Source organism: Streptomyces sp. NPDC046557, from assembly GCF_040645975.1.
In the GTDB taxonomy this organism is placed as follows: Bacteria; Actinomycetota; Actinomycetes; order Streptomycetales; family Streptomycetaceae; genus Streptomyces.
In genome coordinates this window covers 226,510-340,860 of record NZ_JBEYZH010000003.1, presented here as the reverse complement: position 1 = coordinate 340,860, position 114,351 = coordinate 226,510, and the positions used below count along the sequence as shown (strand labels likewise).

At 70.8% G+C, this 114,351-nt stretch carries 107 protein-coding genes, 4 tRNA genes and 2 pseudogenes; 91 read left to right on the top strand and 22 right to left on the bottom strand.

Annotated elements, in window-relative coordinates; all coding sequences use genetic code 11:
- Nucleotides 1-45: 45 nt before the first annotated feature.
- Both ABZ934_RS10405 and ABZ934_RS10400 read right to left on the bottom strand, forming a co-directional pair.
- Nucleotides 46-702, bottom strand: coding sequence for a superoxide dismutase (locus ABZ934_RS10405; RefSeq protein ID WP_361311048.1), 657 nt, complete (start codon nt 700-702; stop codon nt 46-48).
- Nucleotides 703-903: 201 nt separating this feature from the next.
- Entirely contained in the window at nt 904-2,304 is a 1,401-nt protein-coding gene (locus ABZ934_RS10400) for an amino acid permease (protein WP_361311046.1), read from the bottom strand.
- Nucleotides 2,305-2,591: 287 nt separating this feature from the next.
- On the opposite strand from ABZ934_RS10400, the gene ABZ934_RS10395 reads away from it, so the two are divergent.
- Nucleotides 2,592-3,173, top strand: a complete 582-nt coding sequence (locus ABZ934_RS10395) for a biotin transporter BioY (RefSeq protein ID WP_361311044.1) — start codon at nt 2,592-2,594, stop codon at nt 3,171-3,173.
- A 101-nt stretch (nt 3,174-3,274) separates the two neighbouring features.
- Here ABZ934_RS10395 and ABZ934_RS10390 read toward each other — a convergent pair whose 3' ends face one another.
- The gene (locus tag ABZ934_RS10390) at nt 3,275-4,708 is read right to left on the bottom strand and encodes an amino acid permease (RefSeq protein ID WP_361311042.1); all 1,434 of its coding nucleotides are present in this window, start codon (nt 4,706-4,708) and stop codon (nt 3,275-3,277) included.
- 230 nt (nt 4,709-4,938) lie between these two features.
- Here ABZ934_RS10390 and ABZ934_RS10385 point away from each other — a divergent pair, with 230 nt between their 5' ends.
- Both ABZ934_RS10385 and ABZ934_RS10380 read left to right on the top strand, forming a co-directional pair.
- Nucleotides 4,939-5,424, top strand: coding sequence for a ribose-5-phosphate isomerase (locus tag ABZ934_RS10385; RefSeq protein WP_361311040.1), 486 nt, complete (start codon nt 4,939-4,941; stop codon nt 5,422-5,424).
- Between the two features lie 175 nt (nt 5,425-5,599).
- The gene (locus ABZ934_RS10380) at nt 5,600-6,406 is read left to right on the top strand and encodes a DNA-formamidopyrimidine glycosylase family protein (protein WP_361311038.1); all 807 of its coding nucleotides are present in this window, start codon (nt 5,600-5,602) and stop codon (nt 6,404-6,406) included.
- A 31-nt stretch (nt 6,407-6,437) separates the two neighbouring features.
- On the opposite strand, the gene ABZ934_RS10375 is transcribed toward ABZ934_RS10380, so the two are convergent.
- Nucleotides 6,438-7,673: a GNAT family N-acetyltransferase gene (locus tag ABZ934_RS10375; protein ID WP_361311036.1), complete on the bottom strand. Its 1,236-nt coding sequence runs from the start codon at nt 7,671-7,673 to the stop codon at nt 6,438-6,440.
- Nucleotides 7,674-7,789: 116 nt separating this feature from the next.
- Between ABZ934_RS10375 and ABZ934_RS10370 the strand changes: the two genes are divergently transcribed.
- The 5 genes from ABZ934_RS10370 (at nt 7,790) to ABZ934_RS10350 (ending at nt 11,800) form a co-directional block, all read left to right on the top strand.
- Nucleotides 7,790-8,932, top strand: coding sequence for a PP2C family protein-serine/threonine phosphatase (locus ABZ934_RS10370; protein WP_361311033.1), 1,143 nt, complete (start codon nt 7,790-7,792; stop codon nt 8,930-8,932).
- 335 nt (nt 8,933-9,267) lie between these two features.
- On the top strand, nt 9,268-10,653 hold the full coding sequence (locus ABZ934_RS10365; protein ID WP_361311030.1) for a pyridoxal-dependent decarboxylase: 1,386 nt from the start codon (nt 9,268-9,270) through the stop codon (nt 10,651-10,653).
- On the top strand, nt 10,650-11,105 hold the full coding sequence (locus tag ABZ934_RS10360; RefSeq protein WP_361311028.1) for an HD domain-containing protein: 456 nt from the start codon (nt 10,650-10,652) through the stop codon (nt 11,103-11,105). Before ABZ934_RS10365 ends, ABZ934_RS10360 begins: the two co-directional genes overlap by 4 nt.
- 136 nt (nt 11,106-11,241) lie before the next feature.
- Entirely contained in the window at nt 11,242-11,436 is a 195-nt protein-coding gene (locus tag ABZ934_RS10355) for a hypothetical protein (protein ID WP_136216973.1), read from the top strand.
- A gap of 43 nt (nt 11,437-11,479) precedes the next feature.
- Entirely contained in the window at nt 11,480-11,800 is a 321-nt protein-coding gene (locus ABZ934_RS10350) for a hypothetical protein (RefSeq protein ID WP_361311025.1), read from the top strand.
- A 265-nt stretch (nt 11,801-12,065) separates the two neighbouring features.
- Here ABZ934_RS10350 and ABZ934_RS10345 read toward each other — a convergent pair whose 3' ends face one another.
- On the bottom strand, nt 12,066-12,788 hold the full coding sequence (locus ABZ934_RS10345) for a hypothetical protein (RefSeq protein WP_361311023.1): 723 nt from the start codon (nt 12,786-12,788) through the stop codon (nt 12,066-12,068).
- A 72-nt stretch (nt 12,789-12,860) separates the two neighbouring features.
- Complete coding sequence (locus ABZ934_RS10340; RefSeq protein ID WP_361311020.1) at nt 12,861-13,616, bottom strand: GntR family transcriptional regulator; 756 nt, start codon at nt 13,614-13,616, stop codon at nt 12,861-12,863.
- Between the two features lie 78 nt (nt 13,617-13,694).
- Here ABZ934_RS10340 and ABZ934_RS10335 point away from each other — a divergent pair, with 78 nt between their 5' ends.
- From ABZ934_RS10335 to ABZ934_RS10305, 7 genes are all read left to right on the top strand, one after another.
- Nucleotides 13,695-13,973 (top strand): hypothetical protein, encoded by a 279-nt coding sequence (locus ABZ934_RS10335; protein WP_361311017.1) that lies wholly within the window; start codon nt 13,695-13,697, stop codon nt 13,971-13,973.
- Between the two features lie 401 nt (nt 13,974-14,374).
- Complete coding sequence (locus ABZ934_RS10330; protein WP_361311015.1) at nt 14,375-14,599, top strand: hypothetical protein; 225 nt, start codon at nt 14,375-14,377, stop codon at nt 14,597-14,599.
- An 8-nt stretch (nt 14,600-14,607) separates the two neighbouring features.
- Nucleotides 14,608-15,339, top strand: a complete 732-nt coding sequence (locus tag ABZ934_RS10325; protein ID WP_361311385.1) for a GntR family transcriptional regulator — start codon at nt 14,608-14,610, stop codon at nt 15,337-15,339.
- The gene (locus tag ABZ934_RS10320) at nt 15,336-15,683 is read left to right on the top strand and encodes a hypothetical protein (protein ID WP_361311013.1); all 348 of its coding nucleotides are present in this window, start codon (nt 15,336-15,338) and stop codon (nt 15,681-15,683) included. Before ABZ934_RS10325 ends, ABZ934_RS10320 begins: the two co-directional genes overlap by 4 nt.
- Nucleotides 15,684-16,622: 939 nt before the next feature.
- Nucleotides 16,623-17,696 (top strand): DUF262 domain-containing protein, encoded by a 1,074-nt coding sequence (locus tag ABZ934_RS10315; RefSeq protein ID WP_361311010.1) that lies wholly within the window; start codon nt 16,623-16,625, stop codon nt 17,694-17,696.
- On the top strand, nt 17,693-18,445 hold the full coding sequence (locus tag ABZ934_RS10310; RefSeq protein ID WP_361311008.1) for an MAE_28990/MAE_18760 family HEPN-like nuclease: 753 nt from the start codon (nt 17,693-17,695) through the stop codon (nt 18,443-18,445). The genes ABZ934_RS10315 and ABZ934_RS10310 overlap by 4 nt, the downstream gene beginning before the upstream one ends.
- Nucleotides 18,442-19,542, top strand: coding sequence for a DNA cytosine methyltransferase (locus ABZ934_RS10305; RefSeq protein ID WP_361311005.1), 1,101 nt, complete (start codon nt 18,442-18,444; stop codon nt 19,540-19,542). The genes ABZ934_RS10310 and ABZ934_RS10305 overlap by 4 nt, the downstream gene beginning before the upstream one ends.
- Nucleotides 19,543-20,169: 627 nt before the next feature.
- Here ABZ934_RS10305 and ABZ934_RS10300 read toward each other — a convergent pair.
- The gene (locus tag ABZ934_RS10300; protein ID WP_361311002.1) at nt 20,170-20,340 is read right to left on the bottom strand and encodes an e9imm peptide; all 171 of its coding nucleotides are present in this window, start codon (nt 20,338-20,340) and stop codon (nt 20,170-20,172) included.
- Between the two features lie 35 nt (nt 20,341-20,375).
- Complete coding sequence (locus tag ABZ934_RS10295) at nt 20,376-20,840, bottom strand: NUDIX domain-containing protein (RefSeq protein WP_361310999.1); 465 nt, start codon at nt 20,838-20,840, stop codon at nt 20,376-20,378.
- Nucleotides 20,841-20,858: 18 nt separating this feature from the next.
- On the opposite strand from ABZ934_RS10295, the gene ABZ934_RS10290 reads away from it, so the two are divergent.
- The 12 genes from ABZ934_RS10290 (at nt 20,859) to ABZ934_RS10235 (ending at nt 28,234) form a co-directional block, all read left to right on the top strand.
- The gene (locus tag ABZ934_RS10290) at nt 20,859-21,638 is read left to right on the top strand and encodes a GntR family transcriptional regulator (protein WP_361310996.1); all 780 of its coding nucleotides are present in this window, start codon (nt 20,859-20,861) and stop codon (nt 21,636-21,638) included.
- Nucleotides 21,639-21,776: 138 nt separating this feature from the next.
- Nucleotides 21,777-22,115 (top strand): hypothetical protein, encoded by a 339-nt coding sequence (locus ABZ934_RS10285; protein WP_361310993.1) that lies wholly within the window; start codon nt 21,777-21,779, stop codon nt 22,113-22,115.
- A 2-nt stretch (nt 22,116-22,117) separates the two neighbouring features.
- Nucleotides 22,118-23,476, top strand: coding sequence for an FtsK/SpoIIIE domain-containing protein (locus tag ABZ934_RS10280; RefSeq protein ID WP_361310990.1), 1,359 nt, complete (start codon nt 22,118-22,120; stop codon nt 23,474-23,476).
- A gap of 80 nt (nt 23,477-23,556) precedes the next feature.
- Nucleotides 23,557-24,198 (top strand): DUF2637 domain-containing protein, encoded by a 642-nt coding sequence (locus ABZ934_RS10275; RefSeq protein ID WP_361311382.1) that lies wholly within the window; start codon nt 23,557-23,559, stop codon nt 24,196-24,198.
- Nucleotides 24,199-24,209: 11 nt separating this feature from the next.
- Nucleotides 24,210-24,401 carry a mobile element transfer protein gene (locus ABZ934_RS10270; protein WP_361310987.1) on the top strand — a complete coding sequence of 64 codons (192 nt, stop codon included), beginning with the start codon at nt 24,210-24,212 and terminating at the stop codon, nt 24,399-24,401.
- 18 nt (nt 24,402-24,419) lie between these two features.
- Nucleotides 24,420-24,578, top strand: a complete 159-nt coding sequence (locus ABZ934_RS10265) for a hypothetical protein (protein WP_136216955.1) — start codon at nt 24,420-24,422, stop codon at nt 24,576-24,578.
- Between the two features lie 23 nt (nt 24,579-24,601).
- Nucleotides 24,602-24,916, top strand: a complete 315-nt coding sequence (locus tag ABZ934_RS10260; RefSeq protein ID WP_361310984.1) for a hypothetical protein — start codon at nt 24,602-24,604, stop codon at nt 24,914-24,916.
- A gap of 89 nt (nt 24,917-25,005) precedes the next feature.
- A complete protein-coding gene (locus ABZ934_RS10255) occupies nt 25,006-25,194 on the top strand; it encodes a hypothetical protein (protein WP_361310981.1) in 189 nt (62 codons plus the stop codon).
- A gap of 5 nt (nt 25,195-25,199) precedes the next feature.
- A complete protein-coding gene (locus ABZ934_RS10250) occupies nt 25,200-25,523 on the top strand; it encodes a hypothetical protein (protein WP_361310978.1) in 324 nt (107 codons plus the stop codon).
- Nucleotides 25,520-26,896 (top strand): replication initiator protein RepSA, encoded by a 1,377-nt coding sequence (repSA, locus tag ABZ934_RS10245; protein WP_361310975.1) that lies wholly within the window; start codon nt 25,520-25,522, stop codon nt 26,894-26,896. Before ABZ934_RS10250 ends, repSA begins: the two co-directional genes overlap by 4 nt.
- Nucleotides 26,889-27,092, top strand: a complete 204-nt coding sequence (locus ABZ934_RS10240) for an excisionase family DNA-binding protein (protein WP_361310973.1) — start codon at nt 26,889-26,891, stop codon at nt 27,090-27,092. The genes repSA and ABZ934_RS10240 overlap by 8 nt, the downstream gene beginning before the upstream one ends.
- Nucleotides 27,092-28,234 carry a tyrosine-type recombinase/integrase gene (locus ABZ934_RS10235; RefSeq protein ID WP_361310970.1) on the top strand — a complete coding sequence of 381 codons (1,143 nt, stop codon included), beginning with the start codon at nt 27,092-27,094 and terminating at the stop codon, nt 28,232-28,234. The genes ABZ934_RS10240 and ABZ934_RS10235 overlap by 1 nt, the downstream gene beginning before the upstream one ends.
- 70 nt (nt 28,235-28,304) lie before the next feature.
- On the opposite strand, the gene ABZ934_RS10230 is transcribed toward ABZ934_RS10235, so the two are convergent.
- A tRNA-Gly gene (locus ABZ934_RS10230) sits at nt 28,305-28,375 on the bottom strand.
- Nucleotides 28,376-28,554: 179 nt separating this feature from the next.
- On the opposite strand from ABZ934_RS10230, the gene ABZ934_RS10225 reads away from it, so the two are divergent.
- The 5 genes from ABZ934_RS10225 (at nt 28,555) to clpX (ending at nt 33,315) form a co-directional block, all read left to right on the top strand.
- Nucleotides 28,555-28,631: transfer RNA gene (locus ABZ934_RS10225), tRNA-Pro, on the top strand.
- Between the two features lie 221 nt (nt 28,632-28,852).
- On the top strand, nt 28,853-30,247 hold the full coding sequence (gene tig, locus ABZ934_RS10220) for a trigger factor (RefSeq protein ID WP_361310967.1): 1,395 nt from the start codon (nt 28,853-28,855) through the stop codon (nt 30,245-30,247).
- 286 nt (nt 30,248-30,533) lie between these two features.
- Nucleotides 30,534-31,151 (top strand): ATP-dependent Clp protease proteolytic subunit, encoded by a 618-nt coding sequence (locus ABZ934_RS10215; RefSeq protein ID WP_361310965.1) that lies wholly within the window; start codon nt 30,534-30,536, stop codon nt 31,149-31,151.
- A gap of 48 nt (nt 31,152-31,199) precedes the next feature.
- A complete protein-coding gene (locus tag ABZ934_RS10210) occupies nt 31,200-31,874 on the top strand; it encodes an ATP-dependent Clp protease proteolytic subunit (protein ID WP_361310962.1) in 675 nt (224 codons plus the stop codon).
- A 154-nt stretch (nt 31,875-32,028) separates the two neighbouring features.
- The gene (gene clpX / locus ABZ934_RS10205) at nt 32,029-33,315 is read left to right on the top strand and encodes an ATP-dependent Clp protease ATP-binding subunit ClpX (RefSeq protein WP_361310959.1); all 1,287 of its coding nucleotides are present in this window, start codon (nt 32,029-32,031) and stop codon (nt 33,313-33,315) included.
- Between the two features lie 61 nt (nt 33,316-33,376).
- On the opposite strand, the gene ABZ934_RS10200 is transcribed toward clpX, so the two are convergent.
- Together ABZ934_RS10200 and ABZ934_RS10195 are read right to left on the bottom strand one after the other, a co-directional pair.
- Nucleotides 33,377-34,327, bottom strand: a complete 951-nt coding sequence (locus ABZ934_RS10200) for a hypothetical protein (RefSeq protein ID WP_361310957.1) — start codon at nt 34,325-34,327, stop codon at nt 33,377-33,379.
- 93 nt (nt 34,328-34,420) lie between these two features.
- Nucleotides 34,421-35,062, bottom strand: a complete 642-nt coding sequence (locus ABZ934_RS10195) for a hypothetical protein (protein ID WP_361310955.1) — start codon at nt 35,060-35,062, stop codon at nt 34,421-34,423.
- A gap of 97 nt (nt 35,063-35,159) precedes the next feature.
- On the opposite strand from ABZ934_RS10195, the gene ABZ934_RS10190 reads away from it, so the two are divergent.
- Nucleotides 35,160-37,781 (top strand): valine--tRNA ligase, encoded by a 2,622-nt coding sequence (locus ABZ934_RS10190; protein WP_361310952.1) that lies wholly within the window; start codon nt 35,160-35,162, stop codon nt 37,779-37,781.
- Nucleotides 37,782-38,152: 371 nt separating this feature from the next.
- Here ABZ934_RS10190 and ABZ934_RS10185 read toward each other — a convergent pair.
- Nucleotides 38,153-38,378 (bottom strand): annotated as a pseudogene (locus ABZ934_RS10185) (rod shape-determining protein); the annotation flags it as partial.
- Nucleotides 38,379-38,554: 176 nt separating this feature from the next.
- Here ABZ934_RS10185 and ABZ934_RS10180 point away from each other — a divergent pair.
- The 20 genes from ABZ934_RS10180 to galE all read left to right on the top strand — a co-directional run bounded on the left by ABZ934_RS10180 (nt 38,555) and on the right by galE (nt 63,012).
- Nucleotides 38,555-40,033, top strand: coding sequence for a folylpolyglutamate synthase/dihydrofolate synthase family protein (locus ABZ934_RS10180; protein ID WP_361311379.1), 1,479 nt, complete (start codon nt 38,555-38,557; stop codon nt 40,031-40,033).
- A 3-nt stretch (nt 40,034-40,036) separates the two neighbouring features.
- Complete coding sequence (locus tag ABZ934_RS10175; RefSeq protein WP_361310950.1) at nt 40,037-40,387, top strand: DUF4233 domain-containing protein; 351 nt, start codon at nt 40,037-40,039, stop codon at nt 40,385-40,387.
- A gap of 62 nt (nt 40,388-40,449) precedes the next feature.
- Entirely contained in the window at nt 40,450-40,860 is a 411-nt protein-coding gene (gene ndk, locus ABZ934_RS10170) for a nucleoside-diphosphate kinase (protein WP_136216939.1), read from the top strand.
- A gap of 329 nt (nt 40,861-41,189) precedes the next feature.
- Nucleotides 41,190-42,209 carry a rod shape-determining protein gene (locus ABZ934_RS10165; RefSeq protein ID WP_069923827.1) on the top strand — a complete coding sequence of 340 codons (1,020 nt, stop codon included), beginning with the start codon at nt 41,190-41,192 and terminating at the stop codon, nt 42,207-42,209.
- 167 nt (nt 42,210-42,376) lie between these two features.
- A complete protein-coding gene (gene mreC, locus ABZ934_RS10160) occupies nt 42,377-43,321 on the top strand; it encodes a rod shape-determining protein MreC (protein ID WP_361310947.1) in 945 nt (314 codons plus the stop codon).
- Between the two features lie 13 nt (nt 43,322-43,334).
- On the top strand, nt 43,335-44,039 hold the full coding sequence (mreD, locus tag ABZ934_RS10155) for a rod shape-determining protein MreD (protein WP_361310944.1): 705 nt from the start codon (nt 43,335-43,337) through the stop codon (nt 44,037-44,039).
- A 13-nt stretch (nt 44,040-44,052) separates the two neighbouring features.
- Entirely contained in the window at nt 44,053-46,227 is a 2,175-nt protein-coding gene (gene mrdA / locus ABZ934_RS10150; protein ID WP_361310941.1) for a penicillin-binding protein 2, read from the top strand.
- 7 nt (nt 46,228-46,234) lie between these two features.
- Nucleotides 46,235-47,437, top strand: coding sequence for a rod shape-determining protein RodA (rodA, locus tag ABZ934_RS10145; protein WP_361310938.1), 1,203 nt, complete (start codon nt 46,235-46,237; stop codon nt 47,435-47,437).
- Between the two features lie 71 nt (nt 47,438-47,508).
- Entirely contained in the window at nt 47,509-49,077 is a 1,569-nt protein-coding gene (locus ABZ934_RS10140; RefSeq protein ID WP_361310936.1) for a CYTH and CHAD domain-containing protein, read from the top strand.
- 73 nt (nt 49,078-49,150) lie between these two features.
- Nucleotides 49,151-51,076, top strand: a complete 1,926-nt coding sequence (locus tag ABZ934_RS10135; RefSeq protein WP_361310933.1) for a TIGR03960 family B12-binding radical SAM protein — start codon at nt 49,151-49,153, stop codon at nt 51,074-51,076.
- Between the two features lie 153 nt (nt 51,077-51,229).
- Nucleotides 51,230-51,448, top strand: a complete 219-nt coding sequence (locus tag ABZ934_RS10130) for a type II toxin-antitoxin system VapB family antitoxin (RefSeq protein ID WP_361310930.1) — start codon at nt 51,230-51,232, stop codon at nt 51,446-51,448.
- Complete coding sequence (locus tag ABZ934_RS10125) at nt 51,448-51,879, top strand: PIN domain nuclease (protein WP_361310928.1); 432 nt, start codon at nt 51,448-51,450, stop codon at nt 51,877-51,879. Before ABZ934_RS10130 ends, ABZ934_RS10125 begins: the two co-directional genes overlap by 1 nt.
- Before the next feature lie 99 nt (nt 51,880-51,978).
- Entirely contained in the window at nt 51,979-52,680 is a 702-nt protein-coding gene (locus ABZ934_RS10120) for a hypothetical protein (RefSeq protein WP_361310925.1), read from the top strand.
- A gap of 130 nt (nt 52,681-52,810) precedes the next feature.
- The gene (locus ABZ934_RS10115) at nt 52,811-53,590 is read left to right on the top strand and encodes a TIGR03936 family radical SAM-associated protein (protein WP_361311376.1); all 780 of its coding nucleotides are present in this window, start codon (nt 52,811-52,813) and stop codon (nt 53,588-53,590) included.
- A gap of 233 nt (nt 53,591-53,823) precedes the next feature.
- On the top strand, nt 53,824-57,759 hold the full coding sequence (locus ABZ934_RS10110; RefSeq protein WP_361310922.1) for an Rne/Rng family ribonuclease: 3,936 nt from the start codon (nt 53,824-53,826) through the stop codon (nt 57,757-57,759).
- A 276-nt stretch (nt 57,760-58,035) separates the two neighbouring features.
- Nucleotides 58,036-58,356, top strand: a complete 321-nt coding sequence (gene rplU / locus ABZ934_RS10105; RefSeq protein ID WP_030159347.1) for a 50S ribosomal protein L21 — start codon at nt 58,036-58,038, stop codon at nt 58,354-58,356.
- A gap of 13 nt (nt 58,357-58,369) precedes the next feature.
- Nucleotides 58,370-58,624, top strand: coding sequence for a 50S ribosomal protein L27 (rpmA, locus tag ABZ934_RS10100; RefSeq protein WP_361310920.1), 255 nt, complete (start codon nt 58,370-58,372; stop codon nt 58,622-58,624).
- Between the two features lie 179 nt (nt 58,625-58,803).
- Complete coding sequence (obgE, locus tag ABZ934_RS10095) at nt 58,804-60,249, top strand: GTPase ObgE (protein ID WP_361310918.1); 1,446 nt, start codon at nt 58,804-58,806, stop codon at nt 60,247-60,249.
- A 66-nt stretch (nt 60,250-60,315) separates the two neighbouring features.
- Complete coding sequence (locus ABZ934_RS10090) at nt 60,316-61,941, top strand: glycosyltransferase family 2 protein (RefSeq protein ID WP_361310915.1); 1,626 nt, start codon at nt 60,316-60,318, stop codon at nt 61,939-61,941.
- 69 nt (nt 61,942-62,010) lie between these two features.
- A complete protein-coding gene (galE, locus tag ABZ934_RS10085) occupies nt 62,011-63,012 on the top strand; it encodes a UDP-glucose 4-epimerase GalE (RefSeq protein WP_361310913.1) in 1,002 nt (333 codons plus the stop codon).
- 83 nt (nt 63,013-63,095) lie between these two features.
- Here galE and ABZ934_RS10080 read toward each other — a convergent pair whose 3' ends face one another.
- Both ABZ934_RS10080 and ABZ934_RS10075 read right to left on the bottom strand, forming a co-directional pair.
- Entirely contained in the window at nt 63,096-64,289 is a 1,194-nt protein-coding gene (locus ABZ934_RS10080) for a glycosyltransferase (protein ID WP_361310911.1), read from the bottom strand.
- Nucleotides 64,286-67,156 (bottom strand): CDP-glycerol glycerophosphotransferase family protein, encoded by a 2,871-nt coding sequence (locus tag ABZ934_RS10075; protein ID WP_361310909.1) that lies wholly within the window; start codon nt 67,154-67,156, stop codon nt 64,286-64,288. The genes ABZ934_RS10080 and ABZ934_RS10075 overlap by 4 nt, the downstream gene beginning before the upstream one ends.
- 183 nt (nt 67,157-67,339) lie before the next feature.
- Here ABZ934_RS10075 and ABZ934_RS10070 point away from each other — a divergent pair, with 183 nt between their 5' ends.
- The 7 genes from ABZ934_RS10070 (at nt 67,340) to ABZ934_RS10040 (ending at nt 74,368) form a co-directional block, all read left to right on the top strand.
- Nucleotides 67,340-68,380 (top strand): glycosyltransferase family 2 protein, encoded by a 1,041-nt coding sequence (locus ABZ934_RS10070; protein WP_361310906.1) that lies wholly within the window; start codon nt 67,340-67,342, stop codon nt 68,378-68,380.
- Complete coding sequence (locus ABZ934_RS10065; RefSeq protein WP_361310904.1) at nt 68,377-68,892, top strand: GtrA family protein; 516 nt, start codon at nt 68,377-68,379, stop codon at nt 68,890-68,892. Before ABZ934_RS10070 ends, ABZ934_RS10065 begins: the two co-directional genes overlap by 4 nt.
- A gap of 78 nt (nt 68,893-68,970) precedes the next feature.
- Nucleotides 68,971-70,098 (top strand): glutamate 5-kinase, encoded by a 1,128-nt coding sequence (gene proB / locus ABZ934_RS10060; protein ID WP_361310901.1) that lies wholly within the window; start codon nt 68,971-68,973, stop codon nt 70,096-70,098.
- A gap of 108 nt (nt 70,099-70,206) precedes the next feature.
- Nucleotides 70,207-70,605 (top strand): hypothetical protein, encoded by a 399-nt coding sequence (locus ABZ934_RS10055; protein WP_361311374.1) that lies wholly within the window; start codon nt 70,207-70,209, stop codon nt 70,603-70,605.
- A 599-nt stretch (nt 70,606-71,204) separates the two neighbouring features.
- Complete coding sequence (locus ABZ934_RS10050) at nt 71,205-72,488, top strand: glutamate-5-semialdehyde dehydrogenase (protein ID WP_361311372.1); 1,284 nt, start codon at nt 71,205-71,207, stop codon at nt 72,486-72,488.
- 77 nt (nt 72,489-72,565) lie between these two features.
- On the top strand, nt 72,566-73,123 hold the full coding sequence (locus ABZ934_RS10045) for a hypothetical protein (protein ID WP_361310899.1): 558 nt from the start codon (nt 72,566-72,568) through the stop codon (nt 73,121-73,123).
- Between the two features lie 81 nt (nt 73,124-73,204).
- Nucleotides 73,205-74,368 carry a hypothetical protein gene (locus ABZ934_RS10040; protein ID WP_361310896.1) on the top strand — a complete coding sequence of 388 codons (1,164 nt, stop codon included), beginning with the start codon at nt 73,205-73,207 and terminating at the stop codon, nt 74,366-74,368.
- On the opposite strand, the gene ABZ934_RS10035 is transcribed toward ABZ934_RS10040, so the two are convergent.
- Nucleotides 74,355-75,449 carry a M48 family metallopeptidase gene (locus ABZ934_RS10035; protein WP_361310893.1) on the bottom strand — a complete coding sequence of 365 codons (1,095 nt, stop codon included), beginning with the start codon at nt 75,447-75,449 and terminating at the stop codon, nt 74,355-74,357. The two genes, ABZ934_RS10040 and ABZ934_RS10035, sit on opposite strands and share 14 nt — an antisense overlap.
- Nucleotides 75,450-75,599: 150 nt before the next feature.
- On the opposite strand from ABZ934_RS10035, the gene ABZ934_RS10030 reads away from it, so the two are divergent.
- The 14 genes and pseudogenes from ABZ934_RS10030 (at nt 75,600) to ABZ934_RS09965 (ending at nt 90,004) form a co-directional block, all read left to right on the top strand.
- On the top strand, nt 75,600-75,767 hold the full coding sequence (locus ABZ934_RS10030) for a hypothetical protein (protein WP_361310891.1): 168 nt from the start codon (nt 75,600-75,602) through the stop codon (nt 75,765-75,767).
- A 109-nt stretch (nt 75,768-75,876) separates the two neighbouring features.
- Complete coding sequence (gene nadD / locus ABZ934_RS10025) at nt 75,877-76,494, top strand: nicotinate-nucleotide adenylyltransferase (protein WP_361310888.1); 618 nt, start codon at nt 75,877-75,879, stop codon at nt 76,492-76,494.
- 30 nt (nt 76,495-76,524) lie between these two features.
- Nucleotides 76,525-78,222, top strand: a complete 1,698-nt coding sequence (locus ABZ934_RS10020) for an LCP family protein (RefSeq protein WP_361310886.1) — start codon at nt 76,525-76,527, stop codon at nt 78,220-78,222.
- Nucleotides 78,223-78,339: 117 nt separating this feature from the next.
- Complete coding sequence (gene rsfS / locus ABZ934_RS10015) at nt 78,340-78,786, top strand: ribosome silencing factor (RefSeq protein ID WP_136215683.1); 447 nt, start codon at nt 78,340-78,342, stop codon at nt 78,784-78,786.
- Between the two features lie 86 nt (nt 78,787-78,872).
- Nucleotides 78,873-79,493 (top strand): histidine phosphatase family protein, encoded by a 621-nt coding sequence (locus ABZ934_RS10010; protein WP_361311370.1) that lies wholly within the window; start codon nt 78,873-78,875, stop codon nt 79,491-79,493.
- Nucleotides 79,494-79,617: 124 nt separating this feature from the next.
- Nucleotides 79,618-79,690, top strand: a tRNA-Ala gene (locus ABZ934_RS10005).
- A 143-nt stretch (nt 79,691-79,833) separates the two neighbouring features.
- Nucleotides 79,834-80,067, top strand: coding sequence for a hypothetical protein (locus ABZ934_RS10000; protein ID WP_136215681.1), 234 nt, complete (start codon nt 79,834-79,836; stop codon nt 80,065-80,067).
- Nucleotides 80,068-80,215: 148 nt separating this feature from the next.
- Nucleotides 80,216-80,288: transfer RNA gene (locus tag ABZ934_RS09995), tRNA-Ala, on the top strand.
- A 251-nt stretch (nt 80,289-80,539) separates the two neighbouring features.
- Nucleotides 80,540-83,410 (top strand): leucine--tRNA ligase, encoded by a 2,871-nt coding sequence (gene leuS, locus ABZ934_RS09990; RefSeq protein ID WP_361310883.1) that lies wholly within the window; start codon nt 80,540-80,542, stop codon nt 83,408-83,410.
- 173 nt (nt 83,411-83,583) lie between these two features.
- Nucleotides 83,584-84,297 (top strand): hypothetical protein, encoded by a 714-nt coding sequence (locus ABZ934_RS09985; protein WP_361310881.1) that lies wholly within the window; start codon nt 83,584-83,586, stop codon nt 84,295-84,297.
- 225 nt (nt 84,298-84,522) lie between these two features.
- On the top strand, nt 84,523-85,368 hold the full coding sequence (locus ABZ934_RS09980) for a DegV family protein (RefSeq protein ID WP_361310878.1): 846 nt from the start codon (nt 84,523-84,525) through the stop codon (nt 85,366-85,368).
- A gap of 319 nt (nt 85,369-85,687) precedes the next feature.
- Nucleotides 85,688-86,617, top strand: a complete 930-nt coding sequence (locus ABZ934_RS09975; protein WP_361310876.1) for a helix-hairpin-helix domain-containing protein — start codon at nt 85,688-85,690, stop codon at nt 86,615-86,617.
- A gap of 23 nt (nt 86,618-86,640) precedes the next feature.
- Nucleotides 86,641-88,983, top strand: a pseudogene (locus tag ABZ934_RS09970) (ComEC/Rec2 family competence protein); the annotation flags it as partial.
- 160 nt (nt 88,984-89,143) lie between these two features.
- Complete coding sequence (locus tag ABZ934_RS09965) at nt 89,144-90,004, top strand: YceI family protein (protein ID WP_361311367.1); 861 nt, start codon at nt 89,144-89,146, stop codon at nt 90,002-90,004.
- Between the two features lie 35 nt (nt 90,005-90,039).
- On the opposite strand, the gene ABZ934_RS09960 is transcribed toward ABZ934_RS09965, so the two are convergent.
- Nucleotides 90,040-90,282: a hypothetical protein gene (locus tag ABZ934_RS09960; protein ID WP_361310873.1), complete on the bottom strand. Its 243-nt coding sequence runs from the start codon at nt 90,280-90,282 to the stop codon at nt 90,040-90,042.
- A 79-nt stretch (nt 90,283-90,361) separates the two neighbouring features.
- On the opposite strand from ABZ934_RS09960, the gene holA reads away from it, so the two are divergent.
- Nucleotides 90,362-91,354, top strand: coding sequence for a DNA polymerase III subunit delta (gene holA / locus ABZ934_RS09955; protein ID WP_361310870.1), 993 nt, complete (start codon nt 90,362-90,364; stop codon nt 91,352-91,354).
- Nucleotides 91,355-92,394: 1,040 nt separating this feature from the next.
- On the opposite strand, the gene rpsT is transcribed toward holA, so the two are convergent.
- Nucleotides 92,395-92,661, bottom strand: coding sequence for a 30S ribosomal protein S20 (rpsT, locus tag ABZ934_RS09950; protein WP_030159297.1), 267 nt, complete (start codon nt 92,659-92,661; stop codon nt 92,395-92,397).
- A 198-nt stretch (nt 92,662-92,859) separates the two neighbouring features.
- Between rpsT and lepA the strand changes: the two genes are divergently transcribed.
- The 3 genes from lepA to hemW all read left to right on the top strand — a co-directional run bounded on the left by lepA (nt 92,860) and on the right by hemW (nt 98,116).
- Complete coding sequence (gene lepA / locus ABZ934_RS09945; RefSeq protein ID WP_361310867.1) at nt 92,860-94,725, top strand: translation elongation factor 4; 1,866 nt, start codon at nt 92,860-92,862, stop codon at nt 94,723-94,725.
- A 239-nt stretch (nt 94,726-94,964) separates the two neighbouring features.
- Complete coding sequence (locus ABZ934_RS09940; protein ID WP_361310864.1) at nt 94,965-96,851, top strand: AMP-dependent synthetase/ligase; 1,887 nt, start codon at nt 94,965-94,967, stop codon at nt 96,849-96,851.
- A gap of 32 nt (nt 96,852-96,883) precedes the next feature.
- On the top strand, nt 96,884-98,116 hold the full coding sequence (gene hemW / locus ABZ934_RS09935) for a radical SAM family heme chaperone HemW (RefSeq protein ID WP_361310862.1): 1,233 nt from the start codon (nt 96,884-96,886) through the stop codon (nt 98,114-98,116).
- Between the two features lie 114 nt (nt 98,117-98,230).
- Here the strand turns inward: hemW and ABZ934_RS09930 are convergent, their stop codons facing one another.
- Nucleotides 98,231-99,037, bottom strand: a complete 807-nt coding sequence (locus ABZ934_RS09930; protein ID WP_361310860.1) for a DUF3097 domain-containing protein — start codon at nt 99,035-99,037, stop codon at nt 98,231-98,233.
- A 28-nt stretch (nt 99,038-99,065) separates the two neighbouring features.
- Nucleotides 99,066-99,791 carry an MBL fold metallo-hydrolase gene (locus ABZ934_RS09925; protein ID WP_361310857.1) on the bottom strand — a complete coding sequence of 242 codons (726 nt, stop codon included), beginning with the start codon at nt 99,789-99,791 and terminating at the stop codon, nt 99,066-99,068.
- 166 nt (nt 99,792-99,957) lie between these two features.
- Between ABZ934_RS09925 and hrcA the strand changes: the two genes are divergently transcribed.
- The 12 genes from hrcA (at nt 99,958) to ABZ934_RS09865 (ending at nt 110,626) form a co-directional block, all read left to right on the top strand.
- A complete protein-coding gene (gene hrcA / locus ABZ934_RS09920; protein ID WP_361310855.1) occupies nt 99,958-100,974 on the top strand; it encodes a heat-inducible transcriptional repressor HrcA in 1,017 nt (338 codons plus the stop codon).
- On the top strand, nt 100,975-102,114 hold the full coding sequence (gene dnaJ / locus ABZ934_RS09915) for a molecular chaperone DnaJ (protein WP_361310852.1): 1,140 nt from the start codon (nt 100,975-100,977) through the stop codon (nt 102,112-102,114).
- A gap of 190 nt (nt 102,115-102,304) precedes the next feature.
- Nucleotides 102,305-103,396 (top strand): nitronate monooxygenase, encoded by a 1,092-nt coding sequence (locus tag ABZ934_RS09910; protein WP_361310849.1) that lies wholly within the window; start codon nt 102,305-102,307, stop codon nt 103,394-103,396.
- The gene (locus ABZ934_RS09905) at nt 103,393-104,136 is read left to right on the top strand and encodes a 16S rRNA (uracil(1498)-N(3))-methyltransferase (protein WP_361310846.1); all 744 of its coding nucleotides are present in this window, start codon (nt 103,393-103,395) and stop codon (nt 104,134-104,136) included. The genes ABZ934_RS09910 and ABZ934_RS09905 overlap by 4 nt, the downstream gene beginning before the upstream one ends.
- A 137-nt stretch (nt 104,137-104,273) precedes the next feature.
- Nucleotides 104,274-104,633, top strand: a complete 360-nt coding sequence (locus ABZ934_RS09900) for a histidine triad nucleotide-binding protein (RefSeq protein WP_361310843.1) — start codon at nt 104,274-104,276, stop codon at nt 104,631-104,633.
- A 3-nt stretch (nt 104,634-104,636) separates the two neighbouring features.
- The gene (locus ABZ934_RS09895) at nt 104,637-105,542 is read left to right on the top strand and encodes a ribonuclease Z (protein ID WP_361310841.1); all 906 of its coding nucleotides are present in this window, start codon (nt 104,637-104,639) and stop codon (nt 105,540-105,542) included.
- A 184-nt stretch (nt 105,543-105,726) separates the two neighbouring features.
- Entirely contained in the window at nt 105,727-106,824 is a 1,098-nt protein-coding gene (locus ABZ934_RS09890) for a PfkB family carbohydrate kinase (RefSeq protein WP_361310839.1), read from the top strand.
- Between the two features lie 152 nt (nt 106,825-106,976).
- Nucleotides 106,977-108,035 (top strand): PhoH family protein, encoded by a 1,059-nt coding sequence (locus tag ABZ934_RS09885; RefSeq protein WP_361310837.1) that lies wholly within the window; start codon nt 106,977-106,979, stop codon nt 108,033-108,035.
- Between the two features lie 13 nt (nt 108,036-108,048).
- On the top strand, nt 108,049-108,546 hold the full coding sequence (ybeY, locus tag ABZ934_RS09880; protein WP_361310834.1) for an rRNA maturation RNase YbeY: 498 nt from the start codon (nt 108,049-108,051) through the stop codon (nt 108,544-108,546).
- Nucleotides 108,543-109,853: a hemolysin family protein gene (locus tag ABZ934_RS09875; protein WP_361310831.1), complete on the top strand. Its 1,311-nt coding sequence runs from the start codon at nt 108,543-108,545 to the stop codon at nt 109,851-109,853. The genes ybeY and ABZ934_RS09875 overlap by 4 nt, the downstream gene beginning before the upstream one ends.
- Nucleotides 109,850-110,203 carry an MmcQ/YjbR family DNA-binding protein gene (locus ABZ934_RS09870; RefSeq protein WP_361310828.1) on the top strand — a complete coding sequence of 118 codons (354 nt, stop codon included), beginning with the start codon at nt 109,850-109,852 and terminating at the stop codon, nt 110,201-110,203. Before ABZ934_RS09875 ends, ABZ934_RS09870 begins: the two co-directional genes overlap by 4 nt.
- 69 nt (nt 110,204-110,272) lie before the next feature.
- The gene (locus ABZ934_RS09865) at nt 110,273-110,626 is read left to right on the top strand and encodes a cytidine deaminase (RefSeq protein ID WP_361310825.1); all 354 of its coding nucleotides are present in this window, start codon (nt 110,273-110,275) and stop codon (nt 110,624-110,626) included.
- 6 nt (nt 110,627-110,632) lie between these two features.
- Here the strand turns inward: ABZ934_RS09865 and ABZ934_RS09860 are convergent, their stop codons facing one another.
- Both ABZ934_RS09860 and ABZ934_RS09855 read right to left on the bottom strand, forming a co-directional pair.
- Nucleotides 110,633-111,286 (bottom strand): class I SAM-dependent methyltransferase, encoded by a 654-nt coding sequence (locus tag ABZ934_RS09860; RefSeq protein WP_361310822.1) that lies wholly within the window; start codon nt 111,284-111,286, stop codon nt 110,633-110,635.
- A complete protein-coding gene (locus tag ABZ934_RS09855) occupies nt 111,283-112,545 on the bottom strand; it encodes an MFS transporter (protein ID WP_361311365.1) in 1,263 nt (420 codons plus the stop codon). Before ABZ934_RS09855 ends, ABZ934_RS09860 begins: the two co-directional genes overlap by 4 nt.
- A 125-nt stretch (nt 112,546-112,670) precedes the next feature.
- Between ABZ934_RS09855 and ABZ934_RS09850 the strand changes: the two genes are divergently transcribed.
- Entirely contained in the window at nt 112,671-113,720 is a 1,050-nt protein-coding gene (locus ABZ934_RS09850; protein ID WP_361310819.1) for a helix-turn-helix domain-containing protein, read from the top strand.
- 187 nt (nt 113,721-113,907) lie between these two features.
- Here the strand turns inward: ABZ934_RS09850 and ABZ934_RS09845 are convergent, their stop codons facing one another.
- A complete protein-coding gene (locus tag ABZ934_RS09845) occupies nt 113,908-114,165 on the bottom strand; it encodes a hypothetical protein (protein ID WP_361310816.1) in 258 nt (85 codons plus the stop codon).
- Between the last annotated feature and the right edge of the window lie 186 nt (nt 114,166-114,351).

Sequence of the window (114,351 nt, the reverse complement as noted above, 5' to 3'; positions counted from 1 at the left end):
AAGGTTGAGAAGACGATCACGAGGCGGACGGGTCGGTGGCGCCGATCAGCCCTTGGCGGGGATCAGCAGCGGGGTGTTGGCCTTGGCGTCGGCGTAGCGCTTGGCCACGTCCTGCCAGTTGACGACCTTCCACATCGCCTCGATGAAGTCGACCTTCTGGTTCTTGTACTGGAGGTAGAACGCGTGCTCCCAGGCGTCGAAGACGAGGACCGGCACCGAAGCCTGGCCGACGTTGCCCTGGTGGTCGTAGACCTGCTCGACGATCAGCCGACCGCTGATCGGCTCGTACGCGAGCACGCCCCAGCCGGATCCCTGGGTGGCGGACGCCGCGAAGGTCAGCTGCTTCTTGAACGCGCCGAAGGAGCCGAAGGATTCGGTGATCGCGTCGGCCAGGTCGCCCAGGCCGTCGGCGGCAGTGGGCTCGCCGCCGCCCTCGCCGGTCTTGGGGCTGGCCATGTTGTGCCAGTAGATGCTGTGCAGGATGTGGCCGGAAAGGTGGAACGCGAGGTTCTTCTCCAGGCCGTTGAGCGCGCCCCAGTTCTCCTTGTCGCGCGCCTCCGCCAGCTGCTCCAGCGTGGTGTTGGCGCCGGCGACGTAGGCCGCGTGGTGCTTGTCGTGGTGCAGCTCGATGATCTGCGGGTTGATCACCGGCTCAAGTGCCGCGTAGTCGTACGGAAGCTCAGGAAGCGTGTAGATGGCCATGCGTGTATCCGGTCCCCTCAGCGTGCCAACTGCTTATTGCAATCCATGCGCAACTGCACGGTAACAGTATCTATTCCCGAGCACACGTAAGGGTGGCCCGCCTGCCTTGCCCGTCCGCCTTGCCCGCCCGCCTTCCCCCGGGCACGCGAAAGGCGCGCCCCGTGCTGTCGCACGGGACGCGCCCGGGAACCGGGGGACGGCTCAGGCCCGGCGGGCCCGCAGTTCCCGTACGCCCGCGATGACCAGCACCACCGCCGCCGCGCCGGAGGACCACAGCAACTGCGGCCGCGCCGAGTCGTCGAACAGCATCAGCACCAGCACGGCCGCCATGCCGAGCAGCGCCGCCCAGGTGAGGTACGGGAAACACCACATCGGCAGCGTCAGCCGCTCCGGCATCTCCCGCTCGATCCGCCGGCGCAACCGCAACTGCGAGACCGCGATCAGCGCCCACACGAACAGCAGCACCGCGCCCACCGCGTTGAGCATGTAGAGGAACACCGTGTCCGGCCACAGCAGGTTCAGCACCACCGACGCGAACCCGAACGCCACCGAGGCGAACACCGCGCGGCGCGGCACCCCGCCCCCGGACACCTTGAGCAGCCCCTTCGGCGCGTCACCCCGCTCGGCCAGCGAGAAGACCATGCGGGAGGATCCGTAGAGATTGGCGTTCAGCGCGGACAGCAGCGCCACGAACACCACGATCTGCATGATCTGACCGGCCGACGGGATGCCGATGGAGTCGAGGACGGCCACGTACGGGCTCTGCCCCGGCTCCAGCGAGTCCCAGGGCAGCAGGGTGACGATCACCAGCATCGAGCCGACGTAGAAGAAGAGGATGCGCCACACCGCGCTGCGCACCGCGCGCGCGACGGAGCGCGCCGGGTCGTCGGACTCGGCGGCCGCGATGGTGACGACCTCCAGGCCGCCGAAGGCGAAGACGACCGCGAGCATGCCGGCGACCACACCGTCGAACCCCTTGGGGAAGAACCCGCCGTGGCCCCTCAGGTTCTGCACGCCGACGGGGTCGGTGTCGGGCAGCAGGCCGAAGATCGCCAGCGTGGCGAGGATCAGGAACAGCACGATGGCGCCGACCTTCAGGGCCGCGAACCAGAACTCGAACTCGCCGAAGTTCTTCACCGCGGTCAGGTTGGTGACGGTGAACACCACCATGAAGACCAGCACCCAGACCCACTGGTCGACCGAGGGCACCCAGCCGTTCGCGATCTTCGCGGCACCGGTCGCCTCCACGGCGAGCACCACGACGAGCAGGAACCAGTACAGCCACCCCGCCGAGAAACCGGCCCAGCGCCCCAGCGCCTTCTCCGCGTAGACGGAGAACGAGCCGGACGCGGGCATCGCGGCCGACATCTCGCCGAGCATCCGCATGACCAGCATCGCGAGGACACCGGCGAGCAGGTACGAGCAGATGATCGCCGGTCCGGCGATGGAGACGCCGGCGCCGGAGCCGACGAACAGCCCGGCGCCGATCACTCCGCCGAGGCCCAGCATGGTCAGGTGGCGCTGCTTGAGGCTGTGGCTCAGGGGTTCGGGGGGAAGCCCGTCCGTTTCGGGGGCGGGCTTGTCGGTCAGGCGGTCGCGCATGAGGGTGGGCTCGTACTCTCGTTCGGCCTGGTGGCGATGGGGATTCGCGCAGATTGGAGGGACCCTACAGTCTCGCCGGAGGGCGTCCGTCTGCGCAAAACGGACGTGAAGTCTCTAGTGTGTGGTGATGGGGATCACTGCAACTCTGGTGTGATGGAGGGACTTTGTCTACTCTCCACCAAACCGGGCAGTACGACTTGTCCCTGGCGGCGGTGGGGCGGCGACCGGCCCGGGACTAACGTCGATGATCGTCCCGTCATCCGTTCACCCCTCTGCGGAGTCCCCTGATGAGCACTGCTTCCGTCTCCTCCCGGCCCGGCGCCGTCCTCGCCGACCTGCTGCCCGCGAGCCGCGTCCGCGACGTCGCGCTCGTCGTCGGCGGAGCCGCGCTCATGGGCATCGCCGCCCAGATCGCGGTCAAGGTGCCGGGCCTGATCGTGCCGATCACCGGCCAGACCTTCGCCGCGCTGCTGATCGGCGCCGCGCTCGGGCCGGCCCGCTCCTTCCTCTCCATGACGCTCTACACGCTCGTCGGCATGGCCGGCGTGCCGTGGTTCGCGCACGGTTCCTCGGGCGCGGGCGGCGCCACCTTCGGCTACGTGCTCGGCATGCTGCTCGCCTCCACCGTCGTCGGCGCCCTCGCCCGGCGCGGCGCCGACCGCTCCGTCCCGCGCACGGCGGCCACGATGGTGCTCGGCTCGGCCCTCGTCTACGCGGTGGGCGTCCCGTACCTGGCCGTCGCCACCGGGATGTCCTTCGGCGCGGCGGTCGCGGGCGGCATGACCCCGTTCCTGATCGGCGACGCCGTGAAGGCGGCCCTGGCGATGGGCCTGCTGCCCACCACCTGGAAGCTCCTCGACCGCGGCTGACCAGCCCCGCGCCCGACCGGCCCCGCGCCCGGACGCGCGTACGAAACAGCCCCGGACCACGAGCGGTGGTCCGGGGCTGTTTCACGGGAAGCGTCCCAGGACTACGCGGTGGCGGCCGCCTTGCGGCGCCAGTCGCGGACCGCGCCGATCACCAGGACGACCGCCGCGACCAGCAGCGACAGCGTCACGGTCTCGCGGTTGTCCTTGTCGTAGACCATGTAGGCCAGCACGAAGGTGATCATCCCGGCGGTGATCCAGGTCAGACCCGGGAACAGCCACATCTTGACGGTCAGCTTCTCCGGCGACTCGCGCTCCAGGATCCGGCGCATCCGCAGCTGGGTCAGGCAGATGACCAGCCACACGAAGAGCGCGATCGCACCCGAGGAGTTCAGCAGGAAGTCGAAGACCGTGTCCGGGAAGGCGTAGTTGAAGTACACGGCGAGGAAGCCGAAGACCACGGAGCCCAGGATCGCGGCGGTCGGCACGCCGTTCTTGCTCACCTTGGCGAACGCCTTCGGGGCGTCACCGCGCTCACCGAGCGAGAACGCCATGCGCGAAGCGGTGTAGAGGCCCGAGTTCAGGCAGGACAGCACGGCCGTCAGGACGATCACGTTCATGATCTGACCGGCGTGCGCGATGCCGATCGAGTCGAGGGCGGCGACGTACGAGCCCTTCTCGACGATCGACTTGTCGTTCCACGGCAGCAGGGTCAGCACGATGAAGATCGAGCCCAGGTAGAAGACGCCGATGCGCCAGATCACCGAGTTGGTGGCCTTGGTGACCGCGCGGCGCGGGTCCTCGGACTCGCCGGCGGCCAGCGTGACGATCTCACTGCCCATGAACGAGAAGACGACCATCAGCACACCGGTGAGGATCGAGCCCCAGCCGTTGGGCATGAACCCGCCGGCGTCCGTGAGGTGCGCGAAGCCCGCGCCCGGGTTGTCCGAGCCCGGCAGTACGCCGAAGACGGCGAGCATGCCGACGATCACGAAGGCGCCGATGGCGACGACCTTGATGCCCGCGAACCAGAACTCGAACTCGCCGTAGGAGGCGACCGAGCCGAGGTTGGTGACGGTCAGGACCGCCATCACTATCAGGGCCCAGCCCCACTGCGGGACGGCCGGGATCCAGCCTTCGAGGATCTTCGCGCCGGCGGTGGCCTCCACGGCCAGGACGACGACCCAGAAGAACCAGTACAGCCAGCCGATCGAGAAACCGGCCCAGCGACCGAGCGCGCGGTCGGCATACGCGGAGAAGGAGCCCGAGTTCGGGCTCGCGGCGGCCATCTCGCCGAGCATGCGCATCACGAAGACGACCATCGCGCCGACGAGTGCGTACGACACGAGGATGGCGGGACCGGTCTTGGCGATGCCGCCGCCGGAGCCGACGAAGAGTCCTGCGCCGATGACACCGCCGATGGCGATCATGGACAGGTGGCGGTTCTTGAGACCGGCCTTCAGACCATCGGAGGGCTTGGCGTCGCCGGGGGTGCCGGAGGGGTCGCCTGCCTTCTGAAGGGTCGTCGTGGAGCTCATGGACGATTCCTTAGGTTCTCGGGTTGCGAGTCCCGGCATTGAAACCTGAGATGAACGCCAGACGGAAGACCTCGTTCCGGAAGGTTGCCCGGGGCTAAAGTCCGGGATCTTCGTCCCGCCCCGTCCCGTCTGGGTTGTTGGGGATAATTTGAGCTTGCCGAGTGACCCATGCCACACTCCGCCCGGCACCCTCCATCGGGACTCGGGCCCGGCCGTGCCACACTCGACCCATGCGCGTGTACCTCGGATCTGACCATGCCGGCTTTGAGCTGAAGAACCACCTCGTGGACTGGCTCAAGAACAACGGCCACGAGCCCGTCGACTGCGGGCCCCACATCTACGACGCCGTCGACGACTACCCGCCGTTCTGCCTGCGCGCCGCGGAGAAGACCGCCGCCGACGCCGACGGCCTCGGCATCGTCATCGGAGGTTCCGGCAACGGCGAGCAGATCGCCGCGAACAAGGTCAAGGGCGTCCGCGCCATCCTGGCCTGGAGCGTAGAGACCGCGAAGCTCGGCCGTGAGCACAACAACGCCAACGTGATCTCCGTCGGCGGGCGCATGCACACCCAGGACGAGGCCGTCAGCTTCATCGAGGCGTTCCTGGCGACCCCGTACTCCGGCGAGGAGCGCCACACCCGCCGCATCGACATGCTCACCGCATACGAGACCACCGGCGAGCTGCCGCCGATCCCGGCCCACCACCCCCAGGGCTGATCCGCCCCGTCCCACCCGGGCCGTGCCGCCGGACCACCACCGGCGGCACGGCTTCGCCGTGCACCGTCCGCGCCACACGGCCCGCGCCTCACCGGCCGCGCCTTTTCGCCCGCGTCCTTTCGCTCGCGCCAGTTCGCTCGTCGTCCCACCGCTCGTCGCCGTCAGGAGCCTCGCCGTGCCCGAGGGGCATACGATCCACCGCCTCGCCCAGGACCACACCGCGCGCTTCGCCGGCCGCCCGGTACGGGTGAGCAGCCCCCAGGGCCGGTTCGCCGAGAGCGCCGCCCTGCTCGACGGACGCACCCTGGAGAGCGCCGAGGCCCACGGCAAGCACCTCTTCCTGGAGCTCGGCGACGCCTGGCTCCACATCCACCTCGGCCTCTTCGGCAAGCTCGGCTTCGGCCCCGCCCCGGCCCCGCCCGCCACCGACACCGTCCGGGTGCGCCTGGTCAACGAGGACCACTGGGCCGACCTGCGCGGGCCCACCGCCTGCGCGCTGCTCGGCGAGGGCGAGAAGAAGGCGATACACGAACGGCTCGGCCCCGACCCGCTGCGCCCGGCCGACGACCCCGACCGTGCGTGGAAGCGGATCTCCCGCTCCCGTACGACCGTCGCCGCGCTGCTCATGGACCAGAAGGTGGTCGCGGGCGTCGGCAACGTCTACCGGGCCGAGGTGCTCTTCCGGCACGGCATCGACCCCTACCGGCCCGGCAAGGACCTGACGCGGGCCGAGTGGGACGCCATCTGGGCCGACCTGGTGGTGCTCATGCGCGAGGGCGTACGGAACAACCGGATCGACACCGTCCGCGACGAGCACCTCCCCGAGGCCATGGGGCGCCCGCCGAGGGTCGACGACCACGGCGGCGAGGTGTACGTCTACCGGAGGGCGAACATGCCCTGTCACATCTGCGGGGGCGAGATCCGCACCGCCGGTCTCGCCGCCCGCAACCTCTTCTGGTGCCCCGGCTGTCAGGCCCGCTAGCGGACCGGCCGGGGGACCGGCCGGGGGCGGCCTAGAACCCGTGGGGGAGCCAGGGAGCCACGTCGCCGGCGAACGCGCGCGAGGCCCGGGTCAGCGCGCCGGGGCGCACTTCGCGCACCCGCCCGGCGCCGGCCAGCGAGGTGAGCGTGATCCCGCCCAGGTACGCCGAGCCCAACTCCCGTACCGACAGCTCCAGGTCCACCGGATCCGCGCTGCGCACGCAGGACGCCGCGCCCTCCGGCCCGACGCGCAGCCGCCACCGGCCCTCGTTCCACGGGCAGAACGCGTCCTCGACCTCCAGGACCACGTCCAGCTGCGTCGCGTACCGCCGGGCCTCCAGGGCCGCCCCCAGGTCCACCAGCCGCAGGTACAGCGCGTCGCGCGGGTTCGGCCGGCACCGCCGTACGTCGTTCACCAGGTGCAGCACCGGATCGTCCGCCGGGCGCCGGCCGGCCCGCACGGTCCAGGTCAGGTCGATCTCACAGACGTAGCGCCACAGCGCCGCGTACGCCGCCGGGTCGGACGCGTCGAGGTCGGCGACCTCCACCGTGCTGGCCGCGCCGGTGAGCTGCCAGTCCGCCTTCACCCGGTATCGGGCGTACCCGACGACCTGGCCGTCCGGCGCCTCGGCGACCACGCACGTGAGCGGCGAGGCGCCCGCGCGTCCGGACTCCGGGTCCAGCAGCGCCTGCCGCTCCCACCCCGGCTGCCGGGCGGGCGCCCCCGGCCGCCGGGCCACCAGCTCGGCGTAGACCCGCTCACAGTCGGCCAGGGCCTTGTCCGGGTCCACGAGGCGCAGCCGGATGCCGTCCGTCCCCGGCGGCACGGAGAGCCGTACCCGAGTGGTGTCGATCTCCAGGGCCAACGCGTAGGCGGCGGTGCCGTAACCGAACCGCCCGTAGATCTCCGGCTCGGAGGCCGTCAGCACGGCGAGCGGTTCACCACCCGCCCGGATGTCGTCCAATTGGCGGCGCATGAGCGACGTCAGCACTCCGCGCCGGCGGTGGGTCGGCGCGACGCCCACCATGGTGACCCCCGCGGCGGGCACGATGGGGCCGCCCGGCACGGACAGTCGGAAGCTGAACGCGCCCGCCGAACCCACGCAGTCCTCGCCGTCCCACACGCCGAGCGAACGCTCCAACTCGGTGAGGGACTTGTAGAGTTCGCGTTCCTCGGGGGACTCGGTCAGACCACCGAACGCCAGTTCAAGGTGGTCGTACCAGACATCCCACTCATCAGCCTGCAATACCCGCGTCTCAAGAGCCATATGGGCATCCTTACCAGGGCATTCCCGTCCAGTCGAGGCGATTTCGCCGCTCGGCGGGCCTCAGGTCCGGGGTACCCCTGCGCACGCGCGGCCAGGATGGATAGGGTCCCGAAGCAATGGCCGGAGCACGTGTCGAGACGCTCATGGCCCGGACGCGCATGCTGTCGCACCGGGCCCGCACCGGCGTGCGCAAATCCGCCGTCGACTACTTCCGCGGTGACGCCTCCGACTGGCTCGCCTTCGCGGGCCTGCTCCTCACCGTGCCCACGATCGCCTTCGGCACACTGATGATGCCCGTCTGGTTCTCGCCGTCGGCGCTCGTCCTGCCGATCGTGGCGGGCGGTCTGCTGCTGCGGCCGGCCAGCCTGCTCGCCCTGTACGCCGCCTCCGCCGTCGCCCTGATCGTGGAGGCCCTGGTTCTCGGCCCCTACACGGAGGGACCCGCCCGGGTCACGCCCGGCACTGTGCTGGTGGTCGCGGCGTGCGGGTTCTTCGGGCTGGTCATCGCCCAGTTCCGCAGCCGGGTCGGCGTGCCGTGGCGACGCGGCGGCACCATGCTGTTCGACCTGCGCGAACGCATCCGGGTACAGAGCAAGCTGCCGCCCCTGCCGAGCGGCTGGCACCGCGAGATGGCCCTGCGGCCGGCCGGCGGGCAGTCCTTCTCGGGGGACTTCGTCGTCGCCGCGCGCACCAACGGCGGGCGCACCCTGGAGATCGTCCTGACCGACGTCTCCGGCAAGGGCATGGAGGCGGGCTCGCGCGCCCTGCTGCTCTCCGGGGCCTTCGGCGGCCTGCTGGGCGCGCTGCCGCCGCACGGCTTCCTGCCGGCCGCCAACGGCTACCTGCTCCGCCAGGACTGGGAGGAGGGCTTCGCCACCTCCATCCACCTCGTCCTGGACCTGGAGACCGGTGACTACGAACTCCTCTCCGCGGGCCACCTCCCCGCCCTGCAACTCTCCGCGGGCACCGGCCGCTGGCGGGAGGTCTCCGGCGAGGGCCCGTTGCTCGGCGTCTACGACGGCGCCGAATTCACCCCGGCCCGCGGGAACCTGCGGCGCGGGGACGTCCTGATGCTCTTCACGGACGGCCTGGTCGAAACCGCGGACCGCGACATCAGCGAGGGCATCGACCGCCTGACGGGCGAAGCCGACCGCTACGTCGCCGCCGGCTGGGACGGGGCGGCCTGGCACCTCATCGAAAAGGTCGCCAAGGACGTCAACGACGACCGCGCTCTCCTCCTCATCCGCCGCTCCCCGTGACCCGGACCTGACCCGGGCCACATCCAGCCCCGCCGGCGCTTGAGGCGCTGGCGAATCCAGCCTCGCCGGCCTTTGCGGGGCCGGCCGATCCGGCCTCATGGGGGCACCAGCCGGCGGTAGCCGGGGGAGTGTGAGGCGCGGCCAAATCAGCCTCGCCGGCGTTTGAGGCGCGGGGTCTGGGGCGGAGCCCCAGGAGGGCCGGGCGCCGCCCGGGTTCGCTCGCGCGGCGGCGCCGCACCCGCCCGCGGCCCGGCCCCGGCGGAGCCACCCGGCCACCGGCCACTCGCCCCGGATTGGCCCGCCCCACCACCGCGGCGGCCGCCTACCGTGCCCCCATGCACCCCACCCTCGCCGCCGACCTCGCCCGCCTCCCCGCCCTCCTCGACGCCGCCCGCCACGCCGCCACCGAGGCCCTCACCGCCCTCGACACCCGCCCCGTGATCCCGACGACGACCCCCCTCACCCCCGAACCCCTCCCCGACCACGGCTCCGGCGCCGAAGCCACCCTCGCCGCCTTCCGACACCGCTGGGCGCCCCGCCTCTCCGCCTCCGCCGGCCCCCGCTACCTCGGCTTCGTCACCGGCGGCGCCACTCCCGCCGCTCTCGTCGGCGACTGGCTGACCGCCGCCCACGACCAGAACAGCAACTCCGCCCTCGACGGCGCCGGCCAAGACCTCGAACGCGAAACCGTCACGTGGCTCCGCGACCTCTTCGGCCTCACCCCCGCCCACACCGGGACCTTCGTCAGCGGCGCCACCATGTCCAACACCGCCGGCCTCGCCATCGCCCGTGAGTGGCTCGGGGAAAAGGCCGGCGTCTCGCCCTCGGACGACGGGGCGGCGGCGCTCGGCCCCGTCCGCGTGCTCTCCGGTGCCCCGCACTCCTCCATCGCCAAGGCCCTCTCCCTCCTCGGCCTCGGCCGCAACGCCCTGGTCACCGTCCCCACCCTGCCCGGCCGGGAAGCCGTCGACCCCGCCGCCCTCGACCGCGCCCTGGCCGACACCCCCGGCCCGGCCGTCGTCGTCGCCAACGCCGGCACCGTCAACACCGTCGACTTCGACGACCTCCGCGCCGTCGCCGCGCTCAAGACGAGGCACGACTTCTGGCTCCACACCGACGCCGCCTTCGGCGCCTTCGCCGCACTCTCCCCGGACCACGCCCACCTCACCGCCGGACTCGACGCCTCCGACTCCGTCTGCGTCGACCTGCACAAGTGGCTCAACGTCCCCTACGACAGCGCCGTCCAGTTCACCCGCCGCAGCGACCTCCAGGCCCGCGTCTTCCAGAACGCCGCCGCCTACCTCGGGCCCCTCGGCGACCACCCCGACCTGGTCCACCTCACCCCGGAGAACTCCCACCGGCTGCGCGCCCTCGCCGCCTGGTTCACGCTGCGCGCGTACGGCCGCCAGGGCCACCGGGAGATCGTCGAGCGCGACATCGCCTGCGCCCGCGCCCTCGGCGCCGAGCTCTCCGAGGACCACGCCTTCACCATCCTCGCCCCGGTCCGTCTCAACGTCGTCTGCTTCACCCTCGCCGACGCCCCCACCCCCGCCCGTCTCGCCGCCCTGCGGGAGTCCGTCCGGCAGGAGGTGTTCGTCACCCCCACCGTCCACGGGGGAACCCCCGCCCTGCGCGCCGCGTTCTCCAACTGGCGCACCACCGGGGCGGATGTGCGCCGGGCCGCACAGGCCCTCCGGACGGCAGCGAGGGAGCTCACATGACGGACCAGGCCCTGACCCTCCTGGAGGTGGAGGCACTCGCCCGCGCGGCGCACGAGGGCCAGACCGACAAGGCCGGCCGGCCCTACGCCGAGCACCTCGCCGCCGTGGCCGAAGGCGTCCGCCTGCGTGGCGGCACGCCCGAGCAGCAGGCCGCCGCCTGGCTGCACGACGCGATCGAGGACCACGCACTCACCCCCGACTGGCTCGAATCGGCAGTCTTGCCCGACGGGGTCAAGGCGATGGTCCTCGCGCTGACCAAGGTCCCGGGCGAGCCGGTCGAGGAGTACGCGGCCCGCATCCTCGCCATCCCGGGCGCCCTGCTGGTCAAGGAGGCGGACCTGGCGCACAACGCCGACCCCGTCCGCCTCTCCGTCCTGGACCGTCCCACCCGTGACCGGCTGTCCGCGAAGTACGCGTATGTCCGTTCCCTCCTCGGCCTGCCCACCCCGTGACCCTCGCGCCGCCCCCGAAATCCCGCCATGGCGATTCGTCACGAGACGGATAGCGGAGCCCGGTTGGTGGGAGGATGGTCCTTGTGGGGGCATGCGCCCCAGGCCGACCAGGGGACGACCGAAGGTGTGATCAGTAGTGGCCATTTCGCTGTCAGTCGTGGTTCTGTTGGCGATCATTTTGGTGGTGCTGATCCGCGGCAGCCACATCAAGGCCGGTCCCGCGATCGTCGCGGTCCTCTTCGGCTTCTTCCTGGCGTCCAGCTCCATCGCGCCGGACGTCAACCGCTTCCTGAACTCCCTGGCGGACACCATCGCCGGCATCAAGCTCTGACCTCCACGCCGACGGTCCGCGAGCCGCTCGGTAGCTTCTGCGCATGCCCACCGCGCTCACCGTCGCAAACGCCACCTTCGCAGTCCTGTCCGGCCTGCTCGCCGCGATCAACGCCGTCCAGGTCGTCCTGGGGCGCCAACTCGTCAAACCGTCGGCGAACAAGCGCTCACCTCGGCAACTGCGCATCGAATCGGCGGCCGCCGCCGTCGCCATGGGCGGCGGTTCCCTCCTGATGGTCGGGGTACTCACCTTCAAGGGTCCCCTCCTCGTGTGCGGCGGCGTCCTCATGCTCTCGGGCTTCACCGCCCTCACGGTGGCCCGCAAGCGCCTCCCGGACCTCCGCGCGGCCCGCACCCGAACCTGAAACGGCGCCGGAAACGCCCGAGGGCCGGGCCGGAGGTACGAACCTCCGACCCGGCCCTCGGCCAGGAAGAGCGGGTGACGGGAATCGAACCCGCGTAGCTAGTTTGGAAGATCGCGTACCCGAGTCCGCCCTGACGAGCCAAGACGCTGACCTGCCGGTTTCCTGCTCTCTCGCTGCTGTTCCCCGCTATGCCCTCAGCCGCCCCCTCCGGTCGGGCACGCGGGAGACACGCGCCGGGACCTCCAGTCAAGAGGGCGTACACGGGTCAAGGGGCCAGCGCGGCCGCCACCCGGGACAGCCGATCGGCCGGCAGCGCAAAGTGGTTGGCGGGGTTGCGGCAGGAGTACTCGCCGTCGTTGACGGAGGAGCCGCGGTCGTCTGTTGTCCAGCGCGCGGGGCCTGAAGCCCCCTGAGCGTCCAGGAGGGCGGTTCCGAGGGCCTCGGGGTCCTCCACGCTCGTACAAGCGCGTAGCGCGGCCGCCAGACGGCCCACGGCATCGTCGGGTAGTACGTCGTCGCCCAACGCGGGAAGCAGGAGTAGCAGCCGGGCGTGAGGGTCGGTGGTGCTCCCGCCGGGTAGTGCGTTGTCCGCAGCCGCCACCAGCTCGGGCCAGGACAGGGCCGGCCCCATGAAGTGCCCGTCGTCCTGGGCGAGGAGCTCGGCTTCCTCCCAGTTGGGGTGGTGGAGGAGGTAGTCGGTGCCGGCCTCGTCCGTAAAGGTGCGGTAGACGACGTGGAGACGATGATCACCGGCAAGGGGGATGGTGAACGTCGGCCACTTGGCCTGCTCCCACAACCGCCGTTGGAACTCGCCTGCCGCGTCGTAGTCAGCGCCGAAGAGCAGTTCCGCGGCTCCCTCGGAATGGACACACGAGCAGAGGTGTCCAAGCCAGAACAACGGCTCGTCCAGGAACCCGGCCTCGTGCGTGAGGGGGCCGCCGTCGTACCCCGGTATCCGGTCAGGATGCAGGTCTGCGCTGTTCGTCACGGAGGACATCATGCCGTCAGGGTCTGACTCCCTGGGGCCGGACCCGGCCGCCGACCCTCCACGTGACAGCACTTAGCTCCTGATCGGAATCTCGTACACGACCTCGCACAGTGCGACGGGAACGACGATGTCGGCCGTCTCCACGGGTTGCCCCTGGTCGCTGTAGTAGGTCCGTCGAATGTGGGTCACCAGGGCAGCCTTCTGGATCCCGAGAAGCGACGCCTCTTCGGCGGTCGCCTGCCGCGGCTCCGGCTGCTCCACGGCGTGGCTGACCGTGATCCCAATGACGGCCATCCGGTTCACGACGCCAGCACCGGCATGCGGCCCACCCTCGGGCAGGACCACGAGCGTGCCGGCGGTGAGCCCGTACGGCTCCCAACTCGTCGACAACTGCACCGGCCTGCCATCGGCAAGGAACTCGTACACCGTGCGCACGCACAGCTCCCCAACCGGGATCCCGAGACGCGCGGCGATCTCGGTCGGCGCGGGCACCTTCGCCTCGGTCCGGCTCTCCCAGTTCCCCTGCTTGCCCAGGGCCTGCATGTCCGCGCGGAACGGGGAGCTGCTGAGCTGCTCGCGGGCAGAGGAGCGCACCACTCGGACGCGCTGACGGGGCTCCGCCACGTACGTACCCGAGCCCGCGCGGCCTTCCAGCACACCTTGCGAAATCAGCAGTTCCTGCGCCCGGCGGACCACGTTCTCGCCGACACCGCACTCCTGGGCGATCTGGGCTCGTGAAGGGAGCCGGTCGCCAGGTGTCCACTCGTGATCCGCGACCCGCTGCCGCAGTACGTCGGCGATGCGGAGATAAGGCGGCTGCTCAGGCATGTAGAAAATCTAGTCCACTAGCTCTAACCTAGTTAACTAGCTTCACTCCACGTAACCACATGGCGACCGGAGGCCCCTGTGCCCGCTTCGGAAGGAAGGGCCGAAGGCATCGCAGCTCGGTTGTCCGACCTCGGACTGACCACTCGCGTGGAGGAACACGCCCATTACGCGTCGATCGAAGCGGAGGTGCCGGAAGCGCTGCCCGCCGATGCCTGGCGGGACGTCCTGGCAGTGATGGCGGAGGCCGATCGATTCGGACTCCTCGCCAGCAGTTTGACCGGCCGCACCCTCTGGGCCGCCGTACACAAAGAGGCCCCCGCGACGGGCGACGTCCGGGGACCTGGCCATCAGCGATAGGAGCTGATCAGCGTGTCCAACCGTATGGGCCCTGCCGCCACCCACACCAGTGGGCGCTACCCATCTGAGGGCTGGCGCCGCCTTGCTTTAAGGGGACTGCCGCCCACCCCGCTTGGCGGCAAAGAGCGCCCAGAAGTGGCCTCTAGCGCCATCTCCCGCCCTCTCCCCACCCAGAACCCTTCCCACACAGGCGGAGGCCGTCTGATGCCTCCTCAGCAGCGCTCAGCGGCTTACGCGGAAGCCACCCCGTATCTGTCGAGCTCGTGTGCGATCGGCACTCATCGAGAGTGCGCGCAGTCGTCTCCCGCCACGGCACCGGTCGGCGCACCTGTGATCTACGAGGCATGCGTCTGCTCTTGCCACCCGGCGGACGAGCGATCCGAACCGCGGCGGGTGACGCAGTGAGGGGATGGACACCGAGCGGTGCCCTCGCCGCGAACATCGAGATCACCTCGGCCACCGTCCAGCGTGGTGACGTCATCCAGATCGGCGGCCAGCCATGTCGCGTCGCCGACCTCATCCAACTACCAGCCGGAGCAAAGAGGCTTTGCTTCGAATCGGGTGAACTGCTGACCGTGCACGCCCGGACCCGCCTCATCGCCCTTCGGATGCAGAGGAAGTGGTGAGCCAGCTCATGCCCTTTCGCCGTCACGCCATTGCCGATGACCTACGGAGCCAGATTCTTACGGGCCGTATCGAGGCCGGCGCACGTCTCCCCTCCGAGGCGCAACTCGCTGCCCGCTACGCGGTCAGCACGCCAACGCTGCGGAGCGCCCTCGCACTCCTCCAAGGCGAAGGGTTGGTGGAGAAGTTCCACGGAAGCGGGAACTTTGTCCGGCATCCCCGCCTCAGAATCACCTACGTCGGCGGCGGTCGTGCCTCAGCCGTGCAGCTCGCGACTGATCGGGCGCTGCGCGTCAGCGTTCGCGCCACACAGCTCCGGGCGCAAGCACACCTGACTGCCCTGCTCAACGTCTCGCCTGGAAGCCCTCTAACGGAATTCCTCTGCCTCAGCCGCGAGGGGAAGTCGGCGCACAGCCTTACCCGCATCTACGTGCCTCGTGACCTGGCCCCGGCCGACCTCTCCGCTGCGTCGTCTGACACCGAAGACATAGCGGCGAAGCTGGCAGCGCTGCGTCCACCCTTGGCCGAGGTCCAGGAGACAGTCGGCGCCGGCCTTCCCACCGCGGAAGACGCGGCGGCTCTTCGGATCAGCACATCCCTGGCTGTCCTGTCGATCAGGCGCGTGGCGACCGACACCGCCGGTCGTGTGGTCGAAGTAGCCCTTCTGCTGCTCCCCGGCGACCGAGCCGACGCCCATTTCACCACCCGCCACACGACGGAAGAGAGGGGCTCGAACGCATGACGCCGCACAACGAATTGCGACTCCTCCCATGGTCGGGCCCAGACGGCAAGCCCTGCTTCCTGAGCGCCGGCACCAACGACGGCTACCTGTCGCGTTTGGCTGACATCTCAGAAACAGCTCAGCTCGACCTGGCGACCGAGCTCCTGGGACACGCCCTCGACCTACTCGCCGACGAGGAGGCGGAGCCTGACGAACTCCGCACCCTGGCCACCGACCTGACCCGAGCCCTACGAGATGTGGTCCGTGTAGCAACCAGCCGGGGCCACCGCCTACCGATACCAACCCACTCGGCTGACGAGGAGCGCCCCGACATCAACTACCCGCCCGCTGGCCTGACGGCATAGTCCACCAACGACAGCGCAGCCTCGGACCTCATCTGGGGCTGCGCTGCTTGGCTTCCACAGGGACTGACACACGGCTCCGGAGGCCCCGTGTGCGTCTCAGGAGTTGCAGCAGATCAGGGGGCCCGAGGATAGCCGAGCGGCCACGCTAGTCCACGCATAGGCCGTAGCTTTCGGACGACCTCGGTCATCATCCATTGATGTGGGGCAGGACCGCCGTTGGTGCTGTCGGGCACGCCAGCACCAACGGCGGCCCAAGACACCTCGGACTCTACGAGGCGTCGGACGAGGGCGTGCCGCGGCATGCCGGGGTGCTCGATTCGCAGCGCTGCGAGGCTGGCCCAAGCCAAGCCGCACCGTTGGCATTCAGGCACCGTATAGGGCTGCGACCCAGCGGCGCCGGCAACGGCGAGCCGATAGTCGGATCCCGTCCAGGTTGACCGCCTGCTGGGGCCAACCAATCCCCTCCGCTGAAGTCGTGTCTTACCACGTGCATGTGGTGCCCAACTCCGGTACTGCTAGTCGTGTAGCTCGTTGCCCAGCTGCCCGCCGCTCATCCGCCGCAACATCTTGAGACCAGGCTCCAGCCCAGACCCTCGGCCTACCTCCCGGGCCAAGTGCAGCACTGCTTGTCTGTCCTCATCGGCACTGATGCCGCTCATCGTTCCCAGATCTGGATGAAGGCGCGCTCTAACCTGTTGCAGATTGACGGAGGGTGAAACGTTACCGGAGCACCTCTGAACCACGTCTGGGGCCGCGGCGCTTCAGGCGGTAGAAGACTGAGTGGCCGGAGCCGCGCGCCTAGTGCTGCCGCAACGAAACGTCCCAGCCCTGGAACCGGCTGACTATACAGGCTGGTTGGACCTCGTGTATGAGATCATCGAGGTTGCGTGCGAGCCCAGGTGTCGCAGCACGAGGGACTTGACAGGGGAGGCGGCAAGTATGTCGAGCGACACGATCATGTTCACGCCGGATGATCAAGAAGCGGCTGAGAAGCAGATCGCGGATCAGACAAAGCGGATCGATTTCTACATTACCGAATACTCTGTCGAGATGCTCGCAAACAAGATGCGAAGCGGAGAGTACATCGTTCCTGCATACCAGCGCGAGTTCACCTGGGAGCATGACCGGAAGTCGAAGTTTATTGAATCCCTGATCATGGGACTTCCCATTCCGTTCATCTTCTTCTGGGAGATGCCGGACGGGAAGCTGGAAATCGTTGATGGGTCGCAACGTCTGCGGACTCTAGAAGAGTTCCTACTCGGCGGGCTGCGCCTAGGGCCGCTCGATCAGCTTTCGCAGGTATCGGACTTCACTTTCTCCGATCTTCCAGAATCACGGCAGCGCAAGATTGGCAATCGGTCCATCCGCGGAATCGTCCTGAATGAGCATGCCGACGAGGCGGCCCGGCTGGACATGTTTGAGCGGATTAATACGGGCAGCAAGAATGCAAACACTGCCGAGATTCGGCGCGGCGCTTTGGCTGGCCCATTTATGAATCTAGTAATGGAGCTTGCCGCTGAAAGTAGATTTGCCAAGCTGGCGCCCATGAGCGACAAAAGGACGAAAGAGCGCGGGTATGAAGAGCTCGTTACGCGCTTTTTTGCCTATGGTGATGGGCTTTCTGGCTACAAGGATCGACCAGCCGATTTCATCTTCAGCTACGCCAAGAAGAAGAATCTGGAATTCAAAGCATCTCCTTCACTTGCCGACGACTATCGCCGCCGTTTCTGGGAGATGCTGGACTTTGTTGAGCGCGTCTTCCCCTACGGCTTCCGCAAGATCGGGACGGGGAATGCAACGCCGCGTGCCCGATTTGAAGCAATTGCGATCGGCTCTTCTCTCGCTTTGAGGGATTCGCCGGAGATTGCCTCACGCGACCGCAGTGAGATTGGCGTGGACTCGTGGATTCAGGGCCCCGAGTTTATGAAGATCACGGGATCCGACGGAGCCAATGCCCGATCGCGACTGGAGGGGCGTATTAATTTCGTTCGCGACCGGCTGATTCGGCAGTGAACGCATCGGATCTTCTGCCGTTCTTCGAAGAGAGGTATGGAGAAGTCGACGCCTACCTCAATTTACTTGAAGAGATGGAGAAGGCCGCCCAGTCTGGTGCACCGCGTTTGGAGGGGTCGGGATATAAGATCACTGCCCTCCAGCAGAAGATCTTGTACTCCAGCTTGTATCTCCAGCTGTATAACCTTGTTGAAGCAACTGTGTCGCGATGCGTGGGTGCTATAACGAGAGCGGCAACAGCAGCTGACCAGTGGCAGCCCCATCAGCTCAATGAGGAGCTGCAGAGGGAATGGGTCCGCTCCATGGCCCGTACGCACACAGAGCTGAGTCCGGACAATCGGCTGAAGTTCGCTATGCAGCTAAGCGATCACATCGTCCAGCAATTGCCGGTGAGTGAGTTTATCGTAGAGGCTGGTGGGGGTGGCAATTGGGACGATGAGGCGATCTACAGCATCGGGAAGCGCCTGGGCTGCGTGATCTCCATCACTCCCCCCACTCGCCAGGCGGTGAAGGCCAAGCTGCGAGACGGTGCCGGCCCGCTAAAGCTGGTCAAGATCAGGCGGAACGCCCTGGCGCATGGATCCGTCTCCTTCGTCGACTGCGCTGATGGCGTGGCCGTCATCGAGCTCCGCCAGATGGCTGAGAGCGTCGAGGGATACCTACGCGAAGTGATACACTGCTTTATTCGCTATATTGAAACCTATAACTTTCTTCGGTTGGATTGCCGGCCGAGTGGTGGTGCCCCATGAAGCCTAAGACTCCCAGAATTTCCGCAGTCGACCTTTTCTGCGGTGTGGGTGGGCTTACGCATGGATTGGTGCGAAGTGGCGTCGATGTTCGGGCTGGGATTGATCTCGACCCGTCGTGTAGGTATCCGTACGAGGCCAACAACTCGGCAGTCTTCGTCGAGCGGGATGTCAATGAAGTGACGCCGGCTGAGATTAAATCCTACGTAGGCGGACGAAAGGGCTACTCGCTATTGGCGGGATGTGCCCCCTGTCAGCCATTTTCGACCTACAGTCAGAGCGGTCGCAGCAAGAAACGTGGGCTGGATTGGCAGCTTGTATCAAAGTTTGGCGAGCTGGTTTCCCAGGTGCAGCCAGATCTGGTGACGATGGAGAATGTTCCTCAGCTCCAAGACCATGAAGTTTTTGAGCAGTTTCTTGGTAACCTCCACGGTTATAGCGTTAGTGCGTCGGTCGTTGAGTGTATCAAAATCGGTGTTCCGCAATCCCGAAAGAGGCTCGTTGTTATCGCGTCGAAGCTGGGCGCGCTGGAGATTGAGGCCGTAGGTAAGAAGGGGAATTCCGTTCGAACCGTGCGGCAAGAGATTGCTGACCTTCCGCCGATTGCGGCCGGCGAGAAGCATGCAGATGACCCTCTTCATGCAGCTTCGTCTCTCAGTGAAGTTAATATGAAGCGCATCCGTGCGTCCAAGCCGGGCGGGACCTGGCGAGATTGGGATCCTGAGCTTCTTGCGGCATGCCATCGCAAAACGACTGGCGCTACGTACCCCAGTGTGTACGGGAGGATGGAATGGGATGCGCCCGCACCCACCATCACCACCCAGTGTTTCGGTTATGGAAATGGGCGTTTTGGTCACCCTGAGCAGGACAGGGCCATCTCGTTGCGAGAGGCTGCCATGCTTCAAACATTTCCGAGAGACTATAAGTTTCTAGCAGATGATGAAACTGTCACCTTCAGTCGCCTGGGGCGGTTGATCGGCAATGCGGTTCCGGTACGCCTGGGTGAGGTTATCGGAGAGATCTTGGTTGAGCATGTGCGTAAAGCGGAAAAGGGAACTCTTCGTCCCATTTCCGAGGAGCTGAGCGGGCGACTTTTCTAGGCGCCCGCGTCCGCGGTCCTGCCCCCAGCAACCCGGTTAGCTATTGGGTGGGATGCTGATCAGCCATAGCGAGCCGATACCGACGTGGAGCGACCGCGCGCCAGCACACGTGGCTTCCTTCAGTAAGCGCGACTTTAAGCGATTCAACCGGAGGCCTGGCGCTTGCCTTGCCCACCACTTCCCCAACTCCCATCCCGTCCGCCGTCGACCCACACGCATGTGGAGCAGGCGCGGTGCCGGGCGTCCAGGTGGAGCGCCCAACTGGACGAACGACCTGGACGCCCGGTGCCGTGTCTGCTCGGCTTGTCCTGGGTCGACGGCGGACGGGATGGGAGTTCCCCGCCTCAGCCCCATCCGGCCGGCACTCGCGAGCGGCGCCCCCGCCATCCCGGTGCTTGTTGCGCCCCCGCCGGAGGCATGTCGGTGAGCGATGGACCCAGCGGCCCGTAGGGCTCGACTCATGCCCTTGGGCCTATCCCACTCGTAGGGGCGGGCGTCGGCGCAGCGCGCGCGGAGCGGGCCGAAGGCAGGAGCGTCGCGCGGAGCGGAGCCGGGAAGCCCGCCCGGCGGAGCGGAGCGCAGCCGGGTGCTTGATGAAGTAGGGAAACTCTTACCGCGTCGCCGGCCTCAGAGCGCGAAGGGCTCGTATGCCATGGCTCGGTCCACGATCTTCTCGGCGCTCAGGTTGGGATCGAAGTCCCAGTAGATGTAGTCGCTGATGTGCGGGCACCGCAGTGCCAGCCTCAGGGCGTTCACGGTCGCGTCGGCTTCGGCCTCATCGGTGATGCTGCCGTCCATGAGCTGTGCAACTAGTCGTACCGCTTCGTCGCGCGTCACGCTGTGAGGAGCTGGCGGCCGTCGTGGCTGCGGACGTGAGGGCCCGCGTTGTCCAGGGCGTCCAGGAGGCGGATCGCGTAGACCTCGGACATCTGGGCTGCGACCTCGTCCGGGGTCAGCCAGGCAACCGCGGTTGATTCTTCCGAGGTGCGCTCGGTGCCGCCGGACGGCTTGCAGCGGAAGACCAAGGCGACGATGCCGCGCGTGGTGTTCTTGTAGACCCCGGTGAGCTCGTCTACCTCGACCTCGATGCCCGTCTCCTCCAAGACCTCGCGGCGGACGCCGGCCTCCGGGGGCTCGGTGAGTTCGAGGACTCCGCCCGGCAGTTCCCACGTCCCGTTGTCCGCGCGGCGGATCGCCAGGATCCGGCCGTCCTCGCGTAGCACTGCCCCGGCGACGGACACGGAGTGCAGTGGCGTTGACTTGTCCTGCGGGGAACCCGTACTCATGTACAGGAGCATAGGAGGAAGAGAAGGACTATGGGAACCGCAGTGGGAGGTGGCAGGGCCGTACCTCGGTACGTGCAGATCGCCGACGACATCGTCCAGCAGATCCGCGCCGGGGTACTGAGTGCCGGCGACATGGTGCCGAGTGAGTCCGAACTGGTGGAGCGCTACGGCGTCTCCGGCGGAACGATCCGCAAGGCCATGGTGGAGGTCCGCGCGAGCGGCCTGGTGGAGACGCGGCACGGCAAGGGGTCGCTGGTGAAGGCCCGGCCGCCGGTACGGCACCGGTCCTCGGACCGCTTCCGGCGTACGCATCGGCAGGAGGGCAGGGCGGCGTACCTCGCCGAGTCCGCGCAGTCCGGGGCCGAGGCCAAGGTGAGCGTGCTGTTCATCGGACCTCTGGAGGCTCCGGAGGAGATCGCCGAGAGGCTCGGAGTCACTGCGGGAACAAAGGTCCTGGCTCGGCGGCGCCTGTACTTCCGGAACGGGACGCCGGTCGAGACGGCTACCTCGTACCTGCCCTGGGATGTGGTCAAGGACATCCCGGAACTGTTCGCCGAGAACCCCGGCCCGGGTGGCATCTACGCCCGGCTTGAGGATCAAGGTCACGTCTTCGTGGAGTTCGTAGAGACACTCCAGGCAAGGCCGGCCGCCAAGGCGGAGGCAACGGAGCTGGTGCTCAGTCCGGGCGCCCCGGTCGTGCATCTGCTCCGCGAAGCCGTCACGGAGGAAGGCCGGGTGGTGGAGGTCTGCGACACCCTCATGGCCGCTGATCAGTTCGTCTTCGAGTACCGGATTCCGGCGCGCGACTGACGCTCGCTCAACTCTCTGCAACCCGCTGCGATTTCCTCGCGTAGCGGGTTGACTCATGTATAGGAGTCAGGCACTCTTTTTCATATCACTCATGTACATGAGTGCCGGAGTTCGACCTCTATAGAGGAGTGATCTGCTGTGCGTCAGATTCCCGTCGACACCACCGGCGCGACCGTGATGGTCGCCCAGCCCCCGCAGCTCAAGCTGCGCGACAAGAAGACCGGTCAGGTCGCCGTCGACAACGAGAGCGGCAACAACCTGATGACCGTGGACGTGCTGTTCGTGATGAACGGCAACGCCGAGGTCATCTCCGTGACCGTGGCGGAGCCCGACATTTCCGGGGAGCTGGCCATGGGTACCCCGGTCGCGCTGACCGGCCTGGTCGCCCGGCCGTGGGAGAACGAGTTCAACGGTCAGAAGCGCCACGGGATCAGCTTCCGTGCCGTCGCCGTCACCTCGCTGGCCAAGGCGGGCTGAGCATGACCGCCTTATGGGTCACGCTGCTGGTGGTCCTCGCGTTGGCGCTCGTACTGCGCTGGCAGCGGCCCACCTGGTACTGGATGACCTTCGGGGTCACCTTCGCGGTGATCCGGGTCCTGGTCCGCTACCGCGCGGTGATGGACGCCTGCGGGCTCACCGTCCCGCCCTCCCGCTGGCGGCTCACCGTGGCCCGAGTGGCCAACCGCCCCGTTCCCGAGTCCCGCTCGCCGCGCATCCTGAGGCTGCGGCCCACCGCGACCGGCCTCGTCCTACGGCTGAAACTCCGGCCCGGACAGGACGCGTTCGACTTCTCCGCCTCCTCCGACCGGCTGCGGCACTCCTTCACCCTTCACAACGTCGTCTCCCGGGAGATCCGCTCCGGCGTCGTAGAGCTGCGGATGACCGGATACGACGTACTCAAGCGGGTACGGATGCCAGTCGCCCGATCCGCCGAAGTGCTGCGGATACCCGTTGCTCTGCGTGAGGACGGGCAGGTTCACCACCGGGACTACCGAGAGGTCCCGCACGCCCTGAACGTCGGGGCGACCAAATCGGGCAAATCCGTCTACCAGCGCACGCTGGTCGCGGGGCTGGCCTCGCAGAACGTCGCGCTCGTCGGAATCGACTGCAAGAACGGCGTGGAACTCGCGCCGCTGACAAGGCGCTTCACCGCGCTCGCTGACAATCCGGCCGCCGCGGCTGATCTGCTGACCGCGCTCGTCCAGTACATGGGCCGGGTGTACGAGGTCATCCGGGCCGAGCAGCGCATCAGCGCAGACCTGCCGGATACGGAGATCACCGCCGACATCTGGGACCTGCCCGCGCACCTTCGCCCGGTCCCCGTCGTGGTCCTCGTGGACGAGGTCGCGGAACTCGCCCTCGCCGCCAATAAGGCCGAAGAAGCCCGGCGAGACCGGATCGTCACTGACTTGGTCCGCCTCGCTCAGCTCGGCCGCGCCGCCGGCATCCACCTGGAGGTCTGCGGCCAGCGCTTCGGCTCGGAACTCGGCAAGGGGATCACCATGCTCCGAGCCCAGCTCACCGGCCGTACCGCCCACCGCGTCAACGACGAGACCTCCGCGAACATGGCCTTCGGCGACATCTCACCGGACGCCGTCCTCGCCGCCGTCCAGATCGACAGGGACCGCCCCGGCACCGCCGTGGCAGGGGACTCCTCCGGCGGCTGGTCCCGCATCCGGGCCCCGCACACGACGCTGCGCCAGGCTGTGGACATCTGCAACGCCCACGCCCACCGCACCCCGGTGATTCCGGAGCTGGAGCCCTTCCGGCCCGTGCTCCCGGCCCGCGTACTCGTCGGCAAGGTGCAGCCGAAGCCCACCACAGCAGGTGCCTTCTAAGCACCTGGCCCACCCCTGGTCGGCGCGACCTCAACGCGCCAGGTCCCTACCCACCCATGCCCGAAACGGAGGTGAAGACCATGGCCCGCCTGGTCCGCCCGGACGCCGTCCTCGTCCAGGCCGTCATCGCCGGAGCCCTCTCCTTCGCCCACCTTCACGACCTCGCCGCGGCCGCCGGACAGGATGGCTGGAAAGCCTGGGCCTACCCCATCAGCGTGGACCTGCTCCTCGTCGCCGCCTGGCACCGCCTCCGCACCCTGCGGGACGCGGGAGAACCCTCGCGCTCCGCCTGGTCCTGGTTTGCCGTCGCTCTCGCCGCCTCGCTCGGCGCGAACGTCGCGACCGCCGGCCTTCTCGACCTCGGCGACGTGCCCGCGTGGCTGCGCATCCTCGTCGCCGGGTGGCCCGCCCTCGCCTTCCTCGGCGGCACGCTCCTGGTCCACCGGCCTACGTCGTCTCCTGAGCCGGACCCGGAGCCCGTGCAAGCACCTCAGCCCGTGGTCGACCGGGCGACAGAACCCGGCGTACAGGACGCCCCGGTTCCCGCCCTGCCTGCCCCGGCGCCGCCGGTCAGCGCTCCGCCCGCCCTCGTCGCACACGCCCAGAAGATCGCCGCCGACCACCGCAACCGGACCGGCTCGGACATCGACACCGAGACCCTGCGCGCCCGGCTCGGCGTCCCACCCCAGATGGCCGACGCCATCGCCGCCCAGCTCGCCTGACAGGAGATGCCATGCCCGCTCGGATCAACTTCCGCTCGCTGATGAAGATCGGCCCCGTCCAGATCGGCACCTACCGCGACCGCCACGGCCGCACCAAGGACGCCGCCGTCTGCACCAACGACGGTTGCGGCTGGTCATCCGACTACAGCTCTTCGACCGCCGCCCAGCTCGCCGCCCGCTCCCACCGCTGCCGCGTCAGCTGACCCGAAAGGCCACACGTCATGGACGTCCCGCTCTGGTTCGCCCTCCTCGTCGTCGGTGTCCTCGGCTACAAGCTCATCCGCCCGCCGCTCTGGCTCGTCGCCGTGATCCTCCTCGGCGGCTTCCTCCTCGCGGACAGCTTCCTCGCCCCGGCCATCGACACCGCGATCAACAAGTAGCCCGTCCCGAAAGGAGAACGACCGTGTTCAAGCCCCAGTACCCCCGGCCCGACACCTACACCCCGGCGACCATCCGCCCGACTCCCGCGCCCATCGAGCACACGGAGTCGACCTCGCCCCCCGCGAAGTCCCCGACCGCCCTCGGCGGCCTGGTCCAGCAGTCGCCCGGCACCGCACTCGCCCTCGCCGCCGGCGGAGTCGCCGGAGTCCTCGCCCTGGCCTCCGTCGCCGTCTCGCTGCTTCTGGCCGTCGCCGTCACCGCGGTCGCCCTGTCCGTCAGCGCCGTCGTCCTGCTCTTCCTCGTCCGCGCTCTGCGCCAGGAGTTCAAGAGCCACTGACCGGCCCCGGGACGGCCTCAACCGCCAAGTTTCCGCCGTCCCGGCGCCGTGCTCCTGCCCGATCCAACGAACCGGAAGGAACCAACATCATGGCCCAGCCCATGGCCCTGCCCGCCCAGCCCTGCCCCGATTGCGGCGGCTTCCCCGCAGTAAAGGTGACCCTCGGCGGCCGCGACCGTACCGGCGCCCTGCGCACCATCACCGCCCACTGCCCGGCTTGCCACGGCACCGGCGAGCGATTCGCCCGCCGCGTCGTCGTCACCTCGGCCGGGCGGTGAACACCATGCTGACCGACATCGACTTGAACAACCCGCTGACCGCGCAGACCGCCGTGTTCGCGGCCCTCGCCCAGCTGGCGGAACTGCATCCGGACCTGCCCGGTGCCTACATCACCACCAGCCAGATCACGCCCCACGAGGCGCACGTCCTCCTCGACAGCCCGGCCGACCTGGAGGCATGGCGCCTCGCCACCCACACCGACGTCGGCGACGTGCAGCTCATTGACCTCAAGGGCGACGTGCAGCTCCTGTTCACGGCACCGTTCGGCCGGATCACCCTCAGGATCTACACCATCTTCACCCCCGCGTCCCTGGCGGTGGCCGCGTGACCTACCCCACGACCCTCGCGGACCTGGACCCCGGCCTCCTCGGCGACATGCTGAGGGTGGCCGGGGCCCGCGGTTACGCCCGCTGGGAAGACCAGATTTACCGCACGGGCGGGTGCTCCGACCCGATCCACATCACCGGCTGGACCGTCGTCAAGGACAAGACATCCGGCGAGATCCTGCACCGCTACTCCACCGAGAACGAACCCGGCGCCCGCCTCCGGATCGCCTGCGGAAACCGCCGCGCCTCCCGCTGCCCCGCCTGCGCCTGGACGTACGCGGGCGACACCTACCACCTGATCCGGGCCGGGCTCGCCGGAGACGACCGCCGCGACATCCCCGCCACCGTCCGCGAACACCCCCGCGTCTTCGCCACCCTCACCGCCCCGTCTTTCGGCCCGGTCCACAACCGCCCCGCCGGCCGCCCCTGCCGCTGCGGCCGGCACCACCAGGAGGACGCCGCCGAACTCGGCGCCGCCCTCGACCCGACCACCTACGACTACGCCGCGGCCGTCCTCTTCAACAACCACGCCGGGCAGCTCTGGCAACGCTTCACGACCCGACTGCGCCGCGAGATCGCCGCCTCCGCCGGACTGACCCAACGGGAGCTTCACGACACAGCCCACATCTCCTACGGCAAGGTGGCCGAGTTCCAGAAGCGTGGGGCGATCCACTTCCACGCCGTGATCCGCATCGACGGACCCGCCGGCCCCTCCAGCCCGCCGCCCTCCTGGGCCAGCACTGAACTCCTCGACCGCTCGATCCGGGCCGCCGTCGCCCACTCGTACACGTCGATCACGGTCCCGGCCGCCGCCGACCAGCCCGCGCGCACCTTCCGCTGGGGTGCCCAGCTCGACATTCGCCCCATCAAGGCGTTCGGAGACGGCTCCGACATCACCGAACAGGCCGTCGCCTCCTACGTCGCGAAGTACGCCACCAAAGCGGCTGAGAACACCGGCACCCTCGACCGCCGCATCGGCAACCGCGAGGCCCTGGTCCTCCTCGACGTGCCCCACCACACCGCCCGCCTCATCGGGGCCTGCCTCGACCTCGACCCGCTCTACCCGGACCGCCGCCTCGCCGCCTGGTCGCACATGCTCGGCTTCCGCGGCCACTTCTCCACCAAGTCCCGCCAGTACTCCACCACTCTCGGCGCCCTCCGCCAGACCCGCGCCGACTACCGCGCCGCCCAGGAACGCGAAGCACGCGGCCTCGCCGACACCGAACCGGACACCGTCCTCGTCCTCGCCTCCTGGCAATACGCCGGCCACGGCCACACCCCCGGCGAATCCGTCCTCGCCGCCACCATCGCCCGCGACATCCAACTCAACCGCCAGACCGCCCGCGAAGCCCTGCAAGGAGAGCAGCATGAATGAGCGCTACCTCAGCGTCGTCCAGGTCGCCGAACTGCTCGGCACCACCGTGCGGTTCCCGCGCCGCCTGATCGAGGAGCGACGGATCACCTACGTGAAGGTCGGCAGGCACGTCCGCATCCCGGAGAGCGCCGTGCGGGAGTACATCGCCGCCCACACCGTCGAGCCGCGCCGCCGCCGTTTGGGGGTGGCTGCCTGATGGCCGCGAAGCGCCGGCAGTTCGGGCGGGTGCGGAAGCTGCCCTCAGGTCGGTACCAGGCTCGGTACGTCGGCCCAGACGGGCAGCTGCGTCCCGCTCCGGAGACGTTCCGCACCAAGAGGGACGCGGATGACTGGCTCGCCGACAAGCAGACCGAGATGCGGCGGGGGGACTGGCACGACCCGGACGCGGGGAAGGTCGCCTTCGGTCCCTATGCCCTCGCCTGGATCAAAGAGCGCGAGCTCACCAGCACCACCCGGCAGCTCTACGGGTCCCTGCTCAAGCACCACCTGGAGCCGGTCCTCGGCTCCATCAACCTGGCGGAGATCTCGCCGCCCCTCGTGCGGCGCTGGCGCGCCGACAAGCTCGCCGCCAGCACCGGGCCCACCGTGGCCAAGGCGTACGCCCTCCTGCGCGCCATCCTGGGCACCGCCGTGTCAGACCAGCTGATCCGGCGGAACCCGTGCCAGGTCAAGGGAGCCAGCACCGTCCACACGCCGGAGCGGCCGACCGCCACCGTGCAGGAGGTGTACGCGCTGGCCGATGTGATCCAGCCGCGCTATCGCACCCTGGTGCTCATGGCCGGGTTCCTCGGCCTGCGCTGGGGTGAGCTGATCGGCCTGCACCGTCGGGACATCGACTTGGAGCACGGCAGCGTGCGCGTCCGGCGGTCCGTCGCCGAGCTGGGGAACGGGCAACGGGAGATCAAGGCGCCCAAGAGCGCCGCGGGCAAGCGGACGGTGTCCATCCCCGGCGTGATCCTCCGGGACATCTGCGAACACCTGAGTCTGTACGCCGAACCGGGCGCTGATGGGCGTGTCTTCATCGGGGCGAAGAAGGCCACCCCGCGCCGGAACCACTTCAACCGGCTGTGGCACAAGGCGTGTCGCGAGGCAGGGATCAAGGGGCTTCATTTCCATGATCTTCGGCACACGGGCAACACTCTGACCGCGTCCACGGGAGCCAGTACGCGGGAGCTGATGGCGCGAATGGGTCACAGCACAGCTCGCGCCGCGCTGATCTATCAGCACGCCAGCGCCGACCGGGACCGGCTGATCGCCGACGCACTGAGCGGGCTTGTGGAGAGGGGCAGAAGAGACACGGACGAGCGCAAGGGGCACGCGGGGGACACGGACGGCTGATCGGAGCCCCCGGGAACGACTCAGGGCCAGGTCGAGAAAACATCCTCTGACCTGGCCCTGAACTGTAGAGAGCGGGTGACGGGAATCGAACCCGCGTAGCTAGTTTGGAAGACTAGGGCTCTACCATTGAGCTACACCCGCACCGCGCGCGCCGTCAGGTCCGGGGACCGCGGCACGGACAGCATCCTAGCGGGTCGCGCGGGGGGATCGCACACCACATTTCGGTCCGCCGCCCCGCTCGTGTGCGCAGGCGCGGCCGTATCCCCGGGAAACCCGCGCGTCGGACCGTCTTCGGGCATGTACCCTACGTGTCGCACCGACGGGGTGTGGCGCAGCTTGGTAGCGCGTCCGCTTTGGGAGCGGAAGGTCGTCGGTTCGAATCCGGCCACCCCGACCAGTAGCACCTTCTCCACGCAGGTCCCCATGCTGCCGCCGGGCAGTGTCCCGGGCCCGCCTCACCGAAGATCGTCCCGGTGATCGCGTTGTGGGCTGATTGCCGCTTGCGGTTACTATGCAAGCTGCGTGCCCGTGTGTCTGATGCCGGGCCGAATCCGCTGAACCGCTGAATCGCAGCGTGACGGCAGAACCCCCAGCAGTCAGCCACAAGGAGACCGAACCGTGAAGAGCGCCGTGGAGACCCTGAACCCGACTCGGGTTCGGCTCACTGTTGAGGTGCCCTTCGAGGAGCTCAAGGACAGCCTCGACGCGGCCTACAAGAAGATCAACCAGCAGGTCACGGTGAAGGGCTTCCGCAAGGGCAAGATCCCGGCCCGCGTCATCGACCAGCGCTTCGGCCGCGGTGCGGTGCTGGAGGAGGCCGTCAACGACGCCCTTCCGAAGTTCTACACCGAGGCCGTCAACGAGGCCGACCTGAACCCGCTGGGTCAGCCCGAGGTCGACATCACGGAGCTGAAGGACGGCGAGCTGCTGACCTTCACCGCCGAGGTGGACGTCCGCCCCGAGATCGAGATCCCGGACTACTCCGGCATCGAGGTCACCGTGGACGCCGTCGAGGTCACCGACGAGGACGTCGAGAAGTCGGTCGAGCAGCTGCGCGACCGTTTCGCGTCCACGAAGGACGTCGAGCGCGCCGCCCAGGACGGCGACGTCGTCACCATCGACCTGGAGGCCAAGGTCGAGGGCGAGGTGCTGGAGGACGGTGTCGCCCAGGACGTCTCCTACACCATCGGCTCGGGCGAGCTCCTCGACGGCATCGACGAGGCCGTCAAGGGCCTGGAGGCCGGTGGCGAGGCCACCTTCACCTCCCAGCTCAAGGGCGGCTCCGCCGAGGGCAAGGACGCCGAGGTCACCGTCAAGGTCACCAAGGTCTCCGCTCGCGAGCTGCCGGAGCTGGACGACGAGTTCGCGCAGATGGCGAGCGAGTTCGACACCCTCGAAGAGCTCAAGGCGGACAGCCGCAAGCGCCTCGAGAACATGAAGCAGTACGACCAGGCCACCCAGGCCCAGGAGCGCGTCCTGGAGAAGTTCCTGGAGCTCGCGGAGATCCCCGTCCCCGAGAAGCTGCTCGCGGACGAGGTCCAGACCCGCAAGCACAACCTGGAGCACCACCAGCTCGGCCAGATGGGTCTGGACCTGGAGAAGTTCCTGGAGATCCAGGGCAAGACGGTCGAGGAGTTCGACGCCGAGACCGCCGAGCAGGCCGTCAAGGGCATCAAGACCCAGTTCCTGCTGGACGCCTTGGTCAACAAGGAGAAGCTGGGCGTCAACCAGGAGGAGCTCACCGAGCACCTCATGCGCCGCGCGCAGTCCTCCGGCATGTCCCCCGACCAGTTCGCCCAGGCGGTCGTCGAAGGCGGCCAGGTCCCGATGCTGGTCGGCGAGGTCGCCCGCGGCAAGGCCCTCGCGGTCGTCGTCGAGGCCGCCAAGGTCGTCGACACCAACGGTGAGGTCGTCGACCTCTCCGACGACGAGGACGAGGTCGAGACGGCCGCGGAGACGGTCGAGGCGGCCGTGGAGGCCGACGCCGAGACCGAGGGCGACGAGGCCAAGTAACACCCCGGGCGGGGCGCACGCGCCGCCCACCCCGCAGTGCCCCGGAGGGCCTGGACGCGGTCGCGTCCGGGCCCTCCGTCGTACCGCGGGAAGGGCCCGGGACCTTGCGCTCCGAGCGAACAGTTCGGGAAGCGGGATGGCGTTGTCCGACCTGCGCGTTAGGGTCCATGAATACGAGGGCACGGGAGTACCCGACGCCGGCGGACATCGTTCGCACCGGCTGGTCCGCGCCCCAGAAAGAGACGCTGAGACGGCATGTGGCCGTCGGAGACGAGCAGGTGGATACGTGACGAATCTGAAGCCTTACGCCGCGGGTGAGCCGTCCATCGGTGGTGGCCTCGGCGACCATGTCTACAACCGGCTGCTCAGCGAGCGCATCATCTTCCTCGGCCAGCAGGTCGACGACGACATCGCCAACAAGATCACCGCGCAGCTCCTCCTCCTGGCCGCCGAGCCGGAGAAGGACATCTACCTGTACATCAACAGCCCCGGCGGCTCGGTGACGGCCGGCATGGCGGTGTACGACACCATGCAGTACATCAAGAACGACATCGTCACCATCGGCATGGGCATGGCGGCCTCCATGGGCCAGTTCCTGCTCACCGGCGGTACGGCCGGCAAGCGCTTCGCGCTCCCGAACACCGACATCCTGATGCACCAGGGCTCCGCCGGCATCGGCGGCACCGCTTCGGACATCAAGATCCAGGCCCAGTACCTGCTGCGCACCAAGCAGCGGATGGCCGAGATCACCGCTCACCACTCCGGCCAGACCGTGGAGACCATCATCCGCGACGGCGACCGCGACCGCTGGTTCACTGCGGAGGAGGCCAAGGAGTACGGCCTCATCGACGAGATCATCTCCGCCGCGTCCCTGGTCCCCGGCGGTGGCGGCACCGGGGCCTGATCCCCGGCCCCGCACCAGGCAAGCTCCCGCCCGCAGAACGCCACCAGGATGGTGAACACCCAGATGCACATGAACAACCTCTCTCCCGCGAGCGGCCTCTACACCGGCCCTCAGGTGGACAACCGGTACGTGATCCCGCGTTTCGTCGAGCGCACCTCGCAGGGTGTGCGCGAGTACGACCCGTACGCGAAGCTCTTCGAGGAGCGCATCATCTTCCTCGGCGTGCAGATTGACGACGCGTCCGCCAACGACGTCATGGCCCAGCTGCTGTGCCTGGAGTCGATGGACCCGGACCGCGACATCTCCATCTACATCAACAGCCCCGGTGGCTCCTTCACCGCGCTGACGGCGATCTACGACACGATGCAGTTCGTGAAGCCGGACATCTCGACGGTCTGCATGGGCCAGGCGGCCTCCGCCGCCGCCGTCCTGCTCGCCGCCGGTACGCCCGGCAAGCGTCTGGCCCTGCCCAACGCCCGTGTCCTGATCCACCAGCCGTCCGGCGGCACCGGCCGCGAGCAGCTCTCCGACCTGGAGATCGCGGCCAAGGAGATCCTGCGCATGCGAGACCAGCTGGAGACCATGCTGGCCAAGCACTCGACCACGCCGATCGAGAAGATCCGCGACGACATCGAGCGCGACAAGATCCTCACTGCCGAGGACGCACTGGCGTACGGCCTGATCGACCAGGTCGTCTCCACCCGCAAGAGCACCGCGGTCTGATCCTTGCCGCGAGTTGGCGTGGTCACGCTGTCGCATTCGGCGATGTGAACCACGTCAAGGGGGCCCCGTTGGGGGCCCCCGGCAAGGTACCGTCGGATATGAGGCACCAGGAGCCGCTGAACCAGGCGTCTCCCAGGCGAAGGGGAAGCACCTCGTGGCACGCATCGGTGACGGCGGCGATCTGCTCAAGTGCTCGTTCTGCGGAAAGAGCCAGAAGCAGGTGAAGAAGCTCATCGCAGGACCCGGTGTGTACATCTGCGACGAGTGCATCGACCTCTGCAACGAGATCATCGAAGAGGAACTCGCGGAGACCTCCGAGGTCCGCTGGGAAGAACTCCCCAAGCCCCGTGAGATCTACGAGTTCCTGGAGAGCTACGTCGTCGGCCAGGAGCCGGCGAAGAAAGCGCTCTCCGTAGCGGTCTACAACCACTACAAGCGGGTCCAGGCCGGCGAGAACGGCGGCGCGCAGGGTCGGGACGACGCGATCGAGCTCGCGAAGTCCAACATCCTGCTGCTCGGCCCCACCGGCTCCGGCAAGACCCTGCTGGCCCAGACGCTGGCCCGCATGCTCAACGTCCCGTTCGCCATCGCCGACGCGACGGCGCTGACGGAGGCCGGGTACGTCGGCGAGGACGTCGAGAACATCCTGCTCAAGCTGATCCAGGCGGCCGACTACGACGTCAAGAAGGCCGAGACCGGGATCATCTACATCGACGAGATCGACAAGGTCGCCCGCAAGAGCGAGAACCCGTCGATCACGCGCGACGTGAGCGGCGAGGGCGTCCAGCAGGCGCTCCTGAAGATCCTGGAAGGCACGACCGCTTCGGTCCCGCCGCAGGGCGGCCGCAAGCACCCGCACCAGGAATTCATCCAGATCGACACGACGAACGTGCTCTTCATCGTGGGCGGCGCCTTCGCCGGCCTGGAGAAGATCATCGAGTCGCGTGCGGGCGCCAAGGGCATCGGCTTCGCGGCGACGATCCGCTCGAAGCGGGAGATCGAGGCGAGCAACCAGTTCCAGGAAGTCATGCCGGAGGACCTGGTGAAGTTCGGGATGATCCCCGAGTTCATCGGCCGCCTCCCCGTGATCACCTCGGTCCACAACCTGGACCGCGAGGCGCTGCTCCAGATCCTGATCGAGCCGCGCAACGCGCTGGTGAAGCAGTACCAGCGGCTGTTCGAACTCGACGGTGTCGAGCTGGACTTCGAGCGCGAGGCGCTGGAGGCCATCGCGGACCAGGCGATCCTGCGCCAGACGGGCGCGCGCGGCCTGCGCGCCATCATGGAAGAGGTCCTGATGTCGGTGATGTACGAGGTCCCGTCCCGCAAGGACGTGGCCCGCGTGGTCATCACCGCCGATGTGGTCCGCTCCAACGTCAACCCGACGCTGGTCCCGCGCATCGTCCCCAAGGACCAGGGCCCGCACGAGAAGTCGGCCTAGCCGCAACGGACATGCGCGAAGGGGCGCCCCCGGCCGGGGGCGCCCCTTCGCGTAGTTTCGATCAGACCTTGACGCGGGCGGTCTTGTAGAGCTTCGCGGTGAGGTCCGCGGTCTGCTCCATGGTGTAGCCCGGCCTGCCCGCGAGGATGGAGGCCACGTCCGAGGCGCTGACGACGCTCAGCGTGCTGTAATCACCCCAGATGCAGATGGGGATCGTCATGTCCTTGGGGCCCTTGGAGGCGGTGTCCTTGAAGGTCACCTTGATCTCCTGGCACTTCAGCACGGCCCCCTTGAACCCGACGGGGTTGATCTCCTTGGGGCTCCCGACGAGTTCGGCGGTCGCGTCCTTCTTGCCCTCGGCGGCCTTCAGCTTGGCCATGGCGAAGTACCCGTCCACGGTCTTCTCGGGGTCGGCGATCTGGCCGTAGACGCCCTGGAAGTTGAGGCCCTTCATCGACAACGGGTTCTTCGGGTCGCCGGCCAGGTACTCCATGCCCACCTGGGAGGCATTCTTGATGCCCGCCGCTTCGGCCTCCTTCTTGTCCTGGTCGGAGAAGGGCTTCTGCTGGTACTTCGGGTCCTGCTTGAAGTCGTCCACCGACTGCGGTGCGACCAGCTTGTAGCCCTTGGTGTCCGCCGCCACCTTGCCCGAGGCGCCGCCGCCCTTGGTGAAGTACCAGCCGCCCGCCGCGATCACCGCGACGACCACGATCGCGCCGATGACCACGCCGGCCTTCGACTTCTTCGGCGGCTGCTGCGGGGGCATGCCGCCGTACGGGGGCTGCGGGGGCATGCCCGGCTGCGGGTAGCCATACGGCTGCTGCGGGGGCTGTTGCGGGTAGCCCGGCTGCTGCGGGTAGGACTGCGGGGGCTGTTGCGGGTAGCCGTAGCCGGGCTGCGGGGCGGGCTGCCCGTAGGGTCCGGGCTGCTGCTGCTGCTGCGGCGGCGGGCCCCCGTACGGTCCAGGCTGCTGCGGCTGCTGACCGTACGGCCCCGGCTGGTTGTAACTCATGACCCGCGTCCCCCTTTAGGAACTTCTTATGTTGGTCATATCTTGGCCGAAGTTCCCGCAGCTCCGGGCTCCGGGCCCCCAGGCGTTACCGAACTACGACGCCCGGACCTCCATCACGCCCCGCAACGCCCGGGTCTCCTCCGCGAGCGCGGCGAGCGCGACCGGCTCGTTCTCCACGGGAACCGTGACGGTGACGAGCGAGCTGTGGTCCGCCCACATGCACACCGGGAGCGTGCCGGCGTCGACGTGGACCGTGCCGCACCGCATGGCGGCGCCCTCCGGCGTCCCGGCCGGCTCCGGGACCGCGTCCGCCGCCCCCATGTCGTGGAGGCCGCGGGTCAGCACCGAGCCCGGGTCCCGGTCGTCGAACCGGCCGGCCGCCCCGCTGACCACCAGCCGCGCGGTGCCCGACCGGTCGGCGTAGACCACGGCGACCTGCTTGGTGCCCGGCTTCCGCGGGCCCTGCCCCAGCTTGATCGCGTCGACGCGCGGCCCGGAGTCCTGGAGCGTCAGGCCCTGGAAGGAGGCGGGCGGCGCCAGCCGGTACCGTCCGGCGTCGGACGGGCCGCCGTCGAGGACCGCGGTCACGGCCGCCTTGCCGGCGACCACGCCCACGACGGCTCCCAGCGCCACCCCGACCTTCACGAGCAAGCGCTTCTTCGGCGGGACGTTGGGGACGGACGCGTAGGGATGTGTCGAAGGGGCCGCGGCGGGCTGCCCGGTGATCTCGTTCATGCGCCCAGTCAGGCCGACCGGTCATGCTCCGGTCAAGGCGAGCCGCAGGGTGGAACGGATTCGTAACGCGGGTGGGGCCGCCCGTATCCTGTCGTGCGTGACCGAGAACACGCAGACACCCAGCAGCCCCCCCTCCGAACTGCCGACCCAGTACGCGCCGGCCGAGGTAGAGGGGGCGCTGTACGAGCGTTGGGTAGAGCGCGGGTACTTCGAGGCCGACGCCAAGAGCGAGAAGCCGGCGTACACCATCGTCATCCCCCCGCCGAACGTCACCGGATCCCTCCACCTCGGCCACGCCTTCGAGCACACGCTGATCGATGCCCTGACCCGGCGCAAGCGCATGCAGGGGTACGAGACCCTGTGGCAGCCCGGCATGGACCACGCCGGCATCGCCACGCAGAACGTCGTCGAGCGTGAGCTCGCCAAGGAGGGCAAGTCACGCCACGACCTGGGCCGCGAGGCCTTCGTCGAGCGCGTCTGGCAGTGGAAGGACGAGTCGGGCGGGCAGATCGCCGGCCAGATGCGGCGTCTCGGTGAGGGACTGGCATGGAGCCGGGACCGCTTCACCATGGACGAGGGCCTGTCCCGTGCCGTCCAGACCATCTTCAAGAAGCTCTACGACGACGAGCTGATCTACCGTGCCGAGCGCATCATCAACTGGTGCCCCCGGTGTCTCACGGCCATCTCCGACATCGAGGTCGACTACCAGGAGGACGACGGCGAGCTCGTCTCCATGCAGTACGGGGAGGGTGAGGACACGATCGTCGTCGCCACCACCCGTGCCGAGACGATGCTCGGTGACACCGCCGTCGCCGTCCACCCCGACGACGAGCGCTACGCCCGCCTCATCGGGAAGCAGATCAAGCTGCCGCTGACGGACCGCACCATCCCGGTCGTCGCCGACACGCACGTCGACCCGGAGTTCGGCACTGGCGCCGTCAAGGTGACCCCGGCGCACGACCCGAACGACTTCGCCATCGGTCAGCGCCACGACCTCGAGTCCATCGAGGTCCTCGACGAGCGCGGCGTCATCACCGTCCACGGTCCCTTCCAGGGCCTGGACCGCTTGGAGGCGCGCTCCGCGATCGTCGCCGCCCTGCGCGCCGAGGGCCGGATCGTCGCCGAGAAGCGTCCGTACGTCCACTCCGTGGGCCACTGCTCGCGCTGCAAGACGACGCTGGAGCCGCGCCTGTCGATGCAGTGGTGGGTCAAGGTCGAGACCCTCGCCAAGGCCGCCGGCGACGCGGTCCGCGACGGTCGGGTCAACATCCATCCGGCCGACATGTCGCAGCGGTACTTCGACTGGGTCGACAACCTCAACGACTGGTGTATCTCGCGCCAGCTGTGGTGGGGCCACCGCATCCCGGTGTGGCACGGCCCGAATGGCGAGCTGGTCTGCGTCGGCCCGGACGAGGAGCCGCCCACGGGCGAGGGCTGGACCCAGGACACCGACGTCCTCGACACGTGGTTCTCCTCCGGCCTGTGGCCGTTCTCCACGCTGGGCTGGCCGGAGCAGACGCCGGACCTGGAGAAGTTCTACCCGAACTCGGTCCTGGTCACCGGCTACGACCTGATGTTCTTCTGGGTCGCCCGAATGATGATGTTCGGCCTCTACGCGATGGACGGCCGGCCGCCGTTCCACACGATCGCGTTCCACGGCATGGTCCGCGACGAGTTCGGCAAGAAGATGTCGAAGTCGTTCGGGAACACGGTCGACCCGCTGGACTGGATGGACAAGTACGGCTCCGACGCCCTGCGCTTCACCCTGGCCAAGGGCGCCAACCCGGGCGTCGACGTCCCGATCGGCGAGGACTGGGTCCAGGCGTCCCGGAACTTCGCGAACAAGATCTGGAACGCCACCCGCTTCGCGATGATGAACGGCGCGACGGTGGAGGGCCCGCTGCCGGACGTGTCAGAGATGTCGGCGACCGACCGGTGGATCCTGTCGCGCCTGAACAAGGTCGTCGTCGAGGCGGACGCTTACTACGACGACTACCAGTTCGCCAAGCTCGCCGATGCCCTCTACCACTTCGCCTGGGACGAGGTCTTCGACTGGTACGTCGAGCTGTCCAAGACGACGTTCTTCGAGGGCGGCGACCAGGCGAAGGTCTCGGCACGCGTCCTGGGCGAGGTCCTCGACGTCACCCTGCGGCTGCTGCACCCGATCGTCCCGTTCGTCACGGACACCCTGTGGACGACGCTGACGGGCCGGGAGTCGGTCGTCATCGCCGAGTGGCCGAAGGACTCCGGGTTCCGCGACGAGGCCGCGGAGCAGGAGATCGAGTTGGTCCAGCAGGTCGTCACCGAGGTCCGCCGCTTCCGCTCCGACCAGGGCCTCCAGCCCGGCCAGAAGGTTCCGGCCCGCCTGGAGCTCGACGGCACCGCACTGGCCCCGCACGATGCCGCCATCCGCCAGGTGCTCCGCCTCCAGCCGGAGGGCGAGGGCTTCGCAGCCACCGCCTCCCTGCCGGTCGCTGGCGCCACGGTCTCGCTGGACCTGTCCGGCACCATCGACGTGGCCGCCGAGCGCAAGCGCCTGACCAAGGACCTCGGCGCCGCCGAGAAGGAGAAGCAGCAGGCGGAGGCGAAGCTGGGCAACGAGGCGTTCCTCGCCAAGGCGCCCGACAACGTCGTGGACAAGATCAAGGGCCGCCTCGCCAAGGCCGAGGTGGACATCGCACGCATCCAGGCCCAGTTGGCCGGTCTGCCGGAGGCGTAGGACCCCTCCCGGGCCCCGCACCGGGCGACATGCGAAGGCCCCCATACCGTCGGTCGGTGCGGGGGCCTTCGCCGTACGCCGTTCCCCGTCCGGAGTGCGGGACATCACCCGCGCGCCCCGGTTGCCCCCGTCCGATCGCCGGGGCCGACCCCGCATGAGGGAGGGTAGGCACGTCAAGCCCGTCGCCTCGGCGCTCCACCGGGTCGCGTCGGACGGCCGCCGGGTCACCGCGAGCCGGCCGGGATCACCGCCGGCGTCGCCATCCTGACGGCGACCCGCCGAGAACGACCCGCCGAGAACGACCCGCGGGGGCCCGGCGCCGATGCCGACGGCTTCGCTGGGGCGAGCGGGCTGCCGAGCGTGTCCATGTGGTCCCTCAGGGGGCGGATCGCGGTGAGGGGACCCGGCGCGCCCGAGGGTTTCCTTCGCTTCCGTCCCCACCGCCAGGGCCGTCGTCGTGCCGGTCCTGACCGCCGCCACGGACGGCTCATCGAGGACGATCCCGTGCCCCCGGGCGTAGACGAGGGTGTTCGCGGTCCCGAGGTCGATCCCCATGTCACGGCTGGACGCCGTCTTTTCGGTGCCGGCATGCGGCATCCGTTCCCCTCTCTGCTGCCGCAAGGCCCGCATAACGAAAGGGTCGCGAAGGCGGCCGAAGGTCCCGAAACGGCCGGGCGAAGGTCCCCCCGGTCCTCGTCCGTAGACTGGTCCCCGTGAGTGAGCAGCAGCCCGACAGCCACGGCCCCGATGACCTCGGCCGACCCTCCGACGCGATCGACGAGTTCGATCGGATCGTCGCGGAGGAATCCGACCGCGACCCCGACCTGGCGGTGATCGAGGCCGGCAGCCGCACCCTGCGCGCACACGGCGGAGCGCCACAGGGCGAGCAGGTGCCCGCAGCACCCGCCGACCCGGAGGTGGCCAAGGCCCTCCAGGAGGTGGAGCAGGAGCTGGCCGGCCGCTGGGGCGAGACCAAGCTGGAGCCGTCGGTCTCGCGCATCGCCGCGCTGATGGACGTCCTGGGCGAGCCGCAGCGCGCGTACCCCTCGATCCACATCACCGGCACCAACGGCAAGACCAGCACCGCCCGTATGGTCGAGTCCCTGCTGAACGCCTTCGACCTGCGCACCGGCCGTTACACCAGCCCCCACGTGCAGTCGGTGACCGAGCGGATCAGCCTGGACGGGGCGCCGATCAGCGCCGAGCGCTTCGTCGAGACCTACCACGACATCAAGCCGTACGTGGAGATGGTCGACGCGTCCGAGGAGTACCGGCTGTCCTTCTTCGAGGTGCTCACCGGGATGGCGTACGCGGCCTTCGCGGACGCGCCCGTCGACGCGGCGGTGGTCGAGGTCGGCATGGGCGGCTCGTGGGACGCGACCAACGTGATCGACGGGGCGGTCGCCGTGATCACCCCGATCAGCCTGGACCACACGGACCGGCTCGGCTCCACGCCGGCCGAGATCGCCGGGGAGAAGGGCGGCATCATCAAGCAGGGCGCCACCGTGATCCTGGCGCAGCAGCCGGTGGACGCGGCGCAGGTGCTGCTCAAGAAGGCCGTCGAGGTCGACGCGACCGTGGCCCGCGAGGGCATGGAGTTCGGCGTCGTCTCCCGCGAGGTGGCGGTCGGCGGCCAGATGCTGACCCTGCGCGGCATGGGCGGCGAGTACGACGGCATCTTCCTGCCCCTGTACGGCGCCCACATGGCGCACAACGCGGCGGTGGCCCTGGCCGCGGTCGAGGCGTTCTTCGGCGTCGGCGGCGAGCACGCCCGGGAACTGGACGCGGACACGGTTCGCCGGGCCTTCGCCTCGGTGACCTCGCCGGGCCGTATGGAGGTCGTCCGCCGCAGCCCCACCGTGGTCCTGGACGCGGCGCACAACCCGGCCGGGGCGCAGGTCACCGCGGAGGCGGTGACCGAGGCGTTCGGGTTCAGCCGGCTGATCGGCGTCGTCGCCGCGAGCGAGGGCAAGGACGTGAAGGGGGTCTTCGAGGCGTTCGAGCCGATCTTCGCGGAGGTCGTCGTCACGGAGAACACCAGCCACCGGGCGATGTCGGCCGACGAGCTGGCGGCCATCGCCGTCGAGGTCTTCGGGTCCGACCGGGTACAGGTGGAGCCTCGGCTGGACGACGCGCTGGAGGCGGCGATCACCCTGGCGGAGGAAGAGGCCGAATACGGTGGGGCCGGGGTCCTGGTGACTGGGTCCGTGATCACGGTGGGCGAGGCCCGCCTGCTGCTGAAGAGGGGCTGAGGAATGCGCACGCTGTGTGCTTCGACGCTGATCGGCGAGTTCTTCGTGATCGGTTTCGCGGGCCTGGTGGCCATGAAGGACCCGGACCTGACCCAGGCGACCGTGTGGACGGTGTGCGGCGTCGCGATGCTGCTGTCCGTGCTGCTGTGCGGGATGCTGTCGCGCCCCGGCGCGGTCCAGCTGGGCTGGGCCCTGCAGATCGGGCTGGTCCTCAGCGGGTTCGTCGTGCCGACCATGTTCTTCCTGGGCGCGGTGTTCGCCGGCCTGTGGTGGTGCTCGGTGCACTACGGGCGCAAGGTCGACGCCGCCAAGGCCCGCTGGGCGGCGCAGAGCGAGGCGCAGGCCGAGGCGTAAACCGCCCCGGGGCCCCCTGTAGCCTCGTCGGACCGCACCCGTATGCCGCAAGGAGTTACCACATGACCCAGCGCACGCTCGTCATCCTCAAGCCCGACGCCGTCCGTCGTGGCCTGATCGGCGAGATCATCGGCCGCATCGAGCGGAAGGCCGGCTGGACCGTTCCCGCGCTGGAGCTGCGCACGCTGGACCAGGAGACCCTGGAGACCCACTACGGCGAGCACAAGGGCAAGCCGTTCTACGAGCCCCTCATGGGTTTCATGGCGAGCGGCCCCGTCGTCGTCCTGGTCGTCGAGGGCGAACGCGTGATCGAGGGCGTCCGGCAGCTCGCCGGCCCCACCGACCCGATCGCCGCGGCGCCCGGCTCCATTCGGGGTGACTTCGGCACCATCACCCGGGAGAACCTCATCCACGCCTCCGATTCCGAGGCGTCGGCGGAGCGCGAGCTGAAGCTCTTCTTCCCCGCTCTCTGAGCCCAACCGGAACCCGCGCCGCGCCGCGGACACACCGGTCGTCCCGACGCGACATCAGCCAAACAGCGCTCATGACCTGGGGCGACCGAAGTAATTTCGGTCGCCCTTCGGTATGACGGGCGGCGAGCGGGAACGCATGTGCAGGACACGACGTCACCACTAAGGGGGCGGGTATCCGTTCCGGCGGGATTGCCGGAGTCCCGTCGCGCGATGTCCGTACCTGCGGCACTACGATGGGGCCTCCACCCACACACCCACCTCGCCGACCTGACAGCAGCCGCTATCAACTGGAAGGCCAGACGCTCCTCATGGGGAACAAGGGGAACAACATGTCGTTCATCGGCCGTGACATGGCGATCGACCTCGGGACCGCCAACACGCTGGTGTACGTGAGGGGCCGGGGGATCGTCCTGAACGAGCCGTCCGTGGTCGCCATCAACACGAACACCGGTGGAATCCTGGCGGTCGGCTCCGAGGCGAAGAAGATGATCGGCCGGACGCCCGGCAACATCGTCGCCGTACGGCCCCTCAAGGACGGCGTGATCGCCGACTTCGAGATCACCGAGCGCATGCTCCGGTACTTCATCCTCAAGATCCACAAGCGCCGCTACCTGGCTCGTCCGCGCGTCGTGGTCTGCGTCCCCTCCGGCATCACCGGAGTGGAGCGCCGCGCCGTCATCGAGGCGTCCACCCAGGCCGGCGCCCGCCAGGTACACATCATCGAAGAACCGATGGCCGCCGCCATCGGCGCCGGCCTGCCCGTCCACGAGGCCACCGGCAACATGGTCGTGGACATCGGCGGCGGCACCACCGAGGTCGCCGTCATCTCCCTCGGCGGAATCGTCACGGCACAGTCCATCCGGGTGGCCGGCGACGAGCTGGACAACGCGATCATCCAGCACATCAAGAAGGAGTACTCGCTCCTCCTCGGCGAGCGCACCGCCGAACAGATCAAGATCACCATCGGGTCGGCGTACGACCTCGACAAGGACGAGCACACCGAGATCCGGGGTCGCGACCTCGTCTCCGGCCTGCCGAAGACGGTCGTCATCTCCGCCGCCGAGGTGCGCAAGGCCATCGAGGAACCGGTCAACGCCATCGTGGACGCGGTGAAGACCACCCTCGACAAGTGCCCGCCGGAACTCTCCGGCGACATCATGGACCGCGGCATCGTCCTCACCGGCGGCGGCGCCCTGCTGCGCGGACTCGACGAGCGGCTGCGCCGTGAGACGGGCATGCCGATCCACATCGCCGAGGACCCCCTCGACTCCGTGGCCCTCGGCTCCGGCAAGTGCGTCGAGGAGTTCGAAGCACTCCAGCAGGTCCTGGACGCCCAGCCGCGGCGGTGATCGAAGTCCCCGTAACGGGGCATGTGGAACACAAGGATCCGCCGTACGGGCGCTACCGCGCCTGTGCGGCGGATCGTTGATATACAGGCACAGTCCGGTGCGAGCCCCGGCTCCGTCGGAGCGGCTCCGGCACCGCGAATACCTACGAGGAAGGCACGCCGCCGCACGTGAGGGACACACGAGAGAGCCGGCTGCTCCTGGTGCTTCTGATCGCCATCGCGTTCGCATTGATCACGGTGGACATCAGGGCGGGCGAGGAGTCACCGGTCGACGGTGCCCGGCAGGCCGCCGCGACGGTCTTCGGCCCCGTGGAGAAGGGCGTGGCGACCGCGGTCGACCCCCTCGCCCACGCCATAGGCGCCGTACGGGACTCCGGAGAGCGCCACAACCGGATCAAGACCCTCGAACGCGAGAACACCGCGTTGAAGGCGAAGCTGGGCAGCGACGACCAGACCCGCAGCCGCATCCACGAGCTCGACGAGATGCTCAAGCGCGCCGGCGCGGGACAATACGGCATCAAGGGCGCCGAGGTCATCGGGATAGGAGCGGCCCAGGGCTTCTCCTGGACCGTCACCATCGACGCCGGCAGCAAGGACGGCATCGAACGCGACATGACCGTCCTCAACGGCGACGGCCTCGTCGGCCGCGTCGCGACCGTCGGCCCCGACACCGCCACCGTGGTACTCGCCAACGACCCCGACTTCACCGTGGGCACCCGCCTGGAGAAGACCGGGGAACTCGGCTTCGCCACCGGCCAGGGCGACCGCGCCCTGTCGGTGCAGATGCTGAACGGCAAGGCCAAGATCGCCCCCGGCGACCGGCTCGTCACCTTCGGCTCGCGCGGCAACAAGCCTTTCGTGCCGGGCGTCCCCATCGGCGAGGTGGTCAAGGTCGACCCCTCGCGCGGCGACCTGACCCGCACCGTGTGGGTGCGTCCGTTCGTCGGCTTCTCGCGCCTGGACATCGTCGGCGTCGTGGTGATGCCGCCGCGCGAGGACCCGCGCGACGCCGTGCTGCCGCCCAAGCCCGAAGTGAAGCCCACCCCGACCGTCACCGTCACCGTGACCCCGTCGGCGTCCGCCAGTGCCCCCGCCAAGCCGGCCGACGAGTAGGAGCTGACCGCCCATGCGCTTCAACCGGATCCTGCTCTCGGCCACGCTGATCGTGGTCGCCCTCGTCATCCAGGTCACCGTCCTCGGCCGGCTCCAACTGCCCGGCGCCGTCCCCGACCTGCTCCTGCTGACCGTCGTCGCCCTCGCCCTGGTCTACGGACACCTCAGCGGCGCCTTCGTCGGCTTCGGCGCGGGCCTCCTCGCGGACCTCGCCCCGCCCGCCGACCACGCCGCCGGACGGTACGCCCTCGTACTCTGCGTCATCGGCTACCTCGTCGGCCTGGTCCGCCCCGACAACGGGCGGTTCCGCTCCGCGTGGGGGCCCATGACCACCGTCGTGGCCGCCGCGATCGGCTCCACCCTGCTCTACGCGAGCGTCGGCGCCCTCGTCGGCGACACGGCCGCCCGCCACGTGGGCATCACCGAACTGCTGTTCACCGCCACCCTCTACGACCTGCTCCTCGCGCCCTTCACCGTGCCCCTCGTCATGGCGCTCGCCCGCCGTGCCGAGAACGACCCGATGGCCGTCGACGCTGGCGGCGGACCGCCCAAGGGCAGGAGCGTGTCCTCCGGCTGGCTCGCCGGCGGCACCGGGCTGCGCATCGGCAGCCAGCGCGGCGGACTGCGGTTGAAGACCGCGCGGGGCCGCGCCAACCGGGCCGGCCGCATAAAGGGCGTCAAGGGTGTCAAAGGCGTGAAGAGCGTCAGGAAGCTGTGACGGGGGACCAGGCGTGACCAACATTCCGGAGACCGGCCGCACCCCCCGGGTGCAGATCCGGCTCGTCATCATCCAGGTACTCGTCTTCTCGCTGCTGCTCACTCTCGGCGGCCGGCTCTGGTACCTCCAGATCCGCAACGGCACCGAGTACGCCGACGAAGCCAAGAACAACCACGTCCAGCAGGTCGTCCAGCCCGCCGTGCGCGGCTCGATCCTGGACGACCGCGGCGTGCCGCTGGCCGACAACGAGACGCGCCTGGTCGTCTCCGCCAGCCGCACCGAGCTGTCGAAGATAAAGGACAAGGGCAAAGGCGTCCTCACCCGGCTGGCCGGCGTACTGGACATGAAGCCGCAGGACGTCATGGACAAGGTCCGCCTCTGCGACTCCAAGACCCCGCAGCCCTGCTGGAACGGTTCCCCGTACCAGCCGATCCCGGTCACCCTGGAAGCCACCACCCAACAGGCCCTCCAGATCCGCGAACGCCCCGAGGACTTCCCCGGCATCACCGCCGAACCCACCGCCGTACGCCGCTACCCGGCCCCCGGCGGCGCCAACACCGGCCAGGTGCTCGGCTACCTCTCCCCCGTCACCGACGAGGAGATCCAGAAGGCGAAGAACACCAACTCGCCGTTCCTGCGCTCCGACCAGGTCGGCCGCTTCGGCCTGGAACGCACCTACGACAAGGAACTGCGCGGCAAGTCCGGCGTCACCCGCTACGAGGTCGACAACCTCGGTCGGGTCATCGGCGAGGCCAAGAACGACCCGGCCGTCCCCGGCGCCCACATCGTCACCAGCATCGACGCCCGCGTCCAGGCGGTCGCCGAGTACGAGCTGAACAACGCGATGGTCCAGGCGCGCAAGGAGATCGACCGCAACACCGGCGTCCCCTACAAGGCCGATGCCGGCGCCATCGTCGTCCTGGAATCCAAAACGGGCCGCGTCGTGGCCATGGCCTCCAACCCCACCTACGACCCCAACATCTGGGTCGGCGGGATCTCCGGCAAGGACTACGCCAAGCTCACCGCCAAGGAGTCCAACGTCCCGCTGATGAACCGGGCGATCCAGGGCCAGGCCGCCCCCGGCTCCATCTTCAAGGTCATCCCGACCACCGCCGCGGTCAACGCCGGGTACAAGTTCGACGGCAGCTACCCCTGCCCCAGCTCGTACTCCATCGGCGGCCAGGTCTTCAAGAACTTCGAGTCCCAGGGCCACGGCTCGATCACCCTCGGCCAGGCCCTCGAAGTCTCCTGCGACACCGTCTTCTACGGTCTCGCCCACCAGCAGTGGCTCAAGGACGGCGGCCTCAAGCCCGTCAAGCAGCCCGGCGACATCTTCTTCAAGACCGCCCACCAGTTCGGCCTCGGCGCCGAGACCGGCGTGGACCTGCCGGGCGAGGAGAAGGGCCGCGTCCCCGACCGCCAGTGGAAGCAGCGCTTCTGGGCGGCCAACAAGGACGAGTGGTGCAAGACCGGCAAGAAGGGCGGCACCTACGTCGAGCTGCTCAACTACGAGAACTGCCTCGAAGGCAACCTCCTGCGCGCCGGTGACGCCGTCAACTACTCCATCGGACAGGGCGACACCCTCGTCACCCCGATCCAGATGGCCACCATCTACGCCGCCATCTCCAACGGCGGCACCATGTGGAACCCCACCATCGGCAAGGCCGTCGTCAGCGCCGACGGCAAGAGCGTCCAGGAGATCCAGCCCAAGGCGCACGGCAAGCTCCCCATGGACGAGAAGACCCGGCAGCAGATAGGAGAAGCACTGGAGGGCGTCGCCACCCGCGGCACCGCCGCCTGGCGCTTCGGCGGCTGGCCGCAGAAGCAGATCCCGATGCACGCCAAGACCGGTACCGCCGAGGTCTACGGCAAGCAGACGACCTCCTGGTTCGCCACGTACACCGACGACTACACGATCGTGATGACGATCTCCCAGGGCGGCACCGGCTCCGGCGCCTCCGGTCCGGCCGTGCGCAACGTCTACAACGCCATCTACGGCCTCGACATGGCCGGCAAGCAGGACCTGTCGAAAGCCCTGCTCCCCAAGCCGCAGGCGCAACTGCCGGCCATCCAGCCGGACGGCTCCATCGACGCCCCCGAGATCAAGCCGTACGTACCGCCGTCCCCGGAGGACGCGCCACCCGCCCTCGCGGGACCGCCGGCGCCGCCCGTCGCGAAGCAGGACTGAGGACCCGATGCAGACCGCCAACAAGTTCTCCGTCTCCCGGTACGCGCCCCGGCAACGCGGGACGCTGACCCGGCTCACCGCACGCGACTCCGTACTGCGCCGACTCGACTGGCCGATACTGCTCTCCGCGCTCGCGCTGTCGTTCATCGGCTCGCTGCTGGTGTGGTCGGCGACCCGCAACCGCACCAACCTCAACCAGGGCGACCCCTACTACTTCCTGGAGCGGCACGCCCTGAACACCGGCATCGGCCTGGTGCTGATGATCGGTACCGTCTGGCTCGGCCACCGCACCCTGCGGGGCGCGGTGCCGATCCTGTACGGGCTCTCGCTGGTGCTCGTCCTCGCCGTCCTCACCCCGCTCGGCGCGACCATCAACGGCGCCCACGCGTGGATCGTCATCGGCGGCGGCTTCTCCCTCCAGCCCTCCGAGTTCGTGAAGATCACGATCATCCTGGGCATGGCGATGCTGCTGGCGGCCCGGGTGGACGCCGGAGACCTCGAACACCCCGACCACGGCACCGTCGTGAAGGCGCTGTGCCTGGCCGCCGCCCCGATGGGCATCGTCATGCTGATGCCCGACCTCGGCTCGGTCATGGTCATGGTCGTCATCGTGCTCGGCGTACTGCTCGCCTCCGGCGCCTCCAACCGCTGGGTGCTGGGCCTGATGGGCGCGGGCGCGGCGGGCGCCGTCCTCATCTGGCAGCTCGGCATCCTGGACGAGTACCAGATCAACCGGTTCGCGGCCTTCGCCAACCCCGAACTCGACCCGGCGGGCGTCGGCTACAACACCAACCAGGCGCGCATCGCGATCGGCTCCGGCGGACTGACCGGCTCCGGACTCTTCAAGGGCTCCCAGACCACCGGACAGTTCGTGCCCGAGCAGCAGACCGACTTCGTCTTCACGGTGGCGGGGGAGGAGCTGGGCTTCATCGGGGCCGGGCTGATACTGGTCCTGCTCGGCGTGGTGCTGTGGCGCGCCTGCGTGATCGCCCGGGAGACCACCGAGTTGTACGGCACGATCGTCGCCGCCGGGATCATCGCCTGGTTCGCCTTCCAGGCGTTCGAGAACATCGGGATGACCCTCGGCATCATGCCGGTGGCGGGGCTGCCGCTGCCGTTCGTGTCCTACGGAGGATCGTCGATGTTCGCCGTGTGGGTGGCGGTGGGGCTCTTGCAGTCGATCAGGGTCCAGCGGCCGATATCGGCCTGATCCGGCCGCTCGGCGGGGCGAGGCCTCGTTTTCTGTTCACGTCGTGATCCGTTCAGGGCTACGTTCGAAGCATGGCGGACACAAAACGAGAGATCGAACGGAAATTCGAGTTCACGTCGGCCGCGGGGAAGGCCGCAGGCCCGAGCACGGCAAAGGGCCCGGCGAAGGCCGGGGCGAAGCGGTTGCCGGACCTGACGGGCACGGCCGGCATCACGGCCGTGCGCCGTCAGGGCACCGTGACGCTCGACGCCGTCTACTACGACACCCCCGACCTGCGGCTCGCCGCCGACGGCCTCACCCTGCGCCGCCGGACCGGCGGCGCCGACGAGGGCTGGCACCTCAAACTGCCCGTCGCCCCCGGCATCCGCGACGAACTCAAGGCCCCGCTCGGCGACACCACCGTCCCCCGCTCCCTCGCCTCCCTCCTGCGCTCCCGGACCCGCGAAGCCCAACTGGTGCCCCTGGTAAGGCTCGTCTCCCGGCGCAAGGTCAAGCACCTCCTCGACACCGACGGAACCCTGCTGGCCGAACTGAGCACCGACACCGTCACCGCCGAACGCGGCCCGGCCGGCGCCGCCTGGACCGAAGTCGAGGTCGAACTCGCCGACGGCGTCGACCCCGCCCTGCTCGACGCCGTCGAGAAGACCTTCCGCAAGGCCGGCCTCAAGGTCAGCGACGCCCCCTCCAAACTGGCCCGGGCCCTCGCCGAGACAGGCGCCGCCCCCGCTCCCCGACCCGAACCCGGCCCCGCCGACGACAGCGCGGGCGCGCACGTCCTCGCGTACCTGCGCGCCCAGCGCGAGGCCCTGATCACCCAGGACCCCGCCGTACGCCGCGAGCTGCCCGACTCCGTCCACCAGATGCGCGTCGCCACCCGCCGGCTGCGCAGCGCCCTCGCCACCTACAGCCCCGTCCTCGACCGCACGGCCACCGACCCGCTGCGCGCCGAACTGCGCTGGCTGGCCGGCGAACTCGGAGCCGACCGCGACCAGGAAGTCCTCCGGGAACGACTGCGCACCCGACTGGGCGAAGTCGACGTCACCCTCCTGCTCGGCCCCGTCCGCGCCCGCCTGCGCGTCTGGGACACCGCCCGCCGCGCCGAGACCCGCCTCCGCGTCCTCGCGGCCCTCGACAGCCAGCGGTACCTGACCCTCCTCGACTCCCTCGACGCCCTCCTCGCCGACCCGCCCCTGCGCAGGGCAGCGGCCCGCCCGGCGGAAAAAGTCCTGGCCAAGGCGGTACGGCGCGACCACGACCGGCTCGCCCGCAGGATCGAACGCGCCCTGACCCAGGACCCCGGCCACCCGCGCGACCTGGCCCTGCACCAGGCCCGCAAGGCCGCCAAACGAGCCCGCTACGCGGCGGACGCCGCCGCCCCCGCGCTCGGCAAGCGCGCCGAGCACCTCGCCAAGGCCACCAAGAAGGTGCAGACCCTGCTCGGCGACCACCAGGACAGCGTCGTCGCCCGCGAAGCCCTGCGCGGCCTGGCCGTCCAGGCCGCCGGCGCCGGCGAGACCGCCTTCACCTGGGGCCTCCTCCACGGCCGCGAGGAAGCCCTCGCCGAGCGGTACGAACGGGAACTGCCGAAGGTGTGGGCGAAAACCTCCCGCAGTGGCGCCGCCTTCGCCCGCGGCCGGTGATCACCGCGGCCGGGGGCGACCGGGCCGCGCGGTACGCTTGAGAGTCGCCCCCTGCCCGCTTCACGAAAGTCGCGTGATGTCCGAGTCGGTCTTCCCACAGCTCGAAGCGCTGCTCCCGCATGTGCAGAAGCCCATCCAGTACGTCGGTGGTGAGCTCAACTCCACCGTCAAGGTCTGGGACGAGTGCGACGTCCGCTGGGCGCTGATGTACCCGGACGCGTACGAGGTCGGTCTGCCCAACCAGGGCGTCATGATCCTCTACGAGGTGCTGAACGAGCGGGACGGCGTGCTCGCCGAACGCACGTACAGCGTGTGGCCGGACCTCGAAGAGCTGATGCGCGAGCACAAGGTCCCGCAGTTCACCGTCGACTCCCACCGCCCCGTCGGTGACTTCGACGTCTTCGGACTCTCCTTCTCCACCGAGCTCGGCTACACCAACATGCTGACGGCGCTGGACCTCGCGGGCATCCCGCTGGAGGCCCGCAACCGTACGGTCGACCACCCCATCGTGCTCGCCGGCGGCCACGCGGCCTTCAACCCCGAGCCGATCGCGGAGTTCATCGACTGCGCGATCATCGGCGACGGCGAGCAGGCCGTCCTCGACATGACCGAGATCATCCGGACCTGGAAGGCCGAGGGCCGCCCGGGCGGCCGCGAGGAAGTCCTCCTCCGGCTGGCCAAGACCGGCCAGGTCTACGTCCCCGGTTTCTACGACGTCGACTACCTGCCGGACGGCCGCATCGCGCGCGTCGCCCCGAACCGGTCGGGCGTCCCGTACCGGGTCTCCAAGCACACGGTCATGGACCTCGACGAGTGGCCGTACCCGAAGCAGCCGCTGGTCCCGCTCGCCGAGACCGTCCACGAGCGGATGTCCGTCGAGATCTTCCGCGGCTGCACCCGCGGCTGCCGTTTCTGCCAGGCCGGCATGATCACGCGCCCCGTGCGGGAGCGAAGCATCACCGGCATCGGCGAGATGGTGGAGAAGGGTCTCAAGGCCACCGGCTTCGAGGAGGTCGGCCTCCTGTCGCTGTCCTCTGCGGACCACACCGAGATCGCGGACATCGCCAAGGGCCTGGCCGACCGCTACTCCGACGACAAGGTGGGCCTGTCCCTCCCGTCGACCCGCGTGGACGCGTTCAACGTGGACCTGGCCAACGAGCTGACCCGCAACGGCCGCCGCTCCGGCCTCACCTTCGCCCCCGAGGGCGGCTCCGAGCGGATGCGCAAGGTCATCAACAAGATGGTCTCGGAAGAGGACCTCATCCGCACCGTCGCCACCGCGTACGGCAACGGCTGGCGCCAGGTGAAGCTGTATTTCATGTGCGGCCTCCCGACCGAGACCGACGAGGACGTCCTCCAGATCGGCGACATGGCGGTCAACGTCATCGCCAAGGGCCGCGAGGTCTCGGGCCAGAACGACATCCGCTGCACGGTGTCGATCGGCGGCTTCGTGCCGAAGCCGCACACCCCCTTCCAGTGGGCCCCGCAGCTGTCGGCGGAGGAGACGGACGCCCGCCTGGCGAAGCTCCGCGACAAGATCCGCGGCGACAAGAAGTACGGCCGCTCCATCGGCTTCCGCTACCACGACGGCAAGCCCGGCATCGTGGAGGGCCTCCTCTCGCGCGGCGACCGCCGCATCGGCGACGTCATCCGCGCGGTCTACGAGTCCGGCGGCCGCTTCGACGGCTGGCGCGAGCACTTCTCCTACGACCGCTGGATGCAGGCGGCGGAGAAGACCCTGCCCGCGTACGGCGTGGACGTCGCCTGGTACACCACCCGCGAGCGCACCTACGAGGAGGTCCTCCCCTGGGACCACCTCGACTCCGGCCTGGACAAGGACTGGCTCTGGGAGGACTGGCAGGACGCCCTCGACGAGACGGAGGTCGACGACTGCCGCTGGACCCCGTGCTTCGACTGCGGCGTGTGTCCCCAGATGGACACCCAGATCCAGATCGGCCCGACGGGCAAGAAGCTCCTCCCGCTGACGGTCGTGAAGTGAGCTGAACTCGCGCTTCGCGATATGCCCCCCACCGGATCCGGTGGGGGGCATATTTATTGGAGCGGTACGTAAAGGTCTCCGCATAGGGCGGTCGCGTATATCCTATGAGGGTGTGGGTTGGAATACTCCGCGCTCGTGTCAGGAGGTGGCCGTATGGCCAAGACCGTGATCGACAGCAACGAGGAAGCGCTCGCGCTCGCCGCGGAAGCGCTCGGCACGACCACGAAGAAGGACACGGTCAACGCTGCGCTGGCGGAAATAGGGGCACGGCTCCTTCGGCAGCGGGCGCTGGAGCGGCTCCTCAAGCTCGACGAGGAGGGCGCCTTCGACAAGGGGCGGGAAGCCGGGTTCAAGCGGGAGGTGCGGGGATAGTGGGGGAGTTGACCGAGGGGGCGTTCCTGATCGACACCTCCGCCGCGCACCGGATCACGCTGCCAGGGCCGTTCTCCGTCTGGCGCCCCGCGCTTGCCGCGGGACGGATCGGCATGTGCGCGGTGACCGAGGCCGAGGCGCTGTGCTCCGCCCGCTCCGCCACCCAATACGCCGAGATGCGGCGGGCGTTCGCCGATCTCTACGTGTGGCACGACATCCCGGATGACGTGTGGGAGAGGGTCCGGTCCGCGCAGGGCATCCTGGCCGAGGCCGGCTGCTTGCGCTCGGCAGGAGTCGTCGACCTGGTACTGGCGGTCACCGCCGCGCGGCACCGGCTGACCGTGCTGCACTACGACCGCGATTTCGAGACGCTGGCCAAGCACATCGACCTGCGGACCCGGTGGCTGGCCGAGCCGGGATCCATCGACTGAGCAGTCGCCGTGCGCAACGGTGCGGGGGGTTTCGGCGTCCCCGACGGTATGGAACATGAAGTGCGGCAGGGTGGCGGGGGCGGGTGCCTGGTGGTGCCCGTGAAGATCGTGGCGGTACTCGTCGTACTGCCCGTACGGGTGGTGTGGGACCTGATGGTCGGGGCCGCCCGTGCCGTCCACCGTCACCTGCTGGGGCCCCTGTACACGTACGTCCTCGGGCCGGTGCTGCGCGCGCTGGGCCAGGTGGTTTCCTTCTTGCTCAGGTTGCTGTTCGTGTGGCCTTGGGTGGGGTTGTGGCGGTACCTGCTGGGGCCGCTGGTGCGCGCCCTGTACGGCTACCTGATCGCGCCCGTCGCCCGGGCGGTGTACCGGTACCTGCTGCGGCCCCCGGCGCTCGCCGTGTGGCGGTACCTGCTGGTGCCGCTCGGGCATGGGCTCGCGTGGCTCTGCGTGCGGCTGTACCGGTACGTGCTGCGACCGGTGGGGAAGGTGCTCGCCTGGGCGTGGGCGGTGTCGGCGCGGGTGGTGCGGGTGCTCGGGCGCGGGCTGCGGTGGGTCGGGTGGGTGCTCCTGGGGTGGCCGCTCTCCCAGGTGTACCGGTACGTGCTGACGCCGGTGGGGCACCTGCTGCGCGGGGTGTGGCGCACGGCCCGTGCCGCGGTGCGCGAGGCCCGGGCCGAGGTGCGGCGGATGCTGTTCGGTACTCCTCCCGGGGAACCGGCGAGGTCACGGGCGCGTACTCTGAGTAGTACGACAGCCGCCGATGCGGCGCCCGTCGCCGAGTTCTCCCCGCCGCGCTGAGCCGCGCCAAGCGGGGGTGAGCCGCGACGGGTCGACGGACCTCAGGGCGACGCGCGAGCCGCGGAGCCCCGCACAAGGAGAAGAACCACTGGGCAAGCGACAGCCCGAAGGCCCGCCTCCCGCACCGGTGGTGCAGCGCATCCGACTGCGCTACACCAAGCGCGGACGCCTCCGGTTCACCAGCCACCGGGACTTCCAGCGTGCCTTCGAGCGGGCCCTGCGCCGCTCGGAGGTACCCATGGCGTACTCGGCGGGCTTCACCCCGCATCCCCGGGTCTCGTACGCGAACGCCGCGCCCACCGGCACCGGCAGCGAGGCCGAGTACCTGGAGATCGCCCTCGCCGAGCCCCGCGACCCCGCGACGCTCCGCGAGCTGCTGGACGAGTCGATGCCGGTCGGGCTCGACATCGTCGATGCCGTCGAGGCCCGGACCTCCGGGCTGGCCGAGCGGCTCACGGCCTCCGTGTGGGAGCTGCGCCTGGACGGCGTGGACCTCGCGGACGCCGAGCGGGCCGTGACCGCCTTCCTCGCCGCCGAAACCGTCGAGGTCCAGCGCCGAACCAAGAACGGCATGCGGACCTTCGACACCCGAAGTGCCGTCGTCAGCCTCGAAGCGCATCCCGCCCCGGTTGATAGGCCACTGGACAATGCCTGTGCGATACTGCGGCTGGTTGTTCGGCATCTGACACCTGCCGTGCGACCCGACGACGTCCTGTCCGGTCTCCGAGCTGTGGCCGACCTGGCGCCGCCGGTCCCCGCAGCGGTGACCAGGCTGGCGCAGGGGCTCTTCGACGAGGAGTCCGGCACGGTGACCGACCCGCTCGCGCCCGACCGCGAGGCCGACACGGCCGCCCCACCCACGGCCGCCGTAGCGGCCGACGCGAAGGCTCTGGAAGGTCCCGCCGCGTAAGGAACGCCGTCGTCGCGCCGCCCTGGCACCCGGGAGCCAACCGGGTCGGGCAGCGCATAGACCTGAAGACTTCCGCCAGGCCGTACCGACAACGCGTACGGAACCGGCGGCCACGAACTGAGCTCCCGTGTGGCGAACGCGCCCCGGAGGCCGGCTCCACGCCCTTCGCGCGAAGCCGTGCCGGACCGGATGTCAGCCGCGGCGCCCGGGAGCGTGACGGGAGAACCGCCCGCATGCTCGACAACGAAACCGAGAACACCAACCCCACCGCCGCCGGCAACGCCGACAGCGGAACCCCGAGCGACAGCCTGCCGCCGCGCAGGCGTCGTCGTGCCGCGTCCCGGCCCGCCGGGCCGCCCGGTGCCGCTGCCGCCGAGGCCGCTCCGGCCGCCGCCGAGGGCGCACCGGCTCCCGCCGAGGAGGCCGCTCCGGCCGCCGCCCCGGCCCGTACCCGCCGCCGCGCGACCCGCGCCGTGGCCGCCCCGGTCGCCGACACGGTGGCGGAGGTGGTGGTCGAGGCTCCGGCCTCCGCCGCCGCTGCCGCCGCAGAGGTTCCCGTGGCGGAGGAGTCGGCCGCTCCCGCGCCGCGTGCCCGTCGCAGGGCGACCCGCGCCGTGACGGCCCCCGAGGTTCCGGCCGCGGAAGCCGCGCCCGTCGTGGAGGAGCCCGTCGTGGAGGAGCAGGCCGCTCCCGCGCCGCGTGCCCGCCGCAGGGCGACCCGCGCCGTGTCCACCCCGGAGGCCCCGGCCGCCGAGGCCGCCGCCGCCCCCGCGCCCGCCGTGGAGGAGCCGGTCGCCGCCAAGGCCACCGTCACCGTCGCGGACGCCGTCGACTCCCCGAAGCGCGGCGGACGCCGCCGCGCCACCCGCTCCGCCGCGCCGGCCGCCCCCGCGCAGCCCGCCGCTACCGCGAAGCCCGCCGCCGCCGAGCCCGAGGCGCCCGCCGCCGCGGCCCCGTCGCGTGGCGCCCGCCGCGCCGCCCGTCCCGCCGTGGCCGTGTTCCAGGCGCCGGTGTTCGCCGAGCCGATGTTCCAGACCCCGGAGACCGCCGCCATGGCCGCCGCGGCCGCTGCCGCCGCCTCGCGGGCCGAGGAAGCCGAGGAGGAGGACGAGGCAGAGGTCGAGGCCCCGGCCGCCGCGGCCCCCGCCGCGCAGCCGGCCGGCCGTCGTCGCCGCCGCGGCCGTGGCGCGGTCGAGACCGCTCCCGCCGCCGAGTCGGCCCCCGCCGCCCCCGCCGCGTCCGCCCCCGTCTCGCTGGCCGACGTAGAGCTCCACGAGGCCGAGGAGTCCGAGGCGGAGGCAGAGGCCGCCGACCTCGACGACGAGGAGGGCGACGGCGAGCGCCCGTCGCGTCGCCGCCGTCGTGGTGGCCGTCGCCGTCGCCGCGGTGAGGCCGCCGACCTGGACGAGTCCGCCGATGAGGACGCCGAGGCCGAGGCGGCCGAGCAGGAAGCCGACGAGGAGGCGGATGAGGACGACGCCGACGAGTCCGGCGCCCTGGGCTCCAGCTCCAGCCGTCGTCGCCGGCGTCGCCGCCGTCGCAGCGGTGACAGCGGCACGGACGTCGAGGCGTCCGAGGAGGACGGGGTCCGTACCGTCGTCAAGGTCCGTGAGCCGCGCCCGGCCCGCGAGAAGGCCGAGCCGTCGGACGAGGTCCAGTCCATCAAGGGTTCGACCCGCCTCGAGGCGAAGAAGCAGCGTCGCCGCGAGGGCCGTGAGCAGGGCCGTCGTCGTGTCCCGATCATCACCGAGGCCGAGTTCCTGGCCCGCCGTGAGGCCGTCGAGCGCGTGATGGTCGTCCGCCAGGCGGGCGAGCGCACCCAGATCGGCGTCCTTGAGGACAACGTGCTCGTCGAGCACTACGTCAACAAGGAAGAAGCCACCTCGTACGTCGGCAACGTCTACCTGGGCAAGGTCCAGAACGTGCTGCCGTCGATGGAGGCCGCCTTCATCGACATCGGCAAGGGCCGCAACGCCGTCCTGTACGCCGGCGAGGTCAATTTCGAAGCGCTGGGCATGGCCAACGGCCCGCGCCGCATCGAGTCCGCCCTCAAGTCCGGCCAGTCGGTCCTGGTGCAGGTCACCAAGGACCCGATCGGCCACAAGGGCGCTCGCCTGACCAGCCAGGTCTCGCTGCCCGGCCGGTACCTGGTCTACGTGCCCGAGGGCTCGATGACCGGCATCAGCCGCAAGCTGCCCGACACCGAGCGCGCGCGGCTGAAGACCATCCTCAAGAAGATCGTCCCCGAGGACGCGGGCGTCATCGTGCGCACCGCCGCCGAGGGCGCGAGCGAGGACGAGCTGCGCCGTGACGTCGAGCGTCTGCAGGGCCAGTGGGAGGACATCCAGAAGAAGTCGAAGCAGATCACGACGTCTTCGCCGAGCCTGCTGTACGGCGAGCCGGACATGACCGTCCGGGTCGTGCGCGACATCTTCAACGAGGACTTCTCGAAGGTCATCGTCAGCGGTGACCAGGCGTGGGAGACCATCCACGGCTACGTGTCCCACGTGGCGCCGGACCTCGCGGACCGGCTGTCGCGCTGGACCTCCGAGGTGGACGTCTTCGCGACGTACCGGATCGACGAGCAGCTCGCCAAGGCGCTCGACCGCAAGGTGTGGCTGCCCTCGGGCGGTTCCCTCGTGATCGACAAGACCGAGGCGATGATCGTCATCGACGTCAACACCGGCAAGTTCACCGGTCAGGGCGGCAACCTGGAGGAGACCGTCACCAGGAACAACCTGGAGGCGGCCGAGGAGATCGTGCGCCAGCTGCGGCTGCGCGACCTGGGCGGCATCGTCGTCATCGACTTCATCGACATGGTGCTGGAGTCCAACCGGGACCTGGTGCTGCGCCGCATGCTGGAGTGCCTGGGCCGGGACCGGACCAAGCACCAGGTGGCCGAGGTCACCTCGCTGGGTCTGGTGCAGATGACCCGCAAGCGGGTCGGTCAGGGCCTGCTGGAGTCCTTCTCCGAGACCTGTGTCCACTGCAACGGCCGCGGTGTCATCGTGCACATGGACATCCCGACCGCGGCGGGCGGCGGTGGCAACGGCAAGCGCTCCAAGCGTCGTGCCGGCCGCGGTCACGAGCACGACCACGAGATCGAGGCCCTGGACACGGTCGAGACCGTCGACGCCGAGGAGTACGAGGCCGAGACGGAGGCGGAGGTCGCGGCCGAGGTCGCGGCGCCGCGTGCACTGCCCGAGCCGGCGTTCGTCGCGGGCGAGGAGCTCTACAGCAGCCCGGCCGAGGCGGAGGCCGCCGCGGGTGTCAGCAGCCGCCGCAACCGTCGCCGTGCCACCCGTAAGGCGACCGCTCCGGCGGGCGCCCCGCGCGGTGCGACCGCCGCGCCGGGGCAGACCCCGGCCGAGGTCGCTCCGGTGGCCCCGGTCGTCCCGGTGAGCCCGGTCATCGAGGAGGAGCCGGTCCTGGCCCCGGCCGACACCGTGCTGGAGCCGGCCGCGGAGGTCGTCGAGGAGGCCGTGGAGGCCGCCGAGACGATCGTGGCCACGCCGGTGGAGGAGGCCCCGAAGGGCCGTACGCGTCGCCGTGCGACCCGTAAGGCGACCGCCCCGGCGGGTGCCCCGGCCGCTTCGGCCGAGCCGGAGATCGTGGTCGAGGCCGCGGCCGAGCCGGCCCCCGTGGTGGAGGCCGTCGTCGAGCCGGAGCCGGAGCCCGCGCCGGCCGCCCCGGAGGAGGCCCCGGCCCAGCCCGTGGCCGAGGCCGCTCCGGCCCGTCCGCGTCGCCGTGCGACCCGTAAGGCCACCGCCCCGGCCGGTTCCCCGGCGGGCGCGGCCGAGGCGGCCGTCCTGGTCGTCGAGACGCCGTCGGCGGAGCCGCAGCCGCAGGCCCCGGCCGAGGCGCCGGCGGAAGCGGAGCAGCCCGCGGCGGAGGCCGGGGAAGACGCTCCGGTCGTCGCCAAGAAGGCGGTCCGCAAGACCGCCGCCAAGAAGGCGACCACCACCGCGGCGAAGAAGGCCCCGGCGAAGAAGGCCCCGGCCAAGAAGGCGGCGGCCACCAAGACCGCCACCGCGAAGAAGACGGCCGCCAAGAAGGCCACCACGGCCACCACGGCGGCCAAGAAGGCCCCGGCCAAGCGGGCGACGAAGAAGACCGCGGCGGCCGAGCAGCAGACGCCGCCGTCGGTCTCGGCTCCCGCCGAAGGCTGATCCGTCGTACGACCGTGGGCCCCGCCGTCCGGCGGGCCCCACGGCCTTGCGGAGCCGGTTTGACCCCCTGGAACCAGGCCCGTAACCTAGACCGTCGGCATGTCCTAGATGATTTGTACGTCTAGTGCGCGTCGCGCTCCTGAGCACCTTCCTCCCAGTCGCTGCGCCTTGCGCCGCGCGGGAGAGGCCGCTCGTCCAATCCGGATCACCGTGGGCCCCGGCCCATGTGGGCGGCTGGCTTCAGGAGCATCCGTCCCGAGTGAGAGAGAGATCCGCGTGTACGCCATCGTGCGCAGCGGTGGTCGCCAGCACAAGGTTGCTGTTGGTGACATCGTTGAGGTTGACAAGATTTCCACTGCCAAGGTTGGCGACACGGTCGAGCTCTCGACCCTGCTCGTTGTCGACGGCGACGCCGTGACCAGCGACCCGTGGGTGCTGGCCGGGATCAAGGTTCAGGCCGAGATCGTGGACCACCACAAGGGCGCCAAGATCGACATCCTGCGCTACAAGAACAAGACCGGCTACCGCCGTCGCCAGGGTCACCGCCAGCAGTACACGGCGATCAAGGTCACCGGTATCCCCACGGCTGCGAAGTAAGAGGGACTGAGACATGGCACACAAGAAGGGCGCATCGTCCACCCGGAACGGGCGCGACTCCAATGCCCAGCGGCTCGGCGTGAAGCGCTTCGGCGGTCAGGTCGTTTCCGCCGGTGAGATCCTCGTCCGCCAGCGCGGCACCCACTTCCACCCGGGTTCGGGTGTCGGTCGTGGTGGCGACGACACGCTGTTCGCCCTGCTGCCGGGTGCCGTGCAGTTCGGCACGCACCGTGGCCGCAAGGTCGTCAACATCGTTCCGGCCGCCTGATCTCAGCACTGCTGAACAGGCGTTCGTAACTTCCCGAGGGCGGATCTCAGCTCTTCCCGGCGTGAGCCGGGAAGAGAGGTCCGCCCTCGGCGCGTTGGTCATATAGACCACGTTTAATGGGCAGTGGTAGCAATGCGGACTGCCCGGGACATTTCCCGTATGTATCTGGAGGAACACCCATGACCACCTTCGTGGACCGCGTCGAGCTGCACGTCGCCGCGGGTAACGGGGGCCACGGCTGCGCCTCCGTTCACCGGGAGAAGTTCAAGCCGCTCGGCGGCCCCGACGGCGGCAACGGCGGCCGTGGCGGCGACGTCATCCTCGTGGTGGAGCAGGCGATCACGACCCTGCTCGACTACCACCACAGCCCCCACCGCAAGGCCACCAACGGCAAGCCCGGCGAGGGCGGCAACCGCTCCGGCAAGGACGGCCAGGACCTCGTCCTGCCCGTGCCGGACGGCACCGTCGTCCTCGACAAGGAGGGCAACGTCCTCGCCGACCTCGTCGGCCAGGGCACCACGTACGTCGCCGCCGAGGGCGGTCGCGGCGGCCTCGGCAACGCCGCGCTCTCCTCCGCGCGCCGCAAGGCACCCGGCTTCGCGCTCCTCGGCGTCCCCGGCACCACCGGCGACATCGTCCTGGAGCTCAAGACCGTCGCCGACGTGGCGTTGGTCGGCTTCCCGAGCGCCGGCAAGTCCTCGCTGATCTCGGTGCTGTCCTCCGCCAAGCCGAAGATCGCGGACTACCCCTTCACCACCCTCGTCCCGAACCTGGGCGTGGTCACGGCCGGCTCGACCGTCTACACCATCGCCGACGTCCCGGGTCTGATCCCGGGCGCCAGCCAGGGCAAGGGTCTGGGCCTGGAGTTCCTGCGCCACGTCGAGCGCTGCTCGGTGCTGGTGCACGTACTGGACACCGCCACCCTGGAGTCCGACCGCGATCCGATCGCCGACCTCGACGTCATCGAGGAAGAGCTCAAGCTCTACGGCGGCGGACTGGAGAAGCGCCCGCGGCTCGTCGTCCTCAACAAGGTCGACATCCCGGACGGCAAGGAGCTCGCCGACATGGTCCGCCCGGACCTGGAGGCCCGCGGCTACAAGGTCTTCGAGGTCTCCGCCGTCGCCCGTACGGGCCTCAAGGAGCTCTCCTACTTCCTCGCCGAGGTCATCGCCAAGGCGCGCGCCCGCAAGCCGAAGGAGGAGGCGACCCGCATCGTCATCCGCCCGAAGGCCGTGGACGACGCCGGCTTCACCGTCACGTACGACGAGGTCGAGGACGTCTACAACGTGCGCGGCGAGAAGCCCGAACGCTGGGTCCGCCAGACCGACTTCAACAACGACGAGGCCGTCGGCTACCTCGCCGACCGGCTCAGCCGCCTCGGTGTCGAGGACGCGCTCAAGAAGGCCGGCGCCCGCGCCGGTGACGGCGTGGCCATCGGCTCCGACGAGAACGCCGTCGTCTTCGACTGGGAGCCGACCATGATGGCCGGCGCCGAAATGCTGGGTCGTCGTGGCGAGGACCACCGCATGGAGGCCCCGCGTCCGGCCACGCAGCGCCGCAAGGAGCGGGACGCCAAGCGCGGTGACGCGGCGCAGCAGGAGTACGACGAGTTCCGCCCGTTCTGACGCCCGCCCGAGGGGTGACCGGTCCGGTTGGGGTGACCTTTACCCGCGTCGCCTAGCATTCACTGGGTGACCAGCACCAATGCCGCCACCGTATCCGTCGTGGTGATCGCGTACAACGACGCCGGGCTCGTGGGCGAGGCCGTTACCTCGGCTCTCGCCCAGGGCCCGGTGGTCGCCGAGGTCGTCGCCGTCGACGACGCCTCCTCCGACGACACCGCGAGGGTGTTGGACGAGCTGGCGGCCCTGCACCCCCGGGTGAAGGTCCTGCACCGGACCGAGAACAGCGGCGGCTGCGGGACCCCGCGCAACGACGGGATCGCGGCCGCGACCGCCCCGTACGTCCTCTTCCTCGACAGCGACGACGTCCTGCCGCCCGGTGCGGCCGACGCCCTGGTGAGCGCCGCGCGGGAACACAAGACGCCGGTGACCGTGGGCGCGTGCGTGCGGCGTGAACTGCCGCAGTACCAGGACGTGCCGTGGGTGCCGGGGCTCTACACCCCCGGTGACGTGATCGAACGGCCCGCGGAACGGCCCGAGCTGGTCCGCGACACCCTGTGCGTCAACAAGCTCTACGAGCGCGCCTTCCTGGACGCGCACGCGATCCGGTTCCCCGACGGCCGGTTCCGCTACGAGGACTTCGTCTTCACCGCCCGCGTGCTGGCCGCCGAGCCCCGCGTCGCGGTGATCGACGACCTCGTCTACGTCTGGCACGTGCGCCGCGACGCCGCGCGGGTGTCGATCTCCCTCGACCGCAAGGACGTCGGCAACTGGCGTTCGCGCATCGAGGCCCACCGCACCGCCTCGCGGATCCTGGCCGAGTCCTCGCCGGAGCTGGGGCACGCCTGCCAGGTCAAGTTCCTGGAGTACGACCTGCGCATGTACCTGCGCGAGATCGGCCGGGACCCCGAGTACCAGGCCGCCTGGTGGACCCTGACACGGGACTACCTGGCCGGCTTCGCCGACGCCGACATCGAGGCCGCCGGGGCGCACGCGCGGTGGATCGTACGGGTCCTGCGGGCCACCGCGACCCCGCCCGGCGACCTCGCGCGGCTCGCCCGCTTCGCCGCCGAACCCCCGCGCCTGGAGCCCCCCTACGCCACCGCCCCCGACGGGACGCCGGTGTGGAGCGAGGAGCTTCCGGTGGAGCTGGACCGGCTCGCGGAACTGCCGACCGAGGGACTGCCCGTCACCATCGACGCCCGGGCGGCGGGTGTCGCGTCGCTGCGCCTGCGGGTGCGCGACCTGTACGGGAGGCTCGCCGCGGCCGGCCCGCGCACCGCCCGGCCGCTGTTCGTGCCGCGTTCGGGCGGGGAACCCGTACACGGGGCGCCGGTGGAGCTGCGCCCGGCGGAGGACGGCGACGGCTGGGTCTGTGACGTGCCGTTCCACCTCTCCACGCTGGCGGAGGCCGGGCGGCGGCAGGGCCGGCGCGGGATGCAGGCGTGGGGCGTGCAGATTGACGTGGAGTGTGCCGACGGCAGCTCCCTGGTCACCTCCCCGCGCCCCCTCGACGACCTGCTGCGCCGACGCGCCCTGCCCAGTAGCCGGTACGGTGTTCTGTTGGCGCAGCCGTACCGTACGGCCGGCGGTTCGCTGGCGGTCCGGCTCGCGCCGGGGGCGGCGGGTGCGCTGAGCTTCGTCCGCAACCGGCTCGGCCGGGCCAGGGCCAAGGCGGCACCGCGGTCGGGCTGAGGGCCGGATGACCTCCGCCGCCGGGACAGAGCAAGACCCACAGGACTGACAGGACTCGGGAGACTAGGCATGACATTTCTGATCACCGGTGGCGCCGGGTACATCGGCGCGCACGTCGTCCGCGCGATGCTCCTCGCCGGCGAGGAGGTCGTCGTCCTGGACGACCTCTCCACGGGCGACGAGAGCCGTGTCCCGGAGGGCGTGCCGCTGGTGATCGGCTCGGTCCTGGACCGGCTGACCCTCGACGAGACCATCGCGCAGCACGAGATCACCGGCGTGGTGCACCTCGCGGGCAAGAAGCAGGTCGGCGAGTCCGTCGAGAAGCCGCTGTACTACTACCACGAGAACGTGCAGGGCCTGACGGTCCTGCTGCAGGCCGTGGCCGCCGCCGGCATCCGCAACTTCCTGTTCTCCTCCTCCGCCTCCGTCTACGGCATGCCGGACGTCGACCTCGTCACCGAGGACACCCCGTGCCTGCCGCTGAGCCCGTACGGCGAGACCAAGCTGGCCGGCGAGTGGCTGGTCCGCGCCGCCGGCAAGGCGCACGGCATCTCCACCGCCTGCCTGCGCTACTTCAACGTGGCGGGCGCCGCCACGCCCGAGCTCGCCGACACCGGCGTCTTCAACCTCGTCCCGATGGTCTTCGAGCGCTACAGCGCCGGAGAGGGCGCGCGGATCTTCGGCGACGACTACCCGACCCCCGACGGCACCTGCATCCGCGACTACATCCACGTCGAGGACCTCGCGGACGCCCACGTGGTGGCCGCCCGCAAGCTCGCCGAGTGGGGCGCGCAGGGCCAGTACCAGGACCTCACCGTCAACATCGGCCGCGGCGAGGGCGTCTCCGTCCGCGAGATGGTCGAGCTGATGAATGCCCACACCGGGCACGACCTGGCCCCCGTGGTCACCCCGCGCCGCCCCGGTGACCCGGCGAAGGTCGTGGCCTCCGCCGACAAGATCGCCGCCGAGCTGGGCTGGAAGGCCAAGCACGACGTCCGCGAGATGATCACCTCGGCCTGGGCGGGCTGGGAGGCCAACCGCGTCGGCGCCGTGGAGCACGTGGGCCGCTAGTCCCCCGCGTACCGGTCGTACGTACGAAGCCGCCCGCCCCGGATCAGCTCCGGGGCGGGCGGCTTCGTCGACGCGCGAGGAGGTCAGCGCTCCAGGAAGGAGAACAGCTCCTCCCAGCGGTCGGTGATCTCGGCGCTGGAGTAGCGGCGGACGTCGCGGAACGCGGTGTCGCCCAGCCGGTCGCGCAGCCCACCGTCCGTCATCAGCACGTCCAGGTGCCCCGCCAGCTCCATCGTGTTGCCGAGCCGGGCCAGCAGCCCGTCCTCACCGTGCCGCACGATCTCCCGCACGCCGGGCGCGCAGTCGAACGCGACCACCGGCAGGCCCGCGGCCATCGCCTCCAGCAGCGTGATGGGGAAACCCTCGGCCCGCGACGCCTGCGCGAAGACCGAAGCCCCGCGCAGCGCGCCCAGCACGTCGTCGGTACTGCCCATCCACCGCACGGAATCCTCGATGCCCAGGTCGCCGGCGTGCGCCCGCAGCTTGGGCTCCTCCACGCCCGCACCGTAGATCCGCAAGACCCAGTCGGGGTGGCGCGGAGCCGCGTCCGCCCAGGCGTCGAGGAGCAGGTCCATGCCCTTCTCGAACGCGAGGCGGCCGACGCTCGCGACGACCTTCTCGGTGCGCGGGGCGGGGGAGTCCGGCATGAACGGCAACGGGTTCGGCATGCTGTCCACGTTCTGCACGCCCGCCCGGATCCAGAGGTCCGCGTCCTCGGGCGTCAGCACCAGCAGCCGGTCGGCGTCCTTGAAGAAGCGGCGCACCCGCTCGCCCCGGGAGGACTTCTGGCTCGCCTCGTACGACTCGTGGCTCATGCCGATGAGGGTGAGCCCCTTGGTGTCGGCGAGCGCCACCCACTCCATCGCCCACACCTGCGTGACGATGACCACCGCGCCCGGGCGGGCGGCGCGGAACAGGGAGTTCAGCGTCTCGGCCTTGGCCCGCATCCCCGCGCGGCGGGCCGCCTGGCGGCGCCGTTCGGGGGCGTTGAGCCGACCCTTGATGCCGGTCAGCCTGCGCGCGCCCGGCGGACGGGTCGCGTACAGGGTCGTCGTCTCGTACGGGAGGTCCTGCGGGAACTTCTGCCGCAGCTCCTCCTCGACCGGCGCGATGCCGATGACGTGCACCCGGTGCCCGCGGTCGGTGAAGAGCCGGGCCATCTGGTGCGACCAAGTGGTCACACCGCCGAGCTCGTCCACGCTGTTGGAGACGAGGAAGATGTCACGTCCGTCCGGCGCGGGCGCGACGGCCGGTTCGGCGGCGCTCTGCTGGCTCACTTGCCGCTCCTGGTGAAGAACTTCTCGACGATCTGGCGGGCGGCGTCCCCGCGGTCGTACTCGCCGAACTCGGTGAGGAAGCGCCGGCGCGCCTCCGCGTACTTGGCATCGGCCTCGTCGAAGGCGGAGACGGCCTGCATCAGCTCGTCGGCGGTGGCCACGACCGGCCCCGGCGCCTTCTCCTTGAGGTCGAAGTAGGTGCCGCGGATGTCCGTCGCGTACGCCTCGTAGTCGTAGGCGAAGAACATCATCGGCCGGTCCAGGACCGCGTAGTCGAACATCACCGACGAGTAGTCGGTGATCAGGCCGTCGGCGAGCGCCAGCAGCGGGGTGATGTCGTGGTGCCGGGAGACGTCGATCACGCGGCCCGCGACCGACGGCGGCAGCGAGACGCTGTTCAGGTAGTGCGTGCGCACCAGCAGGACGAAACGGTCACCCAACCGGTCCGCGAACTCCTCCACGTCGAAGGGGAAGACGAAGTTCTCCACCGCGCCGTCGGCGGCCGCCCGGAAGGTCGGCGCGTACAGCAGCACCCGCTTGTCCGGGTCGATGCCGAGATCCGTGGCGAGCGGCCCGCGGACCCGCTCCCCGCTCTCCACCTCGGCGCCGTGCGCCTCGACCAGGGCGTCGTTGCGCGGGTAGCCGCTGCGCATCAGCACCTCGTCGCGCAGCCGGAAGCCCTTGGCGAGGGTCCGGGCGTCGTGCTCGGAGCGGATCAGGAAGTGGTCGAAGCGGTCCACGGCCGCCTGGAAGCGGTCCTGGCCGGCCTTGCCCTGGGCCTTGGTGCGGGGCTCGTGGAAGCCCATCCGCTTGAGCGCCGAGCCGTGCCAGGTCTGGATGTACGTGGTGCCCGCGCGCTTGGTCAGCGCCAGCGGGAAGCCCTGGTTGTCGACCCAGAACTCGGCCTGGGCCAGCGCCCGCAGGTACGGCCAGCTCCAACGGCGCACCAGCGTGGCCTCCTTGGGGAAGCCGGTGGGCTTGGCGCCCGCGTAGGACCAGATCGCCTCGAACGGCACGCCCTGGCGGACCATCTCCTCGTAGATCGCCTTCGGGCTGTCGCTGTACTGCTTGCCCATGTGGCTCTCGAAGACGACGGTGCCCTTCTTGAGCGGCAGCTTCGAGAAGACCTCGTGGTAGACCTTCACCTTCTGCTCGCCCGAGCCGATGTTGCGGCGGGCCCGCAGGGCCTTGCGCAGACCGCGCTTGACCACGCCGGCGGCCTTGCCGTGCATCGCGCTGTCGATCAGCGTCCGGGTGCGTACGGCGGCGGCGCCCTCGGCGGTCAGGACGTAGGAGAGGTTTCCCTTCTTGGTCACCTCCGGCTCGAAGCGGTCGGAGACCAGCCGGGTCAGCCGGGGCCGCACGCGCAGCCGGGCCGCCGATTCCAGATCGACCCCGCCGACCGAGACGCGGGTGGTGATCCGCTCGGTGCCGGCCGTCAGCTTCAGCCGGACGTCCCAGACGGCGTCGATGATGCCCAACGGGCGGACGGTGCCCGCGACATCGGCGGTCGCGGTCCACTCGATCGTGTCACCCGCGTGGCGCACGGTCGTCGCCGGGAAGGCGAACGAGCGCACGCCGATCTGGCGACGGGCCCGGAATTCGAGGGTGGCCTTGAGCTCCTGCCCCTCCTGGATGCGGCCGAGCGGGTTGACGACGGCGCCGGACAGCGTCACCGTGCCGCGCCCGTCGTCCTCGTACGAGGTGAGCCGGTTGCCCAGGGACAGCGAGGGGAGCGCGGTGGTGTGGAAGCCCTGCTCGGTGACGTCCAGTATCCGGCGGCCCTCGGCGTCGTCGAGGTGGCCGGCACACCAGTAGACGCGGCCGTCGCGTTCGGCCAGCGGGGACGTGAGGCGCCCCTTGTTGGTCATGGCGTCCGCGGCCAGGAGCAGGTTGTCCCAGTCCTCCTTGCCGAGCAGGTAGGCGCAGATGGCCTGGAGGTGGTTGACGCTGTCGTACGCGGCCGGGTCGATGCCGGCCAGGTAGCCGTTGGCCAGGCGGGCGAACTCCTGGCGGTACGCGTCGCCCAGCAGGGGCAGGTCGCGCAGGTGCAGCACCAGGTCGTGCTTGAGGAACTTGGCGTCCTTGGCGGTTTTGATGTCGGTGTGGCCCTTGGAGGCCAGCAGTTCGTCGACACGCCGGTGGATCTCCATCCGGTGGACGAAGTTGGCGATCTCGTGGCGCCGGTTGCTGATCGACTTCGCCGCCGCCTTCTCGACCACGTTCCAGAAGTAGACGTGGTTGGGGATCAGCGTGATGCGGCGCGCGGCGACGTACGCCTGCGCGGAGAAGAGCAGGTCCTCGTAGTGGATGCCGACCGGGAACTCCAGGCCCTGCTCCAGCAGGAACGAGCGCCGGTAGCACTTGTTCGTGGAGAGGGTGTCGTACACCAGCAGGTCCGGGTACTCGGTGATCGACTCCAGCGTGCGGGTGCGCGAGTAGATCCAGGGGTACCACTCGGTGGTCTTGCCCCACCGGTTGTCCAGGTGCACGCGGACGCACATGCCGGAGACCAGGTCGGAGCCCGTCCGCTCGGCCGCGGCCAGCATGTTGCGGCAGGCGTTGCGTTCCAGCACGTCGTCGCTGTCCAGGAACATGACGTACGTGCCGGTGGCCTGCCGGATGCCGTGGTTGCGCGGCGCGCCGCAGCCGCCGCTGTTCTCCGGCAGGCTAAAGGCCCGCACCCTGCCCGGATGCGCTGCTTCCAGTTCCTGGGCGACCGCGTAGGACCGGTCCTTGCTGCAGTCGTCCACGATCACGACTTCGACCCCGTGAAGGGTCTGGTCCAAAACCGACTGGACGGCTGTCGACAGACGCTCTGCGTCGTTATAGACGATGACGACCACGGAGACGTCAGGCACGTGCACCTCGATCCCTTTGTTCCATTCCGCCCCCGGACTCCGTCCGAGGGGACCCCCCGCCCGTCAAAGCTACCGTGTGTCACGCCAGACTCCGGCAGGCCGGTCCCGGCCGTGCATACTTCTAAGGAAGAGGTGTGTGGCGGGTCCGGTCGCCGACAATCACCCGTTCGGACCCAGCAGGAAGTGTTCATGACCAAGCTGTCGGTAGTTGTCCCTTGCTACAACGAAGAAGCAGTCATCGACAGTTTCGACGTCGAGATCCGCAGGGTCTTGGACGCGCTGCCCGTCACCTATGAGGTGTGTTACGTCGACGACGGCAGCCGCGACGGGACCCTGGAGAAGCTCCGCAAGATCGCCGAGGCGCACGGCGAGCAGACGCGCTATGTCTCCTTCAGCCGGAACTTCGGCAAGGAGGCCGGCATGCTCGCCGGCCTGCGCGAGGCCACCGGCGACGCCGTGGTGATCATGGACGCCGATCTCCAGCACCCGCCCGAGCTGATCGCCACCATGCTCGACTACCACCGGCAGGGTCACGACCAGATCATCGCCCGGCGCACCCGCGAGGGGGACAAGAAGGTCCGCTCCGCCCTCAGCCGGCTCTACTACCGCGGCGTCAACCGCTGGGTCGACGTCGAGCTGACCGACGGCGTCGGCGACTTCCGGCTGCTCTCCCGCGCGGCCGTCGACGCCCTGCTGTCGCTGCCGGAGTACAACCGGTTCTCCAAGGGGCTCTTCTCCTGGATCGGCTTCGACACCGTCCACTTCGACTACCGCAACGCCCAGCGCGAGGCGGGCGAAACGAAGTGGAAGTTCGGCTCCCTGCTGAACTACGCCATGGACGGCCTGATCTCCTTCAACAACCGGCCGCTGCGGATCGGGATCTGGCTCGGCGTGTCCCTCGTGGGCCTCACCGGGCTCTACGCGCTGTGGATCACCGTGATGGCGATCACCCACGGCGTCGAGTCCCCCGGGTACGTCACCCTCGTCGCGCTCATCACGGGCCTGGGCGGCGTACAGATGATCATGCTGGGGCTGATCGGCGAGTACATCGGCCGCATCTACTACGAGACCAAGCGCAGGCCGCACTTCCTGGTCAAGGAGGCACACGGCGCGGGGCGGGACGGCACCGCCCGAGGCGCGGCCGTGAGCGAGGCCGGGGCCGGGTCCAGGGCCGCGGCCGTGAGCGAGGCCGTCGGCGAGGCCGTGATCGTGGAGCGCAGTGCGGGATGACGGCCGACGGCACCCGAGGCACGGACGGCACCAGCGGCACCGGCAGCCCCACCAGCACCACCGGCACCCGGCGCGAGCAGCTCGGGCAGATCCTCCGCTTCGGCCTCGTCGGCGGGGTGAACACCGGCACCTTCTTCGGCATCTACCTGCTCCTGCACCCGTGGATGCCGTACTTCGCCGCGTACACCCTGGCCTTCCTGCTCTCGATGGTCGGCTCGTTCTTCATGAACACCTACTTCACCTACCGGACCCGGCCGACCTGGAAGAAGTTCGCGCTCTTCCCGCTGACCAACGTCACCAACTACGTGATCCAGTCGGTCGGCCTCTACGCCCTCGTCACCTGGGCCGGGATGGACACCCGGATCGCCCCGCTGGTCGCGGCCGTGGTGGCGATCCCGTTCACCTTCCTGCTCTCGCGCAAGATCCTCGTCCCCGGGGCGGCCCGGGCGGCGGCCGGGCAGGACCCGGCCACCACCGGTCAGGACCCGGCCCACAGCTCGTCCACGCTCTGAAACCGCCGCGCGGCGCCCTCCGGCCACCCCGTAGATTGAGGGCGCAAGGATCAGGCAGGCAAGGGGCAAGGGGAAGACGTGTCAGCGGCTAGGCAGAGCGTCGTGGACGCGCGCAGGATCGTCGTCAAAGTCGGCTCCTCCTCGCTGACCACCGCGGCGGGCGGACTCGACGCCGACCGGGTGGACGCGCTGGTCGACGTCCTGGCCAAGGCCCGCAGCGGTGGCGAGAAGGAGATAGTCCTCGTCTCCTCCGGCGCCATCGCCGCCGGCCTCTCCCCCCTCGGACTGCGCCGCCGGCCCAAGGACCTGGCCCGCCAGCAGGCCGCCGCGAGCGTCGGACAGGGACTGCTCGTCGCCCGCTACACCGCCTCCTTCGCCCGCTACGGCATCCGCGTCGGCCAAGTGCTGCTCACCAGCGACGACACCAGCCGGCGCGCCCACTACCGCAACGCCTACCGGACCCTGGACCAGCTCCTCGTCATGGGCGCCCTGCCCGTCGTCAACGAGAACGACACCGTGGCCACGGACGAGATCCGGTTCGGCGACAACGACCGGTTGGCGGCCCTCGTCGCCCACCTGGTCCGCGCCGACCTGCTGGTCCTGCTGTCCGACGTCGACGGCCTCTACGACGGCGACCCGTCGCTCCCCGGGACCACCCGCGTCGAGGAAGTACGCGGCCCCGAGGACGTCGCCCACGTCTCGATCGGCAGCGCGGGCAAGGCGGGCGTCGGCACCGGCGGCATGGTCACCAAGGTCGAGGCCGCCCGGATCGCGGCGGCGGCCGGAGTCCCGGTGGTCCTCACCTCCGCCAGCCAGGCCGCGGACGCCCTCGCCGGGCGCACCACCGGCACCCTCTTCCACGCGACGGGCCGCCGCTCCGCCGACCGGTTGCTGTGGCTCCAGCACGCCTCGACCCCCCAGGGACACCTCGTACTCGACGACGGCGCGGTGCGGGCGGTCACCGAGCGCGGCAGCTCGCTGCTGCCCGCCGGGATCGCCGCGGTGGAAGGGGAGTTCGTCGCCGGTGATCCCGTGGAGCTGCGGTCCGCGGACGGTCGCGCGGTGGCCCGGGGCCTGGTCAACTTCGACGCCAGGGAACTCCCGAGGCTGCTGGGGCGCTCCACCCGCGAGCTCGCGCGAGAGCTCGGACCCGCGTACGAGCGGGAGGTTGTCCACCGGGACGATCTGGTGCTGCTGGAGGGCTGAGGTTCGGTAAAACCGCCGCACGGCAGGCCAAGGACTGGTCAACTGTGAGAGGCAGACGGACACGCGGGACGTGGTGGAGCAGACAGGAGGCGGCTGGTGAGACGAGCGCTGACCAGCGTCGGCACCGGGGACGGTGACGTCGGCGGAGGCGAGGATCAGGGCGACACCTCCCGTCTCTGGCACGTGACCCTCAGCGTCTCCGGCAAGCCGGCCCCGCTGTGCGAGGTGCGGCGCGGGCTGGAGCAGCTCGCGCATGATCACCCGTTTCTGTTGACCAGCCGGTATGCCGATGATCATGCGGAGATCCGGTACTGGGAGGAGGCCCGCGACCTCCACGACGCGGCGGCCGTCGCCCTGCGGCTGTGGGGCGAGCACCGCTCCTCGGCGCGGCTGCCCCCGTGGGAGATCGTCGGCCTGGAGGTCATCGACCGCGCGACCTACCACCAACGCGTGGCCGAAGGCTACGGCCCACCCCCGGCCCACCCGGTCGGCGTGCACCCGTATTAGACGCACTCCTCGTGCGGCGCGGCTACGGGGGGCCTCACCGGCTTCGGGCCGCTGGGCGGACCCCGCCCGCCGGTCGCTGGCGCGGGGCAGTTCCCGGGCGGTTCGCCGCTGGGGCGGTCCGGCGCCTTCCCGCCCTTCCGCGCGGCCGGGTCCGGGCCGGCCGGGGGGCTTCGGGGCGCGCGGCCGAGGGACGGCCCGTCCGGCGCTCGGGCGGGGTCCGGGCGTGTTCCAGCCCGTCCGGCGATTGAGGACCGGGCCGGGCGGAGCCCGGGGAACGGTGGAAGGGCGGGGTGGGGCAGGGCTCCGCGCAGCGGCGGGCCGGCCCCGGCGGGCGGCGCCGGGGTGCGCGGCCCGGCCGGTGGGCGGCCGAGCTCCGTCGCAGCGGCTCGGCCCTCGGGTCGTACCGGTACAGCCCGCTGCGACGGTCTCCGTCCGCCCAGGCCCGGGGCAGGGGTAGAGGTCGGGGTGCGCGGCCCGCCCCCCCGGTCCGCGGGGCCCGGCCCCCCGGTCCGCCCGCCGCAGGCGACCGCCACCGCAGTCCGCGCGTCGGCGTCTCGCGGGGTGAAACCCCGTCGGGTGGCGACCCGCCGGGGATTACCCTGGGCCGCATGACCTCGTACGACGCCCCCAGCCCCGTCACCGCCACCGCGCGCGCCGCCCGGACCGCCGCCGCGGCCATCGCCCCGCTCCCGCGGTCCGCCAAGGACGCCGCCCTGCTGGCCATCGCGGACGCGCTGGAGGCCCGTACGGCCGAGATCGTCGAGGCCAACGCCGTCGACACCGCCAAGGCCGCCGAGGCGGGCACGAGCGAGACCGTCATCGACCGCCTCACCCTCACCCCCGAGCGGGTCCGCGCCATCGCCTCCGATGTGCGCGACATCGCCGCCCTCCCCGACCCCGTCGGCGAGGTCGTCCGCGGTTCGACCCTCCCCAACGGCATCGACCTGCGCCAGATCCGCGTCCCGCTCGGCGTCGTCGGCATCATCTACGAGGCCCGCCCCAACGTCACCGTCGACGCCGCCGCCCTCTGTCTCAAGGCCGGGAACGCCGTTCTCCTGCGCGGCAGTTCCTCCGCCTACGCCTCGAACACCGCCCTCGTCGGCATCCTCCGCGACGCGATCGTCTCCGCCGGCCTCCCCGCGGACGCGATCCAACTCGTCCCCGGCGAGTCCCGCGACTCCGTCCGTGAGCTGATGCGCGCCCGCGGCCTCGTCGACGTCCTGATCCCGCGCGGCGGTGCCTCGCTCATCAAGACCGTCGTCGAAGAGTCCATCGTCCCGGTCATCGAGACCGGCACCGGCAACTGCCACGTCTACGTCGACGCCCAGGCCGACCTCGCCATGGCCGTGGACATCCTCGTCAACTCCAAGGCCCAGCGGCCCTCCGTCTGCAACGCCGCCGAGACGCTCCTGGTCCACCGCGACATCGCCGCCGCCTTCCTGCCCCTGGCCCTCGACGCCCTCGCGGACGCCGGCGTCACCGTCCACGGCGACGGCGAGGTGCTCTCGTACGCCGAGGGCACCAAGGTGACCGCGCTGCCCGCCACCGATGAGGACTGGGCCGCCGAGTACCTCTCGTACGACATCGCGGCCGCCGTCGTGGACTCCCTTGACGAGGCCGTCACCCACATCCGCCGCTGGACCTCAGGGCACACCGAGGCGATCGTCACCAGCTCGCAGGCCGCCGCCCGCCGCTTCACCCAATTGGTCGACTCGACCACGGTCGCCGTGAACGCCTCCACCCGGTTCACGGACGGTGGTCAGTTCGGCTTCGGCGCGGAGATCGGCATCTCGACCCAGAAGCTGCACGCCCGCGGCCCGATGGGCCTTCCCGAGCTGACCTCCACCAAGTACATCGTCACCGGCGACGGTCACGTCCGGTAGCCCCACAGGCCACGCGGTGTGGCCGGATTTCCGGTTACACCCTGCCCAAAGCGGCCCCCCAGGTCTACGCTGTTCCCGTGCCGGACGACGTGGGGGGCAAGCCGTTCCCGGACGACGGTGAGCCCGACGACGACCGCGGAGGCGCGGATCAGGACTTCGCCTCCGTGGTGTTCGACGAGGCCTTCGTCCGGAACGCCGAGATTCACGAACCGAGCGCGGCCGAGCGCCAATGGGCCGCCGACCGGGCCCGCGCGGAAGCCGCCGAGGCCGCGCGCGTGGCCGGTGGCCGGCCCGGCGAGGACGACCACGAGGGATTCGGATACGGGCCGCCCGGCGCCTTCGGCATCGACGAACCCGGTTGGGAGCACGGTGTCTACGGCCCCGGCTACCCGGAAGGTCCCTACGGGGCCTACGGGGGCCGCCTGCGGCCCTACCGCGGTCGATCGCCGTGGCTGCGGCCGGTCGCCTGGGTGTTGGCCGTCGTCATGGGCCTGGGGATGGTCGCCCTGGCCTTCAGCGCGGTGTACCGCAGTGCCGAAGGCGACCCGGACCCGGCCCCCGTCCCGGCAAGTACCCCGCTGCGCGAAGTCACCGGTGCGGGGGCGTTTACGTACCCCGTCGGCCGCCAACCCTGAAAGTACGACCCCTTGAGCACGACCCCACTCGCGTGATCGGAGCCGGGGGCTTCTCTGAAGCGGGGACAGCGGGGAGAAGCGATGGCCGTTCCAGGAGATCCGCCCAACGGCACCCCCGACGGAATCGGCGGGGGCGACGACGACTTCCGGCCGGACGAGTACCGGTCCGTGGTGTTCGACGAGGAGTTCGTGCGCGCCGCACGGCTCCAGGAGTTCTCCGCCGAGGAACGCATGGGCGAGCACGCCCGGGCCGTACGCAGCCGCTCCCTCTGGTCCGGCGGCGGCGTGGGGCACCGCACCGGGACGCCCGGCAGGGGCGCCCGGCAGGGCATGCTGCTCGTGCTGCTCATCGCCACCGCCTTCGCGGTCGCCGTGTACATGGGCCTGCGCAACCCGTACCTGCCCGCGCCCCAGGGCGAGGCGCAGCCGCTCGCAAGCGTCGTCGTCCCGCTCGCGCCGACCGTGCCCGTGCCCGGTGGACGTCCCGTCGACCTGTTCGCGAACAGCCCCGCCGCGCAGTACCTCGTCGGGGCGGCCGGGATCAGCCTGCCCGCCGTGCGCCGTACCCCGCATTTCAGCGAGAGCCAGGTCCTCTCGGCGCTGTCCATCGCCAAGGACTACCTGGTGCGGTCCTCGCTTGACCCGGACGTCCTGGCCGGCGCCGCCTCCCGGCCCGTACGGGTCCTGCTCGACCCGGGTCAGGGGGCCCAGTTCGACCAGAGCATGACCTCGCCCTCCGGGGACGGCCGGCACGCCGCCACCGGCTGGCTGGTCCGCTTCGACGCCGGGACCGCCGCGCTCGCCGACGCCCGCGTACGGGTGAACGGCACCCTCACCTTCGATGAGGTCACCCCGGACGCGCTGCAGGTGACCTCCGACCACACCTTCGTCTACGCGGTCCGTCCCGCCAACGGGTCCCCGGCGGCCGCCGACGGGGCCTCGCTCTTCACCGTGCGGCGCGAACTGCAGATGCGCTTCGACCGCGCCGACCTGACCGCCCGACGCACGGAGCTCGTCGCCGCCTACGTGATGGCCGGACCGCAGGACTGCGCCGCCGACCCGGCGGCGGCTTTCAAGCCGCTGCTCGCCGGGGCCGGACCCACCACCGTCGGCCCGCCGGCCAGCGATCCGTACGCCGGCGGTCAGCGGAGGCGCACGGCAGGGCTGTGCGGCGTCCTCGTGACCCCCTCGGCCCCGGACGCCCCCACCCCGAGCGCGCCGGACGGCGTGACTACGCCTCCGTAGCCCCGCCCTTGCCGGCGTCGCCCCTGCCTTCGTCCCGGCCCCCGGCGGCTCCGGTGGAACCGGAGCCGGTGAAGACGTCGCGGAGCTTGCCGCCCAGGTCGCCCGCGCCCCCGGCGATGTCGCCGACCAGCTTCATCAGCGGATCCTTGCTGCTGCGCACCGAGTCGGCGTAATGCGAGGCGGACTCGCGGATGGAGTCGCTCACCGACGTGTCCTTGTCCTCGTCCCGCCGCGGGTAGTGGCCGTCCATGATCCGCTGGTAGTCCCGGCTCTGCGCCCACTTCTTCAGCTCGGCCGCGCGGACCGTGGTGAAGGGGTGCGTACGCGGCAGCATGTTGAGGATCTTCAGCACCGAGTCGCGCAGGTCACCGCTCGACTCGTACTCCTCGGCCTGGGCCAGGAAGGCGTCCACGTTCATCTCGTGCAGGTGGTGACCGCCCGCCAGCTTCATCAAGCCGCGCATCGACGCGTGAACGTCCTGCCCCACCAGCAGCCCGGCCCGGTCCGCCGACAGCTCCGACTTGCGGAACCACTCCCGCAGCGCGGTGACGATCGCCATGATCGCCACATTGCCCAGCGGGATCCACGCCACCTTGAGCGCCAGGCCCGTCAGGAACAGCAGGACCGTGCGGTACACGGCGTGCCCGGACAGCGCGTGGCCCACCTCGTGGCCGACCACGGCCCGCATCTCCTCCTCGTCGAGCAGCTCGACCAGGCCCGTCGTCACCACGATGATCGGCTCGTCCAGCCCGATGCACATGGCGTTCGGCTTGGGGTCCTGCTGCACGTACATCTGCGGGACCCGCTCCAGGTCCAGGACGTAACAGGCGTCGAGCAGCATGCCGTGCAGATGGGGGAACTGCGTCTCGCCCACCCGGACCGAATCGGAGAGGAACAACAGCCGCAGGCTCCGCTCCGGCAGCAGCCCGCTGAGGGCCTTGAACACCGTGTCGAAGCCGCTGAGCTTGCGCAGGGCGACGAGGGCGGAGCGGTCCGCCGGATGCTCGTACGCCCGCGAGGAAATGCCGGGGAACCTCCTGCGGTTCCGGGCCGGTACCTTCTCGGTTCCGGTGTTCGTCATAGCGCCCTCCCCCTGCATAGACCTGGACAGACCCGTCTGCTCACGCGTCCATCCTCTCCAACGCCTGAGTCGGCGTGAGCGTGCCCCGGGCCCCCGCATACGATGTGAGGGAAGTCTCCGCTCCCTCCCGACTCGATAGGTACCTGCCTGATGAGCCTCTCCACCACCACCCACAACCTGGTCGTTCTCGCCTCGGAGGGTGCCGGGCAGCACGGCGGCAACCACGACAGCCTGAGCCCCTACCTGACCGGTGGCGGCGCCTTCTGCGTCCTGCTGCTCCTGCTCTGGGTGACCACGCGCCTCAACCGCGACCGCTAGTTCCCCCTTGACCCCGCGGTCCCGGCGCGACGCCCGGCCGTCCGCGCCTGCGGGCACCCGTGCGCAGGCGGGTCGGGGACGGGCCACCGGGCCAGTAGGCTCTGCGCTCATGGGAGAGCAGGGAACGCCTACCGGCCCGGTCAAGCGCCGCCTCGGCGTGATGGGCGGGACATTCGATCCGATCCACCACGGACACCTGGTGGCCGCCAGCGAGGTGGCCGCCCTCTTCCACCTCGACGAGGTGGTGTTCGTACCGACCGGCCAGCCGTGGCAGAAGTCGCACAGCGTCGTGTCGCCGGCCGAGGACCGCTACCTCATGACGGTCATCGCGACGGCCTCGAACCCCCAGTTCTCGGTGAGCCGCATCGACATCGACCGCGGCGGCCCGACGTACACCATCGACACGCTGCGGGACCTGAGCGCCCTCAACCAGGACTCGGACCTGTTCTTCATCACCGGCGCCGACGCCCTGGCGCAGATCCTGACTTGGCGCAACGCCGAGGAGCTGTTCTCCCTCGCGCACTTCATCGGGGTGACCCGGCCCGGCCACGTGCTGACCGACGACGGGCTGCCCGAGGGCGGTGTCTCCCTCGTCGAGGTGCCCGCGCTCGCGATCTCGTCCACCGACTGCCGGGCGCGCGTGGCGCAGGGCGACCCCGTCTGGTATCTGGTGCCGGACGGTGTGGTGCGCTACATCGACAAGCGTGAGCTGTACCGGGGAGCCTGAGCTTCCGGTTCCGGAGAGAGGGGCCCCGCGGTGAACGACCGACAGGATCCGTACGACCCGTACGCCGCCCAGGAGCAGCAGCAGTTCATCGGCTACGACCCGTACGGTCGGCCGGTGTACGGGCGAGCGCCGGCCCAGGCCCCCGACCCCGCCCACGACGCGTACGAGCAGCCGTACGGATACGCGTACGAGGGCTGTGCCCCCCAGCAGCCCCCCTACCCGCAGCAGCCGGCCGTTCCGGACCCCGCCGCGCAGGACGGGACGTACGGCCGGGAGCAGTACGCCCCCGGCGCGGGCCACGGGTACGACACGCAGCAGGCCCGGCAGTGGATCCCCCAGCAGCAGGCGCCGCAGCAGCCGGCCCCGGACCCGCGGCCCGCACCTCACGTCCCCGAGCCGCGCCGGGCCGCCTCCGAGGCCGCCCCCGGGGCCGCGCCCCATCCCGCCCGCGCCGCCGAGCCCCAGGCCGGCCGGGACTACCGCACCGAGATGTTCGCCTTCATCGACCAGCCGGACGAGGAGTCCGAGGACGTCATCGACTGGCTCGCCTTCACCGAGAGCCGTACCGAGCGGCGCGAGGAGGCCCGCCGCCGCGGCCGCAACCGGATCGTCGCGCTGATCGTCGTCCTCGCCCTGTTCGTCGTCGGCGGCGTCGGCTACCTCTGGTACGCGGGCGGGCTGCCCTTCCTCGACGGGCCGGACGCGCAGAAGAAGACGGCCGCCCCCGGGGCGCAGAAACGCGACATGATCGTCGTCCACGTGCTCAACACCAAGAAGGGCGGCTCCTCCACGGCGCTGCTCGTCGACAACGTGACGACGAAGCAGGGTGCCACCGTCCTGCTGCCGAACACCCTGAACGTCCCCAAGGAGGACGGCACGGTCCGGCCCCTGTCCAAGGCGGTCGAGGACGGCGGCCTCGTCACCCGTGAGGCACTCGACTCGGTCCTGGGCACCCGCATCGGCGGAACCTGGCGCCTGGACACCCCCTTCCTGGAGCGGCTCGTCGAGCTGGTCGGCGGCATCGAGGTCGACACCGACACCGCCGTCCCGGCCGACGACAAGGCCAAGACGCCGGCCGTGACCCAGGGCGCCAAGCAGAACCTGACCGGCGCGATGGCCGTCGCGTACGCCACCTACCGCGCGCAGGGCGAGCCGGAGAGCAGGCAACTGGAGCGGCTCGGCAAGGTGCTCTACGCGGTCCTGCGCAAGGTCCCCGGCGATCCGAAGGCGGCCGCGGTGACCGTCGACAGCATGGGCCAGATCCTGGACCCGGCGCTCAACGCGCAGAACCTGGGCGCCCTGCTGTCGCGGATCGGCGAGCACGCCAAGGTGGGCGCCTACCGCACCGAGGTGCTGCCCGTGAAGCCGGACGGCGCGCTCGCCGACGGCGCGGGCAAGAAGACCGTCGACGACATCCTCGGCGGTTCCGTCGCCTCCGTCCCCGGCGCCGTTCCCCGGATCGGCCTCAAGGACGCCACCGGGGACGACAAGGCGCAGCTCGCGGCGAAGGCGGCGTTGCTGAACGGCGGCTACACACTGGTGGAGGGCGGCAAGGCCGACAAGACCGCGGCCGTCTCACAGATCACCTACCAGGACGACGCGCAGCGACCCAAGGCGATCGAGGTGGCCAAGACGCTGGGGCTGCCGGAAACGGCCGTGAAGAAGGCCGAAAGTACGGTGAACGCGGACGTCGTGGTGCTGCTCGGCAAGGACTACAAGGCCGGCTGAGCCCCGCGTCCAGGCTGTGAGCTGCGCATTCGCCCGGGCGGAACCTTCCGCGCGGGCGGTGTCGGCGGTACGTGAGACCCTTGAGGGGATCTGCCCGCCAACCCGAAAGCATGGCCAGTGACCGCCACGGACCGCTCCATCGAGCTCATCACCGCCGCCGCCCAGGCCGCGGCCGACCGGCTCGCGCACGACATCATCGCGTACGACGTCAGCGACGTGCTGTCGATCACCGACGCCTTCCTCCTCGCCTCCGCGCCCAACGACCGCCAGGTCAAGTCGATCGTGGACGAGATCGAAGAGCGCCTGCTCAAGGAACTGGGCGCCAAGCCGGTGCGCCGCGAGGGCGACCGCGACGCCCGCTGGATCCTGCTCGACTACGTCGACATCGTCGTGCACGTCCAGCACAGCGAGGAGCGGGTCTTCTACGCGCTGGAGCGCCTGTGGAAGGACTGCCCCGAGATCGAGCTTCCCGAGGACGCCAAGCTCACCATCGGCAAGGCCGAGGAGCACGCGAAGCTGCGCGAGGCGCAGGGCGACGACGAACTGGACGGTGATCTGTTCTGAGCACGACCGACACGGGTACGACCGGTACGTCCGCCTCCACCGCACCGGCCGTATCGGCCGGCAAGAGCGGCGGGACCGGCCGGAAGATCGTCCTTTGGCGGCACGGACAGACCTCCTGGAACCTGGAGCGCCGCTTCCAGGGGTCCACGGACATAGAGCTGACCGAGACCGGTTTGGCGCAGGCGCGCCGCGCCGCCCGGCTGCTCGCGTCGCTGAAGCCGGACGTCATCGTCGCCTCCGACCTCCGCCGCGCCTCCGCCACGGCCGCCGAACTCGCCGGCGTCACCGGCCTTCCGGTGGCGCACGACGCGGCGCTGCGCGAGACGTACGCGGGCGAGTGGCAGGGGCTCACGCACGAGGAGATCCTCCACAAGTACGGCGAGCAGTACGCGGCGTGGAAGCGCGGCGAGCCCGTACGGCGCGGTGGTGGCGAGCTGGAGACCGAAGTCGCAGACCGCGCCGCGCCGGTGGTGCTGCGCCACGCCGACCTGCTGCCCGAGGGCGGCACGCTCGTCGTGGTCAGCCACGGCGGGACGATCCGTACGACCATCGGCCGTCTGCTGGGGCTGGACTCGTCCTCCTGGGAGAGCCTGGGCGGGCTCTCCAACTGCTGCTGGTCGGTCCTCGGCGAGGGCGCGCGCGGCTGGCGGCTCATGGAGCACAACGCCGGCACGCTGCCGGAGCCGGTGCTCGGCGACGACGACTGAGCACCGTCGGCTGAGCAGGGCCGATGCGGGCGACGGCCGGATTTCACTTTCCGGCTGGTCCCAGGCTAGAGTTCTTCTTGTTCGCAGCGCGGAACACCGGAAACGGGGAAGCGTGGCGGAGAGCGGGGCTATAGCTCAGTTGGTAGAGCGCCTGCATGGCATGCAGGAGGTCAGGAGTTCAATTCTCCTTAGCTCCACAATCGGTATCCCGTCCCCAACAGGGGGCGGGATACTTGCGTTTGTTCCTTTTGTGCTTGCTGACCCGGCCCGTACCGGCATGGCAGAATCGGACGGCCGGAGGGGGACACGACGGCCCGACGCGGGAGGGAGTCGCTGACGGATGGGTGCACACCGGCGGCGGTGCGACTGGTGCAACAACGGCACGCCGATCGTGCGGGACATGGAGCCGGTCAATCCCGACTACCAGTACTGGTGCGAGGAATGCGCGCGGGCGCTGATCATAAAAGGCGACCCCATCGAGACCTACCGCGAGCTGGAGGGGGAGCCGATCTACGGCCGGCTGCTCGACGAGCACTGCACGCTCAAGCGGTTCTACCAGTTCGCCAAGGCGTGATGAAACGGGCGTAGCGGTACACATCGGGCATGGCCTCGGGGACGCGGAAACCGATTTTTGGACCAGGGCCATGACCGTGTAATGTTTGGGACGTCGCCAAGGGGAACCGGCAAGGGAAACCGAAGCGGCGGGCAGTACAGCGGTACAAGGGGCTATAGCTCAGTTGGTAGAGCGCCTGCATGGCATGCAGGAGGTCAGGAGTTCAATTCTCCTTAGCTCCACAGTGAAGAGAAGCGGGCCACCCGGATCGGGTGGTCCGCTTCTCGTTGTGCGGAACGCCGGAGCGGGCGGCGGGGCCGCTGCGGTACCCTGACGCCATGCGTGCCGTACGCCTTCTGCTTACCGAGCCGCGCTGATCAGTACACGACCCTTCGAGACGGTCGGCATCGGCGCGGCGTCCCCTCCTGTGTGAGGGGTTTTTTCGTTTGGGCAGGCAGAGACGGCAGAGACGATCGATGGAGCTTCAGAAATCATGAGCGAGACGAACACCCCGGCCCCCGAGGCGGCCGAGGCGCACCGCTACACGGCTGCCATGGCCGCCGACATCGAGGCACGCTGGCAGGACGTATGGGACGCCGAGGGCACCTACGAGGCCCCCAACCCGACCGGTGACCTGGCCGGGGACCCCGCGGTCGTCGCGCGCCCCAGCAAGTTCATCATGGACATGTTCCCGTACCCGTCGGGTGCGGGCCTGCACGTCGGCCACCCGCTCGGCTACATCGCCACGGACGTCTTCGCCCGCCACCAGCGGATGTCCGGCCACAACGTCCTGCACACCCTGGGCTTCGACGCCTTCGGCCTGCCGGCCGAGCAGTACGCCGTGCAGACCGGCACGCACCCGCGCGTGTCCACCGAGGCCAACATCGAGAACATGAAGGTCCAGCTCCGCCGGCTGGGCCTGGGCCACGACAAGCGCCGCTCGTTCGCGACGATCGACCCGGACTACTACAAGTGGACGCAGTGGATCTTCCTGCAGATCTACAACTCCTGGTACGACACCGACGCCGGGAAGGCCCGCCCGATCGCGGAGCTGGTCGCCGCCTTCGAGGACGGCTCCCGTGAGGTTCCCGGCGGCCGTGCCTGGGCGAAGCTGAGCGCAGGCGAGCGGGCCGGCGTGCTGAACGAGTACCGGCTGGCCTACGCCTCGGACGCGCCCGTGAACTGGTGCCCGGGGCTGGGCACCGTACTGGCCAACGAGGAGGTCACCGCCGACGGCCGGTCCGAGCGCGGCAACTTCCCCGTCTTCAAGGCCAAGCTGAGCCAGTGGAACATGCGGATCACGGCCTACGCCGACCGCCTGCTGGACGACCTGGACGCCCTGGACTGGCCCGAGGCCATCAAGCTCCAGCAGCGCAACTGGATCGGCCGCAGCGAGGGCGCGCGCGTCGACTTCGCCGTCGGCGCCGACGCCATCACCGTCTTCACCACCCGCCCCGACACCCTGTTCGGCGCCACCTACATGGTGCTGGCGCCCGAGCACGAGCTGGTCGAGAAGATCGTCCCGGCCGCGTGGCCCGAAGGCACCCACCAGGTGTGGACCGGCGGCGCCGCGACCCCGCGCGAGGCGGTCGACGCGTACCGCAAGCAGGCCGCGGCCAAGTCGGACGTCGAGCGCCAAGCCGAGGCCAAGGACAAGACCGGTGTCTTCACCGGCGCCTACGCCACCAACCCGGTCAGCGGCGACCAGGTCCCCGTCTTCATCGCCGACTACGTCCTGATGGGCTACGGCACCGGCGCGATCATGGCCGTCCCGGCCCACGACAGCCGCGACTTCGCCTTCGCCCGCGCCTTCGAACTGCCCATGCGCTGCGTCGTGGAGCCTTCCGATGACCGCGACGCCGACCCGGCCGAGTGGGACGACGCGTTCTCCTCCTACGACGGCACGATCGTCAACTCGACCGGCGAGGGCGTGTCCCTGGACGGCCTGGGCGTCGTCGAGGCCAAGGCCCGCATCACCGAGTGGCTGGCCGGGCGCGGCATCGGCGAAGGCACCGTCAACTTCCGCCTGCGCGACTGGCTGTTCAGCCGCCAGCGCTACTGGGGCGAGCCCTTCCCGATCGTCTACGACGAGGACGGCGTCGCGCACCCGCTGCCCGAGTCGATGCTGCCGCTGGAGCTGCCGGAGGTCGAGGACTACTCGCCGCGCACCTTCGAGCCGGACGACGCCGCCTCGAAGCCGGAGACCCCGCTGTCGCGCAACGAGGACTGGGTCTTCGTGGAGCTGGACCTGGGCCGCGGCGAGGGCGTCAAGCGCTACCGCCGCGAGACCAACACCATGCCGAACTGGGCCGGCTCCTGCTGGTACGAGCTGCGCTACCTGGACCCGCACAACGACTCGGCGCTGGTGGACCCGGCGATCGAGCGGTATTGGATGGGCCCGCGCGAGGGCGCCCCGCACGGTGGCGTCGACCTGTACGTGGGCGGCGCCGAGCACGCGGTGCTGCACCTGCTGTACGCGCGTTTCTGGTCCAAGGTCCTGTTCGACCTGGGGCACGTCTCGTCCGCCGAGCCGTTCCACAAGCTGTTCAACCAGGGCATGATCCAGGCGTACGCGTACACCGACGCGCGCGGCGTGTACGTGCCGGCGGCCGAGGTGGAGGAGCGCGACGGCGGCTACTTCCACCAGGGCGAGCCGGTCAAGCGCGAGCACGGCAAGATGGGCAAGTCCCTGAAGAACGCCGTCACGCCGGACGAGATCTGCGAGGAGTACGGCGCCGACACGCTGCGCCTGTACGAGATGGCGATGGGCCCGCTGGACGTGTCGCGTCCCTGGGACACGCGGGCCGTGGTGGGTCAGTACCGGCTGCTCCAGCGCCTGTGGCGCAACATCGTGGACGAGGAGACGGGCGCGGTGACCGTCGTCGACGCCGAGCCGGCCGAGGACACCCTGCGCGCGCTGCACAAGGCGATCGACGGCGCCGGCGCGGACATGGCGGGGCTGCGCTTCAACACCGCCATCGCGAAGATCACCGAGCTGAACAACTTCCTGACGAAGGCCGGTCGGCCGCTGGAGCGCTCGGTCGCCGAGCGGCTGGTGCTGCTCGTCGCCCCGCTGGCGCCGCACATCGCGGAGGAGCTGTGGCACCGGCTGGGGCACAGCGAGTCGGTGGTCCACCAGGACTTCCCGGTCGCGGACCCGGCGTACGTCGTGGACGAGAGCGTGACGTGCGTCGTCCAGGTCAAGGGCAAGGTCAAGGCCCGCCTGGAGGTGCCGCCGACGGTCTCCGAGGGTGACCTGGAGCAGCTGGCGCTGGCCGACGAGGCGGTCGTGGCGGCGCTCGGCGGGGCGGAGATCCGCAAGGTGATCGTGCGCGCGCCGAAGCTGGTGAACATCGTCATCTGAGCGTCGTCACCGAGTGCGGTGCCGAGCTCGGTGCCGAGCTCGGTGCCGGCCGGCGTGTGGATCGCGGTGTAGGGGTCTTCCCGTACGGGCAGGTTGGGGGTTCGAAAGGAACCCCCGACCTGCCCGCTGCGTTTACGGTGGAGGGGACGGAATAGGCAGGGGAAGGGAGCCTCATGGAGGCGGGCGCGTTGATCATCTTTGCCCTGTTGATGCTGTTCGCTTTCCTGGGGCTGGGCGCATGGGCCACCGTGAAGGCGGTCGGCGCGGCGAAGCGCGGCGTGGACCGGACGCTCACGCAGGCCCGGCGGACGGTGGAGGACACGACCCTCAGGGCCAGGAGCCTCGGACAGGTGGGCGTCACGGCGGGGCTGGCGCAGCTCCGGCTCGACCTGCGGACGTCGATGCGGGCGACGCAGCAGGCGCTGTACCAGGGCGTACAGACGGACGCCTCGCTGAAGGAGTCGATCGGCCTCTTCGAGCGGCTCAGCGAGCACGGGCACGACCTGGACGCCGAACTCAAGCGGCTGGAACAGGAGCCGGACCGCAAGCGGATCGCGGAGAGCCTGCCCGACCTGCGGGAACGCACCCGCAAGATCACGGAGTCGGCGGACTCCCTGCGGTGGGCGGCGCGGGAGCGCGCGCGGCGCTTCGCGGAGGACGAACTGTCTGCGTTGTCGGCGCAGATCGAGGTGGAATCGGGCGCGCTGCGCGACTGGTCGCGGGAGTCGGTGGACGACCTGACGGCGGCTGCGGCCTCCTGGGACGCGGGCGAGCGCGAGCACCGGCCCGGCGGCCCGAAGGAGTCCCGTCCCGCCGCCCTGAAGCCCGCCTCCCCGCAGTCGCGACACCCGTGGGAGAAGGCGCCGCGGCCGGAGACGACGGCCTGAGGGCGGCGGGAGACGACGGCCGAGGGCGGCCCTGGGGGCGGACCGACGGCGACCTGGGAGGGGACTGGGGGCTGTCTGGGAGCGGAGCGGACTGAGGACCGTCTGTCCCGCGAGGGGCCCGTGGGTTGCCGGAGCGCCCGGGTTGGGTCTGCGGGGGCCATGGGTGGGGGGCCTGTGAGGGGGCCAGGCTGCCGGAGGGGGGTCGCTGGCGGTAACCTCCCGCTCATGTCCCGCCATGTCGCGATCGTCACCGATTCCACGGCCTACCTGCCCCCACCGGCGATGGCGCGGCATCGGATCACCGCTGTCCCGCTGACCGTGGTGCTCGGTGACGAGGCGCTCGAAGAGGGCACCGAGATCTCGGCCCGCAGCCTTGCCCTGGCCCTGCAGAAGCGTCGTTCGGTCACCACGTCCCGCCCGAGTCCGGATGACTTCGCCCGGGCCTACCGGGCGGCCGCCGACGCCGGTGCGACCGGCATCGTCAGTCTCCACCTCTCCGCCGAGTTCTCGGGCACCTGGGACGCCGCCGTGGTGGCCGCCAAGACCGCCCCCGTCCCGGTCAGGGTCGTCGACACCGGCATGGTGGCCATGGCCCTGGGGTTCTGCGCGCTCGCCGCCGCCGAGGTGGTGGAGAGCGGCGGCTCCGTCGACGAGGCCGTGGCCGCCGCCGAGAAGCGGGCCGCCGACATGTCGGCGTACTTCTACGTCGACACGCTGGACTACCTCCGGCGCGGCGGTCGCATCGGGGCCGCGCAGGCCCTCCTCGGCTCGGCGCTCGCCGTCAAGCCCCTGCTCACCCTCGACGGCGGGCGGATCGAGATGCTGGAGAAGGTGCGTACGGCGTCCAAGGCCATCGCCCGTCTCGAAGAACTGGCCGTCGAACGCGCCGGCTCCGGGAGCGTCGACATCGCGGTGCACCACCTCGCGGCGCCGGAGCGGGCGGAGAAGCTCGCGCAACGGCTGCGGGAGCGGATTCCCGGGCTGGTCGAGCTGCACGTCAGCGAGGTCGGCGCGGTCATCGGCGCGCACACCGGGCCGGGTCTGCTGGCGGCCGTCGTCTCGCCGCGCTGAACCTCGGAGCGGAGGGGCGGGCTGCGGAGGGGCGGGTTGCGGTGGCGGGCGCGGTGGCGGGCGCGGTGGCGGGTGGCTGAGTGGGTGCCGGAGTGCCCGGGCGGTCACCGGAACGGGTGACGGGGTTATCCACAACCGGCCCTTCATCCACCGGAATTGAAGCCTCCGAACGAAGATCGGGAGGGGCCCCTACCGTCGTGGCATGACTCCACGAACGCGTACTTCGCCCCCTTACCGAGCCGGCGCCACCAGTGGCCCCGGCCGTCCCCGCCGGTCCGACGGCCGGTTCCGCGACCGCCGGCGGCCGCACGCCGATCCCGTGACGGTGCGACGGCGGGCGGAAGCCCTCCTGACGGCGCCGCCGCCCGCGCCGCCGCCCGCGCACCCGCCCGGTCCCGTGCCTGATCCGCTGTCTGAACCCGTACCCGATCCTGCATCTGAACCCGTACCCGATCCGGCGCCCGAGGTTCGTGTCCGGGGTGCCGACTCCGACTCCCACTCCGACTCCGACTCCCACTCCGACTCCGGCTGCGACTCCGGCATCGGCCGTGCGCCGGTCGCCGTGACGGCGGGGGCGCCACTGGACCGGCGGGGCGGGCGGTGGCTCGCGGTGCGCGAACGGCTGCCCGTGTGGGTGCAGTCGCGGTGCGCGGTGGAGCCGAGGACGGTGGCGGCGCTCGCGGTGGTGCTGGTGGCGGCCGTGGGCTTCGCGGGCCGGTCGTACTGGTCGGCCCGGCCGGGGCCGGTGACCGCGCCGGCCGTCGTCGCCCCCGCTTCGGTACCCGCCCCCACCCCGGCGCCGGCGGCCCCGGCCCCCACCGCGGGCACCCGGGTCGTGGTGGACGTCAGCGGCAAGGTCCGGGAGCCGGGGGTGCGGACGCTGCCGGCCGGGGCGCGGGTGGAGGACGCGCTGGCCGCCGCCGGGGGAGTGCGGCCGGGCACCGACACGACCGGGCTGAACCGGGCCCGGGTGCTGGTGGACGGCGAACAGGTGGTGGTGGGCGCACCCGCGCAGCCCCCGGCGGGCGGCGGTGGTCCGGGCTCCGGGTCGCCGGGCGGCCCGCTGAGCCTGGGCAGCGCCACCGTCGCGCAGCTCGACGGGCTGCCCGGGGTCGGCCCCGTGCTCGCGCAGCACATCATCGACTTCCGGACCGCGCGGGGCGGTTTCCGCTCGGTGGAGGAACTCCGGCAGGTCGACGGGATCGGCGAACGCCGGTTCTCCGATCTGCGCAAGCTGGTGCGGCCGTGAACCGCCCCGAGGGGGCCGCGCCGATGGACCTGCGGCTCGCCGCGCCGGCGCTCGCGGCCTGGGCGGCGGCCGCCCTCGCCCTCGACGCGCCGGCCGGGTGGACCGCCGCCGGTGTGGGCCTGGCGGTGGCCGCGGCGGGGCTGTTGCTGTGGACCGGCTGTCGAAGGCCACGTCCGGTGTGGAGGGTGGGTGCGGCCGTCGCCGCCGGATTGCTCTGCGCGGGCGCCGGTGCCGGGGTGGCCGGGCTGCAGCGTGCCGAGGCGCGGGCCGGTCCCGTCGTCGGGCTGGCCGGGGAGCACGCCCGGGTCCTGGCGGAGCTCACCGTCGTCTCCGATCCCCGCCGCGCCGGGGCCGGGAGTGGGCCGCCGATGGTGACGCTGGACGCGGTGGTGACCCGGGTGACCGGCCCCGACGGGGCGCGCAGCAGGGTGGAGACGCCGGTGCGGGTGCTGGCCGGGCACCCGGCGTGGGCGGGGTTGCAGCCCTCGACGCGGGTCGAGGTGGTGGGGCGGTTGTCCCCGGGCCGGGGTGGCGAGCGGGCGGTGGCGTTGCTTCGCCCGGCGGGGAACGTACCGCCGAGGGTGGTGCGTGGCCCGGACGCGGCGCAGCGGCTCGCCGGAACCCTGCGGGTCGGGCTGCGGGAGGCGACACGGGGACTGCCGGGCGACGCCGGGGCGCTGCTGCCGGGCCTGGTGGTCGGCGATGTGTCCCGGGTCCCGCCCGACCTGCATGAGGCGTTCCGTGCCACCGACTTGCTGCACCTGTTGGCGGTGTCCGGTTCCAACCTCACCGTGGTGCTGTTCCTGCTCATCGGGCCACCGGCCGCGGCGCAGCAGGCCGAGCGGCGCGGGCTCGCCCCTCGCCTCGGGCTCTCCCTGCGGGCGACTGCCCTGTGCGGGGCGGCGCTGACGCTCGCCTTCGTGGTGGTGTGCCGGCCCGAACCGAGCGTGCTGCGGGCCGCCGCCTGCGGGGGGATCACCCTGCTGGCCCTGGCCACCGGCCGGCGCAGGTCGCTGGTTCCCGCGCTGGCCGCCGCCGCTCTGCTGCTGGTCCTGTACGACCCGTGGCTGGCCCGCAGCATCGGGTTCCTGTTGTCCGTGCTGGCGACGGGGGCCTTGTTGACCGTGGCACCGCGCTGGGGGGAGGTCCTGCGGAGGCGGGGCGTGCGGCCCGGGCTCGCCGACGCGTTGGGGGCGGCCGCGGCCGCCCAGGCGGTGTGCGCCCCGGTGGTCGCGGTGCTCTCCGCCCGGGTGAGCCTGGTGGCGGTGCCGTGCAACCTGCTGGCCGAACTCGCGGCGGGTCCGGCCACGGTGCTGGGCTTCGCGACCCTGGCGGTGGCCCCGCTGTGCATGCCGGCCGCGGAACTACTCGCCCGGTGCGCGGGGGTGCCGGCCGGGTGGATCGCGGGAGTGGCCCGCGCCGGGGCTGCGCTGCCCGGGGCGGAGCTGGCGTGGCCCGGCGGGTTCGCGGGCGGTGCGCTGCTGGTCGCGGCCACCGCCGGCGTGCTCGGCCTGTGCGTCCGGTGGGGGCGCAGGTGGTGGTTCTGCTCCGCCTTGGCCGTGGCGCTGCTCGCCGCCGTACTCAGGCCGCCCGTACTCATCCGTACGTTCAAAGGATGGCCACCGCCCGACTGGAGCTACGTCCAGTGCGCGGTGGGGCAGGGGGACGCGGCCGTCCTCGCCGTGGCACCGGGCACGGCGGTGGTCGTGGACGCGGGACCGGAGCCCGGACCGGTCGACGCGTGCCTGCGGAGCCTGGGCGTGCGCAGGGTCCCGCTGCTCGTGCTGACCCACTTCCACGCCGATCATGTGGGCGGACTCGCCGGGGTGCTGCGCGGCCGGGCCGTGGGGGCGATCCAGACGACGACGCTGGAGGAACCCGCCGCCCAGGCCGAGTTCGTCCGGCGCACGGCCGCCGATGCCAAGGTGCCGGTCGTGGCCGCGGTGGCGGGCGAGCGGCGCCGGACCGGGCCGGTGGAGTGGCGGGTGCTGTGGCCGCCGCCCGGCGGGCCGCCGACGGAAGGACCGAACGACGCGAGCGTCGCGTTGCTGGTGCGGACCTCCGGCCTGACGCTGCTCCTCCTCGGTGACCTCGAACCACTCGCCCAGCAGGCCCTGTTGAGGGATCATCCGGAGCTCGGTCCGGTGGACGTGCTGAAAGTCGCCCACCACGGCTCCGCACACCAGGACCCGGACCTCCAGGCACGGGTCAGGCCACGGATCGCGCTCGTACCGGTGGGCTCCGAGAACCGGTACGGACATCCCGCGCCCGCCACGCTCGCCCGGCTGCGGGCGATGGGGACGGTCGTCCTGCGCACCGACATCGACGGCAGCGTGGCCGTCGTGGGAAGCGGCCCAGGGCTACGAGCCTTTCCGGCCGGCCGCCGGCGCCGACGACGCCGGCATACCGGGGACGACCCTTCTGTTTGCCCCCGACCCGGCAGCATGATCGAATGCGTCTTCGCCAGAACGGTCCAAGTCCACACTGCACGGGGGTGCATCAACCATGTTCGGACGCCGACGGGGGATGGAGACGGGCGGCAGTGCCGTCTCCCACACGGCCGCGACGCTCACGCTGCCACACACGGCCCGATTGCTCAGTTGCCGGGTGCTCGACACGGTCCACCAGCCGGTGCGCCAGGCGAAGTTCGAGGTGACCGACCCGATAGGCCGCCGGGTCGTCAGCGGGGAGACCGACCCGTACGGCGGGTTCACCGCGGCCGTGCCGGAGGGGGAGTACCGGCTGACCGTCACCGCCGAGGGCTACGCGCCCTTCCACGGGGCGACGCTGGTGGGGGACCCGGCGCAGCGCGGCACGGCGGAGATCGTCCTGGACGCGGTGGAGCCGCCGCTGCTGCCCGCGCCCGGGCACTGGGAACTCGATCCGACGCACTCCTCGATCGCCTTCACCGCACGGCACATCGGCTTCGCCCGGATCCACGGCCGGTTCACCACCTTCGCCGGCGGGGTACGAATAGCCGAGCGGATGGAGGACTCCTCCATGCGCGTGATCATCGATGCGGGAAGCATCGACACGGGGCTGCGCATGCGGGACGACCACCTGCGTTCCGCGGACTTCCTGGACGCGGCGCGCCATCCCACGGTGGAGTTCTACAGCGAGCGCTTCATCCACCGGGGCGGCAGCCGCTGGGCCGTCGCGGGCGCCCTGACCCTGCACGGCGTCAGCCGCTCCGTGACCCTGGACACCCGGTACCTGGGCAACGGCACGGGCCTCCAGGGCGAAGCGCGGGCCGCGTGCCGGGCCACGACGGAACTGAACCGCGAGGACTTCGCGCTGAACTGGCAGACGGTGCTGGCCCACGGGGTCGCGGCGATCGGCGCGAGCGTGGAGGTCGAGTTGGACATCCAGATCGTCCACAAAGCCTGAGGAAGCCAGGCCCGGGGCCGGGGGCGGGGCGGGGCTCAGGGAGCCTCCAGCCACCCCTCGTAGGCGGCGGCGAGGTCGTCCAGCGAACCGGGATCGAGCTTCCCCTGCGGGTCCTCGACGACCACCAGCCACTGGGCGTCCTCCGCGTCGTCCTCACCGGCGAGGGCGTCGCGGACCAGTTGGGGTTCCTCGGGCAGGCCGAAGCGGTCGACGATCTCGGTCGCCACTTCCTCGGCGGCGTCGCGGTCGGGCAGGACCAGTACATGGCGCGCGTTCACCCGACCATTCTCCGGGACGGGGTTGTCACCGGGGATCGGGGGAGGGGGGCTGTCGGTGGAGCGTGGGATGCTGGAGGCGATGGCCACCAGGAAGAACCCCACCGACGATCCGCTCGCCCCGCTCACCCTCGCGGTGGGGCAGGAGGACCTGCTGCTCGACCGAGCCGTACGGGAGGTGGTGACGGCGGCGCGTGCCGCCGATGCCGACACCGACGTGCGGGACCTCGCCTCCGAGCAACTCCAGCCCGGCACGCTGGCCGAGCTGACCAGCCCGTCGCTCTTCTCCGAGCGCAAGGTCCTGATCGTGCGCAACGCGCAGGACCTGTCAGCCGATTCGGTGAAGGAGGTCAAGGCGTACCTCGCGGCGCCGTACGAGGAGATCATCCTCGTCCTCCTGCACGCCGGCGGTGTCAAGGGCAAAGGCCTGCTGGACGCGGCGCGCAAGGCCGGTGCCCGGGAGATCGCCTGCCCGAAGATGACGAAGGCGGCGGACCGGCTGTCGTTCGTGCGGGGCGAGTTCCGGACGCTCGGGCGTTCGGCCACCCCCGAGGCGTGCCAGAGCCTGGTCGATTCGATCGGCAGCGACTTGCGGGAGCTGGCGAGCGCGGCGGCGCAACTGTGCGCGGACGTCGAGGGAACCATCGACGAGGCCGTGGTCGGGCGTTACTACACCGGTCGGGCGGAAGCCTCCAGCTTCACCGTCGCCGACCGGGCGGTGGAAGGGCGGGCGGCGGAAGCCCTCGAAGCGCTGCGCTGGTCACTGTCCACCGGGGTGGCGCCGGTGCTGATCACCAGCGCGCTGGCCCAAGCGGTCCGGGCGATCGGGAAACTGGCCTCGGCGCCGCGCGGGGCCCGTCCGGGCGATCTCGCGCGGGACCTGGGCATGCCGCCGTGGAAGATCGACCGGGTCCGGCAGCAGATGCGGGGCTGGTCGGCGGACGGCGTCTCGGAGGCGCTGCGCGCGGTGGCGCTGGCCGACGCGGGGGTGAAGGGCGGCGGCGACGACCCGGAGTACGCCCTGGAGAAGGCGGTCGTAGCGGTCGCCCGCGCGGCCCGCCCCCAACGCCACTAGCCTCCCGGCGGGTCGGTCCTCGACCTCCGGACCCGATCCGGCTTCCGCCGGGTTCAGACGCAGCCGCCCGCCCGCCCGGCCGGCCGGCCGCAACGTGGCGTCGGGCCCGGCCGTTCGGGAAGCCGACGGCCGCTCACCAGGCGCGCGGAGGTGGTGCCCCGTAGCGGCGCCTCGCCGGCGTGCCCGACGTCCGGGCCTGTCGGCGGTGGCTGCGAGACCCGGTACAAGGCGCCGGCGGCAGGCGGTGATGCCCGCCTGCGCGCCGATCCGGCAGGCGGCCGGGTGGCCGGTCGGCTCCTGAGCCGTGCCGGGCCGGTCAGGCGCGCCCGACGGGGTGTACCGGCCTGCGGCCCGGGTCGTTGCCGGGTGGCGGCCTCCTTCGTCGGTCGCCCCGGTGCCGCAGGCCCCCCGTGTGACGTGACGTGCCGATGGGCCACGGCCGACCGGGAAGCCGGTGGAAGCGTCGGCAGCGCCGCGGTTGGCGCCCCGGTCGGGTTGCACCGCAGGCGGGGAACGGCGACGAACCCGGGCGGCTCACGGCGATGGGCGGACGACGAGATACCGCGGCCGACCCGCCGGGACCCGGCCGTGCGGCGGGGTCGGTGGCCGCGCCGTCCGGTGCCGCGGGGCCGTCCGTCCGGGCGGTGAGCCTGGTGGAAGACGGTGCAGGAGGGCCGTCTGCGCGTCGGACCGGCGCCCCGCCGCCATCCCGGCCGCGACGGCCGGGGCGCCTGCCCCCGAAGGGGACCGCCGGGCAGAGCCGGGGCCGCCTACCGCCCACCGCCCGCCACCTGGAACCGGCTCGTACGCGCGGATCCGCTCATCCCCGGCTCCGCCCGCCCGCGCGTGGCCCGAGGGGCACGGCGGGCGGGCATGACGAAGGCCCCGGCCGCACCCTGGGGAAGGGTGGCGGCCGGGGCCTTCGGTTACTTCTGGGTGCGCCGCACCCGCGTGGCGAACGCTTCGCGTGCGGCGCGGTTGCCGGTCGGGAGCGGGAGAGAGGGCCCGCTGGATCCCTACCCGGCGATCACATCAGGAGCTCAGCCCTGGAGGGTGGCAACCTTGGTGGCCAGCGCCGACTTCTTGTTGGCGGCGGCGTTCTTGTGGATGACACCCTTCGAGACAGCCTTGTCGAGCGCACGCGCGGCGGCACGGGAAGCCACGGTGGCCTTCTCGACGTCACCGGCGGCCACGGCCTCACGGGCCTTGCGGATCGCGGTCTTGAGCGAGGACTTGACGGCCTTGTTGCGCAGGCGCGCCTTCTCGTTCGTCTTGTTCCGCTTGATCTGGGACTTGATGTTCGCCACGAAAGAGCCTTTTCAGGTTCAGAGTTTGATCTTCGGATTGTGTCCCGAACGGTGAGAGGCCATACGAGACACAGCTGCCCAGGCTACCAGGCACGCTCCGGGCGGCCCAAACCGGGCGCACTGCGCCGGCCGTGGGACCATGGGACTCTGCATATACGAGACCACGTTCCGACTGCGACCCGAGAATCAGGACACTGCGTGCCCGCGATCCCCAGCCACGTGCCCGAGCCGAGCCGTACCGACCCGGCGCTGATCCGCAATTTCTGCATCATCGCGCACATCGACCACGGCAAGTCGACCCTCGCCGACCGGATGCTCCAGCTGACCGGCGTCGTCGACCAGCGGCAGATGCGCGCCCAGTACCTCGACCGCATGGACATCGAGCGTGAGCGCGGCATCACGATCAAGTCGCAGGCGGTCCGCCTGCCCTGGGCGCCCACCGAGGGGCCGGGCAAGGGCAGCACGCACATCCTGAACATGATCGACACCCCCGGTCACGTCGACTTCACGTACGAGGTCTCGCGCTCCCTCGCCGCCTGCGAGGGCACGGTCCTCCTCGTCGACGCCGCCCAGGGCATCGAGGCACAGACCCTCGCCAACCTGTACCTGGCGATGGAGAAGGACCTCGCGATCGTCCCCGTCCTGAACAAGATCGACCTGCCGGCCGCCCAGCCGGAGAAGTTCGCCGAGGAGCTCGCGAACCTGGTCGGTTGCCAGCCCGAGGACGTGCTGCGCGTCTCGGCGAAGACCGGTCTCGGCGTGGACGCGCTGCTCGACAAGATCGTCGCCACGGTCCCGGCCCCGGTCGGCCCCAAGGACGCCCCGGCCCGCGCCATGATCTTCGACTCGGTCTACGACTCGTACCGCGGCGTCGTCACGTACGTCCGTGTGGTCGACGGCCAGCTCAACAAGCGCGAGCGCATCCGGATGATGTCCACCGGCGCCACGCACGAGCTGCTGGAGATCGGTGTCTCCTCCCCGGAGATGACCCCGGCCGACGGCATCGGCGTCGGTGAGGTGGGTTACATCATCACCGGCGTGAAGGACGTCCGTCAGTCCAAGGTCGGTGACACGATCACCAGCCTGCACAACGGCGCGACCGAGGCCCTCGGCGGCTACAAGGACCCGAAGCCGATGGTCTTCTCGGGCCTGTACCCGCTGGACGGCTCGGACTACCCGGACCTGCGTGAGGCCCTGGACAAGCTCCAGCTCAACGACGCCGCGCTCGTCTACGAGCCGGAGACCTCGGCGGCGCTCGGCTTCGGCTTCCGCGTCGGCTTCCTCGGCCTGCTGCACCTGGACGTGGTCCGCGAGCGGCTGGAGCGCGAATTCGGCCTCGACCTGATCGCGACCGCCCCCAACGTGGTCTACCGCGTCGTGCTGGAGGACGGCAAGGAAGTCACCGTCACCAACCCGAGCGAGTTCCCCGAGGGCAAGATCTCGGACGTGTTCGAGCCGGTCGTGCGGGCCACGATCCTCGCGCCCAGCGAGTTCATCGGCGCGATCATGGAGCTGTGCCAGACCCGCCGCGGCACCCTGCTCGGCATGGACTACCTCTCCGAGGACCGGGTCGAGATCCGCTACACGCTCCCGCTCGCGGAGATCGTGTTCGACTTCTTCGACCAGCTGAAGTCCAAGACGCGCGGTTACGCCTCCCTCGACTACGAGCCCACCGGTGAGCAGTCCTCCAGCCTGGTCAAGGTCGACATCCTGCTGCACGGCGACAAGGTCGACGCCTTCTCCGCCGTCTGCCACAAGGACGCCGCCTACGCCTACGGGGTGCGGCTCGTCGCCAAGCTGCGCGAGCTCATCCCGCGCCAAGCCTTCGAGGTGCCGATCCAGGCGGCCGTCGGCTCCCGCGTCATCGCCCGCGAGACCATCCGCGCCATCCGCAAGGACGTCCTCGCGAAGTGCTACGGCGGTGACATCTCCCGTAAGCGGAAGCTGCTGGAGAAGCAGAAGGAAGGCAAGAAGCGGATGAAGATGGTCGGCTCCGTGGAGGTCCCGCAGGAAGCCTTCATCGCCGTCCTCTCCAGTGACGAGTCCGCCGGCAAGAAGAAGTAGCCGGCCGGCGACACCGGTCATGACAAACGGGCCCACATGCGGACGCATGCGGGCCCGTTTCGTTATGAACCGGCCGCCCGCCGCCCCTTACGCGCGGGCCGGGCGGCCTTTAGTCTGATCACTGCTCGATGGTTACTCGCCAGTCACAAACTCGCCAACAGCACGTGCGCAGGTCCCCACCCCGCCAGCCCCAAGCGCCCCACGCCCACGCTGCCGCGTGGACCGGTCCGGAGGATGTCGTGAGCGACACACAGACCTTGATCGAGAACCGCCCGCCCACCGTGGCGGCCCTCTTCCTGGAGCGTGTCGCCGCCACGCCGGACGGGGAGGCGTACCGGTACCCGGTCCCCTCCGCCAACGGCGGGCCCGACGCGTGGAAGTCGCTCAGCTGGGGCCAGGCCGCCGAGCGGGTGTTCGCCATCGCCGCCGGCCTGGCCGACCTCGGCCTGGGCCCGGAGGACCGGGTCGCGCTCGCCTCGAACACCCGGGTCGAGTGGATCCTGGCCGACCTCGGCGTGATGTGCGCCGGCGCCGCGACCACCACCATCTACCCCAGCACCAACGCGGAGGAGTCGGCGTTCATCCTGGCCGACTCCGAGAGCCGGGTGCTGATCGCCGAGGACGCCAAGCAACTGGCGAAGGCCCGCGCCCACCGCGCCGACCTGCCCCGCCTCGCCCACGTCGTCGTCCTGGACGCCGGGGACGCCCTGGCCGCGGACGGGGACCCGGAGGGCTGGGTCCTCTCCCTCGACGCCCTGGAGGCGCGCGGCGCGGAGTACCTCGCCAAGCACCCCGAGGCGGTCAAGGAGCGGATCGCCTCGATCACCGCGGACCAGCTCGCCACGCTGATCTACACCTCCGGCACCACCGGCCGCCCCAAGGGGGTGCGCCTGCCCCACGACAACTGGTCCTACATGGCCAAGGCGACCGTCGCCACCGGCATGATCCACGCGGACGACGTCCAGTACCTGTGGCTGCCGCTGGCCCACGTCTTCGGCAAGGTGCTCACCTCCGGCCAGATCGAGGTCGGGCACGTCACCGCGGTCGACGGCCGCATCGACAAGATCATCGAAAACCTGCCGGTGGTGCAGCCGACCTACATGGCGGCCGTCCCGCGCATCTTCGAGAAGGTCTACAACGGCGCCGCCGGCAAGGCCCGGACCGCGGGCGGGGCCAAGTACAAGATCTTCAAGTGGGCCGCCGAGGTGGCGCGCGAGTACGCCAGGACCCGGCAGGACAACTACCGGCGCACCGGGAGCACGAAGGTCCCCGCCGGACTCGCCGCCAAGCACAAGATCGCCGACGCGCTCGTCTACTCCAAGCTCCGCGAGGCGTTCGGCGGCAAGCTGCGCGCCGCCGTCTCCGGCTCCGCCGCCCTCGCACCCGAGATCGGCTACTTCTTCGCGGGCGCCGGCATCCACATCCTGGAGGGCTACGGACTCACCGAGTCCAGCGCCGCCTCCTTCGTCAACCCCGGCGAGGCGTACCGCACCGGCACCGTCGGCAAGCCGCTCCCCGGCACCGAAGTCCGCATCGCCGACGACGGCGAGATCCTGCTGCGCAGCCCCGGCATCATGGAGGGCTACCACCGGCTGCCCGAGAAGACCGCCGAGGTGCTGGAAGCGGACGGCTGGCTGCACACGGGCGACATCGGCGAGCTCTCGCCCGACGGCTACCTGCGCATCACCGACCGCAAGAAGGACCTGATCAAGACCTCGGGTGGCAAGTACGTGGCCCCGGCGGAGGTCGAGGGCCAGTTCAAGGCGATCTGTCCGTACGTCTCCAGCATCGTCGTCCACGGCGCGGACCGGAACTTCTGCTCGGCGCTGATCGCCCTCGACGGCCCGGCGATCCTGACCTGGGCGGCCGAGCACGGCCTGGAGGGCAAGACCTACGCCGAGGTCGCGGCGGCACCCGAGACGAACCGGCTGATCGAGACGTACGTACAGACCCTCAACGAGGGCCTCCAGCGCTGGCAGACGATCAAGCAGTTCCGGCTGCTGCCGCGCGACCTGGACGTCGAGCACGGCGACCTCACGCCCAGCCTCAAGCTGAAGCGGCCGGTCGTCGAGCGCGAGTTCAAGCACCTCATCGACGAGATGTACGCCGGGGCCAACGAGGCGTAAACGACCATGGGGCAGTGCGGGACAATGGGCCCATGCCTTCCGCACTGCCCGACGGTGAACCCATGCCCGAAGACGGCTCCCTGCCGGCGCACGCCCTGGCGGGTGCCGGGGACCGACCGCTCGGGTTCTACCTGCACGTCCCGTACTGCGCCACGCGCTGCGGCTACTGCGACTTCAACACCTACACGGCGACCGAGCTGCGGGGCACCGGAGGCGTGCTCGCCTCCCGGGAGAACTACGCCGACACCCTGATCGACGAGGTCCGCCTCGCCCGCAAGGTGCTCGGGGACGACCCGAGGGCCGTGCGGACGGTGTTCGTGGGCGGCGGTACGCCGACGCTGCTGCCCGCCGCGGACCTCGTACGGATGCTCGCGGCGATCCGGGACGAGTTCGGCCTGGCCTCCGACGCCGAGATCACCACGGAGGCCAACCCGGAGTCGGTGGACCCCGCGTACCTCGCCGAACTGCGCGCGGGCGGGTTCAACCGGATCTCCTTCGGCATGCAGAGCGCCAAACAGCACGTCCTGAAGGTGCTGGACCGTACGCACACCCCCGGGCGCCCGGAGGCGTGCGTGGCGGAGGCCCGGGCGGCCGGCTTCGAGCACGTGAACCTGGACCTGATCTACGGCACGCCGGGGGAGTCGGACGAGGACTGGCGGGCGTCGCTGACGGCCGCGCTGGGGGCCGGCCCGGACCACATCAGCGCCTACGCGCTGATCGTGGAGGAGGGCACGCAGCTCGCGCGGCGGATCCGGCGCGGCGAGGTCCCGATGACGGACGACGACGTGCACGCCGATCGGTACCTGATCGCCGACGCGGTGATGGCTGAGGCCGGGTACCACTGGTACGAGGTGTCGAACTGGGCCACATCCGAGGCCGGGCGGTGCCTGCACAACGAGCTGTACTGGCGCGGAGCCGACTGGTGGGGCGCGGGGCCGGGAGCGCACTCGCACGTGGGCGGGGTGCGGTGGTGGAACGTGAAGCACCCTGGGGCGTACGCCGCCGCGTTGGCCGCGGGCCGGTCGCCGGGAGCGGGGAGGGAGCTCCTGTCGGAGGAGGACCGGCGGGTGGAGCGGATCCTGCTGGAGCTGCGGCTGGTGGACGGAGTGCCGTTGTCGCTGCTCGCGCCGGCGGGGTTGGCGGCGTCGCGGCGGGCGGTGGCCGAGGGGCTGCTGGAGGCGGGGCCGTACGAGGCGGGGCGGGCCGTGCTGACGCTGCGGGGGCGGTTGCTGGCCGACGCGGTGGTTCGGGACCTGGTCGACTGAGGTCGGTCGGCGCGTACGTCTACGGCGCGGCCCCGGCTGCGCCGGGCTTTCGGGGCGCCGCCCGGGACCCCGAGCCGCAATCGCCGGCGGGGCTGGATGCGCCGCCCCCGCCGGTCAGGCCGGGGTCGTGACGTGGTCGATGAGGTGTTCCACGGCGCCGAGGAGGGTGGGGTCGAGGTCCTTGTAGGACGTCACGCGGGACAGGATGTGCTGCCAGGCCGCGCCCGTGTTCGAGGGCCATCCCAGTGCGTGACAGATGCCCGTCTTCCAGTCCTGGCCACGGGGAATCACCGGCCAGGCCGGGATGCCCAGGGCGGACGGTTTCACCGCCTGCCAGACGTCCACGTACGGGTGGCCCACCACCAGGACGTGCGGGGACGTCACCGAGGCCGCGATGCGGGACTCCTTCGAGCCCGGCACCAGGTGGTCGACCAGCACGCCCAGGCGGGCGTCCGGCGCGGGGGCGAAGTCCGCCACGATCGCGGGGAGGTCGTCGATCCCCTCCAGGTACTCCACGACCACGCCCTCGATCCGCAGGTCGTCGCCCCAGACCCGCTCCACCAGCTCCGCGTCGTGGCGGCCCTCGACGTAGATCCGCCCCGCCCGCGCCACCCGCGCCCGCGCCCCGGGGACCGCCACCGAGCCCGACGCCGTATGGGCGGGTGTCGCCGCCGCCGTGCGGGCCGGGCGGGTCAGGGTGACCACCGCGCCGTCCAGGAGGAACCCGCGGGGCTCCAGCGGGAAGGCACGGCGCTTGCCGAAGCGGTCCTCCAGGATCACTGTGCCCGCCTCGCAGGCCACCACCGCGCCGCAGAAGTCGGTGGCCGCCACCTCGACCACCAGCCCGGGGTCGGCCGGAACCTCCGGCACGGCCTTGGCGCGCTTCCACTGCGGGGTCAGATCGGGGGAGTACTCACGCATCCGGCCGACGGTACGAGAGAGCCCGCGCTCACGCGCCCGACACGCCGAACCGCCCAGCGAGTGTGGCGCGTTGCGCACGCACGAAGCCCGCGTCGACCACCGCTCCGTGACCCGGCACGTACAGCGCGTCGTCCCCGCCGAGCGCGAGCAGCCGGTCCAGCGCGGCCGGCCATCGCGCCGGGACCGCGTCCGGGCCCGCCTGGGGTTCGCCCGACTCCTCCACCAGGTCCCCGCAGAAGACGACCTCCCGCGGGCCCGGTACGAAGACGGCCAGATCGTGCCGCGTGTGCCCCGGCCCGACGTTCGCCAGCAGCACCTGCACCCCGCCCAGCTCCAGAGTCCACTCGCCCGACACCAGGTGCCCCGGCAGCGGCATCAGGTCCGCCGCCTCCTCGGCCTCCGCCTCCGCCAGTCCCTGTCGGACCGCGTCCTCCCGCAGGGCGTTCCGGTCCAGCGCGAGGTGCGCGTCCAGCCCGACCGCACCGTAGAACTCGGCCCCCGAGAAGGCGGAGCCTCCCAGTACATGATCGAAATGTCCGTGTGTGAATGCGATATGGGTCACGTGGCGACCGGTCAGTCGCTCCGCCTCCGCCCGGATGCCCGCGCCCTCGCGGACACAGGAGCCGGGGTCGATCAGGAGGACCGACTCGTCCCCCACCACCAGCCCCACCGTGCAGTCCCACACCGGCAGTCGGCGTCTCCCGGCCCGCCCGGTCAGCCGTTCCCAGCCCGCCTCTTCCCAACGCACGTCCATGCGGGGACGCTACCCTGGCGGGCCGCCCTTGCCTCCGGCGTACTACCCGGCCGTACACTGACCGGGGGATCTCTGGCACTCGGATGCGCAGAGTGCCAACGCGGCCCGCCCCGGGCCGGCCGGAAACGACCGCAGCGACGACCCACCGCACTGGAGGTGTGCACGAGTGCTCAGCGAACGCAGGCTCGAAGTATTGCGCGCCATCGTCCAGGACTACGTGGGGACGGAGGAGCCGGTCGGATCGAAGGCGCTCACCGAGCGCCACCGGCTCGGCGTCTCCCCGGCGACGGTCCGCAACGACATGGCCCTGCTGGAGGAGGAGGGGTACATCGCCCAGCCCCACACCAGCGCCGGGCGCATCCCCACCGACAAGGGCTACCGGCTCTTCGTGGACAAGCTGGCGGGAGTCAAGCCGCTGTCGACGCCCGAGCGCCGGGCCATCCAGAACTTCCTCGACGGCGCCGTCGACCTCGACGACGTCGTGGGGCGCACGGTGCGGTTGCTCGCGCAGCTCACCCGGCAGGTCGCCGTCGTCCAGTACCCGAGCCTGACCCGTTCCACCGTCCGGCACGTGGAGCTGCTGTCCCTGGCGCCCGCGCGGCTGATGCTCGTGCTGATCACGGACACCGGACGGGTCGAACAGCGGCTCGTCGACTGCCAGACCCCCTTCTCGGAGACCTCGCTCGCCGACCTGCGGGCGCGCCTCAACAGCCGGGTCGTCGGTCGTCGTTTCACCGACGTGCCGCCGCTCGTGCAGGACCTTCCCGAGTCCTTCGAGGCCGAGGACCGGGCGACGGTCACGGCCGTCCTCGCGACCCTGCGGGAAACGCTGGTGGAGGAGGCGGAGGAACGGCTGATGATCGGCGGTACCGCCAACCTCACGAGGTTCGGACATGATTTCCCCCTGACGATCAGGCCGGTGCTGGAAGCGCTGGAGGAGCAGGTCGTGCTCCTCAAGCTGCTGGGCGAGGCCAGTGAGTCGGGGATGGCCGTGAAGATCGGGCATGAGAACGCCTACGAGGGACTGAACTCCACGTCGGTCGTCTCGGTCGGTTACGGTTCGGGCGGCGAAGCAGTCGCCAAACTCGGCGTGGTCGGACCGACCCGCATGGACTACCCCGGAACGATGGGAGCGGTACGCGCAGTGGCACGTTACGTCGGACAGATCCTGGCGGAGTCGTAAGTGGCCACGGACTACTACGCCGTTCTCGGCGTGCGCCGCGACGCATCGCAGGACGAGATCAAGAAGGCATTCCGTCGGCTCGCGCGCGAACTCCACCCGGACGTGAATCCGGACCCGAAGACGCAGGAGCGCTTCAAGGAGATCAACGCGGCCTACGAGGTCCTCTCGGACCCGCAGAAGAAGCAGGTCTACGACCTCGGCGGCGACCCGCTGTCCTCCTCGGGCGGTGGCGGCGGCGCGGGCGGTTTCGGGGCGGGCGGCTTCGGCAACTTCTCCGACATCATGGACGCCTTCTTCGGTCAGGCGTCGCAGCGCGGACCGCGCTCGCGCACCCGCCGCGGCCAGGACGCCATGATCCGCCTCGACTTGGAGCTGGACGAGGCGGCCTTCGGGACGACCAAGGACATCCAGGTCGACACGGCCGTCGTCTGCACCACCTGCTCTGGTGAGGGCGCCGCCCCCGGCACCTCCGCGCAGACGTGTGACATGTGTCGCGGTCGCGGCGAGGTGTCGCAGGTCACCCGGTCGTTCCTGGGCCAGGTCATGACCTCGCGGCCCTGCCCGCAGTGCCAGGGCTTCGGCACCGTCGTCCCGACCCCGTGCCCCGAGTGCGCGGGCGACGGCCGCGTCCGCTCCCGCCGCAGCCTCACCGTCAAGATCCCGGCCGGGGTCGAGAACGGCACCCGGATCCAACTGGCGGGCGAGGGCGAGGTCGGCCCCGGCGGCGGCCCCGCCGGCGACCTGTACGTGGAGATCCACGAACTGGCGCACCCGACCTTCCAGCGACGCGGGGACGACCTGCACTGCACGGTCACCATCCCCATGACGGCGGCGGCCCTGGGCACCAAGTGCCCGCTGGAGACGCTGGACGGCCTGGAGGAGATCGACATCCGGCCCGGCACCGGATCCGGCCAGGCGATCCCGCTGCACGGCCGCGGCGTCACGCACCTGCGCGGTGGCGGCCGGGGCGACCTGATCGTCCACGTCGAGGTCACCACCCCCGGCAAGCTGGACGCCCAGCAGGAGGACCTCCTGCGCCAGCTGGCGAAGCTGCGCGGCGAGGAGCGGCCGACGGGCCAGTTCGCGCCGGGCCAGCAGGGTCTGTTCAGCCGCCTGAAGGACGCGTTCAACGGCCGCTGACCGGCCCGCCGCACCGCTGTGAGCCCGGCCCGGGGACTGCCCCGGACCGGGCTCGCGGCGTTCGTGGACGTGGGCCGGCCGTAGGCCCGCCCGGGGCTCGCGGCGGCGTCGGACCCGCGCCGGGAAGCGGACTATGCCAGGCGAATGCCGTGATTCGGCCCGGTGCGCGGGACGTGGCACGATGCAGGGCATGTCCACCGCGCCGAACGGTCTCTCCCCGTACCCGATCGTGCAGGCCCCCATGGCGGGCGGCGCCTCCTGCCCGCCGCTCGCCGCCGCTGTGTGCGAGGCGGGCGGACTCGGTTTCCTGGCCGGCGGCTACAAGACCGCCGACGGGATGTACCAGGAGATCAAGCAGCTCCGCGCGCTCACCCGGCGGCCCTTCGGCGTCAACCTGTTGATGCCGCAGACCGGCTACGTCGACCCGGCGGCCGTCGAGACGTACCGCGGCCAACTCGCCGGGGAGGCGACCTGGTACGAGGTGTCCCTCGCGCCTGACGACATCGTCGGCACCTGCGACGACGGCTACGACGCCAAACTCGCCATCCTCCTGGAAGACCCCGTCCCGGTGGTGTCCTTCACCTTCGGATGCCCCCCGGCCGCCGTCCTGACCAGGCTCCGCGAGGTCGGCACGTACACCGTCGTCACCGTGACCGCCGTCGAGGAGGCCCGTACCGCCCAGGCCGCGGGCGCCGACGCGGTCTGCGTCCAGGGCGTCGAAGCGGGCGGCCACCAGGGCACCCACCGCGACGACCCCGAGACCGACGGCACGGCGGGCGTCGGCCTGCTCGTGCTCGTCACGGCGGTACGGGAGGCGGTGGCCCTCCCGATCATCGCGGCGGGCGGGGTGATGCGCGGGGCGCAGATCGCGGCGCTGCTCGCCGCCGGCGCCTCGGCCGCCCAGCTCGGCACGGCCTTCCTGCCCTGCACCGAATCGGGCGCCGACCCCCAGCACAAGAGGGCGCTCACGAACCCCTTGTTCCCGCACACGGAACTCACCCGGGCCTTCTCCGGCAGGCCCGCCCGGGGCCTGGTCAACCGCTTCATGCGCGAGCACGGCCCGTACGCCCCGGCCGCCTACCCCCAGGTCCACCACCTGACCGCGGGGCTGCGCAAGGCGGCGGCCGCCGCCGGGGACCCGCAGGGCATGGCGCTGTGGGCGGGACAGGGGCACCGGCTGGCGCGGGCCCTGCCGGCAGGGGAACTGGTGGAGGTGCTGGCGGCGGAACTCGTCGAGGCACAGCGCGCGTTGCAGGTCACGCAGATGAGGAGAGCGTCATGACGGCCCCGGTGTTCGTGGTCGAGGAGGTCCCCGCGGGGCCCGAGTTCACCCTGGACGGCCCCGAGGGACGCCACGCGGTGTCCGTCAAGCGGCTGAACCCGGGCGAGACGGTGGTCCTCGCGGACGGCAGGGGCCGCTGGGCCGAGGGCGTCGTGAAGTCGGCGGAGGGCAAGGACCGGCTGGTCGTCGCCGTGTCCGGGGTTTTCGAGGAGCCGGAGCCCGCCGTACGGATCACCGTCGTACAGGCGCTCCCCAAGGGCGACCGGGGAGAACTGGCCGTCGAGACCATGACCGAGACCGGGGTCGACGCGATCGTGCCGTGGCAGGCGTCCCGGTGCATCACCCAGTGGCGCGGCGAGCGGGGCGCCAAATCCCTCGCCAAGTGGCGGGCCACCGCGCGGGAGGCGGGCAAGCAGTCCCGCCGGGTGCGTTTCCCGGAGGTCGCCGAGGCCCTGTCCACGAAGCAGGTGGCGGCGCTGCTCGCCGAGGCCGACCTGGCCGTGGTCCTGCACGAGGACCGCGACACCCCCTCGGGCGCCCTGGCCACCGCCGAGTTGCCCACCGCCGGCTCCGTCGTCCTGGTGGTCGGACCGGAGGGCGGGGTCTCACCGGAGGAGCTCGCCGTCTTCGCGGCGGCCGGCGCCCACCCGTACCGCCTCGGCCCCTCGGTGCTGCGCACCTCCACCGCCGGTACGGCCGCGACGGCCGTGTTGCTGGCCCGGACGGGCCGCTGGTCCTGACGGCCGGCGCGGGGGCGGGGAGGGTTCGAGCCGGCCACGAGCCGGGAGATCGCCGCGCCGGTTACGATGCCCCGATCGACTCGACGTCCTGATCGACTCGACGTCCTGAACCGACGCACGTCACGAGAGGCGCAGCAATGGCCGGGGAACCGCAGGCGGACTGCCTGTTCTGCAAGATCGTGGAGGGGAAGATCCCGGCGACGATCGTCAGCGAGTCCGAGACGACCGTCGCCTTCCGGGACATCAACCCGCAGGCGCCCACCCACGTCCTTGTCATTCCCAAGGCGCACTACCCCGACGCCGCTTCCCTCGCCGCCGCCGAGCCGACGATCGCCGCCGATGTGCTCCGCGAGGCCGGGCGGATCGCCGCCGACGAGAAGATCGCCGACCACGGCTACCGGATCGTGTTCAACACCGGAGCCGGCGCCGGCCAGACCGTCTGGCACGCCCACGCGCACCTCCTCGGGGGCCGCGGCCTCCAGTGGCCCCCCGGATAAGCCGTGTCCGTACGCGAGTTCGTGGTCCTGGGGACCGCCAGCCAGGTCCCCACCCGGGCCCGTAACCACAACGGCTACCTGCTGCGCTGGGACGGCGAGGGCATCCTCTTCGACCCGGGCGAGGGCACCCAGCGCCAGATGCTGCGCGCGGGGGTCGCCGCGCACGACATCGACCGGATCTGCGTCACCCACTTCCACGGTGACCACAGCCTCGGCCTCGCCGGGGTGATCCAGCGGATCAACCTCGACCAGGTCCCGCACCCCGTCACCGCGCACTACCCGGCCTCGGGGCAGAAGTTCTTCGACCGGCTCCGTTACGCCACCGCCTACCGGGAGACGGTGCGGCTGCGCGAGGAGCCGGTGGCCGAGGACGGGACGCTGGCGCGCGGGGCCTCGTACACGCTGGAGGCCCGGCGCCTCTCGCACCCCGTGGAGTCCTTCGGCTACCGGATCACCGAGCCGGACGGGCGCCGGATGGTGCCGGAGTTGCTGGCGCGGCACGGGATCAAGGGGCCGGACGTGGGCCGGCTCCAGCGCGAGGGCGTCCTGGGCGGGGTGACCTTGGAAGAGGTCAGCGAGCACCGACCCGGGCAGCGGTTCGCCTTCGTGATGGACACCCGGCTGTGCGAGGGCGTGGACGCGCTCGCCGAGGGCTGCGACATGCTGGTGATCGAGTCGACGTTCCTCGACGAGGACGTGGCGCTGGCCACCGACCACGGCCACCTCACCGCCGGACAGGCGGCCCGGGCGGCCCGTGACGCGGGGGTCCGGCACCTGGTGCTGACGCATTTCTCGCAGCGCTACGCCGACCCCGCCGAGTTCGAGCGGCAGGCGCGGGCGGCCGGCTTCGACGGTGAGCTGACGATCGCCGCGGACCTCGTACGGGTTCCGCTGCCGAAGCGGACGTAGACCGGCGACCGGTCCGGGCGATCGGGGCGGTCGGGCTCGGATCCGGCCGGATCCGAGCGCTCATATGGTGATGTGGGTCACACTGGGTTCCGGTTCGTCCGCGCTCGGCACCAGTGGCCGCCGCGGGCCCGGGCGCGGCGGCGAACCGCCCACCCCTGGGCCGCACACGAAACGGGAGGACATCGTGACCACTCGGGAAAGCCGTACGAGCCCCGAGGCGAGACTGGACCCGCTCGGGCCGGTGCGCGATCCCCATGAACCGGGCTGCGACGTCTTCCTCACCGGCACCGTCTTCCTCGACATCATCTTCACGGGCCTGGACTCGGCCCCCGTCCGCGGTACGGAGTCGTGGGCGCGCGGCATGGGTTCCAGCCCCGGTGGAGTCGCCAACATGGCCGCCGCGCTGGCCCGCCTCGGCCTGCGCACCTCCCTGGCCGCGGCCTTCGGGGACGACCACTACGGCGAGTACTGCTGGGACGCGCTGGAACAGGGCGAGGGCATCGACCTGTCGATGTCCCGCAAGATCCCCGGCTGGCACAGCCCCGTCACCGTCTCCATGGCGTACGAGGGCGAGCGCACGATGGTCTCCCACGGGCACGAGCCGCCCCTCCCGGCCGGCCCCGGCCGATTCCCGCGGTGCCCGCCGCGCGCCCGGGCGGCCGTGGCCTCGCTCGGCCCGGGCGCCGGCGAGGAGTGGATCGCGCGTGCCGCCCGGCAGGGCTCCCGGGTCTTCGCCGACGTGGGCTGGGACGAGAGCGGCCGGTGGGACCTCGGAGCGCTGGCGGACTTGGAGCACTGTGAGGCGTTCCTGCCGAACGCGGGCGAGGCCATGCGGTACACCCGGACCGACTGCCCCCGCGCGGCGGCCCGCGTGCTGGCGGAGAGGGTGCCGGTGGCGGTGGTGACCATGGGCGCGGACGGCTCCTGCGCGGTGGACGGGCGCACCGGCGAGACGGCGGAGGTCCCCGGGATCACGGTGGACGCCCTGGACCCGACCGGGGCGGGCGACGTGTTCGTGGCGGGCTTCGTCACGGGCACCCTGGCGGGGTGGCCGCTCGCGGACCGGCTGGCCTTCGCCGGACTCACGGCGGCCCTGTCGGTGCAGGAGTTCGGCGGCTCCCTGTCGGCCCCCGGCTGGCCCGAGGTCTCCCACTGGTGGCGCGCCGCCCCGGAGGGCCTGCGAGACCGGTACGCCTTCCTGGACGCGCTGGTCCCCCCGGGCGCGCCGCCGGGTCCCCGCCGCCGGGCCGTCCCCACGATCGGCTTCCGGCCGTCCGTGTAGGGCGGTGACGGAAGGCATATCGGGTGCCCCGGGTCGGCCCCCGGGAAAAGCCCTCGGGGATGGCGCCGGGGAGTCGTACCCTTGGTAGTCCGGAGGTCGACGATCGGCGCGACCCCTCAGTGGGAGGTATGCGCAGGCCACAGTGCCGGCCCATGACTCAGACACCGACAGCCCGTACCCCGGCGCCGGGGCAGGCGCGAGCCCACTTCACCGTTCCGGCCACGCACCCTATGGTGACCGTGCTGGGCTCTGGTGACGCCCTGCTGCGCGTCATCGAGAATGCCTTCCCGAAGGCCGACATCCATGTTCGGGGCAATCAGGTCAGCGCGATCGGCGACGCGGTGGAAGTCGCCCTGATCCAGCGCCTGTTCGACGAGATGATGCTGGTGCTCCGCACCGGGCAGTCGATGACGGAGGACGCAGTGGAACGCTCGATCGCCATGCTCAAGGGGAACGGCGACGGCAACGGCGCCGACGGCGGCCAAGGCGAGACCCCGGCCGAGGTGCTCACCCAGAACATCCTCTCCAGCCGCGGTCGCACCATCCGTCCCAAGACGCTCAACCAGAAGCGCTACGTGGACGCGATCGACAAGAACACCATCGTCTTCGGCATCGGCCCCGCCGGTACCGGCAAGACCTACCTCGCCATGGCCAAGGCGGTCCAGGCCCTGCAGTCCAAGCAGGTCGGCCGGATCATCCTGACCCGCCCCGCCGTCGAGGCCGGCGAGCGCCTCGGCTTCCTGCCGGGCACCCTGTTCGACAAGATCGACCCGTACCTGCGTCCGCTCTACGACGCGCTGCACGACATGCTCGACCCGGACTCCATCCCCCGTTTGATGGCCGCCGGAACGATCGAGGTGGCCCCGCTGGCGTACATGCGGGGTCGCACCCTCAATGATGCTTTCGTCGTACTGGACGAGGCGCAGAACACCACCGCCGAGCAGATGAAGATGTTCCTGACCCGGCTCGGCTTCGATTCGAAGATCGTCGTCACCGGCGACATCACGCAGGTCGACCTGCCGGGCGGGGCCAAGAGCGGCCTGCGCCAGGTGCAGGAGATCCTCGACGGGGTGCCGGACATCCACTTCTCGCGGCTCACCTCCGAGGATGTCGTCCGGCACAAGCTGGTCGGCCGTATCGTCGACGCGTACGAGAAGTACGACGACAGCCAGGACTCCCCGCAGTCCCGGAACGGCTACCAGCGGAAGTAGAACTCAGCGCACCATGTCGATCGACGTCAACAACGAGTCCGGGATCGAGGTCGACGAGCAGGCGGTCCTCGACATCGCCCGCTACGCGCTCACCCGGATGCGGATCCACCCGCTGTCCGAGCTGTCCGTCATCGTCGTCGACGAGGAGGCGATGGAGCAGCTCCACATCCAGTGGATGGACCTGCCCGGACCCACCGACGTCATGTCGTTCCCCATGGACGAGCTGCGCCCCCCGGCGAAGGACGACGAGGAGCCCCCGCAGGGGCTCCTCGGCGACATCGTGCTGTGCCCGGAGGTCGCCAAGCGGCAGGGCGAGGAAGCGCCGACGGGGCACTCCATGGACGAGGAGCTCCAGCTCCTGACCGTCCACGGGGTGCTCCACCTGCTCGGGTACGACCACGAGGAGCCGGACGAGAAGGCCGAGATGTTCGGCCTCCAGGCGGCCATCGTCGACGGCTGGCGCGCCGAGCGCGGCCTCACCGGCCCGTCCCCCGCCCCGACCGTCTCGTGACCGGCGCACCGCAGCTGATCAGCGGCGCGGTGCTGCTGGTCGTCGTGGCGTGGTTCGCGGCCTGCGCGGAGTCCGGGATCGCCCGCGTCTCCAGCTTCCGCGCCGAGCAGGCCGTACGGGAGGGCAGGCGCGGCAGCGCCAAGCTGGCCCAGGTCGCCGGGGACCCGACCCGCTACGTCAACGTGGCGCTGCTCGTCCGGGTCACCTGCGAGATGGCGGCCGGGGTGCTCGTCACGTACGTGTGCCTGGACGAGTTCGGCGAGAACTGGACGGCGCTGCTCGTGGCCATCGCCGTGATGGTGCTGGTGTCGTACGTGGCGGTCGGCGTGTCCCCGCGCACCATCGGCCGCCAGCACCCGCTGAACACGGCGACCGCGGCCGCGTACGTACTCGTCCCGCTCGCGCGGATCATGGGGCCGATCCCGCAGTTGCTGATCCTCCTCGGCAACGCGCTCACCCCGGGCAAGGGCTTCCGCAAGGGGCCCTTCGCCTCCGAGGCCGAGCTGCGGGCGATGGTCGACCTCGCGGAGAAGGAATCGCTGATCGAGGACGACGAACGCCGGATGGTGCACCAAGTCTTCGAACTCGGCGACACCCTCGTCCGCGAGGTGATGGTGCCCCGCACCGACCTCGTCTGCATCGAGCGCTACAAGACGGTCCGCCAGGCCACGACGCTCGCGCTGCGCTCGGGCTTCTCGCGCATCCCCGTGACCGGGGAGAACGAGGACGACATCGTCGGGATCGTCTACCTGAAGGACCTCGTCCGCAAGACGCACATCAGCCGGGAGGCGGAGTCCGATCTCGTCTCGACGGCGATACGGCCGGCCGTCTTCGTGCCCGACACCAAGAACGCCGGTGACCTGCTGCGCGAGATGCAGTCGGTGCGCAACCACGTGGCCGTCGTCATCGACGAGTACGGCGGCACGGCCGGCATCGTGACGATCGAGGACATCCTGGAGGAGATCGTCGGCGAGATCACCGACGAGTACGACCGCGAACTGCCGCCGGTCGAGGAGCTGGGCGACGACCGCTACCGGGTCACGGCCCGTCTCGACATCACCGACCTCGGGGAACTGTTCAAGGTCGAGGCGTTCGACGACGAGGACGTGGAGACGGTCGGCGGTCTGCTCGCCAAGGCGCTCGGCCGGGTTCCGATCGCGGGTGCGTCGGCGGTGGTGGAGCTGCCCGACGGACGGCCGCTGCGGCTGACCGCCGAATCCCCGGCCGGACGCCGGAACAAGATCGTGACGGTGTTGGTGGAGCCCGTGGTGACGGAGCCGGACGTGAGCGCGGAGGTGCCGGAATGACCCCCGCGGAGCTGCGCGCGTTCTGCCTGGGTTTCAACGCGGCGGTGGAGGAGTTCCCCTTCACGCCCGAGACCTCGGTGTTCAAGGTGCTCGGCAAGGTGTTCGCGCTGACGGCGCTGGACGCCGAACCTTTGAAGATCAACCTCAAGTGCGAGCCGGAGGCCGCGGTGCGGCTGCGGACGGAGCACAAGGCGATCGTGCCGGGTTGGCACATGAACAAGCGGCACTGGAACACGGTGACGGTCGGCGGCCTGCCGGACGAGATGGTCCGGGAGCTGGTGGAGGACTCGTACGACCTGGTGGTCGCCGGTCTGCCGAAGGCTGAACGGTTGCGGCTGGACCGGCCCTGAGCGGTGGCTTGCAGCGGCTCGGCGGGGTCGTTCCCCGGCCCCGCCGGGACGCTCCCTATGCTTTCGACCATGAGCGACAACACCGGGATCGACCCCGAGGACAGCAAGATCATCACACTGGCGCGCAGCGCCCGGGCCCGTAACGGGGTGCCGGAGGGCGCGGCGGTGCGCGACGAGACGGGCCGCACGTACGTGGCCGGGACCGTGGAGCTGGACTCCCTCAAGCTCAGCGCGCTCCAGACGGCCGTCGCGATGGCGGTGGCGAGCGGAGCCCAGTCCCTGGAGGCCGCCGCCGTGGTGAGCGCGGCCGACGCCCCGGCCGAGGCCGACCGCGCGGCCGTCCGCGACCTCGGCGGCCCCGACACCCCGGTCCTCCTGGCCGCCCCGGACGGCACCCTCAAGTCCACGACCGCCGCGGGCTGACGTTTCCTACGGGGCGCGCCATACGAGCGTGTACCGCCAGAACAGGCGCCGGCGCGGGCGGGCGCCCGGCAGGGCGGCGCGCGACTGGTCGCGGATCTCGCCGAAGGTCATCACCGGCGGGCGGGTCGGGGCCGTCATCGCGTCCGGCCGGGGCGCCGGGCGGCCCCGGTTCCGCAGCCAAGCGACGGCTGCGTTCAGCGGGATCGCGAGGGCGCCGAGCAGGTGGTCGCCGACGGTTTCGGCCCGCGCCAGGCCGACGACCACCAGGGTCCCACCCGGGGCGAGGCGGTCGCGGAAGGCTGCCAGTGCCCGGTCGAACGGCATGTGGTGGAGCGCGGCGACACAGGTGACGACCTGGTACGGGCCCGGCGGTATCGCCGTCAGCGCGTCGCCGGCGGCGAAGGTCACCCGGCCGCCGGCCGGCGTCAGCTCGCGGGCCCGGGCGACGATCGTCGGGTCGGCGTCGATGCCGAGCACCGCCTCGGCCCGGCCGGCCAGGAGCCGGGCCAGGTCGCCGCTGCCGCAACCGACGTCCAGCGCCCTCGCGCACCGCTTCGGCAACTGCCGCAGGAGCCACCGGTGGTAGTGGGCGTTGTGGTCCCAGGGGTGGGCGGCGTGGAACCGGTCGAGGGCCGCGAGGGCGCGAAGGCGCAGGGTCATGCGGCCAGTGAATCACCGGTCCGGCGCCTGATGACCATGGCCATCAGGGCCGCCATCGCGCACAGCGCCCCCGCCGCGTACCAGACCAGGTCGTACGAGCCGAAAGCGTCCCGTGCCAGACCGCCCAGGAACGCCACCAGGGCCGCGCCGACCTGGTGCGAGGCCAGGACCCAGCCGAAGACGATGGCGCTGTCCTCCCCGTACTGCTCCCGGCACAGTGCGATGGTGGGCGGGACGGTCGCGACCCAGTCCAGGCCGTAGAAGACGATGAAGAACACCATCGGCGGGTGCACGGTCGGTGCCAGCAGCATCGGCAGGAACAGGAGCGAGACGCCGCGCAGGGCGTAGTACAGGGCCAGCAGCCGGCGCGCCTCGAACCGGTCGGTGAACCAGCCGGAGGCGATCGTGCCGAGCACGTCGAACACGCCGACCACCGCGAGCAGCCCGGCCGCCGCCGTCACCGGCATGCCGTGGTCGTGGGCGGCGGGCACGAAGTGGGTCCGCACCAGCCCGTTGGTCGAGGCGCCGCAGATCGCGAAGGTGCCGGCCAAGAGCCAGAAGGGGCCGGTCCGGGCCGCCTTGAACAGCGCCGACACCGCCCGGCCCGCCGCACCGCGGGCCGGCGCCGGCTTGGCCGCGTACGTGCCCCCGTACGGGGCGAGCCCCACGTCCGCGGGGTGGTCGCGCAGCAGCTGCCACACGAACGGCACCACGGCCACCGCCGCCAGCGACACGGTCACCGCGCCCGGGCGCCAACCGTGGTGCTCCACCAGCCAGGACAGCAGCGGCAGGAAGATCAGTTGCCCGGAGGCGCCGGCCGCGGTCAGGATGCCGGTGACGAGGCCGCGGCGGGCGGTGAACCAGCGGTTGGTCACGGTCGCGGCGAACGCCATGGCCATCGAACCGCTGCCCAGACCGACAAGCACCCCCCACAGCAGCACCAGTTGCCAGGCCGCGGTCATCCAGGCCGTGGCGACCGCCCCGGCGGATATGACGAGCAGGGCCAGTGCCACGACCCGGCGCATGCCGAAACGGTCCATCAGCGCGGCCGCGAACGGGGCGGTCAACCCGTAGAGGGCGAGGTTGACGGAGACGGCGAAGCCGATGGTGCCGCGCGACCAGTCGAATTCCTCGTGCAGCGGCTCGATGAGCAGTCCCGGCAGGGAGGCGAAGGCGGCGGCGCCGACGATCGTCACGAAGGCGACGGCCGCGACGAACCAGGCGCGGTGGACGCGGCCGGGCGTGCGCGGAGCGCGCAGGCGGTCGGGATCGGGATCGGCGGAGGGCGCGGGCGTGGGTGCTGTCTGGGTCACGGGGACAGCTTCCGGCCGCCGGTGTACCCGCCGACAGTGGCCTGAACGACATGCTTCGGTACGATCGGGCCATGGAGCCCCGGACACCCGTCCCCCCGAAGATCGCCGCGCACCGGGTGGTCGTCCTCGCCCTCGCCGGCCTGCTGCCCTTCGAACTCGGCATTCCGCACCGGATCTTCGGCCGGGCCAAGGACCCGGCCGGGCAGCCGCTGTACGAGATCCTCACCTGCGGGTTGTCCGCGGGGCAGGTGACCACCGACGCCGACTTCGCGATCCACGTCGAGCACGGCCCGGAGCTGCTCGCCACGGCCGATACCGTCGTGGTGCCGGCCTCGTACGAGCTGGGCCCCGTGTACGAGCGCGGCACGCTTCCGGACGAACTCGCCGTCGCGCTGGCCCACATCCGGTCCGGCACCCGGCTCGTCTCCATCTGTACGGGTGGTTATGTCCTGGCCGCCGCGGGGTACCTGGACGGCCACCGCGCCACGACCCACTGGGCCCACGCCGACCACTTCCAAAGCCTCTTTCCCCGGGTGCTCGTGGATCCCGACGTGCTCTACACCGACGACGGGGACGTACTCACCTCCGCCGGAGTCGCCGCCGGCATCGACCTGTGCCTGCACATCGTGCGCCGCGACCACGGCGCCGCCGTCGCCAACGACGTGGCCCGGCGGACCGTGGTCCCGCCCCACCGGGACGGTGGGCAGGCGCAGTTCATCGAGCGCCCCATCCCCGAGCCGCAGCGGGCCGGCACCACCTCCGCCCGCGCCTGGGTGCTGGAGCGGCTGCACGAGCCGATCCGGCTGAGCGACCTGGCCCGTCAGGAGGCCATGTCGGTACGGACGTTCACGCGCAGGTTCCGTGAGGAGGCCGGGGTGAGCCCGGGGGAGTGGATCGTCGGGCAGCGGGTGGAGCGGGCGCGGTGGCTGCTGGAACGCACGGAGCTGCCGATGGAACAGGTGGCGCGGGAGACGGGGTTCGGGACGGCGCAGTCGCTGCGCAAGCACGTGCGGGCCGCGCTGGGGGTGAGCCCGACCGCGTACCGCAGGACGTTCCGGGCGGTAGGGAGCTCCTTGTCGCCTTCTGATGGTCCATCGGTTGCTGCGGAATCCGTGCATTGACTTCTCCCGCCCCGCACCCGTAAGCGGCCCCGGCCGGACGCGATCCAGGGGGCGGGCGGTGCGGACAGGGGCGAGCAGCGGAAGAGGGCCGGTGGCGCTCGCCGGCCTGGCCGTCCTCGCGGCGGTGGCCGCCCCGACGAACGGCGCCGCGCCACCGGCGCCTGGACGGCGCTCGCCCAGGAGCGGGTCACCGTGCGGCGCGGGGCGCGGGGAGCGTCGCCGTCACCGTCCCGGAGCGGCCGAGCCCGGGGGCCACCCCGGCGCCGTCGTCGCCCTGGAGGACGGGGCCGCCGCCGGCGCCTCCGGGATCGGTGTTCCGGCAGGCCGTCGCCGCCCGCCTCTGCCTCCGGGTCACCGGGCCCACCCCCCCGTGCTCGCCGTCCGGGACGTCCGGGTCCGCGCCGACGGCGACGGCGAGCGCGCGGAGGTCACGTACACCCTCCACAACCTCGGCACGTCACCCTGCGGCCCCGCGCCACCCTCACCGCCGGCGGCCTCGCCGGCCGCACCCACAGCCGCCCGCTCACCGGCCTGCCGGCGGAGCTGCTGCCCGGCCAGGAGGTGCGCCCGCGCGGCCCGCGGCTCGATCGGCCCGCGCTGGAGCGGGCCCGGCTGACCGTGCGCGCCGGGG

Coding starts and splice junctions, on each gene's coding strand:
- ABZ934_RS10400 (WP_361311046.1), bottom strand. CDS start 2,304: ATGCGCGACCGCCTGACCGACAAGCCCGCCCCCGAAACGGACGGGCTT.
- ABZ934_RS10280 (WP_361310990.1), top strand. CDS start 22,118: ATGACCGCCTTATGGGTCACGCTGCTGGTGGTCCTCGCGTTGGCGCTC.
- ABZ934_RS10350 (WP_361311025.1), top strand. CDS start 11,480: ATGCCCACCGCGCTCACCGTCGCAAACGCCACCTTCGCAGTCCTGTCC.
- hemW (WP_361310862.1), top strand. CDS start 96,884: ATGCCTTCCGCACTGCCCGACGGTGAACCCATGCCCGAAGACGGCTCC.
- ABZ934_RS10255 (WP_361310981.1), top strand. CDS start 25,006: ATGGCCCAGCCCATGGCCCTGCCCGCCCAGCCCTGCCCCGATTGCGGC.
- ABZ934_RS10210 (WP_361310962.1), top strand. CDS start 31,200: ATGGTGAACACCCAGATGCACATGAACAACCTCTCTCCCGCGAGCGGC.
- ABZ934_RS10375 (WP_361311036.1), bottom strand. CDS start 7,673: ATGGCTCTTGAGACGCGGGTATTGCAGGCTGATGAGTGGGATGTCTGG.
- ABZ934_RS10360 (WP_361311028.1), top strand. CDS start 10,650: ATGACGGACCAGGCCCTGACCCTCCTGGAGGTGGAGGCACTCGCCCGC.
- ABZ934_RS10200 (WP_361310957.1), bottom strand. CDS start 34,327: ATGAGTTACAACCAGCCGGGGCCGTACGGTCAGCAGCCGCAGCAGCCT.
- ABZ934_RS10405 (WP_361311048.1), bottom strand. CDS start 702: ATGGCCATCTACACGCTTCCTGAGCTTCCGTACGACTACGCGGCACTT.
- ABZ934_RS10340 (WP_361311020.1), bottom strand. CDS start 13,616: ATGCCTGAGCAGCCGCCTTATCTCCGCATCGCCGACGTACTGCGGCAG.
- ABZ934_RS09900 (WP_361310843.1), top strand. CDS start 104,274: ATGGCCGGGGAACCGCAGGCGGACTGCCTGTTCTGCAAGATCGTGGAG.
- ABZ934_RS10365 (WP_361311030.1), top strand. CDS start 9,268: ATGCACCCCACCCTCGCCGCCGACCTCGCCCGCCTCCCCGCCCTCCTC.
- ABZ934_RS09850 (WP_361310819.1), top strand. CDS start 112,671: ATGGAGCCCCGGACACCCGTCCCCCCGAAGATCGCCGCGCACCGGGTG.
- ABZ934_RS10270 (WP_361310987.1), top strand. CDS start 24,210: ATGCCCGCTCGGATCAACTTCCGCTCGCTGATGAAGATCGGCCCCGTC.
- holA (WP_361310870.1), top strand. CDS start 90,362: ATGGCCACCAGGAAGAACCCCACCGACGATCCGCTCGCCCCGCTCACC.
- ABZ934_RS10065 (WP_361310904.1), top strand. CDS start 68,377: ATGACGGCCGACGGCACCCGAGGCACGGACGGCACCAGCGGCACCGGC.
- ABZ934_RS10000 (WP_136215681.1), top strand. CDS start 79,834: ATGGGTGCACACCGGCGGCGGTGCGACTGGTGCAACAACGGCACGCCG.
- ABZ934_RS09865 (WP_361310825.1), top strand. CDS start 110,273: ATGAGCGACAACACCGGGATCGACCCCGAGGACAGCAAGATCATCACA.
- ABZ934_RS10385 (WP_361311040.1), top strand. CDS start 4,939: ATGCGCGTGTACCTCGGATCTGACCATGCCGGCTTTGAGCTGAAGAAC.
- ABZ934_RS10110 (WP_361310922.1), top strand. CDS start 53,824: ATGCTCGACAACGAAACCGAGAACACCAACCCCACCGCCGCCGGCAAC.
- rodA (WP_361310938.1), top strand. CDS start 46,235: ATGCAGACCGCCAACAAGTTCTCCGTCTCCCGGTACGCGCCCCGGCAA.
- ABZ934_RS10130 (WP_361310930.1), top strand. CDS start 51,230: ATGGCCAAGACCGTGATCGACAGCAACGAGGAAGCGCTCGCGCTCGCC.
- ndk (WP_136216939.1), top strand. CDS start 40,450: ATGACCCAGCGCACGCTCGTCATCCTCAAGCCCGACGCCGTCCGTCGT.
- ABZ934_RS09910 (WP_361310849.1), top strand. CDS start 102,305: ATGTCCACCGCGCCGAACGGTCTCTCCCCGTACCCGATCGTGCAGGCC.
- ABZ934_RS10165 (WP_069923827.1), top strand. CDS start 41,190: ATGTCGTTCATCGGCCGTGACATGGCGATCGACCTCGGGACCGCCAAC.
- ABZ934_RS10040 (WP_361310896.1), top strand. CDS start 73,205: ATGGCCGTTCCAGGAGATCCGCCCAACGGCACCCCCGACGGAATCGGC.
- ybeY (WP_361310834.1), top strand. CDS start 108,049: ATGTCGATCGACGTCAACAACGAGTCCGGGATCGAGGTCGACGAGCAG.
- rpmA (WP_361310920.1), top strand. CDS start 58,370: ATGGCACACAAGAAGGGCGCATCGTCCACCCGGAACGGGCGCGACTCC.
- ABZ934_RS10325 (WP_361311385.1), top strand. CDS start 14,608: ATGCCCTTTCGCCGTCACGCCATTGCCGATGACCTACGGAGCCAGATT.
- ABZ934_RS09925 (WP_361310857.1), bottom strand. CDS start 99,791: ATGGACGTGCGTTGGGAAGAGGCGGGCTGGGAACGGCTGACCGGGCGG.
- ABZ934_RS10235 (WP_361310970.1), top strand. CDS start 27,092: ATGGCCGCGAAGCGCCGGCAGTTCGGGCGGGTGCGGAAGCTGCCCTCA.
- ABZ934_RS10195 (WP_361310955.1), bottom strand. CDS start 35,062: ATGAACGAGATCACCGGGCAGCCCGCCGCGGCCCCTTCGACACATCCC.
- nadD (WP_361310888.1), top strand. CDS start 75,877: ATGGGAGAGCAGGGAACGCCTACCGGCCCGGTCAAGCGCCGCCTCGGC.
- ABZ934_RS09930 (WP_361310860.1), bottom strand. CDS start 99,037: ATGCGTGAGTACTCCCCCGATCTGACCCCGCAGTGGAAGCGCGCCAAG.
- mreD (WP_361310944.1), top strand. CDS start 43,335: ATGCGCTTCAACCGGATCCTGCTCTCGGCCACGCTGATCGTGGTCGCC.
- ABZ934_RS10070 (WP_361310906.1), top strand. CDS start 67,340: ATGACCAAGCTGTCGGTAGTTGTCCCTTGCTACAACGAAGAAGCAGTC.
- ABZ934_RS10315 (WP_361311010.1), top strand. CDS start 16,623: ATGTCGAGCGACACGATCATGTTCACGCCGGATGATCAAGAAGCGGCT.
- ABZ934_RS10295 (WP_361310999.1), bottom strand. CDS start 20,840: ATGCTCCTGTACATGAGTACGGGTTCCCCGCAGGACAAGTCAACGCCA.
- ABZ934_RS10370 (WP_361311033.1), top strand. CDS start 7,790: ATGGCCGGAGCACGTGTCGAGACGCTCATGGCCCGGACGCGCATGCTG.
- obgE (WP_361310918.1), top strand. CDS start 58,804: ATGACCACCTTCGTGGACCGCGTCGAGCTGCACGTCGCCGCGGGTAAC.
- ABZ934_RS09965 (WP_361311367.1), top strand. CDS start 89,144: ATGGAGACGGGCGGCAGTGCCGTCTCCCACACGGCCGCGACGCTCACG.
- leuS (WP_361310883.1), top strand. CDS start 80,540: ATGAGCGAGACGAACACCCCGGCCCCCGAGGCGGCCGAGGCGCACCGC.
- ABZ934_RS10300 (WP_361311002.1), bottom strand. CDS start 20,340: ATGGACGGCAGCATCACCGATGAGGCCGAAGCCGACGCGACCGTGAAC.
- ABZ934_RS10290 (WP_361310996.1), top strand. CDS start 20,859: ATGGGAACCGCAGTGGGAGGTGGCAGGGCCGTACCTCGGTACGTGCAG.
- ABZ934_RS10305 (WP_361311005.1), top strand. CDS start 18,442: ATGAAGCCTAAGACTCCCAGAATTTCCGCAGTCGACCTTTTCTGCGGT.
- ABZ934_RS10395 (WP_361311044.1), top strand. CDS start 2,592: ATGAGCACTGCTTCCGTCTCCTCCCGGCCCGGCGCCGTCCTCGCCGAC.
- ABZ934_RS09870 (WP_361310828.1), top strand. CDS start 109,850: ATGACCCCCGCGGAGCTGCGCGCGTTCTGCCTGGGTTTCAACGCGGCG.
- ABZ934_RS09885 (WP_361310837.1), top strand. CDS start 106,977: ATGACTCAGACACCGACAGCCCGTACCCCGGCGCCGGGGCAGGCGCGA.
- ABZ934_RS10265 (WP_136216955.1), top strand. CDS start 24,420: ATGGACGTCCCGCTCTGGTTCGCCCTCCTCGTCGTCGGTGTCCTCGGC.
- ABZ934_RS10320 (WP_361311013.1), top strand. CDS start 15,336: ATGACGCCGCACAACGAATTGCGACTCCTCCCATGGTCGGGCCCAGAC.
- ABZ934_RS09905 (WP_361310846.1), top strand. CDS start 103,393: ATGACGGCCCCGGTGTTCGTGGTCGAGGAGGTCCCCGCGGGGCCCGAG.
- ABZ934_RS10140 (WP_361310936.1), top strand. CDS start 47,509: ATGGCGGACACAAAACGAGAGATCGAACGGAAATTCGAGTTCACGTCG.
- ABZ934_RS10250 (WP_361310978.1), top strand. CDS start 25,200: ATGCTGACCGACATCGACTTGAACAACCCGCTGACCGCGCAGACCGCC.
- ABZ934_RS09860 (WP_361310822.1), bottom strand. CDS start 111,286: ATGACCCTGCGCCTTCGCGCCCTCGCGGCCCTCGACCGGTTCCACGCC.
- ABZ934_RS10175 (WP_361310950.1), top strand. CDS start 40,037: ATGCGCACGCTGTGTGCTTCGACGCTGATCGGCGAGTTCTTCGTGATC.
- galE (WP_361310913.1), top strand. CDS start 62,011: ATGACATTTCTGATCACCGGTGGCGCCGGGTACATCGGCGCGCACGTC.
- ABZ934_RS10390 (WP_361311042.1), bottom strand. CDS start 4,708: ATGAGCTCCACGACGACCCTTCAGAAGGCAGGCGACCCCTCCGGCACC.
- ABZ934_RS10030 (WP_361310891.1), top strand. CDS start 75,600: ATGAGCCTCTCCACCACCACCCACAACCTGGTCGTTCTCGCCTCGGAG.
- ABZ934_RS10035 (WP_361310893.1), bottom strand. CDS start 75,449: ATGACGAACACCGGAACCGAGAAGGTACCGGCCCGGAACCGCAGGAGG.
- ABZ934_RS09980 (WP_361310878.1), top strand. CDS start 84,523: ATGTCCCGCCATGTCGCGATCGTCACCGATTCCACGGCCTACCTGCCC.
- ABZ934_RS10275 (WP_361311382.1), top strand. CDS start 23,557: ATGGCCCGCCTGGTCCGCCCGGACGCCGTCCTCGTCCAGGCCGTCATC.
- ABZ934_RS10240 (WP_361310973.1), top strand. CDS start 26,889: ATGAATGAGCGCTACCTCAGCGTCGTCCAGGTCGCCGAACTGCTCGGC.
- ABZ934_RS09985 (WP_361310881.1), top strand. CDS start 83,584: ATGGAGGCGGGCGCGTTGATCATCTTTGCCCTGTTGATGCTGTTCGCT.